Origin of the sequence: Alistipes putredinis DSM 17216 (assembly GCF_000154465.1) — a bacterium.
GTDB classification, from domain to species: domain Bacteria; phylum Bacteroidota; class Bacteroidia; order Bacteroidales; family Rikenellaceae; genus Alistipes; species Alistipes putredinis.
Map to the genome: position 1 here is coordinate 1 of NZ_DS499581.1, position 115343 is coordinate 115343.

Here is a 115343-nt window from a genome sequence, read left to right on the forward strand (position 1 = left end):
AGCGCAAACATACTCATAAGCAGACCAGAAAGATGATAATGAGACTGCTTGCATTGCTGGGCAAGATACTGGGAGAAATCCGCAGACAGATGCGCGTCCATCCGGATGAAGAACTATTGAATTACAAGCAGTTGGATATGCTTGAGACTGTCACAAGGGTATATCGTCAGCAGAAGAACCACTTCAAGAGTGGTGACTCTCGTGAGAGTATCCCTAACCGTATTGTAAGTTTCAGCAAGCCTTACATCAGACCGATAGTCAGAGGCAAGGAGACCAAGATAGTCGAATTTGGATCGAAGTGCAACAACATATTGATTGACGGAATATCGTTTATTGAGAAGCTATCATTCAATGCATTCAATGAAGGAACGAGACTTAAGCACTGTGTGTCATTGTCGAAGAAACTTACAGGCGTTGATGTAAAAAAGATAGGTGGCGACCAGGGTTACTCGGGTAATGACAACAGAACTTTCTGCAAGGAGAATGGTATTGAAACCTCATTCACTCAGAAAGGACGAACTGGAAAGAATGAAGTTAAGAACGCTACTAAACGAGAACTTGCACGCGTTCGAGCTACAGCAATGGAAGGCTCTTTTGGAACTCAGAAGGAGCATTATGGTCTGCGAAAGATTGCTGCAAGGATAAAATCGACAGAGATCATGCTGATCTTCTTCGGTATCCACACAGCAAATGTGGTAAACCTTGCAAGACGAGAGTCAGTCCAAGTAGCTCTTGCAGCCTGATGTTCCACGCATGGAACACGACTTTACGGGAGTGGTAGCTCCAGACGTGACTGAAAATGAAAAAATCGGCCCTAAAAACAGAGCCGATGATATAAAAAACGATGAGTATGATCGGAAAAATAAGGGAAAGTCTGCTGGTTAACTCAAATTGAAGGAATTAAATGACTATCCCTAAGTAAGCAATGGAACAGGGAGAAATCATATTATACCAGCCGGATGAAGCGGTCAAGTTGGAAGTGAGGTTGGAAGATGAAACCGTTTGGCTGACACAAGAACAAATAGCCGACTTGTTCGGGACTAAAAGGCCAGCTATTACCAAACATTTGAACAACATTTACAAAAGCGGCGAACTTGATATAGATAGCACATGTTCCATTTTGGAACATATGGGTAATGACGGCAAACAGAGATATACTACTAAATATTATAATCTTGATGCGATTCTGTCAATAGGATATCGGGTTAATAGCAAGAACGCAACCCTTTTTAGGAAATGGGCGAATAGTGTATTAAAGGATTATCTTTTAAAGGGGTATTCCATTAATAAACGTTTGTCAGAACTTGAAAGGACTGTCGCTCAACATACCGAGAAGATAGACCATGATCCGCTTCAGCTTTCCCAGCAGCCCGTCTATCAGCAGCCTTGTCCTGTAAAAGCCTGTCTGGTGCGAGAGCTTTGTCAGTTGGTTCAGATTGTTCGCCATTCCCGCCAGGCTGCGCAGCAGCGCATTCTCTTCAGGCGTATGCCTTGCCGTAACGGTGGCCGCCAGTGCCACCTCCCTGATATAGACCGCCAGACTCCGGCCGGACTTCCTTGCCCTGAATCTGAGAGCCTCGTAGCTGACGGGGGAGAACTTCACTGTCACTCCCTTGGTCAGCTTCCGCGTCCTGCCCAGTGCCGGACGGCCGCGTTTTTTCTTCATCTCATTCATATCCTTTGTCATATGTTTTTTCTTTTTCGTCCGTACTTCTTTCATTCCAAAATCTGCGACCGGCGGGAGTGGATTTACCCTCCCTGCAACCGCCGGGCGCTGGGGAGCAAGGGTTTTCGGGAATCCGGAAACATAACCTTGCTATTACTATTACAGAATCCACCCTTCAAAACAACAGGAAATATTAATATCAATGGTTTCAGATAACCGTTTCCATTCCTGGTCCGGAAGGTGACAATGAAAGTATATCCGCCGGAGGTGTACCTATATTTTCTACAGTCATCCGTTCCGGCTGATATACGACCGGCAGTCATTCACACGGTCTGACAGTCACCGGTACTCTAAAGTTTCCTCCAGCGTTCGATGTCTTGCCGGTAGGTTTCAAGATGCCGTCTTGCCAGATTCTCCAGCAGCCCGGATACGCTCATTCCTCGGCAGCCCAGTCTCAGGACGATCATGTCCAGGGCACTACGAGTTTCCTCACTGATGAACACGGCTTTAGGTCCCTTGATTTTAGGGGGAATGAGATAAGTTTCCCGATACTTTTCCAAAGCCGGGCGCTTCGGTGCCTTCTCCGGCTTTGCCGGCTGTGGGCAGGTTCCGTCAAGTATCTCCCTGAGGGTACTTCCCAACTTCTCACACAGGACGGCCATACGGTGCGTATGTCCTTCCGCCATCGTTTTTCCCACAAGGGGCATGTCTTCTTTTCCTTCTTTCATAGAAACTTGGATTTACGTTGATACGATGGTTTCCCATATACCGGGAAACCGATTGTCGCCGGCAAATAAAACGATAAAAAACAGACGGATCGACACTTAGGGTTCTGTTGGCGTATTCTTCTGTATCATTCTCTGCTTCAGGGTGTACGGACGGTGAGAACTTCATTATTATACGCATCGGAAGCAGGGCATGAACTTTACGGATGCAGTTGCAATCACTAAAGACCGATTGCAACCATTAATGATTATAACCGGTCATTAATGGTTGGTTATAATTATTAATGGCCGGTTACAAACACTGATGCCCGCATCAGTGTTTGTCCGGCAGGCATCTTTCAGTCCGGATATGGAAGAACATCCTGATAACCGGCCTCTTTACCGGGATGGGACAAAACTGATGGACATCCGTCATGTTCATAAGCGTCTCCACGATAACATTTGGCGCATCTTTCTATTGTATAAATCAATAAAAGTACATCTTATGAAAAAGAAAGATCGCTTCGATTCCAATTGAATATCTATTCCGGACATCTGATGACATATAATGACATCTGATGAAGGGCCGGAACCATATCCGGGAACAATCATTTACTTTGCGGATGAAACAGGCACGCATATGGTGTCAAAGGTAGTCATCCTGTCTTGAAATTCAGGATGTTCCGCTGGGATTCACTAAATTGCGGCACGGAATCCGGATCCGAAGAGAGAATGAAACAGATGTCAAACCTGAAATTACAGTGATTATGGAAATAGTGAACATTGAGGCAAGGACCTTCGAGGCGATGCTCTCGGCCTTCCGGACGTTCGCGGACCGGCTGGACACCCTCTGCCGGCTGTACGGCGACATAGAGGAGAAGAAATGGCTGGACAACCAGGAGGTGTGCCTGCTGCTGAAGGTCAGCCCGAGAACCCTGCAGACCCTCCGTGACAACGGCACGCTGGCATACACACAGATCTGTCACAAGACTTATTACAAGCCCGGGGACGTGGAAAGTATCATCCGGATAGTGGAGGAGCGCCGCAAGCGGGCTGAAAGTATGGGAAGGTCGATCTGAAAGGCCATGAAAAACGAATGTCGAACAAAAAAAGATCAAGTCATGATGAATACCGATAACCGTCTGCTCACCCGTGAGAGCAGCGAGCATATAAGAGAGTTCTTCTCTACCGTCGAGCGTCTCTCCGTTTCCATGGAGCGTCTCTTTGCCGGCAGGTCACCGGCGATGGCGGGCGAGAACTTCTATACGGACCGCGAACTGGCTGAAAAGCTGAAAGTGAGCCGCCGCAGCCTGCAACAGTACCGGGACAGCGGTCTGCTTGCCTTCACCCGGCTAGGCGGCAAGATACTGTACCGTTCTTCCGACATCGAGAAGCTGCTTGACGGCTGCTACAGGGAGGCGAGAACCAGACCGGAGGAACTTTAGAAAAGTTCCGTACGGGATCGTGAATGAAGGGGCGGGCGGTTGTCATACCGGCCGTCCCTTCGTTTTCTTTCCACCGGATGAACGACTTTAATTTGCTCATAAAGTATTTATACACAGAGTGTTTTCTTTATAAATTATGATCCGGTGACGACATTGGCATAACATGGCGGGACATGGAAACATTTTTCCGGTATGGCAATAAGATACGGGGATTCCATTATAAAAAAAGACCCTTATTTTATTATGTCATTATGTTATTCTGAAATTGGGGCGGGCTGCCCGTGTATCGGTGGAACGGTCCGTTCCTGTAATGGCGGCACATCCCGTACTGATATCATTATCCGCCGGCAATGTTGTTTCCCGGTCTTGCCGGAGTGACCTTATGCCGGCCGGTGACAACCGCATGTCCGTGTGTAAACATGGCGGCGCATAAAAACAGGCACACCCTCCGGGCTCCTGTCCCGTCGGATGCGCCTGTCTCCATCATGTCATATACAGCCGGACTACTCCGGCCCATGCCTCTATCTGAGTATCGGATTCGAGAGCAGTATCTTGTAATAGGCCACCCCGCCAATCTCTACCGGCATCCTCGCCATCATGAACTGCACGCTCTTCCTCTCCACCTTCGCCTGCCGCATGAGCCTCTGCACGATAAACCCGGCCGAGAACCTTGCGCATCTTTTATCCTTCCAGACGATGAACCCCTCGCTGTCGTCGGCCCGGCAGATATACCAGTCACCCGTCTCGTCATCGTGGGCGAAGTTCACCCGTCCACCGCCGAGGATTCCCAATTCGATTGACATCGTCTTTGACAGATAGACGGTTCCCCTGCTGTCAAGGTTGATGGTCCGCTTTCCCTTGTATGTGACTTCCTGCGGACGGGAGTTTTCCCTGTTGTATACTATCAGTGCCATAATTGTCTTTCTTTTATCGGTTGAACTGTTTTCGTTTTTCAATACATGAAGCTTTCCACCGCCAGCATCCGGCTTCTCCATGCGAAACCGCTGTGGGTACGTACCGCGTCCACTATCCTGCATACTTTCTGCGATATGGCCGATGCCGAGATACCCATGCATTCCGCCAGTGCCTTGAACGAGAACTGCGCCTCATAGAACCTGAGCATGAACATCCGGTATTCCTCGTAGGAGAACTTCTGCCTTACGAAACGCAGTATGTCCTTAACCAGCCTCTCGCACCCGTTCAGGTCGTCCTCGGAAAGGAATTTTGCCTCCTCGCCACATCGGAGGAAGAAATCATCTTCAGGGTGTGCATACCGGTTCTCCCTTTTAATCTTTACCAGGGCCGCCTTTTTGTAGCATCCGATGAAATACGCGTCATAGTCCGTTATGTCCTTTCCGGGAACCAGCACCTGCCTTCTTACGAAAAGGTAGGTGTCATGGAAATTGTCCTCGTCCAGCATTCCGTACCGGCGTAACGTCCCTCTCAACCTGTCATAGGATTTTGTGAACCACTCGTTGAACAGTCTTTCCTTTTCTGCGCTCTTGTCTGCCATAGCCTTATGTTTTTTTTGAGTCGTACATTTGTACGTTATACATGGCCTACACGGGTAGGCATTCTTATTTCTTGTGCTTCCTCCAGTTTGTTTTTCGGCGGTCTCCGGCAAGGCTTGCCGTGAAAAAATACGCTCACGCGAAGCGTGAGGAAGATTTTTTCACGAGCAACCAGCCCGCAGGGCCGCCTTGCGGGACCGGCCTGAAAAACAACTATTTTTGCCGCAAGAAATGAGGATGACAGATTACTTCCTTCTATCTATTGTCTGTCCGGTGAGAATTTAGATTCCATGCAGCTTTTCTGTCTTCGGTATGTTTGGAGAAATATTCAAGGATATGAAATGAGAACGGCAATACGTGATGTTGCGGAAGGAATGGATATGGGATTGGAAACAGGAAGCGTGCCCGGGTTTTCATGCAGTTTATACGGCGGTGTTGATTTTGAGGAGGATTACAGGGAAGTGACAGGATGGTCGGCTGTCGGAAAAGAAGCAATACCGGCGGACGTGGATATGGGCAAAACCACCCGTACATGCAATGCAGAGGGAGCAGGAGAGCCTTCACCACAGCCGGAGCCCCTTTTCATGCCGTATCCCGACATGAAAAGGGGCTCCTGGACAATTCTTTTCCTTTTTCCTTGTCGCACATGCACTACGTCGGTCGCAGTTTTCGCCTTCTGAATCAATTTTCCCGTCCGTCACCCGCGCATTCGGAGCGTTTTTCCGGCAGAAAATTTCACCGTACGGAAATTTTCTGCCGGAAACCGGAGGGAAAACGCGCAGATCCGCGGGGACGGCGGAACTTTGATGAAGAAGGGGAAAAATCACTCGTCCCGTAAATGCCTTCCCTCAGATGGCATCGCATATCTCCTTCTCCATCTTTTCCAGCTTATGGGACAGGACTTCCATGTCGCTGCTGATCTTCTGGTTGGTTATCCGGGCATATATCTGGGTGGTTTTCAAATCCGTATGACCCAAAAGACGGCTTACGGTCTCGATGGGCACACCGTGCGAGAGCAGCACGGTGGTGGCGTTCGTATGCCGGGCAACATGGTAGGTCAGCCGTATCTTGAAACCGCACTGCCTACCAAGTTCCTTCAATATGACGTTGCATCTGCTGCTGCTCGGTACCGGAAATACATGATCGTCCTTGGACAGCCCCTTGTACTTCTCTATGATGCGCCTGGGAACGTCCAGCAGGCGGATGTTGGACTCGGTGTTCGTCTTCCGCCGGCGGGTGATGATCCAGAGGTTGCCGTCGAAGAAGGTCTGGAGCCGGTCAGTCGTCAGCGCCTTCACGTCTGCGTATGCCAGTCCGGTAAACACCGAGAAGATGAAGAGGTCACGTACCAGTTCGCAGGTCCCGCTTTTCACCGGGACCTCCATCAGCGTCTGTATCTCACGCTCCGTCAGGTAGCCCCGGTCAACGCTCTCGAAGGAGTTGATGTACCCGGCGAAGGGATTGAAGGGAAGTGCACCGCTGTTGCGGGCGATGGAGATGATGTGCTTGAGCCCGATCATGTAACCCCATACGGTATTGGTGCGGCATTTCTTCTCCGTACGCAGAAAATACTCGAAGTTGTTGATGAAGGTCAGGTTGAGTTCCTTCAGGGGGATGTCGTCACGTCGGTACACTTTCGGGACGAACTCGCACAGGTGCTTGTATATGGTACGGTAGCGGTTGTATGTCCCCTGTACGCGGCTGTGTCCCACTTTCTTGATGAACTCCTCGTTGTGCTGTTCGAAGAGTTTCAGCAAAGTCTCCCGTTTCACGCCCAGTCCGAGGTAGACATCCCTCAGCCTGGCAGCAGTGACATAGCCGTCGGACTGCATCAGTTCCTGGTAACGACGGTTCACGTCCACACGTATCCGGTCAACCGCCGCATTGATTTTCTGTGCCTCGACGCTCTTGCCGGTGGCACGTGCCGTTTTCACGTCCCAAAGTTTCGGGGGTACGTCCAGCTTGCAGCTGAACTGCTTGATTTCGCCGTCCACCGTAAGACGGCACATCAGGGGGAGATAGCCGTTGGCTCTCTCGCTGCCCTTCTTCACGTAGAAGAGGATTTTGAAAGTCGATCTGCTCATACTCGTTTTCATACTTTTTTGATTGTTACAAAGTTAATATCAAGCGAGTTGTCTCCAAGTATGAAAAATTGTGCAAATTACTGAAATATAACCTGTTGTACCGTTTCTTGTTCCTATTATATCAGTAACGATATGGGAACTGAAGTCTTTCGCAACTTTTATCGAACCTCCTTTTTCAGCTTATGCAGTATTATGAGCTAAACACCTAACTGATTAGTGGACTGCATTTTTGCTGTATTATCATTAACCTTGCCTTTTTCTTTTACGTTTATTTTAAATTCATCTTTTCTGTTTCCATCAGAATCTTGATAGAAATCTTTGTCTTCAAATTGAATAAATTCTCCACTTTGAGTTCTCAGTACATAACGTATAGCATCTACTATGGCTGTTTTCCCGGAATCATTTTCACCAATCAACACATTTACGCCTTTCTGAAAATGAATTTCTAGTCCCGGTTTGTTATCTGCACCAGCATATTTCCTGAAATTCCAGAGTCTAAGAATGGAAAGATACATTGTAATCTATTTTTTGTTTATTCTACAGATAAGTAGACATCAGCATCAAAGTCTACAGCCGAATCATGCAAGTAACGTAACCGATAGCCTTTTGAAACTTGGGCAAGAGAAATCCGCCTCAAAAAGTTATAAATTCAAGTCTATTTAATTTGGAATTATTGCGACACAAACACTCTCCAGCTACCATCCCTCTCTCCACGTTCCACATATTTCTTGGAAATCAGTTGATCCAGCAGCTTCTGAATAGCCGTCATACTGATACCCGTTTCATCTTTCATGTCTGCAAGCGTCAGCGTGGGCTGAGTTCGCATAGCGTTCAGAATTTTTGTATAATTGGGTGTTCGGAATGCAATCCGCTCTCCATCATACCACCACACATTCTCATTCCTCTCGCTCACGAACAGCACATCATTATACACTTCCGTAGCCACCAAGTCATTGAAATATTTCAAAAAAGGACGGATATCCTTAATCCCTGCATGGGCTCCATCACTGGGGACAGGACCTACTTCGAGATCCGTCTGATGCAAAGCTTCCAAATATTCACTTTTTCTGCGGCTCCGGACTACAATCATCGGATAATCATGACGAGTCAGAATGTAGTTCACCATCAGCCGGGCAATGCGACCGTTACCGTCCTCGAAAGGGTGAATGCGGATATAACGGTAGTGAAACAGTGCGGCCAACTCTACTGGAGATAGTTTCCCTTCTTGTTCTGCTGCATTATACCAGTCCACCAGATCGCCCATCAATCCAGGAGTCTCCTCGGGTGAGGCATATTCGAATCTGTCTCCATATCGGGTGATAACACTGTTAGGCCGAGTCTTATACTGGCCGGCATGAATCACATAACTCGTCTGCATACCACCAGGCAAATCTCGATAAACAGTATAATCTTCTCGTAATATGGTTTTATGCAATGTCCGGATAAAATTCTGCGTCAATGGCATTCCCTTCACCGTAGCCTCTTCCGTCATCATTCGTAGGCCGACGTTGCTCGCAGTCATTTCTTGTACGTCACGCACGTCTGCCTCCCCAATCACCTTGCCGAAAAGTAGCAATATTTCCGTCTGGCCATAAGTCAACGTATTACCCTCAATATGATTACTGTTGTAATTGAAATCCACAGTAAAACGGCGACTGAGCCTTTCCCTATCCTTCTCCGACAGCGGCTGCAAATTCTGCCATGCAGTCAACGCTTTCTTTATATTAAGATACTTCATATTCATATTTATCAACAAACAGTACAAAGATACAAAAAACACCTAAAAGGTTGTAATGATACAACCTTTTTTCTAAATCAATCTGTCTAGCATCAATAACTACTTACTAAAAACAAAATGACAAAAGCTGCTGGCCAAAAGAAAAAGAGATGAGCATTCTTGCTACCGATGTCCGCCATTTCGACGTTGTGAAGAAAGTTTAGTTTAGAACTTGAATAGATATACAACAAACCAGACTAAACTCCTATGATTGACCTTTTGCGCGGATTACATTTATCTTTCATATCTTTGGGAAACATAACCTCCGATATGGGGTAAAAAGCGATTTTGTATTTGATCTTTTTTTCTTTTGGCCAGCAAAATTCCGTCCCCAGAATGTCCCCGACACACTTCATATCACGCACAATTATCTGGACATCAATAATATAAGCTATTTTAATATTTTCTGCATCGGCAAATAATTTGCCTAAGTATCACATATCAAACAAGTAAATCTAACATATCACAAATATCAAACTTTCAACTACATTTTTTAATTAAACTATTCTTAATTTAAGAATTTCAAATACGGAACGGGCCACAAATAGATCTAATTTTCAACATTTTATACAAACAGGGATTCTCGAGAAAAAATCTTATATTTACAAATATTGCATTTTCAGACTGAATAATGGCATTGTAAAATATTTTTCTCTCGACAGCACCATTTCACGAAAAATAACTATATTTACGACATCAATACGATAACAAACCCGTATTTTACCCGCATGAAAAACGGCATTACATCCAATAATTCTTACTCGCTGATCGTCGGACTTTCGGTTTCGATGATGGGTATGATGATGTCGATGCGCAGGTGTAAATGCCGGGTGTAAGATTCGTCGTACGTGTATCTCTTAAATCCGGCTGGTTCAGCCGGATTTTTTTGTTTGTAACAATCCCGAAAACATAAATCAACTTTCAAAACCATGAAAAAACAGAATCTCCGTTTCGAAACCCTGCAAGTACATGCAGGCCAACAGGCCGATCCCGCGACCGGATCGTGCGCCGTCCCCATCCACCAGACGGTGGCCTACACCTTCGAAAGTGCGGAAAAGAGCGCCGCCGTTTTCGCCCTCACGGAACCGGGGTACATCTACACCCGCCTGAACAACCCCACGACCGCCGTTTTCGAAGAGCGCATCGCCGCCCTCGAAGGAGGTACCGGAGCCGTTGCGACGGCATCGGGCATGGCCGCCCAAATGCTCGCCATCACGAACATCGCCCAGGCAGGCGATAATATCGTAAGCACCTCCTACCTCTACGGCGGAACGACCAACCAGTTCAAATACACGCTCCGCCGACTCGGCATCGAGGTCCGTTTCGCACAAGGGGACGACCCGAAGAGCATCTCGACACTCATCGACGACCGTACGCGGGCCATCTACATCGAAACGATCGGCAACCCGGCCTTCAATATCCCCGATTTCGAGGCGATCGCCGAAATCGGCCGCAAACACGGCATCGCGGTAATCGCCGACAATACGTTCGGAGCCGGCGGCTACCTTTGCCAGCCGATCAAATGGGGCGCCAATGTCGTGCTGCACGCAGCGACCAAATGGATCGGAGGTCACGGCAACAGCATGGGCGGCGTGGCTATCGACGGCGGCAACTTCGATTGGGGCAACGGCCGCTACCCCTTGATCAGCGAACCCTCGGAAGGGTATCACGGATTCAACTTCTGGGAAAACTGCGGCGACCAGGCTTTCGCCGTACGGGCACGGTGCGAAGTGCTGCGCGACACGGGCGCCTGCCAGAGTCCGTTCAACTCCTTCCTGCTGCTGCAAGGACTCGAAACCCTCTCGCTGCGCGTACAGCGATCGGTGGACAATGCGCTCGAAATGGCCCAATGGCTCGAGAAGCACCCCAAGATCGAGAGCGTAAACTATCCCGGTTTGAAGAGCAGTCCTTTCCACGATTTGGCCAAGAAGTACCTGACCAACGGTTTCGGCGGCGTACTGACCTTCCGCGTCAAAGGGTCGGCCGAGCAAGCTTCCTCGCTGCTCAACCACCTGGAGATCATCAGCCACCTGGCCAACGTGGGCGACACCCGGAGTCTCTTGGTACACCCCGCTTCGACGACGCACTCCCAGCTCAACGAACGCGAACTGGTCGCTTCGGGCGTTTATCCCAACATGCTGCGCTTCTCGCTGGGCATCGAACACATCGACGACCTGAAAGAAGAGATCGGCAACGCATTAAAACGACTGTAAACACAATGAATATATACCGTCATAACCAACCTTTCGAATTGGAGCGGGGAGGCATTCTGCCCGAACTGACGATCGCATTCAGCACCTACGGGAAACTGAATGCGGCCCACGACAATGTCATCTGGGTCTGCCACGCCCTGACCGCCGATTCGGACGTGGCCTCGTGGTGGCCGCACACGGTCGAGGCGGGCAAATTCCTCGACCCCGCCGAGCATTTCATCATCTGCGCCAACATCCTCGGCTCGCACTACGGCACGACCGGGCCGCTGCACGTCAATCCGGCGACCGGACGCCCCTATTACAAGGATTTCCCCGAACTGACGATCCGCGACATGGTACGGGCCCACCGGCTGTTGGCCGACATTCTGGGCATTCACCGCATCCACACCTTGGTCGGCAGCTCCGTCGGCGGCTTTCAGGCGGTCGAATGGGCCGTCCAGGAGCCCGAGCGGATCGGCAAGCTGGTCCTGATCGCCACGGCTGCCAAAGCGTCGCCCTGGAGCATCGCCATCGACGAAACGCAGCGCATGGCCATCGAAGCCGACTCGACCTTCGGGGAACCTTACGCCACCGCCGGCATGAAGGGACTCGCGGCGGCGAGGGCTATCGGGCTGCTCTCTTACCGGGGGCCGGAAGGCTACGACCTCTCGCAGCAGGACGAGAGCGACGACTTCTCCTCTCACCGGGCCTGCACCTACCAGCAGTACCAAGGAGAAAAGCTCTGCCGGCGTTATAATGCCTACTCCTATTACAAGATCCTCAACGCTTTCGACACGCACGACGTCGGCTACCAGCGCGGAGGCGTGGCAGCGGCGCTGCAACGAATCACGGCCGAATGTCTGGTCGTCGGCATTTCGACCGATATCATCTTCACCGTGCCCGAAATGCAGGCGCTGCACCGGATGCTGCCGCGCAGCACCTACCATCAGATCGACTCCCCGTTCGGACACGACGGGTTTCTGGTCGAGCACGAACAACTGAACCGAATCCTCAACCCTTTCATCCATCCAACCCATGAATAAGATCAAAATCGGCCTTTTCGGCTTCGGCGTAGTCGGACAAGGCATCTTCCAGGTACTCAGCAAATCCCGCAACGCCCATGCGGAAATCGTCAAGATCTGCGTGCGGTCGAACAAACCCCGCAGCATCGACGCGTCCTATTTCACGACCGATCCGGAAGTGATCCTCTCCAATCCGGAGATCGACCTGATCGTGGAGGTGATCGACGATGCGGCGGCCTCCTACAAAATCGTCAAGGCGGCCCTCCAGAAAGGCATCCCCGTCGTTTCGGGCAACAAGGCCATGCTCGCCCGCCACCTGCCGGAGCTGATCGACCTGCAAAAGAAACACAATGTGGCACTGCTGTACGACGCCTCGTCGTGCGGCTCGATCCCCGTGATCCGCAACCTCGAGGAGTACTACGACAACGACCTGCTGCTCGAAGTCAAAGGCATCCTGAACGGTTCGTCCAACTACATCCTTTCGCGGGTGTTCGACCACCAGGAGTCCTACGACGCGGCGCTGGCCCAGGCCCAGGCATTGGGATTCGCCGAGAGCGATCCTTCGTTCGACATCGAAGGCTACGACTCGCTCTTCAAATTAGTCATCATTACCGTTCACGCGCTCGGAGTGTATGTCCATCCCGACCGGATCTTCACCTACGGCATCTCGACTATCCACGACTCGGACATCCGGTACGCCCGCGAAAAAGGGGTCAAGATCAAACTGGTCGCCCAAGTGGTCAAGGTCAGCGACCGGAAGTTCACGATGTTCGTCATGCCCGAATTCGTCACCCCCGGCAAATACATCTACAGCGTCGATGACGAATACAACGGCGTGGTGATCCGGGGCGAATGCTACGACCGCCAGTTCATGTTCGGCAAGGGCGCCGGCAGCCTGCCTACCGCCTCGTCGATCCTGAGCGACATCATGGCCCGTCAGCACGACTACCGGTACGAATACAAGAAACAGCACTACCTCGACCGTCCGGAGTACACGACCGACGTGGAGCTGAAAGTTTATGTGCGATACACGGAAACCGACGTACTGAAAATCCTCCACTTCGACCGCATCACCGAGCAATATCGGGGCGAGGACGGCAATTACGTGATCGGCTACATCCGCCTTTCGGAGCTGCTCGCCAAGCGGGAAGTACTGCGGGGCAAGGACGTTTTCATGGCCGATTTCCAGAGCTTCTTCCAAGAGCTGGATCGTTAGAGCCAAAAGACAGGCCGCCATCGAACGAACGCCTCCCGAATTTCAGATTCGGGAGGCGTTCGTTTTTCAGAGCCACAAACTATTTACTCGAACGGGACCATCGCCTCCGCCGCATCGTAATCGGCATTGGTGAAGACATAAGTCCAACGCTCTTTAGGTTGACGACCGTTACCCCTCAAATCCTCGAATACATAATTATCATCGATCGAAGGGTCGTAATGTGCGTCGTAATTCGGAGGGTACGACCGACCGTCGTCCTGGTAATAACGGACACCATAAGTGAATCCAAGCCTCCCATCGTCGAAAATAATCGTCATTTTCCAAATGTAACTTGAAGGAACGGGGCAAACACCCATACCATTATCCATCGCAGTAAAACTTTCTCCAGGCAGTATCACTTCATTTTTGAACTCACACCCTAAATCGGATTCTACGAAAAGAGTGATCTTATGATCGCTGTCGTTGACCCACACAAAATAACTGATTGCATTGTAATCGGTATTGCAACCTGCCGGAGTCCCTGCGGTAAATATCGCCGACAACGCAAAAAATAAGAATTTCCTCATAAACCCATTTTTATATATAACCGTTACGTTGAAGCCAGCTACGCTCGTAAAAAAGAAATTCATTTATTTGATTTTCTGTAAAATATGACCCTGTATACTTACGAAGTGCACTTTCAAAATCATTCCAGGTTCTATAGGCTCCAAACAAATTCACCACGAATTGAGGCATCTTAATTTGATCGTAGCAGCGAGAAGGATAGCCAACACCCTGGTTGTAATCATCCACCAAATCGACAAACAAAGGAGTATAATAATTATTGGTTGTATTTTGATAATCCCATTCTTGCCTTGCTTGACCTGTTATATCCGAGTTTAGAGATGTTTTTTTCCAACCCTGATTTAAATAATATGCTTCTCCCATATGCCATCCGGCATAAGAAGCATAACTTTCGAGCAATATATTCCAAGTACCATCGTACGCACTGAATGTGCCGCCACGCAAATGAAATTGACAATAATGTCCCAATTCATGCAAAGTGGTTCCTATTAGTCTCGGATGATTATTCCTGTTACAATTGCCAACTTGTATAAAAGGCATTCTCCCCACAGAAGTCGGCCAATAATTAAATCGGCCTTGCCACCCACCAGGATCAACGGCTAATGCAACTATTGATATTCTGTTATTAACAAAAGTAGAAATTATAAAATCGTGTTCGCCATAATGATAAAAATTGACTGCACGATGAATTTCGTAGCGGGGATCCGGAGCCGAAGAAGAGTTAATATTAAAGTTCAAATCTTTACCACTTCTTAATTCTCCATAAATTCCCTTTATTTCCTCTATCCGTCCTCCTTCCTCAGAACCCTTGACAATCGTCCATTTTTCGTGCTGAAAAACAAAACTTACCGTTGCCTGGTTGTCGATCAATTTATTGTTGATAGCATAATATCCAGTTTTGTCTGTATAAACCTCCTCAATATTCGAACCCAGTGTAAAACGGATTTTTAGATTCTCTAGCGGTACATAACGCTTTAAATGAGTATCGTAACATAGTACTTTTCCGCGCGGGAATCCACCTGGTAAATGTCTCTCTTCATCTAAAGCCAAAGCAATGGCTTCTTGCTCCAAAATTTGTATTGCCTCCGCACTCAATCCATTCTCACCAAGAGTAATATATTTAGGGAGGAAAACTTCATAAAGGATTTCAAAATCCATTTCAACAGGGAACGTTTTTTCGACAGGCCAAACGGCATATAATACAGGCAATATAATTGTCACAGGCTCCACTGGTCCATCCTTAATCATACCGCCCTCGTAAGTCACAGAATAACGCCTCTCCTCATCTTCCTCGCAAAACTGTGTCCGGGATTTCGAAAACACAAGACTCTGGGTCGCCTCATCAGGTAATGACGTATAATTGAAAGGCGTATACGCGATCTTGATCTGCTCGTCCAGTTCAAGGCTTCGTTGTTCCTCTTCCGTTTTTGGAAAAATTTTCAAGGCATAGTGGGTAGCTTTCAGTTTCAACTGCGTTTTGGCAGTTGCTGAGAATTCTTTTCGCACACTCCGCGCGCTTGCTGCAAACTCATCAGATGCCCTGACAATTTTCGATTCACCCGATACTATATTGTCGTACGCCTGCTGAAAGTTCTCAAGCCTGTACGGATCATTCTGCGGCCGGATCCAAGACTGTGTCTCTATGATACACCGCATCCGCCAACTCAATTTCGGTCGTAACAGTAGCTAACATTTGTTTCGGCGAAATTTCGTCCAACAAATCTTCTTCATAATTAGCACAACCATAAGTGCCGATTAACAAGATACCACCAATTAAAATATATAGTAATAATTTTTTCATAAGCATAATATTTAGGATTAGATGGTCAAAACATAAATGCCGTTCATGTGTATTGCAATATATTATATAAAATTTGAAAATCAAAATTATCCGAAAATAATATTTACTCTCTTTTTTATACTTATTTGTTTGTGAACATACGGGTAATAACCTATCTTTGCGACGGAAATTTCGTTTAACATTCTATTATTCCGACATGCCTCTTACCAATAACGTAATGATTGTCAGACACAAGTTGCTGACCAATCTCATCAAATTGTGGAAAGACAACCAGCTCGTCGAGCGAATCGACCGCTTGCCGATCGAATTGAGTCCCCGTACCTCACGGGTTTTGGGTCGCTGCTGCGTACACAAGGAGCGCGCCGTGTGGAAATACAAATCTTTCCCGCTGATGGGTTTCGACATGTCCGACGAAACCGACGAACTCACCCCGCTGTCCGAATATGCCCGCAAAGCCCTGGAGCGCAAAGGGCAGCAGCAGAAAGACAATATTCTCTGCGTAATCGACGAAGCCTGCTCGTCGTGCGTGCAGACCAACTACGAGATCACCAACCTCTGCAAAGGTTGCGTGGCCCGGGCCTGTGCCACCAACTGCCCGAAAAACGCCATCGAATTCAATCGTGCCGGCAAAGCGGTCATCAACCACGATCTCTGCATCAGTTGCGGCATCTGCCACAGCAACTGCCCCTACCATGCCATCGTCTATATGCCCGTACCGTGCGAAGAGGCCTGCCCCGTAAAGGCGATTACCAAGGACGAACGCGGCGTGGAGCATATCGATGAGAGCAAATGCATCTACTGCGGCAAGTGCATCAACAGTTGTCCGTTCGGAGCGATCTTCGAAATTTCGCAGGTGTTCGACGTGCTGCAGCCGGAGCGATCTTCGAAATTTCGCAGGTGTTCGACGTGCTGCAGCGTCTGCGCGAAGGAGAAAAGATGGTCGCCGTCGTCGCTCCGGCCATTCTCGGACAATACAACGCCCCCACGGAAAAAGTATATGGCGCGATTAAGGCCATCGGTTTCGAGGACGTGATCGAAGTAGCGCAGGGCGCCATGGAAACCATCCGCAATGAAGGTGCGGAACTCGAAGAGAAAATTGAGGAGGGACAGGCGTTCATGACCACCTCCTGCTGTCCTTCGTGGGTCGAACTGGCCAACAAGCATATCCCCGAGATGAAGCCCTTCATTTCGAGCACCGGATCGCCGATGTATTACGCCGCGCGGATCGCCAAGGAGAAACACCCCGACGCGCAAGTGGTCTTCATCGGCCCGTGCGTAGCCAAACGCAAGGAGGCACGCCGCGACGAATGCGTCGATTTCGTGATGACCTTCGAGGAGATCAACTCCATTTTCGACGGCCTGGGTATCGAAGTCGCAACCACCGATCCGTTCCCCATTCCGTTCGTTTCGACCCGGGCCGCCCACGGCTTCGCACAGGCCGGAGGCGTGATGGGCGCCGTACAGCTCTTCCTGACGGACAACAACCGGCCGCAGGTCGAAGGCATCCAGGTCTCCAACCTGAACAAGAAAAACGTATCCCTGCTCCGCGCCTATGCCAAATCGGGCAAAGCCCCGGCCAAGTTCATCGAGGTCATGGCCTGCGAAGGCGGATGTATCACGGGTCCCAGCACCCACAACCTGCACGATGCCGGTAAACGGCAATTCGCGAAGGAACTGGCTAAACGCTAAATCCGACGGGGCTATGAAAGAGCTCGTCGATCAGTTGAAACGCAACCGCACCCTTTCCCCGGAAGAGTTGCGCCTTCTGCTGACCGATGCGTCCCCCGAAGAGAGAGAATACCTGCACAGGGCGGCCCGCGAGGTCGCCCGTGTGCATTTCGGAAACGGAGTTTTCGTTCGGGGGCTGATCGAAATCAGCAATTACTGCCGCAACGACTGCCGCTACTGCGGCATTCGACGCAGCAATCGTCTGGCAGAACGCTACCGTCTGACCCCGGAAACCGTACTGGCCTGCTGCGAAGAGGGCTACCGGCTGGGATTCCGGACATTCGTACTTCAGAGCGGAGAAGACCCGGCTCTGAACGACGAACTGCTGACCGGATTGATCCGGGAGATGCGTCGCCGCTGGCCCGACTGCGCCATCACCCTCTCGCTGGGGGAACGGACAGAAGCCTCCTACCGGGCGTTGTTCGAAGCGGGCGCGAACCGTTACCTGCTGCGGCATGAAACGATCACTCCCGATCACTATCGTTGGCTCCATCCCGTCCGGATGTCCCTCGATCACCGCATCGAATGCCTGCACACCCTCAAAAAGATCGGCTACCAGACCGGTACGGGCATCATGGTCGGCAGCCCGGGACAAACGGTGGACGATCTGGTCCGGGATCTGCTTTTCATCCGGGAGTTCGAACCCCAGATGATCGGTATCGGACCTTTCATCCCGCACCGCGACACCCCCTTCGGCCACGAACCGGCCGGAAGCGTCGAACGAACGCTCACCCTGCTGTCGATTCTGCGGCTGATGCGTCCCGCAGCACTGATCCCTTCGACCACCGCGCTCGCCACCCTCTCGGGCGACGGCCGGATGCGGGGTATTTTGGCCGGTGCCAACGTGGTGATGCCCAACCTTTCGCCGCCGGACGAACGGTCGAAATACAACCTCTACGACGGCAAGGCCGCCTTCGGTGCCGAAGCTGCCGAAGGATTGGCCGCTCTGGAGCGGGAGCTCAACGAAATCGGCCGCCACATCTCGTGGAGCCGGGGAGATTATCAAGAATAGCTTATAAAAACACAAAGATATGTACCAAGTCGCATCCTCCAAGGCGGAGGAGTTCATCCATGACGGAGAAATCGTCGAAACGCTGGCTTACGCCCGCGAAAATCGTGCGAACCGCCCCCTGATCGAGGCGATCCTGCAAAAAGCGGCCGAAGGCAAAGGGGTCACGCACCGCGAAGCGGCCGTGCTGCTCGAGTGCGAACTCGAAGACCTGAACCAACGCATGTTCACGCTGGCCAAACAGATCAAGGAGAAAATCTACGGCAACCGTATCGTAATGTTCGCGCCGCTCTATCTGTCGAACTACTGCATCAACGGCTGCGTATATTGCCCGTACCACCAGAAAAACAAAACCATTCCGCGCCGCAAGCTCACCCAGGAGGAAATCCGCCGCGAGGTAATCGCCCTGCAGGATATGGGTCACAAGCGTTTAGCGCTGGAGGCGGGCGAAGATCCGCGCAACAATCCGATCGAGTACATTCTCGAATCAATCAAGACCATCTACTCCGTACATCACAAGAACGGAGCGATTCGCCGCGTGAACGTGAATATCGCGGCTACGACGGTCGAGAACTACCGCAAGCTGCGCGATGCAGGCATCGGCACCTACATTCTCTTTCAGGAGACCTACAACAAAACCGCTTACGAAGCGCTCCACCCCACCGGTCCGAAGAGCGACTACGCCTACCACACCGAAGCGATGGACCGCGCGATGGAAGGCGGCATCGACGACGTAGGCATCGGTGTACTGTTCGGTCTGAACACCTACCGGTACGATTTCACGGGACTGCTCATGCACGCCGAGCACCTCGAAGCCCGCTTCGGCGTCGGCCCCCACACCATCAGCGTACCCCGCATCTGCCCGGCGGACGACATCGACACCAAGGACTTCCCGGATGCCATTTCGGACGAGATCTTCCGCAAGATCGTAGCCGTGATCCGCATCGCCGTCCCCTATACTGGCATGATTATCTCGACCCGCGAATCGCAGCGCTCGCGCGAACAGGTGCTGGAAATCGGCATTTCACAGATCAGCGGCGGCTCGCGCACCAGCGTCGGCGGCTACGCCGAAACGACGCATGCCGAGCAAGATTCCGCACAATTCGACGTGAGCGACCACCGTACGCTGGACGAAGTGGTGCGCTGGCTGCTGGAACTGGGCTACGTGCCGAGCTTCTGCACGGCCTGCTACCGCGAAGGCCGCACGGGCGACCGCTTCATGTCGCTGGTGAAAACCGGAAAGATCGCCGACTGCTGCACGCCCAACGCCCTGATGACCCTCAAGGAGTACCTCGAAGACTACGCATCGCCCGAAACCCGGGCCTTGGGTGAAAAGATGATTTCGAAAGAGGTTCCGATGCTCCTCAACGAACGTGTGCGCCGCATCACGGAGAAGAATCTCGCAGCGATCGCCGAGGGTAAACGGGACTTCCGTTTCTAAAAATTTTCGCACGATGAACGAGCAAACTCCCCGCGCCGAACGGCTGCATATCGCTTTCTACGGGCGGCGCAACAGCGGCAAGTCGTCGCTGATCAACGCCCTCACGGGCCAACAGAGCGCCGTCGTTTCCGCGACGCCGGGCACGACGACCGACCCCGTACTCAAGACGATGGAGATACACGGGCTGGGACCTTGCGTACTGATCGACACGCCGGGGTTCGACGACGAAGGCGACCTCGGAGCGCTGCGTGTGCAGCAAAGCCGCAAGATGCTGGACAAGACCGACCTGGCCGTCTTGCTCCTCTCCGGAGCCGTGCCGCAGAACGACGAAATCGAATGGTTCCGGCTCCTCGAAGCCCGTCATATTCCGATCGTAGTCGTCCGCAGCAAGGCCGACTTGTTTACAGGTATGTCCGATGCGGAAGCCGAAGCGCTTTTCGGACAACGGCCGCTCCGGGTCAGCGCCTCGGACAGAACGGGACTCGACGCCCTGCGCGAAGCCCTGATCCGCAACCTGCCCGAAGACTACAACCAGCCCGAAATCACAGGCAGCCTCGCCTCGACAGGCGACGTGGTGATGCTCGTTATGCCGCAGGATATCCAGGCCCCCAAGGGACGCCTCATCCTGCCGCAAGTCCAGACGATCCGCGAGCTGCTCGATAAGAAGTGCCGCGTGGTCTGCTGTACCACCGACCAGATCGAAGGCACGCTCTCGTCGCTGGCCGCACCGCCGAAACTGATTATCACCGACTCGCAGGTTTTCTCGACTGTCTATGCGCAGAAGCCCGCCGCAAGCCTGCTAACTTCGTTCTCGGTGCTCTTCGCCCGTTACAAGGGCGACATCGACTACTTCGTGGAGAGCGCGGCAGCCATCGGGCAGCTCCGCGAAGACTCCCGCGTGCTGATCGCCGAAGCCTGCACGCACGCTCCGGTGGGCGAAGACATCGGCCGGGTCAAAATTCCGGCGATGCTCCGCAAACGGATCGGACCCGCACTGCGGGTCGATGTGGTTGCCGGCACGGACTTTCCCGCCGACCTCACGCCCTACGACCTGGTAATCCACTGCGGCGCCTGTATGTTCAACCGGCGCCACGTATTGAGCCGCGTCGCCCAGGCCCGCGCCCAGCACGTCCCGATGACCAACTACGGCGTGGCGATCGCTTACCTGCAAGGGATTCTCGACAAGATCGAATATTAACCCCAAAAACACATATCCAAAAGAGTGGGCCGTCCGACAACTGGACGGCCCACTCTTTATCAAAAACCGAAACTATTCCGGCAAATACTATTTCGCCTCCGACGGGAAATACTTCATATACTGTACGCGCTGGAACATGGCCGAAGTGTCGTTCTTGAAATTCAGACGCCCCCGGAACTCATCGAGCGAACCGAAACCCTGCCGCTCGGACCAACGGTCGATGTACTCGTTCATTTCGGCAATGACTTCGAATCCCTTCTGGTGGATCGCCGTGCAGACCTGCACTGCCTCGGCTCCGCACAAAAGCGCTTTGACCGCAGCCTCGCCATCGTGCACGCCCGTCGAAACAGAAAGGTCCAACTGCGGCAACACGGCCGAACAGATCGCCACCATACGCAGGACGTTGCGCAATTCCGTCGGCTCGCTGTAAGGCGAACTCTCTACGAAAGTCATCCGCTCGACATCCACGTCCGGCTCGAAGAAACGGTTGAAAAAGACTACGCCCCGGGCCCCGTGACCGAGCAAAGCGCTCGACAAGGCGAAGACATTGGTCAGGCGCATGGGCAGTTTCACCGAAACGGGAATCTTCACCGCACCGGCCACCCGACCGACGATCTCCGCATAGTTCAACTCCAGTTCGCGAGCCTGGGCATGAATGTCCGTAGATTGGATGAAAATATTAAGCTCCAACGCGGAAGCACCGGCATCGGCCATCGCCGTAGCGTATTCGATCCAATCGCCTTTATCGACCACGCAATTGATGCTGGCGATTACCGGAAGCTCCGTCTTCGACCGCGCCTCCTGCACCAACCGGAGAAATCCGGCCTTGTAATCCTCGCCCAGATAACGCTGCAAATAAACCTCCGCATCGCCGTAAGCCGAATCGGATACGGTGTCCAGCGCAGCCGCATGGTGCAGGATCTGCTCCTCGAATATGGATTTGAGCACTACGGCACCGGCACCGCTCGCAGCGCACTGCTCGACGCTCTTGACATTGGAGGTATAGGGAGAACTGCTGACAATGATCGGACTCGGAAGATCCAGCCCCAGGTATTTTGCTCGCATCGTTTCTATGGATTTTTATGGTTTATTTTTCGAAAAATACGTAAAATTATGATTTTGTGCAAAAAGTTACCCAATCAATTTGAAATAGCGACTCTATCGGGGTAATCCATACAGGCGGTAGATTCTTCTCAAAATACTAACAGACAGGGCTTCCCGGAATCCCAACGTTCGAACACCTGCTTTTAGCCCTACGCAGCGCGTAACATCAATGCGAATTTACCGTTTGAATACTTCAAGCCTGTAAAACAACGACTTCAACTGTTGCACTCATGGCTCGCACGGCCAGCCTACACTTGCATAAAACCGCAAAGAAAAAACAAAAAGGAGTCGCACAAACTGTGCAACTCCCTGACTTTCAAGTGGACCCAGAGGGGCATGATCCCACGACCTTCGGATTATGAGTCCGCTGCTCTAACCGACTGAGCTATGGGTCCTTTTGCATCCGGGAAAATCCGAATACGGACACAAAAATAGGAATTTCGACCGGATTCACAAAATAAAAACCCATTTTTTCATTTCGAGACGCCAGCACAAACCCGTTTCGCTCAAATCGATTCCCTGTTTTACGCCCCTGCATCGCAAGAAAAACAGCCGCACCGGAATTTTCCGCAACAACTAACCGACCCGATCGCAAGATTTTTCTTCGGAAAATTAGCTAACTGGAAAAAATTTACTACCTTTGCTCCGCTTAAGCATCTAATTACAAACAAAACAAACGAAATGAAAAAAGGTATTCATCCCGAAAATTATCGTTTAGTGGCATTCAAAGACATGTCGAATGACCACGTGTTTTTGTGCAGGTCCGCCGTTTCGACAAAAGAAACCATCGAAGTGAACGGCGAAACCTATCCCGTGTATAAGATGGAAATTTCCAACACCTCTCACCCGTTCTACACCGGTAAGATGAAGTTGGTGGATACCGCTGGTCGCGTCGATAAGTTTATGAGCCGTTACGCAAAACGCTACGATAAGAAAGCCGCCAAATAGTTCGAAGGACCGTTTGACGCTTCAAAATAAAAAAGGATTCGCCTGGGGCGAATCCTTTTTTATTCTCCTTCGGCGCCCGATTCTCACCGGTCCGCATTCGCCGGATGCCGCACACTCCGACCGTCGTCAAAAAGCGCAGGGGACATCCGCTTTATCCGTCCCGAAGCTGCCGACCGGAATCGGCAGCATACGCAAGATGGTACACGACCAATCATCCGGTCCGGCCCGAAACAGGACAAAAGAACTTTTACGGAAAAAATTTGGGGGTTTGCGGCACAAACATTACTTTTGTAATCTACTAAAATTACTGTTTTTATGGAATTCGAAGGTGTCGTATATAAAATCCTGCCCCTGACACAAGGTACGTCCGCCCGGGGAGAATGGCAGCGTCAGGACGTGGTTTTCGAGCTGCCCTCGGAATTTTCACGCAAAATCTGCGTCACGTTCTTCAACAAGCCGAGCGACGTGGCCAAACTCCGCGAAGGGGCTACCTATACGGTTTCGGTAAACGTCGAATCCCGCGAATATAACGGCCGCTGGTATACCGATGTGCGGGCATGGCGCCTGCAACCCAAAGAAACCGCTCAAAACGCCGGGATCCCGCCGATGCCCGACGCGGCCCCGCTCGAAGAGCCATCGTACAGTACTCCCGCAGCAGAAGTAGACGACCTGCCCTTTTAATTTTTCACGCACGAAGGCAGAAGCCATCCGCTCTCTAAAACAACAAAATAGCCGACCCTACAAAGGTCGGCTATTTTTCGGTCCCCGGGAGGCGACTACTTCTTCACCGGAAGAGCAGAGTTCGCTGCCTGAGTCGTCGCAGCCGCAGCTTCATCCGTTGTTGCCGGGGTCGTTTCCTCAACGAAAGGAATCACATCCTCCAACTCTACCTCGAATTTAAGAGCCGAATTAGGCAAGATATACTTACCGCGCGCCTGCCGACCATAAGCCAGTTCCGCAGGAATCCAAAGCGTTATCTTACCGCCTTTGCCGATCAGTTTCAAACCTTCGGTCCAGCCGGGAATCACCTGTCCCAATTCGAACTCGACAGCTTCGTCCTTGTCATAACCTTCCGGATCTATCTGCTTGAGGTACTCCTTCATCTCTTCGGGCTTGTTCTCGAAATAGGAGCTGTCGAAAACCTGCCCCTTATAATTGGTTCCCGTATAATAAACTTTTACCCGGTCGCGGGAGTCCGTCGGCATCAGGGTCTCATCGCCCTTCTTTTCGATCTTATAAAGTAATCCCGATTCGGTTTTCTGAACGCCGGATTTCTTCTCGATCGAAGCGATCCACTCTTCATTGGCTTTCTTGTTCTCGGCAGGACGAACCACCGAATACCAGTTCCGCAAGAATTTGACTGCTTCCTGCTCGGTCATGCGGGCTTCTTCACCGTTGCCGGTAATGTCTTTCAAACCCTGACCGAACCAAACCAACTGAATCGGAAGGTCTGCTCCCAGCATATTGTTACCCAGATCGATACCGAAAGCATACGAAATGAACCGACGCTCCTCCTCGCTCTCGAACATCGCGGGATCGGCCAACGACTCTTCGGGTGTCTTCAGCGAATCGGGAGTCATCGCGTTCTTCTTGGCAATAGCCTGAGCGCGTTCCGGACGCGTAACCATAAAGAACGTGCGCAATGTATCGAGTGCCTCTGGATGCGTCATTTTTGCCGTTCCGAGGGCACCTTCGGTCACACCTTCGGTCATCGCGTCGAAATCGAAGGGAATATCCGACATCATCCGGTTGAGTCCCGCTCCGACGTTATTACCCAAAGCGTACGACAAAGAGTCGAACTGCGACTTGCTGCCCATCGTGATCGAACCGTTGCTGCGGCTGCACGAGGCGAAAATTACGGCACCAGCTAACAGTGCCATGAAACACAATGTTCTTTTCATCTTGTTGATATAATTATGTATTAAATTGTTATTTCCGTTTCGATAACTGCACAAATATATAAAATATTTTACGGGCAGCCGATTTTATTTTTCAGCCCCCTCTTGAAAAAGAAGTCAGCGGACATCGACGAGTTCGATCTCGTAGAACAACGTCGCGTTCGGGACCACGCCCAATTTCTTGTCGCCTTCGGCCCCGTAAGCCAGGCGGGAGGGTATCCATACATTCATTCGACCGCCTTCCCCGACGAGCCGCACGCTCTGCCGCAACCCGGGCATCAGATCGCCCACGGCCGTGCGCGTGGTGTCTCCTCGTTCGTACGAAGACTCGACGACCTTTCCATCGACCGTCTTGGCCACAAAACGGATCGCCACCGTATCCCGGTCGCTTCGGGGCGTCTTGGACTCATCACCGATCTCCAGCACCTCGTACGTCAGCCCCGTATCGGTCTTGGCATAGGAGCGATTGCTCTTGCGGAAATCCTCCAGAAACTGTTCTTCATAGGCCCGAATCTGTTCGGGCTGCGAAACATTCACGTAACGCAGATAAACCGCACGGGCCTCGTCGGGCGTCATCCGGGCCGTCCGGGCATATACGTCCCGCACGGCCTGGCACACGGCTTCGACGTTGAGGGTCGAATCCATCCGCTGCAAATTATATCCCACATTCAGACCGATCACATAAGCGACCGAATCCGTTTCGTTACGCAACTCCATGCTCCCCGTTCCCCGGGAACAGGCACCCAGCAGGAACAGTCCCGCTGCGGCGATCAACCGATATTTCTTCATATACGTGTCTTTTTTTTGGAAAAGAGGAAAATCAGCACCGTACCCAATACGGCCGACGCGAACGATCCCATCAGAATGGCGATCTTGCCCCGGCTGACGATCTCGGCATCGGCAAAGGCCAGCGTATCGACGAAAATCGACATGGTGAACCCGATACCGCCCAGGCAAGCCACCGCGAAAAGCATCTTCCAGCCGGCTCCCTCGGGCATTTCGGCCAGCTTCGTCTTCACGGCGAGCCAACTGGCCAGGAAAATACCGAGCGGCTTGCCCACGAGCAATCCGAAGAAGATGCCCGTGCCGACCGCACCGGCCTGCGGCGTAACGTGGAAGATTCGGAAGTACTCCAGCGAATCGATCGAGACACCCGCATTGGCGAATGCGAAAATAGGCATAATCAAAAATGTTACGTACGGAGCCAGCAGATGTTCGAGACGGAAGCTCATCCCTACCGAATCGGTCGCCAGCGAGGACATCATCCGCAGGTAGTACCTGTGCTCCTCGTTCGGAAAATCGTCGGCCCGGCACTCGGCTTTCAGCAGCGCATCGGACAAACCGCTCATCTTCCGCGCGAAATACTCCTTGCTATAACGGGGTTTCATCGGGATGAACATGGCGATCACCACGCCCGACAGCGTGGAATGGATTCCCGAATAATAAAACAGGGCCCAGACGACGAAAGCCGGTACCAGATAGAACATAATGCGGGTTTCGCCCACTTTATTCAGGAAATAGATGCCTACGAGGATCAGGATCGCAATCGCAAGCAGCAACAGATTGACCTCCTCGCCGTAAAACAGCGCGATCACCAGAATCGCCCCCAAGTCGTCCGCCACGGCCAGGGCCGTCAGGAAAATTTTGAGCGAAATAGGCACCCGATCACTGAATATCGAAAGGATGCCGATGGCGAAAGCAATGTCCGTCGCCGTAGGGATTCCCCAGCCGGGTGCCGCGACGGTTCCCGCGTTGAACGAAAAATAGATCAATGCAGGCACCACCATACCGCCCAAAGCCGCCAACACGGGCAGAATCGCCTTCCTGACGGAAGAGAGCTGTCCGATGACGATTTCGCGTTTGATCTCGAGACCGATCAAAAAGAAGAACACCACCATCAACCCGTCATTGACGAAGGTCTGGAGGGTCAGGCCCCGGGGAAACATCCAGTCGATCAGACTGCCGGGACCACGCACCACCAAAGCGATGTCGATGTTGAGCACCCGCTGGTAATACTCCGCCGTCCAGGGAAGATTGGCCAGCAGCATCGCAACGGCGACACTGAAGAGCAACACCAGTCCGCCCGACCAGGGAGCCTCCAGAAAACGACGCCCCCGCAACTGAAACTGATAATGTTGCCGGACCCAGCGGTACATGGAAAAAAGCCTCATTGTCTATTCATATTTATATTCGTAATCCAAAATAAACCGTCTTCCCCGGCAGAATTCACGCCCTGTCGGAATCAACCTCTTCCTGCCGACGAAGTCCGCAAGGCCAGGCCGCACAATTTGTAGAGCACGCGGGCTCCTACGACCGCGTCGATCTTATCTTCCGGGCAGGGAACGACCTCCACCAGGTCGAACCCGGCGATGCGGCGGCCCGAATCGGCCACGCACTCCATCAGGTAAACCACCTGTTCAAAAGTGATGCCGCCCGGAACGGGAGTGCCCGTATGAGGACAATGTTCGATGGTGAGTCCGTCGATGTCGAAACTGATATAAACCACCTCGGGCAGCTCGTCCACGATGCGGCGGCAGCTTTCGGCCCAGGTCGTTCCCGCGAATCCGGCGCGAGCGAGCGAGCGCGAATCGAACATAGCGATCCGCCCGTCCGAAGCGGCCCTTTCGGCCTCGGCATCGCAATAATCCCGCACGCCGACCTGCACGAGCTTGCTCACCTGCGGCAGGTCGCGCAGTACGTTGAACATGATCGAAGCGTGCGAAAATTCGAATCCCTCGTACGCCTCACGCAGGTCGCAATGGGCATCAATATGGAGAATTCCCAGCGAACCTTCCTTCTCGGCAACGGCACGGATCAAACCGTACGGCGTCGAATGGTCGCCTCCGACCAGCCCTACGACCTTACCTTGCGAGAGCCACTGGCGGGCCTGACGGTAAATATTGTCGTTCATGGCTGCACAGCCTTCGTTGATACGGCGCAGACGGCGCTCGATACGTTCGTCGTCCGGCGCTCCGCCCTCTTCGAGATGTTCGATCACCCGTTCGGCATCGGCCCGCAGCTTGCGGGACTCCTCCTGCAGCGAATAGTCGATGTCGGCCGTAGCGATGCCTCCGAGCCAGGCTCCCGGCGCCGAAGCATCGTAAAGATCGAGCTGTGTGGAGGCTTCGATCAGGGCATCCGGCGCCAAAGCCGTTCCGGCACCGTAGGATACGGTCACGTCCCAGGGTGCGGAAACAAGCACCAGCGCAGCCTCCTCGGGCGTGAACGGCAAACCGTAATAAGCGCCGTTGTCCACCCCCACCCCGTTGGGATTGAATGTTTTCAGATCCATAGTCTTTCCTTGTAAGAATTACAAAGATAGTAAATTTTTGATTTTCCGCCATCGTTATCACCGATAAACCCCGTTTTTAACGGGGTGCCGACCGGCCGACCCGGACGACGCCCGAAGCGGGAGCCGTATGCACCGGCGCACGGTTCCCGTAAAAAGGAGCTCAAATAAATTTGGCGCCGCCCTCGCCCTGCACTATCTTTGCTCCGCAATTAACCAATTCGAATACCGTCGTGAAAATCGTCGCCGACAATGCCATACCTTTTTTGAAAGGAGTACTCGAACCTTATGCCCGGGTGGAATACCTCCCCGGGAAAACCATCGCAACGGCCGATGTCCGGGATGCCGACGCCCTGATCGTCCGTACCCGCACCCGGTGCGACGCCGCCCTACTCGAAGGATCGTCCGTCAAACTGATCGCAACGGCGACCATCGGCTTCGACCACATCGACACGGAGTATTGTCGGCGACACGGCATCGAAGTAGCGACCGCCGCAGGATGCAATGCACGGGGCGTACTGCAATACGTCGCTGCAGCACTGGTCCGCCTCTCACGAGTACAGGCCTGGGAACCTGCAGACAAAACCCTCGGAATCGTCGGTGTAGGACACGTCGGGTCGCTCGTCGAGGCCTACGCCCGGACGTGGGGATTCCGCGTCGTGGCATGCGATCCCCCCCGCGAAGAGCGCGAGCACGGCGGATTCCTGCCGCTCGAAGAGGTGGCGTGCCAGGCCGACATCCTCACCTTCCACACTCCGCTGGACGATACGACCCGGCACATGGCCGGGGCGAAGCTCTTCGAGCGAATGAAGCCCGGCAGCATCCTCATCAACACTTCGCGCGGCGAGGTAGTCGATGGGCAGGCGCTCCGCGAAAGCGGTTTGCAATACGTCCTCGACGTCTGGGAACACGAGCCCGATCTCGACCCGCTACTGCTGCGGGACGCATTGCTCGCCACCCCTCATATCGCCGGTTATTCCGCCCAGGGCAAGGCCAATGCAACGGCCCTGTCCGTCCGGACGATCGGCCGGTACTTCGGACTGTCGCTCGGGGAGTGGTATCCGTCAAACATCGCCCCGTCCCGTCCCCGGGCGATCTCCTGGCAGGAGCTTTGCGACACGATAGACGACCGCTTCGACATCGCCGCCGAAAGCAGACGGCTGAAAGAGAACCCCGAAAAATTCGAAACGATACGCAACGAATACCGCTACCGGGAAGAATATTTTTAACAATTTAGATGCTTTTTTCTTAACTTTGCGGCCGAAATCGACCGCACCGCCCATTATGTATCGTAAACTGATCAAACCCATCCTGTTCGCCATGAACATCGAGCGTGCCCACAGCACGGTCCTGTTCCTGTTGCGCATGATCGGGAAAATCCCGGGCGGACGAGCGCTGCTGCGTGCCATGTACCGCACCGAGCACCCTTCGCTCGAACGGGAGGTATTCGGACTTCGGTTTCCCAACCCGATCGGTCTGGCGGCGGGTTTCGACCGCAACGGAGAAGCGTTCCGCGAACTTTCGGCCCTGGGCTTCGGATTCGTCGAGATCGGTACGGTCACGCCCCAACCCCAGGCCGGCAATCCCCGACCCCGCATCTTCCGGCTGCCCGCAGACCGGGCGATCATCAACCGTTCGGGCCTCAACAACAAGGGGTTGTACAAGGCCATCGCCCAGCTCCGCCACCGGCACGACCGGCTCATCATCGGAGGCAACATCGGCAAAAACACGCTGACACAACCTTCGCAGGTCGCGGCCGACTACCTCAAAATGTTCCGCAACCTCTACCAATACGTCGATTATTTTTCGATCAACGTCTGCTGCGACAACTGTGCGGACGGCAGCGTATCGCACAACAAAGCCCACCTGATGAATATTCTGCAGCCGCTCTTCGATTTTCGCCGCGGCCAGAACCAGTACCGGCCGATCCTGCTGAAAATATCGCCCGACCTGCCGGACCCGCTTATCGACGAAGTGACCGACCTGATGCTTTCTACGCCGCTGGACGGCATCGTGGCCGTGAACGGTACTTTCTCGCGCAAAGGTCTCGAAACCGATGAGGAGACGCTCGACGAAATCGGCAGCGGCCGATTGAGCGGAGCTCCCCTTACGCAGCGGGCCATCGAGGTAGTGCGCCGCATCCACCGACGTTCGCACGGAGCCTATCCGATCATCGGCGTCGGAGGCCTGATGAATGCCCGGGATGTGAAAGCCATGCTCGCCGCCGGCGCGAGCCTCGTCCAGCTATACACGGGATATATCTACGAAGGGCCCTCCCTGGTCAAGGAGATCTGCCGGGCCCTGATCGACGACGCAGCGTCCGAAGCCTCCGCTTCGCCCGCGCCGGGGAAATAATTCAATCTTACCACCATGAAAGCATCTATTCTTACGATCGGCGACGAAATCCTGATCGGGCAGATCGTGGATACCAATTCGGCGTCGATCGCCCGTCACCTGAACAATGCGGGCATCGTCGTCTGGGAGCGCACATCGGTCGGCGACCAGCGCGAGCAGATCACCGAGGCCGTAAAACGGGCCATGAACCAGAGCGACGTAGTCATCCTGACCGGCGGCCTCGGCCCCACCAAGGACGACATCACGAAAAAGACCCTCGCCGAGCTCTTCGGCTCCCGGCTCGTATGCGATCAAACCGTCGCCGACCACGTACGGCGCATGCTCGAAGCGCGCGGAATCGAATACAACCGCCTGAACCGCGATCAGGCGCTCGTCCCGGCGTGCTGCACCGTGCTTTTCAACGCCCACGGCACAGCCCCCGGCATGTGGTTCGAACAGAACGGCAAAGTCGTGGTTTCGCTGCCGGGCGTTCCCTTCGAAATGGAGCACCTGATGACCGACGAGGTAATGCCTCGTCTGAAAGCCCGTTTCTCCCTGCGGCAGATCGTACACCGCACGCTGATCACGGCAGGTCTGGCCGAATCGATGCTGGCCGAAAAGATCGCCGACTGGGAAAATGCCCTGCCCCCGTACCTCCACCTGGCATATCTGCCCGCACCCGGCGTGGTGCGGCTGCGCCTGTCGGCTTACGAAGTCGAAGGCGAGAGCGTATCGCACGAAATCGACCGGCAATTCGCCGCCCTGCAACGCATCATTCCCCGCTACGTCCTCGGATTCGAGCGGGCGACCATGCAGGAGATCGTCCACAACCTGCTGACGCGGCGTCGGCAGACTCTCGCCACGGCCGAGAGCTGCACGGGCGGCAGCATCGCGGCCCGCTTCACGGCAATACCCGGAGCATCGGCCTATTTCCTGTGCGGAGTGGTGGCTTACAGCAACGAATCCAAAAGCAACCTGTTGGGTGTCGATCCCGAAACGATCGCCTGCCGGGGCGCCGTCAGCGAGGAGGTCGCACGGCAGATGGCCGAAGGAGCACGCCGCACCGCCGGAGCCGACTATGCCGTCGCAACCACCGGCATCGCAGGTCCTGCGGGCGGCACGGAACAGAAACCCGTCGGCACGGTCTGGATGGCCGTAGCCGGCCCGCACCGTACCGTGACCCTGCTCAAACAATGCGGCACCGACCGGGGACAAATCATCGACCGGGCGAGCGCCTTCGCACTCGCGCTCCTGCGCGACGAAATCGAACGGGATGCCGCCGGAGAATAACCCGGTTTCGACACTTCCCAAAGCCCCCTGACTTCCGGAGCCTCGAAAGGTTCCGGAAGTCTTCATATCCCCGTCTCTGGAACAAGCCCCGTTCCTCCCGGAACGCATCCAACCCTTTCCGATACGCTGTCCGGCCGGACGCCCCCGAAAATCGCGAAACAAAAGCCCGATACGATCACTAGCACCGTCCGATGAAATTCAAAGGCGGATCATTGAACACACCCCGTCGAAAAGAGTTAATTCTCCGACCGTAATTACGGGCACCTCATACCGCTATATATCAAACATTCGCCTTCCAAAACCGAAATTCGAAGCTATTCCCGAACAGATTCTTCCTCCCGGTCAGCGACAAAATCACCCAGTTATTCCCACCGCCCCTCTATCCGCACGATTTTCGGAAACACGGGAACGGCCTTGAAAACGGGATCTTTCGACAAATATACTTTTTGAGAAATGATATAAACGAAATGAGAGAGCAATATACGCCTGCTCCCTTCATCTTTGCTGCAACAAAATAGCATCCGTATTCCCGACCGTCAAAAGCCCCGAACGAAAGTCCTCCCGGCAAACAGATTTCGAGGCCGATCGAACGACACCGGAAAGCCGATCGATACGGACCGGCGCACACCGCCCCGAAATGATCCGAGCACATGATATACATCGGTTATTCCCGAAAAGAAAAACCGACAAGTCTAACCATCAAAAAACAAAACCCATGAAAAGATTCTTACATTTGCTCACAGGGATTTGCACCCTCGCCCTGGCTCTTCAGGCCTGTACCAAGTCTCCGGCCGAAAACCCGGGAAGAACGGACGATCCCGGAAACGACGAACAAAACAGCAAGGTAACCCTTACTCTCTCGACGCCCCGCACCCGCACGACGCTCGTCAGCGAAACCTACGTCCACTGGAGCGAAGAGGATATTGTACAAATCAACGGCACGAATTTGCCCGTAATCCCCGATCCGAATGATCCGACACGCGCAACGATCTCCAATGTGGACACCGCCGAAGAGTACGTGGCTCTCTACTCTCCGGACAACGGCGGATATATCCCGGAGCGAGAGGTCGTCGAAGCCTACTTCCGCCCCGAAGTGCCCCATACTCCCGACTCGTTTTACACGACAGGAGGCAATCCGATGGTGGCATACAGCACATCCACCTCGCTGGAATTCAAAAATATCGGCGGATTACTCCGCATAGGAGTGACCGGCGATGCGTCGATCGCGTCGGTTATGCTGTCGGGCAATGCGGGAGAACCCATTGCCGGACACTTCGAAATCTCGAAAAGCGATCTGGCTTCCGGCAGCCTCGATTTCGCTCCCGGCGAAGGTTCCGCACAATTCGTCAGCACCTCCGTCACGATGACCTGCACGGAGAATGTACGACTCGATGCGAACTCTCCGACCTATTTCTACTTCGCGCTGCCGGCAGCCGAATACACGGAAGGATTCACCGTAACGCTTACCGACAGCGAAGGCAACACCTGCCTCCGGCAAACGCATAACTCCGTCTCGATCGAGCGTGCGACCCTCAAGTCGATGGAACCGATTGCGTTCGAAAAGGACAAAGCGCTTACGGTCACTTTAGGAGAAATCGCGGCGAACTCCGTTACCTGGAATATCGAAGGTAATCCCTCGACCGACCTGCGGACCCTGCTCGTCACCAAAGCGATGTGGGATCATTTCATCGCACAGGAATATTACCTCGACAATCCGCAAAAACTCACGTCCGAAATCCTCGCGGCCTATTCCGCCACCATTCCGACCGACGACAACGGCCGTTACGAAGAGACTGCAACCCAGGCAAGAGCCGTAAACTCGATGCAGCCCGTACAGGAAGACAACGACTACCTCGTCTTGGCCGCCTATTTCTCCGGCACCCAATCCGTCGGCGTAATCCCCGCCCCGGTTCCCGTTCACACTCCGGCCGCCACAGGCCCGGCTCCCGAAGTGAATGTCACCGTCTCTTCGGCCGGCAGCACTACGATCGATGTACTTACCACCACCAGCAACGCATCCGGCATCCTTACCGCACTCTTCTTCAAAAGCGATTACGACAATGTATTCAGCCGGGAGGGAATAGACGAAGAGTTGATCGCAAAGTACGGCAATGCATGGACGGCAGAGCAGGTAGAGCAGGCCAACAACGGAGGATATACACTCCAATACATTTCGCTTCCGCCGGAAACGGAATTCGTTATGCTAATTTCGGTCTCCAGCGCAGCAGGCAAAGCTACGCTCAAGAAAGAAATAATTGCGACCGAACCGTACGTCGATCCTTCTGCCGAATGGATCACCGTTTCCTCCGAAGCCACGTTCGTTTGCGGCTTCTTCTTCAACCAAAGCATCCCCTCCTTGTCGAACGTGATCAATATTACGAACCTTAAAGTCGAAAAACTCGCCGATCGCGACCTCTTCCGTCTGACCGACGCCTTCTCCGTCTCCCGGATCCCCGAACTTGCGGCCAGCGGCATATACAGCGATCTGTCCGGCAGTCCGTATTATTTCTATATGGATGCGACCGACCCGAACAATGTAAAAGTCGTCAATGAAGTGTGCCAACTCGGCATCGTTCACAACGAATACGGAGCAATGAGCGTCGGCAACGACTTCAACATCCAAGGCGGCGAAGAGTACCAGCACGGTACGTACAACCGAGCGGAAGGCACGATCCGAATCGGCGTGCTCATTTGCTATGCCGACAGCCAACAACTCTTCGTCACGCCATTCAACAGTACGCTATATCTGAATCCCGAAACGCCCGGAAACAGTGTTTCGACCGAAAATTTCAAGAAAGACCCTGTCGCAATTCCCTGGTAAGTCAGGACCCCCGAAAACAGAGACACCGGCCCTTTTTCAGGCCGGTGTTTTGTTATTTGGCCAAAAGATTGTATATTTGCACTCCCCGAAATGGGATTACAATTAAATTTTAACCAAAATGAAAGTTTGCGAAATTACAGGCAAGGTAGCGGTGATCGGCAACAATGTTTCCCACTCGCACCACAAGACCAAACGCAAGTTCAGCCCCAATCTGAAGAACAAGCGCTTCTGGTCTGAAGAGGAAGGCCGCTGGATCACCCTCAAGGTATCTGCCGCCGGAATCAAAACAATCAACAAAAAGGGCCTCGCAGTAGCGCTCCGCGAAGCTGCCGCACCCAAAAAGGTTTACTAAAACTCAAGTGACAAATGGCAAAGAAAGGCAACAGAGTGCAGGTGATTCTCGAATGCACGGAACAGAAAGCTAGCGGTGTTCCGGGAATGTCCCGCTACATCACGACCAAGAACAAGAAAAACACCCCCGACCGTCTGGAGCGCAAGAAATACAACCCGTTCCTGAAGAAGGTGACCATTCATCGTGAAATCAAATAATTTTAGTGCTATATGGCAAAGAAAGTAGTCGCAACGCTGAAAACCGGTACGGGCAAACAGTTCACCAAATGTATCAAAATGGTGAAATCCGACAAAACCGGTGCATACATCTTCAAAGAGGGCATCATCGCCAACGACCAGGTGAAAGACTTTTTCGCCGAGAAGAAATAAATGCAATGCATTAGGCGAAACGAATGTTTTCGGATCGCAAGGCCGGAAAGAATCATCCGCCGGACCGGATTCGGAAAACAACCTAAAAATTCGATTCCGCTTAATACAAAGGGCATCCTCAACGGATGCCCTTTGTATTTTCACCGACCCGCAACCCGGCAGAACAGCACCGATCATCGAGGAATCATTCGTACCTTCGTTCCTCTTGCGGTTCTTCGCCTCGACAAAACGGGAATAAATTCGCTTTGCACCACCCGATTTATCCGTATCTCTAACTTTGCCTAAATACTCCAACGCGGCAACGCTCAAAAAAATTTGGCTCCGCCGGCTGGTTGTACTATCTTTGCAGAAGACAGGAAGCGATTCGGCAATCTTTGCGTGCAAGCCCACACGATTGCTTTTATCTTTCACTATCTTTGACGTAGTCTTAAAATGTTCTCGGAAAACTGGCAACAAGTTCCCGTTTTCTCTGGGCTTTTCGTATTTTTGCAACATTACTAATATAACAATATTTTATGGGATTCTTCGATCTTTTCAAGAAAAAACAGAATACACAGCCGACGACTCCGGCGGAACGATCTCAACCGACTTCTCCGGAAAACCACCGGCCGGCTGCGGTCGAAAATACGACGAAGCAGGAAAATACCTCTCCCCAGCCGGCTGCCCGAACCGCTGACCGGGAGCAGGCGGAACTCAACTCCGGTCTGGAGAAGACCAAAACGGGCCTCTTCTCGAAACTGGCGCGGGCCGTTGCCGGTCGATCGACCATCGATACACAGGTGCTCGACGATCTGGAGGAGGTGCTCATCACCTCCGACGTAGGCGTGGAAACCACCGTGAAGATCATCGAACGCATCGAAGCCCGCGTCGCACGGGACAAGTATATGAACACCTCGGAGTTGCAATCGATCCTGCGCGACGAGATCGCCCAACTGATGGAGGAGTCGCACCGCTCGACCGAAAACTTCGGACTCGACGTCGAGGAAGGCGTCCCCTACGTCATCATGGTCGTCGGCGTGAACGGCGCCGGCAAGACCACGACGATCGGCAAACTCGCGGCCCAGCTCACCCGGGCCGGCCTCAACGTCTATATCGGCGCTGCGGATACGTTCCGTGCGGCCGCCATCGACCAGTTGGCCGTATGGGCCGAACGGGCCGGCGCCACGATGATCCGTCAGGAGATGGGCTCCGATCCGGCGTCGGTGGCCTTCGACACCTTGAAATCGGCCGTGGCGAACAAGGCCGACGTCGTACTGATCGACACGGCGGGCCGCCTGCACAACAAGGTCGGCCTGATGAACGAGCTGACCAAGATCCGCAACGTGATGGGCAAGGTTATCCCCAACGCCCCGCAGGAGGTGATGCTGGTGCTGGACGGTTCGACCGGACAGAACGCCTTCGAACAGGCCCGGCAATTCACCCAGGCCACGCAGGTCACGTCGCTCACCATCACCAAGCTCGACGGCACGGCCAAGGGCGGCGTGGTGATCGGCATCAGCGACCAGTTCCGCATTCCCGTCCGCTACATCGGCATCGGCGAAGGTATCGACCAGCTCAAGATGTTCGACCGCAAGGAGTTCGTGAACGCCCTTTTCGGCAGCGAAGCAAAATAAAATCTCCCGTGAATGAAGAAAATTAACGTCATCACCCTCGGGTGCTCGAAAAACACGGTCGATTCGGAACACCTGATGGCCCAGCTCGCAGCCGCAGGCTATACGGTCACGCACGACAGCGACCGCACCGATGCCAAAGTCGTGGTCATCAACACCTGCGGCTTCATCGGCGACGCCAAGCAGGAGTCGATCGACATGATCCTCCGGGCCGCCGCCGCCAAACAGACGGGTAAAATCGAACGGCTGTTCGTCGTGGGCTGCCTGAGCGAGCGTTATGCGGAGGAGCTGCGTGCCGAGCTGCCCGAGGTCGATGAGTTCTTCGGCGTGAAGGATTGGGACGACATCGTTCGGGCGCTGGAGGCGACTCCCCGGCCAGCGCTTGCGACCGAACGCCGGCTCACCACCCCGAAACATTACGCTTACCTGAAAATTTCCGAAGGCTGCAACTGGAAGTGCGGTTATTGCGCCATTCCCCTGATTCGGGGGCCCCACGCTTCGGTGCCGATGGAAACCCTGCTGGAAGAGGCCCGGAAGCTGGCCGCAGGCGGTGTGCGCGAACTGATCGTAATCGCACAGGACACGACCTACTACGGCCTGGACCTTTACGGCAAACGACGCCTGGCCGAACTGCTCGAAGCCTTGTGCCGCATCGACGGCATCCGCTGGATCCGGCTCCACTACGCCTACCCCACGGCTTTCCCCGACGAGGTGATCGAAGTGATGGCCCGCGAACCCAAAATCTGCAAATACCTCGACATTCCCTTCCAGCATATCTCCGACGACCAGCTCGCGGCCATGCACCGACGCCATACCAAGGCCCAGGCTTACGAACTGATCGACAAACTGAGGCAGGCCATTCCCGACCTCGCGCTGCGCACGACCCTGCTGGTCGGATATCCGGGCGAAACCGAAGCCGACTTCGAAGAGCTTCTGGAATTCGTGCGCACGGTACGGTTCGAACGACTGGGCGTATTCCCCTATTCCGAAGAGGAGGGAACCTATTCGGCCCGGAATCTGCCGGACGATGTTCCGGAAGAGGTCAAACAAAGTCGTGTAGAACGAGTAATGGCGCTTCAGAATGAGATCTCGCTCGAAAACAACCGGGCACGTATCGGTCAGTTGGAGCGGGTCATCATCGACTCCCGGCAGGGGGATTTCTACGTAGGACGGTCGCAATACGACTCGCCCGAAGTGGATCAGGAGATCCTGATTCCGGCCGCAGGCCGCAGGCTGATCCGCGGTTGCTTCTATCAGGTGCGGATCACCGCAGCCGAAGACTACGACCTCTACGGCGAACTCGAAACGAAATAAAAGACAATCATCACATCTTTCAATGTAGCGTTATCCGACAGTCGCAGGATCGAATCCGACGGTCGCTAACTCACGGCCTCCGGTCGTGTCCGCAATTCACCCCTAATTCCCTTCCCGGGAGGGGAATTGGGCCGCTACGCTTCCCATAACGGGGGACACGAAAGGATATGATCATGAAATAAAATTTTGTCGTTTGACGTTTTTTATATACCTTTGGGAAGGCGGAAAATATTTCCGGCGACAGATAAATGGCAGAGAAAAAGGTCATAAGCGATTTCGAGGCGCAGATTCGGCAGCTCATTGCCGACCATCGTCGGCTTACGGCCCTTTGCAAGGAAACAGCGGCGGAGCGCGACGTCTTGCGTAAAGAAAACCGCGATTTGCAAATGCAGGTAAAAGAGCTCGGCAAGGAGCTCGCCCGCGTACAGCTCAGCCAGGGACTCGCAGGAAATGCACCCGACCAAAGCAAAGCGATCGCACGCGTCAACCGTTTAATGCGGGAGGTGGACAAGTGCATCACCCTACTCAACAAACCCGACCGAATCGGCGAAGAGCTGTCGGGCAAGTAGGCAAGACATACGATAACGACCGAAGATATTTCATTTAACGGGAAGCAAGCGACATGGCCCAGCAACAGGCAATAAAGCTCAAAATAGCCGGTAAAAGTTACTCGTTTACGCTCAAGCACGAAGCGAACGAGGAACAGTCGCTGGCGGAGAAAGAGGAGCTCTACCGCCTGGCCGAACGCGAGGTGAATGCCTATGTCACCCGGTTCGAAAAAGCCAAATACGAAGGATTCTCGACACAGGACTGCCTGGCGATGGCCGCATTGCAGTTGGCGATTTCGAGCGTTTCGCTGGCCCGCAGCCGAGAAGTGGGCAGCGAAGATCTCCGCAGGCTGGAAGCGCTGCGCGACGAGATCGACGAATACCTGAACCGAATCGAAACCGAAAAGAAATAACAGGGAAGGATACGAGGGGGGACCGTATAGAAAAGTCCGCAAGTATCATCGTTCTTTACCATACGTTTAAGAAAAATCTACCCGCATAGATTCCTTAAAGCTTTGCGAAACTGAACAATTTTTACATTGGGGCAACTCACCACTTTCAAAATCAGGCTTCAACCCCTCGGGGTGCAGGCTGCGGCCTGCCGGTAGAAGGTTGCGATTTTCGGGAGCCCCCACACTTGACTGATCTTGCAGATTCGTCAAACAAGTTAAGGAATACTATGCGGTTTTTTTATGCACAAACCCTAATAACTAACAAATAATAACTCTCTAAAACAATGATGACAATCGTACTATCGAGCGTCCTGTCCGCCGTAGTCTGCCTGGGTATTTACATCCTGGTAACCAAATACGTTACCAAGAAGACCATCAAGGCACTGCGTGAAGCCGCCCGGAAAGAGGCGGAAGCGGAAGGCGAAATGATAAAGAAAGAGAAGATTCTCCAGGCCAAGGAGAAGTTCATCCAGCTCAAGAGCGAGCACGACCGCCAGGTCAATGAACGCAACCAGAAGATCGCCCAAAGCGAACAGCGGGCCAAGCAGATCGAAAACAACCTGCAAAACCAACAGCGCGAACTGGAAGGCAAGGTCAAGGAGAACGCCCGCCTCAAAGAGCAGATGGAAGCGCAGCTTCAGGTGCTCGAACACAAGAAGGAGGAGATCGACCGTCTGATGCACGAGCAGAACACGCGCCTCGAGCAGATTTCGGGCCTGAGCTCCGAAGATGCCAAGAGCATCCTGATCGAAAATATGAAAGCGGAAGCCAAAGCCGACGCTGCAGCCTACATCAACGAAACGATCGAGGAGGCCAAAATGACCGCCACGAAGGAGGCCAAGCGAATCATCGTGGCTTCGATCCAGCGTGTGGCGACCGAAACGGCCATCGAAAACGCCGTTACGGTGTTCAACATCGAAAGCGACGAAGTCAAAGGCCGCATCATCGGCCGCGAAGGTCGCAACATCCGGGCGCTGGAAGCTGCCACAGGCATCGAAATCATCGTGGACGACACGCCCGAAGCGATCATCCTGAGCGGGTTCGATCCCGTGCGCCGCGAAATCGCCCGCCTGGCCCTGCACCAGCTCGTAACCGACGGACGTATCCACCCGGCCCGAATCGAGGAGGTGGTCGCCAAGGTACAGAAGCAGATCGAAGAGGAGATCGTCGAAGTCGGCAAACGTACCGCGATCGACCTGGGTATTCACGGCCTGCATCCGGAGCTGATCCGTATGATCGGCAAGATGAAATACCGCTCCTCCTACGGACAGAACCTGTTGCAGCACGCCCGCGAAACGGCCAACCTGGCCGGCATCATGGCTGCCGAGCTGGGGCTCAACCCCAAAACGGCCCGCCGCGCCGGTCTGTTGCACGACATCGGCAAGGTGCCCGACGACGAACCCGAATTGCCGCACGCAATTATCGGTATGAAACTCGCCGAGAAATACAAGGAGAAGCCCGAGGTTTGCAACGCGATCGGCGCCCACCACGACGAAATCGAGATGTCGTCGCTTATCGCCCCGATCATCCAGGTCTGCGATGCCATTTCGGGAGCCCGTCCGGGAGCCCGTCGTGAGGTGGTCGAGAGCTATATCAAGCGTCTGAAGGAGATGGAGGACATCGCGCTCTCCTACCCCGGCGTAGTGAAGACCTATACGATCCAGGCAGGCCGCGAGCTGCGTGTAATCGTCGGTGCGGAGAAGCTCTCCGACATGGAGTCCGAAAGCCTGTCGCACGACATCGCCAAGAAGATCCAGGACGAAATGACCTACCCGGGGCAGGTAAAAATCACCGTCATCCGCGAAACCCGATCCGTGGCATACGCAAAATAGGATATTTATCCAGATACCACCATCCGGTTTCTACAACCAAAGTCCCTTTCCCCTACCATGGAAGGGACTTTTTTTACGAAACACATGAATAAAGAGTTGCAAGCCTACGTCGAACAGGCGATCCTCCCCCGTTACGAACATTTCGACCGTGCCCACGGACCCGAACACGCCCGGACAGTCATCGAACAGAGTCTGGCACTGGCCCGGCATTACCAGGTCGATCGGCAGATGGTTTACGCAATTGCGGCCTACCACGACGTGGGACTGGAGAAAGGACGGGAGATGCACCATATCCATTCGGGGGAAATCCTCGCTGCGGATACAAAACTGCGGCAGTGGTTCTCGCCGCAGCAGATCGCCGTCATGCGTGAGGCGGTGGAAGACCACCGCGCCTCGTCGGACCACGAACCCCGCACGATTTACGGACGCATCGTTGCCGAAGCCGACCGTTGTATCGACCCGCCGACCATCGTCCGCCGCACGATACAATACGGGCTGGCGAACTATCCGGAGCTGGACCGCGAGGATCAATATCGCCGCTGTGTCGATCACCTGACACATAAATACGCGGAAGGAGGCTATCTCCGACTCTGGATCCCGGAATCGGACAATGCCCTGCGCCTCGCACGACTGCGCGAGCTGATCCGCAACCGCCAAGAGCTCCGGCGGCTTTTCGACGAAATATTCGACCGGGAGATGGCTGCGAACGGCTGAAAAACCGGACCCTATTTACCGATGCCTTTCACGGCCTTATAAAATCGGAATTGCTTCTCAGTATAACCCGTTACCGGCTCCGACCGGACGCGCAGATCTGATGTCGGATGCAAAAATCACGGATACGACAAAAAAGGGGCGGCTCTTTTGCAGAGCCGCCCCGAATCATCCGATCGGACGGAAACTATTTTTGCTGAATGAACGGAAGTTTCACGACCTCGGCCTTCATCAGCTTCTCGCGGATCACGATGGCGATCTGCGTGCCGACCTTGGCGAACTCCTTCTTCACGTAACCCATACCAATCCCCTGTTTCAGACAGGGCGACATCGTACCCGAAGTCACCTGGCCGATGATATCGCCCTCAGGAGAGGCAATCTGGTAGCCATGACGCGGAATACCGCGATCGATCATCTTGAAACCGACCAGCTTGCGGGTCAAACCGCCGGCCTTCTGCTCTTCCATCAGTTTACGGTCGATGAACTCCTTGCCATCGACGAACTTGGTCAGCCAGTTCAGGCCCGCCTCGATGGGCGAAGTCGTATCGTCGATATCATTACCGTAGAGGCAGAAACCCATTTCCAGACGCAACGTGTCGCGGGCACCGAGGCCGATGTTCTTCAGCCCCTCCTTCGAACCCTCCTGCCAGAGAGCCTTCCAGAGTTTCTCGCCGTCTTCGTTGGCCACATAGATCTCGCAGCCGCCCGCACCGGTGTATCCCGTAATCGAAAGAATCGCATCCACACCGGCAACCTTCAGCTTCTTGAACGTATAGTATTCCATATCCTCCACCGGCTCGGTGCACAACTTCTGCACGATCTTCATCGCATTGGGACCCTGGATCGCCAGTTGGCAGATCTCGTCCGAAGCGTTGTAGAGCTGCTTGCCATGACCGGCCTCCAAGCCGAATTTCTTGCCCTCTTCGACGATATGGTTCCAATCCTTGTCGATATTGGCCGCATTGATTACGAGCAGATAAGTTTCGGCATCGATCCGGTAAACCAGCAAGTCGTCCACGATACCTCCCTTGCCGTTGGGCATGGTGGTATATTGCACCTTCCCGTCGTAAAGCGCCGCAACATCGTTGGTCGTGATATGCTGCAGGAACGCTTCGGCCTTGGGACCTTTTACCCAGACCTCGCCCATGTGACTCACGTCGAATACGCCCGCGTTGTTGCGCACGGCCAGGTGCTCTTCGTTGATGCCCGTAAATTCGATCGGCATGTTGTAACCTGCGAACTCGGCCATCTTAGCGCCGTTCGCAATGTGATGTTTGGTAAAAACCGTTGTTTTCATTGTCTGTTATCGATTTAATTATCAGTTATTTGATTATCAGTCTTATTCGCGGCGCTTCACGCCCATCCGGGGACAGCGGTGAAACTCCTTCGTGCGGTCGAACAGGTAGCGGTAGGTCGTATGCATCTTGTGCTTGGTGGCGCATACGTAACTCTCCACCATGCGCATCATCACCGGATTGAAATCGCCGATCCACGCAAGTTCCAACGATTTGTAGGGTAACTTCGGCACCGCCTTCTCGAACTCACGAATGATTCCCGCCTCGATGCCCTTGCCGTGGAACTCGGGGGTGACTCCGAAAATCAAGCCAAGAACCCTGTCAGCCTTATGCGCCACCTTGAGCGCCCACATCAGACGCAACTTGTTCCACCAGCCGAACTTGCCGTTGAAGGAACCGATCACCCGATTCAAATCGGGCACCATGATGAAAAAGCCGATGGGTTCGTCGTTATAGTAAGCGAAATAGACCAACCGTTCGTCGATAATCGGGCGCAACGTATTCATAATGCGGAACGCCTGTTCGCGGTCCATCGCCTTCACACCCGAAAACAGCGCCCACGCCTTGTTATAAACCAACCGGAAATCCTCGGCCACCTGCTCGAGATTCTTTTTCGAGATATGCTTGAAACAGTAACCCGGACTCTCCTCCAGGCGCTTCACGCGCTCATAAACCGAATCGCTCAACTGCCCCACCTCCAACCGACGCAGATAGGTATGCTGGTTGAAATAGTTCTGAAATCCGTAATTCTCGAACAACTCTTTATAATAAGGCGGATTGTACGCATTCTCATAGAGGGGCTGGAATTCGTACCCGCTGACCAGCAGCCCCCACCAGGAGTCCCGGGGACCGAAATTGATCGGACCGTCCATCGCCTCCATACCCCGGCTGGAAAGCCACATGCGGGCCGCATCGAAAAGCTGATCGGCCAGCTCCTGATCGTTGATAGCCTCGAAAAAGCCGCATCCTCCCGTCGGCTGTTCCTCCAGGAAAGCATGTTCCCGATCGTAAAAAGCGGCGATACGTCCCACCACTTCTCCTTTTTTATCGCGTGCGATCCAGCGAATGGCCTCGCCGTCGGAGAGCAATTCATTTTTCTTCGGGTCGAAAATAGCCCGGATAGAAGGATCGAGGGGACATACCCAATTACGATTCCCCTTATAGATTTTCCGAGGCAGATCGAGGAACTCCCGTTCCGTACGGGCATCGACGACCTCCTGCAAAATGTACTTGTCTGAACTCATTGCCTTATGAAAAAGGTTTAATCCCAACAAAGATAACGATATTTTTCCAAAATACCCGTTCATGCCCCCCAATCCGTGCGAAAACTTTTTCCTTATAATATATACGGAAGAGTCCTGGCTCGGAAAAACCGTTCAATTTCAGTTTTTCAGACAAACAAAATCACTTTGTACGAAAAAGTAATCTTTTCATGCAAAATAAATTACAATCTATAAGAATAAATACTATCTTTGCATCAACATTAAACCACAACTTAATTTCAATATATTATGAATGTTAACAATTTAATGGCAGAATTGGAGCGTAAGCACCCGGGTGAAAACGAATACCTGCAGGCCGTACGCGAAGTACTCGAGTCCATCGAGGAAGTTTACAACCAACATCCTGAGTTCGAGAAAGCCAAGATCGTTGAGCGCCTCGTAGAGCCGGATCGTATCTTCACCTTCCGCGTAACGTGGGTGGACGACAAAGGCGAAGTTCAGACCAACCTGGGCTACCGCGTTCAGTTCAACAGCGCGATCGGTCCCTACAAAGGCGGTTTGCGTTTCCACAAGGCCGTGAACCCTTCGATGCTGAAGTTCCTCGGTTTCGAGCAGACTTTCAAGAACGCCCTGACGACCCTTCCGATGGGTGGTGCAAAGGGTGGTTCGGACTTCGATCCGACCGGCAAGTCGAACGCTGAAATCATGCGTTTCTGCCAGGCTTTCATGCTTGAATTGTGGCACAATATCGGTGTCGATACCGACGTTCCCGCCGGCGACGTAGGCGTAGGCGGTCGTGAGATCGGCTTCCTGAACGGTATGTATCAGAAACTGGCTCGCAAGTACCACACCGGCGTTCTTACCGGCAAGGGCGAAACTTGGGGCGGTTCGATCCTCCGTCCGGAGGCTACCGGTTTCGGCGCACTCTATTTCGTACAGCACATGCTGCATCTGGCCGGCAAGAAACTGGAAGGCGCAAAGATCGCCATCTCGGGCTTCGGTAACGTGGCTTGGGGTGCATCGAAGAAGGCTACCGAACTGGGCGCCAAAGTGATCGCAATCTCCGGTCCCGACGGTGTAGTAACGATCCCCAACGGTATGAACGAGGAGATGATCGACTATATGCTCGAGCTCCGCGCTTCGAACCGCAATATCGTGGCTCCGTTCGCAGAGAAATTCGCAGGTACGACCTTCACTCCGGGCAAGAAGGCTTGGAGCGTGAAGTGCGACATCGCACTCCCCTGCGCATTCCAGAACGAGCTGAACGGCGACGATGCTGCCGAACTGCTGAAGAACGGCACTTGGTGCTGCGCCGAGGTTTCGAACATGGGTTGCACGCCGGAAGCTATCCACGCATTCCAGAAGGCAGGTATCCTGTTCGCACCGGGCAAGGCTGTCAATGCGGGCGGTGTAGCTACTTCGGGTCTCGAAATGACGCAGAACTGCATGCACATCTCCTGGTCGGGCAAAGAGGTGGACGAGAAACTCCACTTCATCATGGCAAGCATCCACGACGCTTGCGTGAAGTTCGGCAAGCAGAAGGACGGTCACATCGACTACGTGAAGGGCGCCAACATCGCAGGCTTCATGAAAGTCGCACAGGCTATGCTCGAGCAGGGTGTATTGTAATCCTGTTCCTTTATACGAAAAGAGGTGCGGCCGAAGGTCGCACCTCTTTCATTTTATCCGTTTCGAAGAATCGCGGTTCGGACCCGCACAAGTACTAAAAAGCGATATTCGCCGACAGACCCAAAGTCAGCGTATTAAGGTGCTGACGACTCTCGCGGACCATCGGAGGTTGCAGGTAATAAGTCGTCTGAAATCGAAGGTCGAAATTGTAGTTGGCGCGAAATGTCATGGACGTGCCGACTCCGAAAACAGGTCCTCCGCAACTCCCCAGCGTATATCCGTTCAGGGAAAAGGATTCATAATACTGATACCCGGCCAAGACCTTGCCACCGGTCCGCCAGCGTGCCGTAATCGGATATGAAAAATAGGCCCCGGCACTTGCGGCCCAACTGTCCAAACGATCCGTAGATTCGGCAACATTCAACTTGATCGGCACACTCGACACGGCCGTACGTCCTCCGAAACCGACATAAGGATTCATAAACCAAGCCCCCTCGATGCCCAGGTTCACACCTGCATTGAACTCGCCTTCGACTCCCGCAACAGGACGATACCGTCCTATCACCACATCCGTACTTACTTCCATACCGAGAAACGACGGCCGGCAATACCGATCGAAAGCAAAATCCTGCTCGAATTCCGTCAATCCCCTCTCCTTGAAAATCAAATCGGCGAACAGGTATCCCAGCTCTACGGAAAGAATACCGATCCCCGCACCTACTAATACATCGCTGAACCAATGTTTATTGTTGAGCATGCGCGAAACACCCGTTACCGTAGCCATCGAATAGCCGGCGATACTGTACCAGGGACTGCGAGGCCCGTACTCCTTATGAAGCATCGTAGCTGCCATAAAAGCCGTAGCCGTATGCCCCGACGGAAACGACTTGTTGTTCGATCCGTCGGGGCGGGGCATACGGCAGGTATATTTCAGAGAGTTGACCGCTCCGGCCATCAGCGCGACGGAAAAGGCATCCGACACCAACATCCGGCCCCACGAACTGCGCCCCCGGACTCCTCCGATTTTCAGCCCCAGCATCAACGCTGCGGGAGCATATTGCAGATAATCGTCATAATGGAGACGGAAAGACGGTACATAATCGTTCCTCAAATGACGAAATCCCCGATCCCGCTCCTGCACGACCAAACCTGCGACAATAAGGGGAACTCCGATATAGGTTATTCGATAGGCACGCGAAGAGGTTATCCGCTCCATATCCCGGACAAACGGGCTGCGGCGGAGGGGGGGGTAATCGGACTCAATGTATCGACCTGGGCGAAAGCGCCGATCGACACCCCCAGCAGAAGGCACAGCAACAGCAATTTCTTCATTTACCAAATACAAGATTCCGACCGCATCGGAAAAACCTGTTCTCACCGCTTACCGACAGCCGGGACGGGGACGGATGCGGCGGCGGATACTCCGCACGACATCGCCCAGAATAGCGATCAGAGAGGTATAGCCGATCACTTCGAGCCATTGTACCCACGTGAGCGGCGTAGTACGGAACACCGGACCTCCGAATTCCACGATCAATACCTGTCCGACGGCGATCAACAGCAGCACCAAGAAGAACGTACGGCTTCCCCGCAGATCGTGCAGCACCGAATGGCACGCTTCGAAGCCTTTGGCGTTGAACATATTCCAGAACTGCAGAAAGACGAATACAGAGAAGAAAACGGTCAGTTGTTCGAGACTGAGCTCGCCGGTCGTAGCACGCCAGTAGAACAGCATACCGAGCAATACGCCGACGAAAATCGTTCCGCAGGTAAAGATCGTCCGGGCCATGGCCGGTGTGATGATAAACTCGTCTTTGGGACGCGGCGGTTCGTTCATCACCGCCGGATTGGGCGGCAGGGAAGCCATCGCCAGCGCAGCGAAAGTGTCCATGATGATATTGACCCACAGAATCTGCACTACCGTAAGCGGCATCTCGGTCCCGAAAATCGAACCTACGAAAACCACGATGATCGCCGCGAAATTGATCGTCAGTTGAAACAGTACGAAACGTTGGATATTGCGGTAGAGCGAACGCCCCCACATCACGGCCGATGCGATCGACGTAAACGAATCGTCGAGCAGCGTGATGTCGCTGGCATCCTTCGCCACCGACGTACCCGATCCCATCGAGAGTCCCACGTTAGCGAAATTCAGCGCCGGTGCATCGTTCGTACCGTCACCCGTTACAGCCACGATTTCGCCCTTGCGCTGCAAAAGACGCACGAGCCGCTGCTTGTCGAGCGGTCGCGCCCGGGACATAATCTTCAGAGCCTGCACCCGCTCGAGCAGCTCCTCGTCGCTCATCGCCGCGAACTCCACGCCCGTCATTTCGTTCCGTGAGGAGTCGGTTTCATCGTGCCATAAACCGATGCGGCGTGCGATCTCACGGGCCGTGGCCGGAGTATCGCCCGTGACGATCTTAATGTCGATTCCGGCCTTCATACAACGGGCTACGGCAGCCGGCACATCTTCCCGCACCGGATCGGCGATCGCCGCCACGGCCACGAACAGCATCTGCGGATCCCGCAGCGCGTCTTCGCATCGTTCGGCCGTCGTTTCGGCATACGCCACCGCCAGCGTACGCATCGCACGTCCCTGAAACAGCAGCAACTGTTCGTTCACCTGGGCGTCCTTGCCATCCGGCATACACATCGCCCGTACGATTTCGGGAGCACCCTTCACGCAAATCAAACGCTTTCCAGTGGTTTTGCTCTGTATAATCGTCGCCATATATTTGCGTTCGGTGGTGAACGTCATACGATCGACGATCGGAGCCTCCTCGCGCAAAGCCGCATAGTCGAATCCCTCTTCCCGCAGGCGGATCAGCAGGGCCCCTTCGGTCGGATTGCCGATGACATTTGCGTCGGCATCGAGAAAAGCGGTCGAATTGACGGCGATGATCTCGGCCAGCAACCGTTCGTCGATGGACGCATAATGGATGATCTCCTCGACCCGCATCCGGTTCTGGGTAAGCGTACCGGTCTTATCGGTACAAATCACCGTAACGGCCCCCATCGTTTCGCAGGCGTGCATCTTGCGCACCAGGTTATTCGTCTTCAACATCCGACGCATCGACAACGCCAGCGAGAGCGTGATACTCATCGGCAGCCCCTCAGGAACAGCCATCACGATCAAAGCCACCGAAACCATAAAAATACGCAGCAGCTCCTTGGAAGTCTGGACCCAATCGCCCGTCGAAAGCTCGCCGCCCAGGTATGCCTTGGCGAGCATCGCTACGAAGATCGCAATCGACACTGCAATACCGATCTTACCGATCATCCTCGAAAGACGCGTCAGCTGCTTATACAACGGCGTAGGCTCTTCGCTGGCTATGGACGACTGCTCGGTTACCCGCCCCGCTTCGGTGCGGTCGCCCACAGCCTCGACGATCATCTCGCCGTAACCGTCCACGACGGTCGTACCGCGCAACAGCGCATCGGAAGGATAGGTCGCCTCGGCATCGAAAAAGCATTCGTCGGTAGTCTTGTCCACCTCAGGCTCGCCCGTCAGCGTCGATTCATTGATCTTGAGCGATACGGCCTTCACCAGCTTACCGTCCGCCGGGACCGTTTCGCCATTCTCGACATACACCAGGTCGCCCACGACCACATCGCGTCGGGGCACCTCGGTCATCTCCCCGTCGCGGACGACCTTGACCGGAATGTCGTCATTCACCAGATTGAGCCGCTTGAACCGCCGCATGGCGTCCAATTCGAAGAAAAAGCCGACACAAGTGGCCAAAACGATGGCGCAGATAATTCCGATGGTTTCCAGGAACTCCCCATCGATAAAAGCCATCGCCAGCGACAGCAGCGCCGCTACCAGCAATACCTGAATAATCGGATCGCGGAACTTCTCGGCAAACAGTTTCCAGGCCGAATCCCCCTTGCGGGGCGTGATGAGATTATCCCCATGCAGACGGCGGCTCTCCTCCACCTGGGCGGAAGTCAAACCTCTGTGTTGATGTTCTTTCATAAAGTCAGTCGGATATATAAATAAGGTTGTGAATGTTATCGAAAAGAATATTGCCGGGTCGAGGCATCCAGCCGGACCGCAATGAACAACATGATGGTAAAAGCCATGAGCGACGAACCACCGTAGCTGACCAACGGCAGGGGAATTCCCATCACCGGCATCAGTCCGATGGTCATCCCCACATTAACGAGCAGATGAAAAAGCAGGAATGCCGCAACGCAGTAACAGTAGATCCGTCCGAAAGGCTCCTCCTGCCGTTCGCCCATACGCATCAACCGGAATATCAACAGGCAAAAGAGCGTCAGCAGAAGCATAGCGCCCAGAAATCCCCACTCCTCGCCGATGGTACAGAAAATGAAATCGGTATGTTTCTCCGGCACGAAACCGTATTTGATCTGGGTCCCTTGCAGGAACCCTTTGCCGATCCAGCCGCCCGAACCGATAGCGATCTTGGCCTGATTGACGTTATAATCCGTACCGAGGGGATCACTGACCAGCCCCAGGAAACTTAAAATACGGTTCTGCTGATGCTCTTTGAGGATGGAATTGAAAATATAATCGGTAGTCGGAACGAAAAGCATTGCCGTCAGAAACAGTCCGATCGTAATGAAAATATTGCGCAGATTGGCGCGGAAGGCATAAATCGCCACAAAGATGAGCGACAGCAGCGTCACCACGAGCAGGCAGCGGTAGAGATCCATCGCTCCGGGAGCCGCCAACAGCATCCCGAAATAGAGAAGCAGCGTGCCCAATGCCAGCGCAGCCAGATAAACCATGCGGGACCGCCACTGTCCGTTCATCATCGCCTCGGAAAGCGTACAGACCAGAATCAGCATCACCAACAGGGTCAGCGGCGTAAAGAGGAACGAAAAAATAAAGAGTACGGCGATCAGGATCACCGGAATACAGAGCCACTTGTTCAAACCTTCGCGGTACAACACGAACAGCAGCGATACGAGCACGATACCCGATCCTGTATCGTTCTGCATGACGATAATCAACAGCGGCAGACAGATCACCAATCCCACCTTGAAAAGATCCCCCGCCCGGTTGATCGAAAACGAGCTGGAGCTCATCACGCGGGCCAGCGCCAACGCCGTAGCGATTTTGGCGAACTCCACCGGCTGAATACGGACCGACCCGATCTCGAACCAGGCCTTCGCACCGTTCACTTCACGACCGAACAGCAGAGCGGCTACCAGGGTCAGCAATCCCAGGACATAGAACAGATAAGCCCACTTGTGATAGATGCTCGCATCGACCAGCAACACGACGACCGCTACGGCGAACGATATTCCCATCCAGACGAGCTGTTTCATATAGAAATGCGAGAAGGAAAAAATGCTCTCCGCCCCCTCTTCGTACGAAGCGGAGAGGATAGCCACGAAGCCGACCAGCACGATCAGCACATAGATCAGCACTGTCCAGCGATCGACGCCCTCGAACAATTTACCGATGCCGTTATTTTCCATAGGCCGGGTAATAAATCGTTTTCTGCTTGACCATCTCCACCAGCCAGGGCCGTGTGACGGTGTCGGTCAAATAGTACTCTTCGAGCAGACTGGCGATGGGCAAAGCGGCCGAAGCCCCGAACCCGCCGTTCTCGACATACACCGAAATAGCGATGCGGGGATTGTCCTTCGGAGCGAACGACAGGAAGGTCGAATGATCCTTGCCTCGAGGATTCTGCGCCGTACCGGTCTTGCCGCACACGTCCAGACCCGGCAGATAAGCCGTCCGGGAGGTTCCGCCCTCCTTGTGCACGCTCTGCCACATACCCTCCACGATCGGTTCGAAATATTTCGGATCGACTTTCGTATAATGTTTCTCGTAAAACCGCCGGTCCATCGAATCCCGCCCCTCTACCGAACGGACGATGTGCGGGATATAATAGTACCCGCGATTAGCGACGATAGCCGCCAGGTTAGCCATTTGCAGCGGCGTACACTCCAGCTCCCCCTGACCGATCGAGAGCGACAGCACCGTCAGCGCGTTCCACGATTTCCGATAACGCCTGTCGTAAAACTTCCGGTCGGGAACATAGCCGTTTCCCTCGCCCAGAAAATCCGAATCCAGCTTGCGGCCGAAGCCGAAACTCTCGACATACTCCCTCCATACGTCGAACCCCTCCTTGACGCTTCCGTACCGGGGATTTTCGAGAATATCGCGGAATACGTAACAGAAATAGGCGTTGCACGAAGTCGCTATGGCAAAACGCAGGTCCGCAGGCGACGTATGGGCGTGACACCTCATCTTGAGCCGTCCGACCTGATAACCCTCGTGACAGGGATAACGCATGGAAGGAGTCAGCACACCCTCCTGCATCCCGATCAGGCCCTGAACCAGTTTGAAGGTCGAACCGGGCGGATAACGGCCGCTTACGGCACGGTTGAACAGCGGCTGCCGTTTGTTATAGAGCAGCTCCATATAGTGATTGCCCCGCTGCCGTCCCACCAGTTCATCGGGATCGTATGTGGGCGAGGAAACCATCATCAGAATCTCGCCCGTCGAAGGTTCGATCGCCACGGCAGCCCCGACTTTGCCGGCCATCAGCTCCTCGGCGAAGAGCTGCAACCGCGCGTCGATCGTGCAGACGATCGACTTGCCGGGTACGGGCAGCGAATCGAAACGACCGTCCATATACGAACCCTTGATCGCTCCGTGCGTATCCACCTCGGAGATCTTCACCCCCTTCTTACCGCGCAGCTCCGGCTCGTAGGCCGACTCCACGCCGCTGATTCCGACGTATTCGCCCGCCTGATACGAAGGATAACGCCGCAACATTTCGGAATTGACCTCCCCCACATATCCCAGCAGGTTTCCCCCTACTTTACGAGGGTATTGCCGGGCAGTCCGGTAAACGGTATAGAAGCCGGCGAAGTTACACTCGTCGAAACGAAGTTTGTCCTCCTTGGACATATAGTTCATCACCATACGGGGCGCACGCGGACGCACACGGGCATTGGCCAGCTCCCTCACAAGCCCTTCGCGCGAAAGCCCCGTAACCTGACAGAAAAGCGTCGTATCGAACCCCTCCCGATCCATCTCGCGATAGATCACCATCAAGTCATAACACTCGCGACTCTGTACCAGATATTCGCCGTTGCGGTCGAACACCTCGCCACGGGACGGATACTGAACTTCGTAGCGCAACGCATTGCCCCGGGCCAGCTCCTCATATTTGCTGTCGATGAGCTGAATATAAGCAAGCCGCGCGGCGATTACGCCGAAAACGATCAGCACGACCACCTGCAGCACCCGCATCCGGGCAACCCCTTCCCCACCGTAACTCATAGCCGAACCGTCAGTTTAGTGGTGAACAGCCGCGCAAGCAGCCAGATGAAGCCCACCGTAACAGCACTGCTCACGACCAGTCGGACGAGCGTATGGAACAACTGCGCCCAAGACAGGGACTCCAACATGAAAAACAGGAAGTGGTGTACCACGACCATCGCTGCCAGGTAGCGCAGAAATCCGCCCTGCCCCAACCGGATCGAAGAAGGAATACCACCCTCCCGAATCCCCTCCTTACCGCAGACAGACTGCAGAAGCGGCCGGCGCAGCATAGCGACCGGAAGCGTAGCGATCGTATTGATCCCCGCTGCCCCCATCGCCCAATCCATCGCAACGGACATCGACAAAGCCAGAAAAAGCACTGCAACCGGCGGAGCGTCGATCGGCAGCAGGACAATGAAGCCGATATAGACCAAAGGGCAGAGGTAGATACTGATCGACAGGTTGTCGAACAGAAAAATCTGCAACAGGGCCAAAATAAGGAATAAGACGATATAGGGAACAGTCCGGTACATATTTATCTTCTGTTTTGCCGCTCGGCTTCGGCTTCGAGCTCCTGCACATCTTCGATATCCCGGTTGCGCACCAGGATAACATCCGTCAGTTGCGACACATCCACCGCCAGCCGGATCACCACGTCGTAAGCCATCTGGGTATCGGCCAGCGAAAAACTCTCCACATAGCCGATCAGCACGTCAGCCGGAAAATACTGCGAAAAACCGGAGGAAACCACCTCTTCCCCCTCCGTAACGCGGGCATATTTGGACAATTCCTTCATGCGGACGTGGTAGCGATCGTCACCCGCCCAGTAGATCGAGCCGAAATAGTCGTCGCCGGCGAGCTTGCCGCTGGCATTGAACGACGTATTGAGAATCGACACCGCCACCGCATGACGGTCGGAACTGGCGGCCACGTAGCCGACCATGGCCCCTTCCGGAGAGAGCACGCCCATCCCCTTCTCGACGCCGTCGCGTTCGCCCCGGTCCAGCACGATGAAGTTACGGTTCTTGTTGATCGAATTGGAAATCACCCGGGCGACGGTCAGCTCGTAGGGCTTCTCTCCCATATCGTGCAGCAGGTCCGTACGCACCGAATCGGCCGCCGACCTCCGGTAAAAAGCCAACTCCTCCTCGAGTACGGCGACACGCTCCAGCAGGCGTTCGTTTTCGCGCCCCAGGGTAAAATAGGAGCGAATGTCTGCGAAGATGCCGTTCACCCCGCCAACCACCTGGTTCGAGCGGGTGAGCAGCTTGGCCTGCGTATAATTCGAAGAGTGCGCATAATACCCGATGGCGATCGCTTCGAATACGACGAACAAGACCGCCACGTAGATTCTGCGCAGGAATTCGATCAGTTTATACACGGCTCACGGGAAAGCTTCCGCAGCTTCGTTATTTCATCAGGAACGAGAAACGGTTGATATTCTTCAGCGCGATACCCGTACCGCGCGCAATAGCACGCAAGGGATCCTCGGCCACGTGGAACGGAATACCCGTCTTGGCATTCAGACGCTTGTCCAGCCCCTTGATAAGCGCACCGCCGCCGGCCAGGTAGATGCCGTTCTTCACGATGTCGGCATACAGCTCCGGCGGCATGGTTTCGAGCACCTTCATCAGCGCCGCATCCAGCTTGACGAGCGACTTCTCCAGTGCATAGGCGATTTCACCGTAGCTGAGCGACACGGTCTGCGGCAGGGCGGTAAGCATATTAGGACCCGTCACCACGTAATCCTCGGGCTCTTCGTCCAGCTCGGTGAGCGCCGCACCGATCGAACACTTGATCGCCTCGGCCGTGCGTTCGCCGATACGGATGTTGTGCTGCTGGCGCACGTAACTCTGAATATCGTTGGTAAAGACATCGCCCGCGACATTGATCGACTCGGAGCAAACGATGCCGCCGAGCGAAATGCAGGCGATCTCGGTAGTACCGCCGCCTATGTCGATCACCATGTTGCCCTCCGGTGCTTCGACATCCAGACCGGCACCCAGCGCCGCAGCCATCGGTTCGTAAATCATATAGACCTCACGCCCCCCGGCATGTTCGGCGGAATCCCGCACGGCACGGATCTCGACATTGGTCGAGCCGGAAGGAATGCAGATCACCATGCGGATCGAGGGAGCGAAGAGATTGCCCGAAGTCTTGACTTTCTTGATCATGCCGCGCAGCATCAACTCCGTAGCGTTGAAATCGGCGATCACGCCGTCCTTCAGCGGACGGATCGTCTTGATGTTCGGATTGGTCTTCTCGTGCATCTGGCGGGCCTGCGTACCGATAGCCACCAGTTTACCGGTGTGTACGTCCAACGCCACGATGGAAGGCTCGTCCACCACGACCTTCCCGTTGTGAATAATCAAAGTATTGGCCGTACCCAAGTCGATAGCCAGCTCCTGTGTCAGTGAAAAAAGTCCCATAGTACTCTGCTTTCCTCTCTCTATATTATAATCTATTAATTTCTGATAATCAAAATATTGACTTTCTTTCCCAGAAGCCTTCGCCTGCCCGTGAAATCCGTGTCAATACATCAGGAACAAAGGTAATGAAAATGAAAGCAGAATAAAACAAATTCGTTTGTTTTTTCTGCCGAGTGCGTCTTACCCTCTACAAAGGTAGGGAAAAGAAGGATAATTATGTGTCCTTTCCCGTTTTTTATTTACTTTTGTAGAAAAGAAAATTTTATTCCGAAAACTTATGGACCACAAGATAGGCAGCGGCGCCAGATGCGCCATGATCGGATACGGAAGCTGGGCCACGGCGCTCGCCAAGGTATTGACCGAAAACGAACCCTCGATAGGTTGGTACGTCCGCAATCCGGAGGTGCTCGAAAGCCTGCGCGACAAGGGTCGCAATCCCCGCTATTTGAGCAACGTACGGTTCGACCGCACGCGCATAAACCCCTCGGACGATCTCGACCGGGTGGTTTCCGAGGCCGACATCGTCATCCTGGCCAGCCCCTCGGCCTACCTGAAAAAGACGCTCGAAACGCTGACCGTTCCGCTCAAGGAGAAATTCGTCATCTCGGCCATCAAAGGCATCGTCCCGGACGACTACACCACCGTCGTGGAGTATATGCACGACCATTACGACCTCTCTTTCAAGCAACTGGGCATCATCACCGGTCCCTCCCATGCCGAAGAGGTTTCGCTCGAACGGCTCTCCTACCTTACGGTGGTTTGCACCGATCCGGAAAATTCGCATACGATCGGACACAAATTCGCCACCGAATATATCAAACTCTCCTATTCGACCGACCTGTACGGCATCGAATATGCTACTATCTTAAAAAACATCTACGCCGTAGCCGTCGGCATGGCTGTCGGATTGGGTTACGGGGACAATTTCCTCGCGGTGCTGATCTCCAACAGTGCGATGGAAATGGCCCGGTTCCTGCGGGAAAGCTACCCCGACCAGCGCGAAACCCGCGCCTCGGCCTACCTGGGCGACCTGCTGGTGACCTGCTATTCCGTTTACAGCCGCAACCGCAAACTGGGCCTGCTGATCGGGCACGGCTGCACGGTCCGCGATGCTTTGGACGAAATGACCCAGGTGGCCGAAGGCTATTTCGCCGCCGACTGCATCCGTCACATCAACGCCCGCCACAAGGTGCAGATGCCCATTGCCGATATGGTCTATGAAGTCCTTTACAAAGGGGTTCCTGTTCGGGAAGCCATGCAGGAGCTTACGACAAAACTGATTTAACACCAATACAGTCATGAAAACCCTGTCGTTCGATCCCATTCGCGCCGATGTCGCAATCACCGAGAAGGAAAAATCCGCAGCCCTGCACGCCAACGCGCTGCTGCACAACGGCCAAGGTGCCGGCAACGATTTCCTGGGCTGGGTGGGGCTTCCCTCCGCCCTCGGCGAAGAGGAGTTGCAGGCGATCGAAACCGAAGCCGCCCGTCTGCGCGACCTGGCGGAGGTGATCCTCTGCATCGGCATCGGCGGATCCTACCTGGGTGCACGCGCCGTCTATGAGGCGTTGAGCGACCCGTTCAACCTGCTGCACGAACATCCGGCGAAACCCATTCTGCTTTTCGCCGGACAGAACCTATCGGAAGACTATCTGGCCCGTCTGCTCGCAGCCGTCGAAAACCGGTCGATCGCGGCCATCGTGATCTCCAAGTCGGGCACCACGACCGAGCCGGCCATTGCCTTCCGGCTGATCCGCGACGAAATCGAACACCGCTACGGACGCAAGGAGGCGGCCCGGCGCATCGTCGCCGTTACGGACCGCAGCCGGGGGGCGTTGAAAACCCTCGCGGACCGCGAAGGCTACCGCACTTTCGTCATTCCGGACGATGTGGGCGGACGTTACTCGGTTCTGACCCCGGTGGGTCTGCTGCCGCTCGCGGCGGCGGGAATCGACATTCGCTCCCTACTGGCCGGTGCATGCGAAATGGAACGGGCGACGGCCGACGGAGTCCCGTTCGACGAAAATCCCGCAGCCCGTTATGCCGCCGTACGGAATATCCTCTACCAGCAGGGATTCATGATCGAAATACTCGCCTCCTACGAACCGCAATTACAATATCTGGCCGAATGGTGGAAACAGCTCTTCGGCGAGAGCGAAGGCAAGCAAGGAAGGGGAATCTTCCCGGCCAGCGTCACCTTCACGGCCGACCTGCACTCGATGGGACAATACATTCAGGAGGGAGAGCGGACGCTGTTCGAAACGGTCGTCTCCGTCGCCGCCCCGGAGCACCGGGTGAAGATCGGCAGCGACCCGGACAACCTCGACGGACTCAACTTCCTGACAGGCAAGCGCCTTTCGGAAATCAACCATACGGCCGAACTGGGCGTGAGCCTGGCCCATGCAGACGGGGGCGTCCCCAACCTGCGGATCGAAATTCCCCGCATCGACGCCCGCAGCCTCGGCACCCTGATCTATTTCTTCGAAAAAGCATGCGGCATCAGCGGTTACCTGCTGGGAGTGAACCCCTTCGACCAACCGGGAGTCGAGGCTTATAAAAAGAATATGTTCGCCCTGCTGGGCAAGCCCGGCTACGAAGAGGAGGCCGAAAAACTACGCCGGAAACTGTAATCCCCTCGGCTGCTGCGACCGGCGAACACAAGAGGATCCGACATTCAGACCGAATAAAACAGGAGTAAAAATCTTTGTGATTTTTACTCCTGTTTTTTGTAAAACGACAACTATCCAATCAAAAGTCCATTGCCGGAAACCACCTCCTACTCAAGACATTTTTTTAGAATAATTCCAAATGCCGCAATCCAAAGACAAACACCGAAAAATATATACCAGTACGGATGCGGGGCACACAACTCTTGGGCCCAATCTCCCTGTTTTTTATAATATCCATATTGAGAATAGAACATCAAAAAAAACATGATTCCAAAAAGGTACAAGAAAAAATCATCGTGCTGATTTTCCGATTCAAATCGCTTGTTATAATAAAATAAAATAAAATAAGGACTGCATTGCACAGTCCTTATTTTGTCGAATATGAATCCCGTATGACTTACAGAATCCGTACGCCTTCGGCGCTGCGTACCATCACAGAGTTGATGACCTCATCCGGAATGATGCCGTAAACGAATGTCAGCTTGTAAGTGCTGTCGTCCGCAGCCGTCATTACCATCGTTTCGCCGACACCGCTCATCTCCCCGGTTTCTTGATTGAGCTGGCCGAAAAGCCAGTCCACACCGGATACGGTATAGTCGTATGCCCAATTCTCGCCGTCGGAATATTTACCGGTAAGTTTCTTGGAAGTTTCGTCGAAAGTATAGGTACCCGTCATCTTCACGAACCCGTTCGAGCTGACGTCCTGATACATTTCGAAATTCTTCTCCTCGTCGAAAACGATATAAACCTCCTTCGGGAAATTCGTATCGTCGCCGCCTACCTCCCATTTGGTCATATGCCAGCCGTAAACATCGACAGGCTTGGGATCAGGAGGGGTAGGAGGAGTAGTTTCCTCGTTGTCACTGCAACCGACCAGCGCCACTCCGAAAAGCGCCACTGCCAATAAACTAATCAATCTTTTCATATTTCAATTATCAGGTTATACCCGTCTGAAACCGGACAGAATCAATTTCACAACACGCAAATATAATCAATCGAACGCTATTTCCAAAATTTTCACGTCGGAAATCCGAAAAAAGCCGGAAAGGAGGCCCGTTTTCATCGAAATTATCGCAGCGCTCCGCCCGACATCGGACTTACAGCACATCCACCAGGCCGTGTCTGACGGCATAAACCACCAGGCTCGCCGTATTTTTACATCCGGTCTTCTCCAGAATATTGGCCCGGTGCTTGTCCACCGTGCGCTTCGAAATGAACAGTTCGTCGGCGATCTCCTGGTTCGACAGCCCGCGGCACACGCAGACCAGAATCTCGATCTCCCGGGTCGAAAGGCGCTCGTCGGATCCTTCGTACCCGGACACTGCGGTCTGCATCCGGCTGGCGAGCGACCGCAGCACCTCCTCGCAGAAATAGGTGCCTCCGGCCGCCACCGTTTCGATCGCCCGCAACACTTCGTCCATCGGGGAATCCTTCATCAGAAACCCCTTGGCCCCGGCCTGAACCATCCGCGAGTAGTAATTCTCATCCCCGAACATCGAAAGGGTAATGACCTTGAGTCCGGGCTCCAGAGCCAACGCTTTCTCCGTCGTTTCCGCCCCGTTCATACCGGGCATGGCGAAGTCCATGAAGACCACGTCGGCCTCCGTCGCGGGCAGCATCGCCAGAAATTCCTCTCCGGTCGAAGCCTCTCCCACGACCCGAATTCCGTCGTACCGGTCGAGCAGTCCCCGCATCCCGCTGCGGAACAGCGAGTGATCGTCCACCAATATAATTCTGCAAAGTTCCATCGTTACAGTTTTTCCGCCGACTCAGCCTGGGTGCTGACCCGGATTTTCGCCTGCATACCGACGCCTTTGGCACTCGTGATGTCGAACCGCCCGTTCAGGGAGTTGATACGCGAAGCGATGTTCGACAACCCCATGCCGCAATCGGTCACGGCGGCAGGGTTGAACCCGCGTCCGTTGTCCGTATAGTCGAGCGCGAGCGTATCGCCGCTCTTGGAGAGCGAAAGGTTGATCTCCGTACACCCCGAATGTTTGAGCGAATTATTCACCAGTTCGCAAACGACACGATAGAGAATCACCTCGACGTCGGTATCATAGCGCTCCGAGCGAAGGTTGGTCGTGAAACGGATCTTCACGTCGTGCATCGCCGAACTCTTTCCCACGAAGTTCTGGATGCCCCGCGCCAGGCCGAAATCGTTGAGCACATGCGGCGAAAGGTTGTTCGAAATTTCCCGCAGCGAGCGGATCGCCTCGTCGATCACATAAGTCGTATTACCGATGATCTCCTGCTGATCGGCCGGCAGCGACTCCCGTTGCAGGGCCGACAGCGACATACGGGCCGACGAGAGCAACGGCCCCAGCCCGTCGTGCAAATCCTTCGCGAAACGCGACCGCGATTTCTCCTCGGTGCGCAGCACGGCCGTCAGGATGCGCTTGTTGAGCAACTGCCGCTGGCGGTTGAGCCGGGCGATGTACTTGAAAAGCTTATGGGCATACATCACGCCGATCGACATACTGATCGAAATGACCAGTCCCAACCAGACGAACACCTCATAAGGCAGCGTCTGACCGTTGGCACGCAGGAATTGCACGACCCGTTCGACGGAAAGGAGCGTAAATCCGATGGTGAACAGAATCCAGATCGAATTGTACTTGGTCGTACGGATCAAACGGATGGCGAACAGAGTCGCGATCGTCTGGATGACGATGGCCACGATGAGTAAAATTTTGATCAGCATATTGAATATTCCGCTAAAATTCGAATTCTTCCGCTCCGACGCACCGGCCCGAACCGCTTCCCGTCTTCACGAATACAAATATAGGAAAAGACGGGAGTAATTGAAAATTTATTTTCGGACAGCCGGTTCAAACACCCTCTATTCACCTCGAAACGAACGAAAATCGCCTCGGCACATTCCTGCGACTCCGGCAATTCCGACTTCGGACCGAAATCCGGAATTACGCCCCGGGCAGCTTCCGCCGCAAAACAGGATCGCCCAATCTCCGGCACCAGCCTCCGGTCCGATAAATCCTATCCGAGTATCCGCTCCAGCGGAGCCATCTGCGCATAGTCGGTCATATCCGTCTGCACGGGAACCACCGAAACATAGCCGTTCGCCAATGCCCACTCGTCCGTATCGGTCGATTCGGGTTCGCTATTGACGAACGCACCCGTCAGCCAGAAATACTCCCGGCCCCGAGGATCGTGGCGACGGAAAAACTCCTCGCGCCAATACCCTTTGTTCTGGCGGCACACCCGAATACCCTTCACCGCTTCGGGCCGTCCCTTGGGTATATTGACATTCAAACAGAACGGCGTGGGGGGATTGGCCTCGACCACCGCACGCACGATGCGCTCGCTGTAAATCTTCGCGGCTTCGAAATCCGCCTCCAGACTGTGATCGTCCAGCGAAAGCCCGATGGCAGGACAACCGTAGAAACTGCTCTCGATCGCACCGCCCATCGTACCCGAATAGAGGATATTGGCCGCCGAATTCGAGCCGTGATTGATCCCCGAAAGCGCCAGATCGACCTTGCGGCCCTTGAGAAAGTAGTCGAAAGCGATCTTCACGCAATCGACCGGGGTTCCCGAAAAAGCATAAACCTCCACACCGTCGCCTTTCGACACTTCGCGCAGGAAAAGCGGATTATTGATCGTTATCGCCTGACTCATACCGCTCTGCGGCGTTTCGGGGGCAATGGCGACCACCCGGCCGAACTTGCGTGCGACCTCAAGGAGCGCCTGAATACCTCTTGAATTGTAACCGTCGTCGTTGGTGACGAATACCAACTTCTCTTTCATCATATTTTTCTCCGATTTTAGTGACAAATATACGAAAAGGCGGGCGACATTCGTCGAACTCGTTCGAAAAGAATGTCCGAACCGCCTCCCATATTCCATACAACATACATACTTCCTTCCCTGCACCCGGGAAATTCCCCGCATGCCGATCCCGTCGGAAAATTCCATTGTAAACAAAAAGGATCGGGGCAGGGAGTTGCAGACTAACCGCAAACCATGTGCCTCAAAGTTCGAGAGCCATCCATACGCACCGCCCGTCGAAGCAATCCGCACCTCCCGACACGATTCAAGATGAAACCCGTTCACCTCCCACACCCGCCGCAGCCGGCATCGCCGCACAATCGGTCCGGCTGCGGAGTCATCTATTTTTTAGACAGCCGATTGCCCGTTTGGGAAAAAGTTTCTATATTTGCGGACCGTATCAACCTCTTATATTGGGTGCGAAGCCACGACCGGGAACATCAATCCGTTGATTTTCGGAGGATTGCAGAGTAAGATCCCTGCATGGTAGGCAAACACAGCGATAATGTTGAACGCAGAAATCATCAAAAAAATTGTTGCAACAATGAACAAGGATGCAGTAATCCGGCTCGTCAACGAGCAGATGTGGACCAAGACGGATGTTCCGTCGTTCCAGGCCGGTGATACGATCACCGTTACGTACAAGATCGTCGAGGGTAACAAGGAGCGCCTGCAGAGCTTCCGCGGCGTAGTTATCCAGATCAAGGGTACGGGCAAGACCAAGATGTTCACGATCCGCAAGATCTCCAACGGCATCGGCGTCGAGCGTATCTTCCCCCTCTATTCGCCCCACATCGAGAGCATCGAGGTAAACAAGCAGGGCGTGGTTCGTCGCGCACGCATCTACTACCTGCGCAACCTGACGGGTAAGAAAGCCCGTATCAAGGAGAAGAGAGCCGCTTCTACGAAGTAGATCCTTCCGCCTGCAAGAAAAAAGCCTCCGTTCGAACGGAGGCTTTTTTCTTTAACACGAATCTTCACAACGCCGATACCCGCACCAGCTAAAAAAACGCTATTCCGGCCGGGCAAACATCTCGTCCGTCACCGGGTAGTCGATTTCGAAACCCCGGATAATAACTTTTCCCAACTTCCGACAGACAAGACAAAGATCGAGTTGCGGCCCGCCTTCCCGCGACCGACCGAAGAGCCACATATCCCTGCCAATACCCGGCCGTCGGCCGTCCGCACTACGGACGATCCCGAAACGCTCCGAATAAATTCGTTGCCTCCGAAAAACAAAAAGGTTGCAAACGAATATCGTTTGCAACCCAGCCGACCTCCCGGTCGTTTGCGGAGAGAGAGGGATTCGAACCCCCGGAGCCTCGCAGCTCAACGGTTTTCAAGACCGCCGCAATCGACCACTCTGCCATCTCTCCGAGTGCAAAAGTATAACGGATTTTCGATTCTGCCAAATCTTTCCTCCGGGTAATTCCAAGTCCCCCGATCAAAAAAACGTCCTGAAACAATGAAATCTGATCTCGAACAACGGTATTTTACTTTCCTGTTATTTTCGAATCGAATCCAATTCTGACCAATTATATCCATTTTAGTCCACTTTTTAAGAAATTACGAACAAAATATTTTCCTACTCGACTTTGTTTTCGTACTTTTGCTCCGTTTTAAGACAAGCATTTTTGAAAGCATGGATGAGAATCGCTCCGAAACTCGTCCGAGCGCATAAACTTACCACAGAAATCAATATATTTTTCAAATTATCAACTAAAACTTTGATTATGAAGCAACTGCTACTAACGATCTCGGCCCTGCTGTTCGCAACGGCGGTCTGCGCCGAAGGCTACCAAGTCAATACCTTGAGTGCAAAACAGTTGGGAATGGGACACGTGGGAACAGGTATGAAACTCAATTCCGAGTCGATCTACTTCAACCCGGCGGGAACCGCCTTCCAAACCTCCCGATTCTCCTTCTCGGTCGGCATCACGGGCATCAAATCCAATGCAACGTACCTGTCGAACAACGACTACCGGGGCAATCCGCAGATCCAAGCCCACTCGGACAACAAGATTTCGACGCCGCTCTACGCCTATTTCAACTACAAAGCCACCAAAAATCTGGCCGTCGGCCTGGGATTTTATACCCCTTACGGCTCGTCTATGAACTGGGGCGACAACTGGGTCGGAGCACATCTGATCCAAAGCATCGACCTGCAAGCCTATACATTGCAGCCGACGATCTCCTACAAATTCTGGGATAAACTCTCGGTAGGTGTCGGCATGACGATCACCTGGGGTACGTTCGACCTGTCGCGCTCCATGTTCCCCGTCGGCGAAGCGACGAACAATACGATCGCCGGATTGCTGACCGCCGCAGGGCAGGGACAATACGCCGAACTGTTCACCCAGGCAGGAGATCGCTCCCTGGTATCCGCCCGGATCAAAGGCGACGCCAAAACTGCGATCGGCGTAAACGTAGGTATCCTGTGGGACATCACCCCGGAATGGACCCTTGGTTTCTCCTATCGTTCGAAAGTGAAGATGAAAGTGGCAAGCGGCACGGCCAACCTCCTGTATGCCTCTCCCGAAATCGGGCAGGTCCTCCAGGCAACGGGAATGATTCCCGACTTGAGCAGCGCTTGCGTCGAAACGGAACTCCCGCTGCCGGCCAACCTCGCTTGGGGCGTGGGCTTCCGACCGACCCCGAAGTGGGAAATGGCTTTCGACATCCAATACGTCCTGTGGAGCGCCTATAAATCGCTCCACGTAGATATTACCGACCCGACGACCGGGGCATCGGTTTACGATCTGCCGACGAGCATCAAGAACTATAAGAACACGGTGGCCACCCGTATCGGCGTCCAATACCACGCCTGCAAATTCGTCACGGCACGCCTGGGTATGTACGTAGATGAAAGCCCCGTACGGAGCGATTTCCTCAACCCCGAAACCCCTTCGATGACCAAAGTATCCTACACGGCCGGCGTGACGATCAACCCCTGCAAAAACGTATCGATCGATCTGGCATACGGATATATCACCTCGGCAGACCCGGAGCGGACGGGATCGTGCGACTACTACAATTCACTCACTTACAAAGCGGTCTATGCACAGACATACGGGCAGCTCATCGCAGGCGGAATGGCCCCGGAGCAAGCGAAAATCCAGGCTCATACCACGGCAAACGACAAGGCGATCCAGCCTTTTTCGGGCAACTATTCCCTGTCGGCGCACACTTTCGCTATCGGAGTGAACCTGAAATTCTAAAACCGCCCCGATTTCCCGTAAAAATCACTATATTTGCAGTGCGTACTTTCCCGGTACGCACTGTTTCTGTTTATCGGGATCTCCGGCACGACACACGCTTCCCGATCGAAAGCCAACGATTCCTCCCGGCCGAAACGACTTCGGGAAGAAGCCGGACAGCTTTACAAGGCTCCATAGTTCAAGGGATAGAACGGAAGTTTCCTAAACTTCAAATTCGCGTTCGAGTCGCGGTGGAGCTACTATCTTCTCTTCAGGACGACCTACCCGGTCGTCCTGTTTGCATATTGCTCCCCATATAATCCGATCGAAAGCCAGCTTTCAACGGCATACCACCGATCATATCGACATCCGAAATAGTTTCGTTCGATCCGGTTTCTTCCATTGCAGCCACAAAAACGAGCCAGAACAATTCGGTGTCCCGGTTATTCGCCCGACATGGCTTGAACTGCGAAGCGACCAAAAAACTCCGCAACGAAGTCCGCCATCTTCCGGAAGCAGGTGACAAAACCCCATAAAAAACGGGAGCAGACTTTCCGTCCGCTCCCGTTCGATTATGATAAAAATTATCTATTACTTGGCAGCCTGAATCGCCTCCAGATCCTCCTTCAATCCTACGACCAGATTGTCGTACTCCCGCATACCGGTACCACCGGGAATCAGGTGGCCGCAAATCACGTTCTCCTTCAGGTTCTCCAACGGATCGACCTTGCCCTGGATCGCAGCTTCGTTCAGCACCTTGGTCGTCTCCTGGAAGGAAGCGGCCGAAATGAAGCTCGAAGTCTGCAATGCGGCACGGGTAATACCCTGCAGAATCTGCGTGGAAGTCGCAGGAACGATATCACGCTCCTTGACGAGATTCAGGTCACGACGCTTGAGGCTCGAATTCTCATCACGCAACTTGCGCATCGAGATAATCTGCCCCGGCTGTACGGCCGTAGAGTCGCCGGCATCCGTTACGACCACCTTGTCATAAAGCTCGTCGTTCACGTCCATAAACTCCCATTTATCGACGATCTGATCCTCGAAGAAGCGGGTATCACCCGGATCTTCGATCTTGACTTTCGACATCATCTGGCGTACGATCACCTCGAAATGCTTGTCGTTGATCTTCACGCCCTGCATACGGTACACCTCCTGCACCTCATTGACGATGTACTCCTGCACCTTCGTCAGACCCAGGATATTGAGAATATCGCTCGGGGTAATGGCACCGTCCGAAAGCGCACCGCCGGCCTTCACGTAGTCGTTCTCCTGAACGATGATCTGACGCGACAGCGGCACCAGGTAACGGCGTACGTCACCTTCTTTTGACGTGATGATGATCTCACGGTTACCGCGCTTGATCTTGCCGAAGGTCACCTCGCCGTCGATCTCCGAAACGATGGCCGGATTGGACGGGTTGCGGGCCTCGAACAACTCCGTAACACGCGGCAGACCACCGGTGATATCGCCGCCCGACTTGCCGACGGCACGCGGGATCTTGATCAGGATATCGCCGGCCTTGATCTTCGCATTGTCCTTGACAACCACGTGGGCCGACACCGGCAAGTTGTAGGATTTGACCTCTTCGCCCTCCTTGTTGATCACCTTGATCACGGGGTTCTTGGTCTTATCCTTGGATTCGATGATTACCTTCTCCGAAAGACCGGTCTGCTCATCGCGCTCGTCACGGTAAGTAACACCCTCGATAACACTGTCATAAACAGCTTTACCCTCATGCTCGGAGATGATTACCGCGTTGTACGGATCCCACTCGCAGATCATGTCGCCCTTCTTGACTTCGGCACCGTCGCTCATATAGAGCATCGAACCGTAAGGCAGGTTGTGCGTATAAAGCACGATTTCGGTCTTGGGATCCACGATGCGGAACTCCGACTGACGCGAAATGACGATGTCCACGGCTTCGCCCTGCGGGTTCTTGCCCTTCACGGTGCGAAGCTCGTCGATCTCCAGACGACCTTCGTATTTCGAAACCACATTGGTCTCGACAGCCGTACCGGCCGCCACACCGCCGACGTGGAACGTACGGAGGGTCAGCTGCGTACCCGGCTCACCGATGGACTGTGCCGCGATGACGCCAACCACTTCGCCACGCTGTACCATGCGGGCCGTAGCCAGGTTGCGTCCGTAGCACTTCGCACAAACGCCGCGACGCGATTCGCAGGTAAGCACCGAACGGATTTCGACGGACTCCAGCGGCGATTTCTCGATGGCCTCGGCAATCGACTCCGTGATCTCCTCACCGGCCTTGCAGAGCACCTCGCCCGTGAGCGGGTGAATCACATCGTTCAGAGCCGTGCGGCCCAGGATGCGATCGTAGAGCGTCTGCACCACGTCGTCGTTGCGCTTGATGGCCGTAGCCGTCAAACCGCGCAGCGTACCGCAATCCTCCTCGTTGATGATTACATCCTGCGCAACGTCCACCAGACGGCGCGTCAGGTAACCGGCATCGGCCGTTTTCAGCGCCGTATCGGCCAAACCCTTACGGGCACCGTGCGTAGAGATGAAGTATTCGAGCACCGAAAGACCCTCCTTGAAGTTCGAGAGAATCGGGTTTTCGATAACTTGCTGACCGCCCTCGACACCAGACTTCTGCGGCTTGGCCATCAGACCGCGCATACCCGAAAGCTGACGGATCTGCTCCTTCGAACCGCGGGCTCCGGAGTCCAGCATCATATAGACCGGGTTGAAACCGTCGTCATCCTTGATCAGGGTGTCGATCACCGTCTTGGTGAGTTTCGTATTGATATTGGTCCAGATGTCGATGATCTGGTTGTAGCGTTCGTTGTTGGTGATAAGACCCATGTTGTAGGATTCGATCACCTCGTCGGCACGCTCGTATCCCTCCTGGACCAGTTTCTCCTTCTCCTCGGGAATAATAACGGCATCGAGGTTGAACGACAGACCGCCCTGGAAGGCCATCTGGTACCCCATCGCCTTGATATCGTCGAGGAATGCAGCCACCTTGTCGGCACCCGCCTTCTTCATCACCACGGCGATAATGTCGCGCAGCGAACGCTTGGTAAGCACCTCATTGATATAACCGACCTCTTCGGGCACCACCTGGTTGAACAGGATGCGGCCGATAGTCGTTTCCTTCAGTACCCGCACCTTGTTGCCGTTCTCGTCCACGTCGCTGACCATACATTTCACCTGCGCATGCAGATCGGCCCGCTTCTCGTTGTAAGCGATGATCGCCTCCTCGGGACCATAGAAAGTAAGGCCTTCGCCTTTGACGCCCTTGCGGGGCTTGGTGATATAGTACAGACCGAGAACCATGTCCTGCGAAGGCACGGTGATAGGAGCGCCGTTCGCGGGGTTCAGGACGTTGTGCGAACCGAGCATGAGCAGCTGGGCCTCCAGAATGGCGGCATTGCCCAGCGGCAGATGCACGGCCATCTGGTCACCGTCGAAGTCGGCGTTGAACGCCGTACAAGCCAACGGGTGCAGCTGCATGGCCTTGCCCTCGATCAATTTGGGCTGAAAGGCCTGGATACCCAGACGGTGCAACGTCGGGGCACGGTTCATCAGCACCGGATGCCCCTTGATGACGTTCTCCAGAATACCCCAGATAACGGGGTCTTTCCGGTCGATGATCTTCTTGGCCGATTTCACCGTCTTGACGATACCGCGCTCGATGAGTTTGCGGATTACGAACGGCTTGTAGAGTTCGGCCGCCATATCCTTCGGAATACCCATCTCGTGCATCTTCAGTTCAGGACCGACGACGATGACCGAACGGGCCGAATAATCGACACGCTTACCCAACAGGTTCTGACGGAAGCGACCCTGCTTGCCCTTGAGCGAGTCGGACAGCGACTTGAGGGCACGGTTGCTTTCGTTCTTCACGGCGTTGCTCTTGCGCGAGTTGTCGAACAGCGAATCGACCGCCTCCTGCAACATACGTTTCTCGTTGCGCAGAATCACCTCCGGAGCCTTGATCTCGATCAGACGCTTCAGACGGTTGTTACGGATGATGACGCGACGGTAGAGGTCGTTCAGATCCGACGTAGCGAAACGTCCGCCGTCCAGCGGCACCAGCGGGCGCAGCTCGGGAGGAATCACCGGCAGCACCTTCAGCACCATCCACTCGGGTTTGTTCCGGCCTTCCGAAGCACGGAACATCTCGATCACATTCAGGCATTTGAGCGCCTCGCTCTTGCGCTGCTGCGAGGTTTCCGTCGAAGCCTTGTGACGCAGGGCATAGGACATGGAATCCAGATCGACCTGCTGAAGCAACGTATAGATCGCCTCGGCACCCATCTGGGCCACGAACTTGTTGGGATCGCTGTCATCGAGCGACTGGTTGCCCTTCGGCAGCGCGCCCACGATGTCCAGATACTCTTTCTCCGAAAGGGTCTGCAACCGTTCCACACCCTGCTCGGCGGCAGCACCGGCGTTGATTACCACATAGCGCTCGTAATAGATGATCGCCTCCAGCTTCTTGGAAGGGATACCCAGCAGATAGCCGATCTTCGAGGGCAGGGAGCGGAAATACCAGATATGCACCACCGGCACCACCAGCGAAATGTGGCCCATGCGCTCGCGGCGCACCTTTTTCTCGGTCACCTCCACGCCGCAACGGTCGCAGACGATGCCCTTGTAACGGATACGCTTGTACTTGCCGCAATGGCACTCGTAGTCTTTCACGGGACCGAAGATACGCTCGCAGAAAAGACCGTCGCGTTCAGGCTTGTAGGTACGATAGTTAATGGTTTCGGGCTTCAGCACCTCGCCGCTCGACTGCGCCAGAATCTCTTCCGGCGAAGCCAGTCCGATCGAAATGGAGCTGTAACCGTTATTCACTTTATTGTCTTTATTGAATGACATAATGCAATGCTTTTTTCTTATCCTCTATATACTACTACCTACCTTCCCTTACTCCAGCTTGACCGAAAGGGCCAGACCGCGCAACTCGTGCAGCAACACGTTCATTGCCTCGGGAATACCCGGCTTGGGCAGGTTGTCGCCTTTGACGATGGCCTCGTAAGCCTTGGCACGACCCATCACGTCATCCGACTTGATGGTCAGGATCTCCTGCAGGATATTGGCGGCGCCGAATCCTTCGAGCGCCCAAACCTCCATCTCACCGAAACGCTGACCGCCGAACTGCGCCTTACCGCCGAGCGGCTGTTGCGTGATAAGCGAATAGGGACCGATCGAACGGGCGTGCATCTTGTCGTCGATCATGTGGCCGAGCTTGAGCATGTAGATCACACCCACCGTAGCCGGCTGGTCGAACTTCTCGCCCGTACCGCCGTCGTACAGGTAAGTACGTCCGCTGCGCGGAATACCCGCCTTCGCCGTATATTCATTGATCTGGTCGAGCGAAGCACCGTCGAAAATAGGCGTCGCGAACTTCAGTCCCAGCTCCTTGCCGGCCCAGCCGAGCACGGTTTCGTAAATCTGACCGAGGTTCATACGCGAAGGCACACCCAGCGGGTTCAGGCAGATATCGACGATCGTACCGTCCTCGAGGAACGGCATATCCTCGTCGCGCACGACACGGGCCACGATACCCTTGTTGCCGTGGCGTCCCGCCATCTTGTCGCCCACCTTCAGCTTGCGCTTCTTGGCGATATAGACCTTGGCCATCTGGATCACGCCCGTCTGGGGAAGTTCGTCGCCGTTGGTGAGGTTGTATTTCTCACGCTTGATCGCGGCATCGGCCTTCTTCCATTCGATCGTATAGTTGTTGATCGTCTTCTCTACCAGCGCATCGAGGTGGCTGTCGCCCGTCCACTTGCAGGTCCCCAGGTTCAGGTACCCCATTGCAACGCCCGACTTCTCGTCGGTGACTTTGCGGGAGAGCTCATCGAGCAGCTTCTGGGTGAATTTCGTTCCGGCAGGATAGAGTTCCACACCGAAGTAATCGGTGATACCCGTAGTCGTCTTGCCCTGAAGCAGCGTATAAAGTTTGTTTACGAGCTGCTTGGTCAGGTCGGCGACCTGGGCTGCGAACTTCTCGTCGAGCTTCTCAATCTGCAGCTTCTCCGAGCTCTTTCCCGCACGCTTGTTCTCCTTGCCGGCACGGCTGTAAAGCTTCGTGTCGATCACCACACCGTGCAACGACGGCTGCGCCTTGAGCGAAGCGTCCTTCACGTCGCCGGCCTTGTCGCCGAAGATCGCACGGAGCAGCTTCTCCTCGGGCGAAGGATCGCTCTCGCCTTTCGGAGTGATCTTACCGATCAGGATGTCCCCCGGATGCACGTTAGCACCTATACGGATAATACCGTTGGCATCCAGATCCTTGGTAGCGTCCTCGCTCACGTTCGGAATATCCGAGGTCAGCTCCTCGACGCCGCGCTTGGTGTCGCGGACCTCCATGATGTACTCATCGACATGGACCGAAGTGAAAATGTCCTCGCGCTGGATACGCTCCGAAATCACGATGGCATCCTCGAAGTTGTAACCCTTCCAAGGCATGAAAGCCACCTTCAGGTTACGCCCCAACGCCAACTCGCCCTTCTGCGTCGAATAACCTTCGGTCAGGATCTGGCCTTTGGTCACCTTGTCACCCGTCAGAACGGCCGGTTTCAACGTGATCGACGTATTCTGGTTCGTACGACGGTAGCGAGGCAGTTCATAAGTCGTAATTTCCGGCTCGAACGAGCAGATCACCTCCTCTTCCGTCCGCTGGTATTTGATCTGAATCTTGGTTGCATCCGCAAATACCACCTCACCGTCGCCCTCGGCGATGATCTGGATGCGACTGTCGGAGATCATATCCTTTTCGATACCCGTACCGACGATCGGCGACTCGCAGGTCACCAGCGGCACGGCCTGGCGCATCATGTTCGATCCCATGAGGGCACGGTTCGCATCGTCGTGCTCCAGGAAGGGAATCAGGCTCGCCGCGATCGACGCGATCTGGTTCGGAGCTACGTCCATGAGCGTCACCTCCTGGGCCGTCACAACGGGGAAATCGGCGCCTTCACGGGCCTTGATGCGGTCGGGCTGCAGGAAATGGCCCTCGTCGTCGATCGGAACATTCGACTGGGCGACCACCTGCCCCTCCTCCTCTTCGGCCGAATAATATTTGATATCGGCATTGTTGAGATCCACCTGTCCGTTGGTCACGGTACGGTAAGGAGTCTCGATGAATCCCATGTCGGAGATCTTGGCATAGACGCAGAGCGACGAAATCAGACCGATGTTCGGGCCTTCGGGAGACTCGATCGGGCAAAGACGGCCGTAGTGCGTGTAGTGCACGTCGCGGACTTCGAAACCGGCACGGTCACGCGAAAGACCGCCGGGACCGAGGGCCGACAGACGACGCTTGTGCGTGATTTCGGCCAGCGGGTTGATCTGGTCCATGAACTGCGAAAGCTGCGAAGTGCCGAAGAACGAATTGATCACCGAAGAGAGCGTCTTGGCGTTGATCAGATCCACCGGCGTGAAGACTTCGTTGTCACGCACGTTCATACGCTCGCGGATGGTACGCGCCATGCGCACGAAACCTACCGAGAACTGGTTGGAAAGCTGCTCGCCCACCGTGCGGACACGACGGTTCGAGAGGTGGTCGATATCGTCCACCTCGGCTTTCGAGTTGATGAGCTGGATCAGGTACTTGATGATGGCGATGATGTCCTCGCGCGTCAGCGTGCGGATCGCCGGATCGATGTCCAAATCGAGCTTCTTGTTGATCCGATAACGGCCGACATCGCCCAGGTCGTAACGCTTGTCCGAGAAGAAGAGCTTCTCGATCACGTCGCGGGCCGTAGCCTCGTCGGGCGGCTCCGAAGCACGCAACTGGCGATAGATATACACCACGGCTTCTTTTTCGGAGTTACACGGATCTTTCTGTAAAGTATTGTATATAATAGAGAAATCGATACCCGACAGATTCTCCTTATGCAGCAGAATCGTCTTGGCACCGCTCTCGATAATCTGGTCGATATGCTCTTCCTGGAGCACCGTTTCTCGGTCAACGATCACGTTGTTACGTTCGATCGAAACCACCTCGCCCGTATCCTCGTCCACGAAATCCTCGACCCAGGTCGAAAGAACCCTGGCGGCCAACTTGCGGCCGACGGCCTTCTTCAGAGCGGCTTTGGTCACTTTCACTTCGTCCGCGAGATCGAAAATCTCGAGGATCTGCTGATCGGCTTCGAAACCGATGGCACGCAGCAGGGTCGTAACGGGCAACTTTTTCTTACGGTCGATGTACGCGTACATCACGTTGTTGATGTCGGTAGCGAACTCGATCCACGATCCCTTGAACGGGATGATACGAGCTGAATAGAGCTTCGTACCGTTGGTGTGCATGCTCTGTCCGAAGAACACGCCCGGCGAGCGGTGGAGCTGCGAAACGATGACGCGCTCGGCACCGTTGATGACGAACGTACCACGTTCGGTCATATAGGGAATCGTACCGAAATAGACATCCTGCACGACCACGCCGAAATCTTCGTGCTCGTCATCGGTACAATATAGTTTCAATTTGGCTTTTAAGGGAACACTATAAGTCAGGCCGCGTTCCAGACACTCTTCGATCGAATAGCGGGGCGGGTCGATATAGTAGTCGATGAACTCCAGAACGAAATTGTTTCTGGTATCGGTAATGGGAAAATTCTCCTGAAACACCTTATACAGCCCCTCGTTCTTACGATTCTCGGCCGTGGTGTCCATCTGGAAAAAATCCCGGAACGATTTAAGCTGTACCTCCAGCAAGTCGGGATAAGGCACCCGGTTCTTGACTGTCGAAAAGCTAACTCTTTGTTGTGTTTTTGTCGTGGACATCGGTAAAATCCAAATTAAAGTTGAAGGTTTAAGTATTCCGGGGGAAGCCCCCGCAGCGGACCTCTTCTAATCCCGCTAATGCCCCCAGTGTAAACAGATTACACCCTGAGAGCATCCAAACTTCCAAAGACCAGACACAGCTCCTGTCGGCACTTCTAATCTTTAGACCAGAAAAGGCATAGAGCTTACAGCAGCGTAAGCCCTATACCCTGAGTTTGTCCTGAAACTTTTAAGTAGAAACTACTTAACCTCAACTTCAGCACCTGCCTCTTCGAGCTGAGCCTTGATCGACTCGGCCTCCTCCTTGGAAACACCCTCCTTGATTGCTTTCGGAGCAGCATCAACCAAAGCCTTGGCATCGCCCAGCGACAGGCCTGCGATATCCTTCACAACTTTGATAACCTGGAGCTTCGACTGGCCAGCGTTCTTCAGAATCACGTCGAATGCGCTCTTCTCAGCGGCAGCAGCCTCTCCGGCGGCGGCAGCAGGCGCTGCAACAGCAACGGCTGCAGCTGCGGGTTCAATGCCGTACTCCTCTTTGAGGATCGTAGCCAACTCGTTTACCTCCTTAACTGTCAAATTTACCAATTCTTCAGCTAATTTTTTTACATCTGCCATAAGTTCAATCTTATTAAATTTTGTTTGAATTCTTGTTTGTTAATTTCTTTCTTCGAGCGTCTTTACGATACCCGCAATCTTTTGGCCTGCATTAGACTGCAATGCAGAGATAACATTCTTCGCAGGAGATTGCAGCAGGGCGATGATATCGCCGATAAGCTCCTCCCGGCTCTTAATGTTGCACAGAGTGTCCAACTGGTTGTCGCCTACATACACGCAGCCTTCCACGTACGCCGCTTTCAGTACCGGCTTGTCGGAAGTCTTGCGGAACTCCTTGATCAGCACCGCAGGCGTCTTGCCCGTGTGGGCGAACATTACCGAGGTCGAACCCTCCAATACTTTCACCAAATCAGCATCCGCTTTCTCCACCCGCTCCAGCGCTTTGGCAAGAAGCGTGTTCTTTACGACCACCAGCTTGATGTCGCTTTCGAAGCACTTGCGACGCAACGACGCAGTCTGCTCAGCATTCAAAGCCTCGATGTTCGTAATGTAAAAGTGAGGATACTCGTTGAGCTGCTCGGCGAGGCTGTCAATGACAACCAATTTTTCTTCCTTCGTCATCTCTTAAATCCTCCCTCTTATTTAGTTTCTACTGATTTAGCATCGATCTGCAAGCCAGGGCTCATAGTCGTCGAGAGGAAAATACTCTTAACATAAGAACCTTTCGCTGCAGCCGGTTTCAATTTCATAATCATGCTGAGCACCGTATTCACGTTATCGGCAATCTGCTCCGCAGAGAACGAAATCTTACCAACTGAAGTGTGGATAATACCGAACTTGTCCACTTTGAAGTCGATCTTACCCGATTTTACCTCACTTACAGCCTTTCCAACTTCCATCGTAACCGTGCCGGTCTTGGGGTTCGGCATCAGGCCGCGGGGACCCAGAATACGACCCAGCGCCCCCACCTTACCCATCACGTTCGGCGTACAGATGATCACATCGATATCCGTCCAACCGGACTTGATCTTCTCGACGTATTCATCCAAACCTACGTAGTCGGCACCGGCAGCCTGCGCTTCGGCCTCTTTTTCCGGAGTACAGAGCACGAGAACCCGTACCTGCTTACCCGTACCATGAGGAAGAGTCACAACGCCTCTCACCATCTGGTTGGCCTTACGCGGATCCACGCCCAGACGCACATCAACATCCACCGAAGCATCAAATTTCGTAAAAGTAATCTCCTTCAGAAGAGCTGCGGCCTCCGTAAGCTTGTAAGCCTTTTCGGGCTCGACCTTCGCGTAGGCAATTTTTTGATTTTTTGTCAACTTACTCATTCTTGTAATTGCAATTACTTGTTAGGAAATTCTCCAACGACGTTGATACCCATACTGCGCGCAGTACCAGCGATCATACGCATAGCAGCCTCGATCGTGAAACAGTTCATATCGGACATCTTGTCCTGAGCGATCTCACGCACCTGATCCCACGTCACCTGACCGACCTTGTCGCGGTTGGGCTGTGCGGAACCCGATTTAGCTTTGGCTGCCTCCTTGAGTTGAATGGCTACAGGCGGCTGTTTTACGATGAAGTCAAACGACTTGTCGCTGTAAACCGTGATGATGACCGGAAGAACTTTTCCCGCCTTGTCTTGTGTTCTGGCATTGAACTGCTTGCAGAAGTCCATAATATTGACTCCTTTTGAACCCAATGCTGGTCCCACCGGGGGAGAAGGATTGGCAGCACCACCTTTGATCTGCAATTTGATAAATGCAGCAACCTCTTTTGCCATAGTTTTCCTTGGTTAATTATTCTTTTTCAACTTGTGTGAAACTCAACTCCATAGGAGTTTTGCGCCCGAATATCTTCACCGATACCGTGAGTTTCTTGCGCTCGTTGTCGACGGCCTCAATGGTACCTTGGAAGCTTGAAAAAGGACCATCTGTAACTTTGATGGTTTCGCCGACAAAGAATGGTATTTCGTTTTCTTCCTCCATCGAACTCAATTCATCGACACGCCCCAGGATGCGGCTGACCTCCTGCGGACGCAGGGGCGTAGCGATCATCTTGCGGCTGTCCTCCTTGGTGTCACCCAAAAAACCGAGCACGTTGGGAATATTACGAATGATAATAGGGATCTGACCGACAAAGGCGGCTTCAATCAATACATATCCCGGATAAGAAACCTTCTCTTTGGAAACCTTCTTACCGTTACGGATCGTATAGACTTTTTCGGTCGGAATCAGCACCTGCGAAATATACTCTTCCAGGTGGCTGTGGCGGATTTCGGATTCGATGTACTCTTTTACCTTATTCTCCTTGCCTCCGATCGTACGAACTACATACCACTGTTTCGCTGTTTCGCTCATGGTCACAAAAACAATTAACGACCGAGCTTAGCCAGGGTCCTGTAGATAGCCTCCATAATGTTCTCAAACGAAATGTCCATCGCCAAAATCACGATGGCGAAGATCAACGAAGCGACCATCACCACTACCGTCGAGTTCTGCAACTGTGCGAACGTCGGCCAGGTCACTTTATGAACCAATTCGTTATAAGATTCTTTTACGTAATTGAACATATTCTTCTTACTTTATTTTAGCAGGAGCAGAGAGATTCGAACTCCCATCAACGGTTTTGGAGACCGCTATTCTACCCTTGAACTATGCTCCTAAAAAGTAGTGCAAGTCAATCCCTGCACTACTGAAATATCCCTGGGATTAGGCGAGAATCTTCAGAATCTGACCTGCACCTACCGTACGGCCACCCTCGCGGATTGCGAAACGCAGACCTTCGTTGAGTGCAACCGGGTAGATCAACTCAACGGTGATCGTTACGTGGTCGCCCGGCATCACCATATCTACGCCTTCGGGAAGAGTAACCTCACCGGTTACGTCCATCGTACGCAGATAGAACTGGGGACGGTATTTGTTGTGGAACGGCGTGTGACGGCCCCCCTCTTCCTTCTTCAGGATATAAACCTCAGCCTGGAACTTGGTGTGCGGAGTGATAGAACCCGGTTTAGCGACAACCATACCGCGCTTAACCTCTTTCTTGTCGATACCGCGGAGCAGCAGACCTACGTTGTCACCGGCCTCGCCCTCATCGAGCAACTTGCGGAACATCTCCACACCCGTACAAGTCGAAGTCAGCGTCTTCTCCTCCAGACCGATGATCTCAACGGGATCACCTACGTGGATAACACCGGTTTCGATACGGCCCGTAACCACGGTACCACGGCCGGTGATCGAGAATACGTCCTCGACAGGCATCAGGAACGGCTTCTCGTTCTCGCGCTGCGGAATCGGAATATAGTTATCAACCGCATCCATCAGCTCCATGATCTTGTCTTCCCACTTAGCCTCGCCGTTCAGACCACCCAGTGCGGAACCACGGATGATAGGAGCGTTGTCGCCATCGTAGTCGTATTTGCTCAGCAGATCACGAACCTCCATCTCGACCAGGTCGAGCATCTCGGGATCGTCCACCATATCGCATTTGTTCAGGAACACAACGATCTTCGGTACGTTCACCTGGCGAGCCAGCAGCACGTGCTCGTTGGTCTGAGGCATCGGACCGTCGGTTGCGGCAACAACCAGAATCGCACCGTCCATCTGTGCGGCACCGGTAACCATGTTCTTCACATAGTCGGCGTGACCCGGGCAGTCAACGTGTGCATAGTGACGATTTGCAGTCTGGTACTCAACGTGCGAAGTGTTGATCGTAATACCACGCTCTTTCTCCTCGGGAGCGTTGTCGATAGAATCGAACGAACGAAGCTCAGAAAGGCCTTTTTTAGCCAGAACGGTGGTGATCGCTGCAGTAAGAGTCGTCTTACCGTGATCAACGTGACCGATAGTACCGATGTTCACATGCGGTTTGGAACGGTCGAATTTTTCTTTTGCCATAGTATAAAAGTATTAAGATTTTATAAAAATTCTGCTCTTCAAAACGTCTGTCGTTTCGCAAGAGTGACGAGCGACGCAATACCTCTCCTCAAAGAGGTTTGCATCACGCGTCAACTGCATTTCTGGAGCGGAAGACGAGGCTCAAACTCGCGACCCTTAGCTTGGAAGGCTAATGCTCTATCAACTGAGCTACTTCCGCAAAAACGCACCGCAAGGAGTTTCCCCTTCCCGATCGACTCGGAAATACAGGCAACCCGTTCGGCGCTCTTTTTGAGTGGGAAGTGATGGATTCGAACCACCGAAGGCGTAAGCCAGCAGATTTACAGTCTGCCCCATTTGGCCACTCTGGTAACTTCCCTTATGTTTCTAAACCGCTTTCGCTCAACTCCACCGTGTCGGCTCCGCAAGGTTTTTTGGAGCCGATGGAGGGATTCGAACCCCCGACCAGCTGATTACAAATCAGCTGCTCTGGCCAACTGAGCTACATCGGCATATAGACCAATTTGGATTGCAAAAGTAGGGAAAATAAAATTAACAACCAAAAATTTGATCATTTTATTTTATCACTCCTCTCAAAGAACGTTCTCGGCGATCGAAATCGAACGCGAAATCGGGTGCAAATATAGCACTCTTTCGGGAATTAAAAAATAGTTGCACGGACTTTTTTATCCGGAACGCAGAAAAAGTCGCAAATAAGTCCATACCACAACCAAACCGAAAGCGCAAATCGACGTCCCTCTGCAGAAAATTTATATGAAAACGGTACAAAGCAGTATTTCACGGCACGTCCTATTCAAATATCGTCTTGGGAGAATCTCCAAAAGACGGTGAAATTCATCATTTTATCATGACAATCATTATCACACACTCCGATTTATCCCTAAAAGATACACGAAATCTCCTCCGATCGACTAATTTTGCCGTATGGAACGTACGAAGGCTGTTTTTAACTGGAGCGGCGGCAAGGATTCCGCCCATGCACTGTGGCATGCCATCGAATCGCAGCACTACGAAATCGTCGCCCTGCTGACGACCGTCAATCACGACACCCGACGCTCGACCATGCACGGGATCCCTTTTCCCCTTTTACAGGCACAGGCCGCAAGCATCGGCATTCCCCTCCATGCGGTTGATCTCACGCCCAAAGGCGATATGGAGGATTATCAGACAGCTATGTCGCAAGCCGTCGCGCATTTCAAAGCACAAGGTGTAACGCACTTCATCTTCGGCGACATCTTCCTGCACGACGTTCGCAAATACCGGGAACAGCAACTCGCTCCGCACGGCATCGAAGTCGTCGAACCCCTTTGGGGCCGCAGCTCCGAAACCGTGATGCACGATTTCCTGGCCTCGGGCCTGCAAACCGTCGTAGTAACGACCATGGCCGACGGACTGGGAGCCGCAGCCATCGGGCGGACCATCGACTCCGATTTCATCGCCTCCCTGCCTGCGGGGACGGATCCCAACGGCGAAAACGGAGAATACCACACCTTCTGTTACGACGGCCCGATTTTCCGCACGCCCGTCCGGTTCCGGCTGGGGAGTCCTTTCTCCCGAAGTTACGACATACGTCTCGACGACGGCACGGAGAAAACCTACACCTACTGGTTCGCCGATCTGCAAGAGCCATAAGCCATCTATATCGCCGACACTTCCGATGGTATGCCTTATGGTTACTCCCGGAATCGGCACCGCACAGAACCCGGCTGACCGAAATCCGCACGAACCGCCGCTTCAGACAACCAAGAAAGACCTACACCTATGATAACCAGAATCATCCCGCACCGAAAAATAAGCCTCTGCTCCCTATTACTCGCACTGCTGGCCCCGGTACTCCTGACAGCCGGATGCAACGACACCCAGGAAAATGAAGGGGCACGGGATCCCACGACCCCGTTGCCCGAACCGAAACCGAAGCCGAAAACTTATCCGCTGGTAATTACCGACATCCGAAATCTTCCCCCGAAGACGACTTTCGACCGGATCGCGGTCCAAATCACGGGTGTAGATTGGAGTATCATCGCCACGGTCGAGGCTCCGTATATGGAAAGGGCAAAATATCAAACAGTAAAAAACAAATAAATACACCATAATACAAATAATTATGAAATCCAACAGCAAAATACACATGTACTACACGGAGGGGTCCCAAAGAGCGCGAGACTATGTCGGTTTCAATAAACAGCTCGTGGCTCTTCCCGGATGTGACAAAGGTGTGGAGAGGGGCAGCGCTTCTGTTGAATAAGAGACAAATGCCTGTAATATGCCAAAAACACTATCGAAATACGATTTTACGGGCCAAAATCATCCAGAAAATGGCGTAAAAGCGATATTGATTACAGATACTTTTATACCTTTGTTTTCAACAGTGATTTATATTCTGTTCGAGACAAAGAGATTATCAAGTATGAAACTATCGGCAACAATGAGTTGAAAGAAAGGGAAATTTGTACAATACCGAATGATAATACTTATTGGGAATTTCTACATCATTATGCACGCAATACAATGGTGACAAATGGAAATTTAGAATTTGACGGAGAAAAGTGCATCGTATTGGAAAGACAAATATCTATTGACAATCTACGTACAAGCAAAGCATGGTATTCTTACAAAACACAACTTTCTCTAAAATAGCAATGAAAGATTATCAAGAGTCTCAATTTCAAGTTTTAGAATATAAGATACAAGACATTTCGGCAAATTCAGAAAGCCCTAATATCATATTCGCCGGTTTCAGATATTCGGACAGCGCCAATGTTGTTGGGACTATCACAGAAAAGATGAAGTTGTTATCGATAATGTTGCAAAAAACGAAAATAAAAACATCAATCTTATTTCGTTGAACTAAATAATTATGTAATCCCCTTGCTGTAAATAAGTCACAACAAGGGGATTTTTCTATCTCTAAATTCTTGGTATAAAGTTATATGTAGATGCCTAAATTAAAAAATCTATCTCCCTCGACCTTCCTGTTATTCATAGGTCACTTCGATTCGGGCAATCGTAGATGCTGCTGATGTCTCAAACTCAACATATCTGGCAGGCCCCTCCCCTTGTTTCCAAGTATAACTGCTTTCATCGTAAATGCCCTCGTACAGATCTGTGCTCCAAGAGCCTATCTTGATATCCTTGCCTGTACCGGGCGTCATAACAATTTGGGTGATCTGCTTTCCATTCTGCCCTTCGATGCTTATTGTTTTGCCAGAGCCGAGGAATACTCCCAAACCTTCCGATTGCCAAGATCCTCTGGTCAGTATCATAAGACAGCCGTCTTCCGTCATGACTCCATCCGGAGAGTCCGGTTTCTCCGGGCTTGCTGCCATCGTTGCGAAGTCAAACAGGGCCGTATTTGCCACTTGTCCCGCATTGGGATCAGCCTCGGTGCTTACGGTCGTCGTCGCGGCCAAAGAACTCGTATTCGTTTCGGGATCGGCAGGATTGGCAATTACCGAAACATTGTATTGCACTGCGTATTCCGCCATTTCAAATTCAACAGTCGCCTCCAATACACCTTGTTTCACCTCCGTCCCGCAAGTTACGTCGTACGAAGCCGCTCCGTCGACCGGATTCCAAGCGACCGTCACGGTTTTACCAGATGCCGTTGCCGAAAGCCCGGTCGGCGTGGGTAGTGCGGTCAAGGGAGCTGAAGAGCCTCCCATCGAACAATAATAGATATAGACATTACCAGGCGAGGTGGTCAAGTTGAAATAACTCGTACTGCTACTACCACTGAGTGCACGCGTAGTCTTGTCTGCCGAATAAATACGCGCAATCCCTCCATCACATGAGATTGTCCAAGAAGCAGCCTTAGTTACATCGGACTGCACATCCATCATCAATTCATCTTCAGTATTCACCCCAGCATTCAGATACCCCTCCGCCGTTTCCATAGAAAATGTCGTCCGGTCATACCCTTCTTTAAGTGTAATAATTTGTGTATCGGAAGATAAATCCATGATTTGCAAACTCTCATCTACAACGACCAGTTCATCCGTAGACGCATACCAGCGAGGCTCCAAAGATGTTGAAAATTTATTCTTACTCATCAATCTGGTTTCTCCAGAGAAATTATTCCTACCAATAACGATCTTATCGCCAAATTTCAACTCTGAAGTCCGTGTCATCAACTTGTAAACGTCGCGTTTAACAGGTGTCAAACCGGAAATGATGAATTCAGACACACGAGCTGCCTCGAATTTCAAGGTTTTATTGGTAAAATCTATTTCTTTCCGATAGATATTGGTCTCGGTTACAACCTCTACCGTCAACTTTTTACCACTAAGATCGGCCGGCATAACAGAAAACCACACCAAATCTTCACCTGAAGCCTCACGACCGTTCATAGCCAAAGTAAGCGTCTCCGCAGCGGAATCATCCGCCGGAGCGTAGTTCACCGAACCGTTGAGCAGATTAGCCGTGCAGCTGCCGGCCAATTTCGTGCCCGGAGCGACAAGAGTGATCGAGGAGATCTTTTCGCCGGGAGCGACCCCTTGCAGCCTCATTTTTGCGAAGGCAACGACACGATGGAACGAAAAATTGACCGTATTATCAACGGCTGTTACGACATATTTGCTAATCAACAGATCAGCCTGCGGGTCGAAACTCGTTTCGGTCGGCGTCTGCTGTGCCGGAATGACAAGTGGGACCTCCGTGAGCGTTATTCCCGCCGAAGTTTCCATTCCCGGATAGAACGCCCAGAAATAACCCGCATACTCGCTGTCAGCCATCAGAGAGAATACAGCTGCCCCGTTATCTTTCACCGTATAGTCGTCGGCAGTGGTTGCATAACGGAGAACACCCGCATCAGACTCTTTAGCATAGAAGACGCCTATCCGTTCGCCCGTTTCGCTCCAATGAATTTTGTTATTCTCATCAACATAAGTCCGGGTAGTCTCTTTTTCCGCTGTTACGGTGAGTGTCACGGTTTTCCCTGAGAAGGGGGGTTCCGTCGAAGAATCTTTCGTACAAGAACTTGACAGAGAGCACAACCCCCAAACTACAAGGCCACATATAATAAAACGATATTTTTTCATATTAGTGCATTTAATTAAAATTCTCCGTAGTCATCGGTTTCCAAATTTTCACCTGGCCAGGTTTCTGTGGCGGAATAACTGCTTTCGGCAAATCCGCGTTCGATTCGCAATTCAATGAACTGCACCTCGGGCGGGCAGTAGAAATTCTTGCATTTCGACAGGTCAGTAATCTTCATCATACATTGTTGCTTTTAGAATTAAACGATTAATTGTTATTCCGGTTCGGATTGCGATTTGCGCCGAATCGTTTTTATTTCCTGCAATTTTAAGATTTTTTTTGAAAAAATTAATATTTTTTTTCAAAAAAGTCTATATTTGTAATGAAATCTCTAACACTTATTACTTTTTCTAACTTAAAAATGTTAAGTATGAAATTTAATTTCACTTATTTATGGAGTTTGGCGGCACTCCTGATGTGCTGCACTTCCTGCTCCGATTCGGATCCTGCTCCAACTCCCGAGGAGGACGAAACGGTATCTCTGATCGCAACATTGGAAAACGAGAGGCTTTGGGAATCCGGAGATGAGGTTCTGATCAACGGAATGAAATATACCGTTGAAGAAGGAGTCGGCAGTGCAGCAGCCACCATCAAGGTACCCAGGGCCGAACACTACTACGCCGCTTACGACACAGGTACCGGCACAGTGACGGAAAACATACTCTCGTCGGAATTTACCTCGACACAGAATGTTTCGGCGGATATGGCCCGCCCCATGGTTGCATCAAGCGTCACCCCCGCCCTTTCATTCAAAAATCTGCTGGGATCTCTCCGCCTAAATATTTCGGGTGACAACGGTACAAAAATCACAAAAATAGTACTGACCGCAACTTCAGGCAGCAATCTCACTGGAAAGTTTTCCGTTGATCTGGCTTATGAGGATACCCCTATGATCGAATGGACCAGTGAAGCATCTTCAACGCTGACCGTCGATTTGGGTAGTCAGGGTATTGAATTGAAAGAAGCTGGAACCCCTGTAGATGTATTATTGCCCGCAGCTTCCTACGGAGGATTCGCGGTAACAATATACGATACGAAAAATGGCGTGATGCTCAATGAGAAACTCCCTGCAATCGACATACCTTCGGGAGAAACCGTTTCGACAGATGTTACCTATGAACCGGGAACGGAGCAGGTAGTTTATCTGAAAGCCAAAGTCGAGAAAGCGGCTGACGGTTCCGACTTCATCTGGAACTCCGGCTCCTCCATATACGTTAATGGAGAACCCATTATATTGTACCGTGGCGAAGGAACGGCCGACGGAGAATTCGGCCCCTGCCTCCAAGCCGATTCATACTATGCATCGACATCCAATGCTTCGATCGACGGCATAAGCGGAACGCAGATGCGCGTGAACATTCCGGCAAAACAGGAATACGGCGCATCCCTGACAACCCTCAACCCGGCCGCAGCAACTTCCACGTCCACAGACCTAAACTTCCGCTATGTCGCAGGTGTTGTCAAGCTGACCGTTTCGGGTCCACATGCAGTGCGCACGATTGAATTGCAAGGCAAGAACAACCGACGTCTGGCCGGCGACGGCATGATCAACATGACGGCATCGGATTTCGCACTCTCTCTCAATGCCGACGCCTCGAAATCGATCACCGTCAATTGCGGAAAATCGGGCGTTTCCATCGAGTCGGGACACGACTTCAGTTTCGTACTGCCTGCAGGCGACTACAGCGAAGGCTGACCTTATACTAACAGACAATATCGGCCTTGTATCCACCTTTGAACTGCCAGGAACGACGGTCAATCGCAACGAAATCGCCTCTTTGGGTGAAATCGAATGGCCCGGAGGACAGGGTGGAGAGAACGATTTGAGCGCTTACGGCGTAGCAAACTGCTACATGGTGCACACAGCGGGAACCTACTCTTTTCGGACACGCAGAATAGACAACACTCCGATTCAGAATATCGCGAAAGCCGATTGGCTTTGGGTGTCGCGCGTGGGTGCTTCCGAAAACAACGAACTCATTTCAGACATCTCCTACGCCGACGGTATGATCTCATTCACAGCAACTGCAAACAGAGGCAACGCCCTGATCGCAGCATTCGACGATAAGGGAGAAATCGTATGGTCCTGGCACATCTGGATGACGGATCTGCCGGAGACGTTCGACTACGAGAACAACCCCATCTACCAGAGCGGCGGAAAAACCGACGGATTCTACGTTATGGACCGCAACTTAGGTGCAACGGACACCAAAGGTCAGGAATCCTATGGTCTTCTCTACCAGTGGGGCCGTAAAGACCCATTTATCGGCGGCAAAGCAAACGAGACGGTCGCTTTCGAAAACAGCAGTGAACTGACCGTATGCAACCCTACCTACAGTCAGGCAAAATGGGTAGCAGCGGAATGCACAACAGAGATCGGCTCCGTTAAGCATGCGATTTGCCAGCCGATGCTTTTCATATACGGCGATCAGGTTAACAGCCAGGCGAACTGGCTGGATCCGGCAAACACCGAAGAAGACTGGAAATACGTAACGGACAAGTCATTATGGCGTCCTTTCTCGAAAAGCAATTACGATCCCTGTCCTCCCGGCTACCAGACTCCTCGCAAGGGTGTGTTCAGCAAGGTTCAGAATCGTGCGGATCGATTCCCCAATGAGGGAGTGAGATATACAACCGATGCAGGAGAAGAAACCTGGTTTCCGTTCCAAGGGCACCGAAGTGCACATCCTTCGGATAAAGGCGCATTGCGCTATGTGGCCGAAGAGGATGGTCTGGTCAATATCTGGAGCAGTGAATTATCTGTCAATCAACGTGCTTGGGTTTTCTTTGTTTCGTGGCCTCTGTTGGATAACGAGTCGACGGACGACTCTTGGGGCTACGGCAATCCCGTTCGTTGCGTAAAAACCTACAATTAACAATTATAAATTCTGAATTTATCTTATTTGTCTTCGGAATTCCTGCAAGTTTGCAGGAATTCCGAAGACAAAAAACAAATAAAAATATTATTATACACGAACATGAAGAAACTTTTTTTCATTTACTTACATTTGTTTGCGCCGGATTTACTCTGCTGTTGGCTCCGGGTTGTAACGACGACGAAGGAGAGAAGACGGGACCAACCGGAGACGAAGGAAAAGAGATTTACTCTTTGAGCGTAACACCTGACAAACTGGAATTCCAGAGTACAAAACAAACAGTGGAGGTAACCGTCACAACGAACGGTCCCTATTGGGAGTATACGGATAATATCTCGTGGCTGGAAATCGAACGCACGGAGACGGGATTTTCCGCAACAGCAAAAGCTTATTCCGGCAATGAGACGCGTACGGGTACGCTGACGGTCTATGTCATCTCCGAATCGGGCGATATCGCCGCAAGACAGGATATCCCCGTTTCACAGGCTTCGCCCAGCGAGACTCCCGAGGGCATGGTAGTCTTCGACGACAGCACTTTCAAGAATTTTATGCTCTCTTACTATGACCAAGACTATGATGGTGCAATTTCTCCTGAAGAAGCATTGCGTGTGACGGAACTCTATCTCGGATTTGACGAGGAGGACGAAGAAGCAGTGCCGATCACGTCGTTGAAAGGAATCGAATACTGCAAAAACCTAATCAATCTGGAATGCGACTTCAATGCCATCACCTCCCTCGATTTAAGTGGGTTGGACAAACTCGAATACGTAGATTGTTCTTATAACCTCATCAAGACAGCAAACCTTTCGGGATGCATCTCGCTCAAACAGCTTTACGCTAATGTGAACGAAATCGGAGCACTCAACCTGAAGGAATGTGCCAACTTGCAGCTGGTACAGGCCTACAAGAACAAACTGACGGCTTGCGATGTGAGCGGAATGTCGAAGCTCGTTTATCTTGACGTAAGTCAAAATCAACTTACGACTTTAAATATATCCAACTGTTCTGAAATGCTAATTGTGAACTGCGGTTCAAACAAATTGGCGGCATTGGACCTCTCCGGATTAGAAAAATTGACTTCACTGGGATGTTACAACAACAATCTTACAACACTTGATACATCGAAGTTGCCGGAAATGAGTTTCTTAGAATGTTATGCCAATAGTCTTACGACACTCGATCTGACAACCAATTCGAAAATTGCGACACTGCACTGCCAGAACAATCTGCTTAAAACCCTAAAAATAGAGACCTGCCAGAATCTTACATCGATCAATTGCAGCCAAAATAGCTTGGAAGGAGAACTCGACCTCTCGAGCCGGACAGAACTCCGAAAGATTGATTGTGGCAATACTTTTCTGACGAAATTGAACCTGACCGATTGTACAAAAATTGAGACATTAAACTGCAACAATGCGAATTTTTCCGAGCTGGACGTCACAGGACAGCCCGCAATGACCGAGTTAAATTGCAGAGACAACACGTTGACAACTCTGGATGTCAGCAACAATTTGAATCTGGAGACCCTTTACTGTCAAGGCAATCCACTGACCAAACTGTGGCTGGCTGAAGGACAATCGATTTCCACACTGGTAATCGACAATCCGGATGCAATCGACTATAAATAAAACGCATCTGTCTTTATAATACGTCCATTTCCTTTAGAGGAAACGTACGTATTATTCATGCAACTAAAGAAATCTAGAACTTGGATAATATTTAAAGAGAAAAAGCTGGTACTTACAAAAGGGTACTAGCTTTTTTCTCTTTTTGTGTTATAGCTTCCAATATTTTTCGTACATTTGTATTCAAACGAGTTACTTGAAAGCAATTCAAGGTAGAACGCAGTATATAGCACTGTTGCCAAGTCATTACCTAAAAAATGGGTAATTCTCCCAAAGCCCTTTGTATAAGGCTCTAACAAGAACTTTCCAGAATTATAAAAAAACTATTCAATCCACAAAACGTAGTCTGGTCTGTGTTTTTTATACGATACCTGCCAAGGAATAATGCAGAACCGAGACATAGACAACAGACAAAAAATATCTATGAAAGTCGTTGATCCAGCAACGGCATACCCCATTTCTCAATTGGCAATACTTCCATATCCGTTAATTCTATCCTCTGCCTCATAAATTCCAACTAGCAGGTCTCCCGCCGAATCCTTGCTCCCATCGGGAAAAAGTATTACTACGCGAACGCACTTCTCCGACCATAATTCGAACAGACATGACCGGAAACTATTTGCACCATTTAAAAGTAGATACTATTTGAATTGACGGACTTCCATAAAGGACCAATTATAAACAGAGAGTGGAACACCCTCAATTTGAAAACAATCGGGAGATTCCAACGTCCCGCTAAAATACACAACAGCAACATTTTCAGGAAAATTATTATCTCCAAACTCTCTTTTCGTAAAACAGAAAGAAAATAGCAACCCAACATTGGAGACAGCTATTTTATCATTATTGCATCACGACGCTACCGCTGTGTCCAAAGTCCGTTCACCTTATGACGGATCACCAGCATATCGATCAACACTACCGCCCCGACCACGAGGATCCCGGCCAGAAGCATTCCCCAGATACCGGGCGCCGCATAATCCTCACCGAGCATTCGTACCATCGGGAGGTATTTCGACCGCACCCAAACGACCACCGGCACGGCGCACGCCAGCACCGACAGGTTCAGCCCCAGCGCCAGCAACTGATAGGGCCGTGCCACCTGCGCAGGCGTATAGCCGAGCATCAACAGGTCTTCGAGCTTCTTCAGGTTCTTTTGCAGCATCAGGAAAATACTCAACAACAGAATGAAGAAGGAGAGTACGGTAATCAACAGCCCCACGCCGACCACCACTCCCGTCGCCATGCGCAGAAAGTAGCTCGCCCGGCCTTCGTCGCCGGCACCTCCTTCGATCTGGTAGCGGTGGAGCGCAAGGTATTCATGGATCCGGTCGTCCGCAGCGTTCCGCACCTCCAGAATGATCCGCGAAGGATCGGCCGCAGGTTTATCGGCGAACCGACGGTTCGACCAGCGGATGAACTCCTCCGGAACGAGGATCGTATTCAGGCGGTTGGAAAAAGCCACGACACGCCCCTTGAGATTTCGGAACTGCCCCCGTCCCGAAAGATCCAGATCGAGGGTAATACCCCGCACGAGATCTTCGCTCACCTGCGGCAATCCGCGCGTCGAAGCGAATCCGAAATTATAAAGATTCAGATAATTGCGAGGCAGAATGATCGGCACGAACTCGCTCCCCTCCTCGAAACCCCACTCGTCGCTCCGGACATCGAGGAAACGGTCGGGTACGCTCTCGAAAAACAGGTAGGTCCGCATGCCGATCCCCGCCAACGAAATCCCGCCCATCACGCTGTAACGTGCCGGCGTAAACTCGCCCAGCGCCTCCGTGAAGGGCTGCTCCGCAAGTTCGGCCAGCTCCGTCTGCGTGAAGGAGGTCTTTCCGATGCCGGCCCCTTCGACCTCTTTGGTAAGAATGATGAAATCGTTGTCCAGGAACGAATCGGGCGCCTGGAGGGCAGGCGTCACATCCCGGTAAAGCTGTACGGCCGTAAGCACGATCGCCACGCCGACCAGATTGGTCACCAGAAAGCCCGCCAACTGCAACACGCTGACGTGCTGACGGAGTAATTGCCAGATCAGTTTCATAGCGAAAAGACTTTATCGTACTCGATCTCGAAACGCTTGCCTACCGAGGTGACGATGACCCCCGTGCCGTTCGTCCGCACCTCTTCCAGAAGAATTCCGGCCATGACCGCAGCATTCCGCTCGTCGAGGTGGCTCATCGGCTCGTCCAGCAACATGAAATCCGCCGGCTGACAAAGCATCCGAATGAAAGCCACGCGCTGCTGCTGCCCGAAGGAGAGTTTCGACACCGAAGTTTCCCGCTTCTCGGCAATACCCAGCGCCTCGAACAACCAGGCAATCTCCGCCTCGGAGCGGCGGCCCGTCAGGTTGTTCTTCAGACGCACATTATCCACGGCGCTCAACTCCGGAAAAAGACGCAGTCCCTGGAACATCATCGCAAGCGAACGGCAGCGCAGGCCGCTCCACTCCCCGACGCTCAACTCGCGAATATCCCGGTCATCGAAAAGAATCGTTCCCGAATAATCGCGCCGGTAGCCGTACAAATAGCCACAAAACGACGACTTTCCCGATCCCGAAGCCGCTTCGACCAGATATACACGTCCCTTGTCGAACGTTACATCCCTCCGCCAAATCTCCGACCCCACGGGCGGATTATCCGCAAAAACATCCGGCAGCACCTGCCGCAATCCGATTTTATCCATCGTCCAATCTCCTTCTTCATTCACCCCGCCGGGCAGGAAGGCGAACCCGCCCACGAGCCGGGAACATTACGACGACTGCGCGGCAGGCGAAATGCCAGCCGCGCAGAGTCGAATGATCGATCCTTTTTCTCCAACATGGGCAGCACGAAACTCGACCGCACTCGCCGTCCACGTCGAACGAAATATCAAAATATCGCCTCGCACAGCCGCCGCTATTCCGGGAAAAACCCGTTAATCCGCAAAACGACTGTCCGGACTCTTCCGACTTAAAACATAGTCGCCGCGAACATCTGGGCAAAGCCCTCGATGGTCTTGTAAAGAACCTCGGCGGCATTCTTATCCTTATCCGTCATATTCAGGACAAGCTCGCCCTGACGCTCCGTACGGCCGGTGATCTCCAGCGTATCGAACAACGAAAGCGCCATGAGCGATGCGGCTGCCGACTGATCGAGCCGGTTCTGTGCGATCAGGCTCTCGATCAGGCTGCGCACGGCCGGGAAATCGACAAACATCGTACCGTAAGAGCCTCGGAACAGTTTGCCGACCTCGGCCTCGTATGCAGAGGTCTGTGCTCCGGTCAGGAATACCAGGGCGTCGGAATCGGTCGTCGCATAGAACGTATTGTCGTTCAAACCGAAATAGATCGTCGTATTGGCATCCGGGCTCAACGCATACTGGCCGGGAGCCATCTCCTGCATCGGCACGGGAATCATCCCTTTGATCGTTTCCATGATCGCCGGATCCTTCAGCTCCGCGATCAGCGAAAGCTCCGGCATCCGGCCGTTGTCCGTCATCCCGTGGAACGACAAAGCGATGTCGCCGTCGATCGCCTCCATGATCGGCTTCACCTGCGGAGCCATGGCGAAGACCATCGAATACATCGGAATTTTCTGAAGCATTTCGTAAGTTCTGGTGCCGTCCATACTGCCCGCGAGCGTCGCTACATTCTCCGCAGGCAGCATCTTCAGAAAATCGCCGTCCATCTTACGCTGAGCCGCCACCATCTCCATATACTGTTTTTCGGCCTCCTTGTCGCTGAAGAGAATCCGCGCCTCGGCCACGATCTTACCCTTCTCGAAATCGACCGGCATCGCCATCGACATCTTGTTCAGGAACTCGAAACCCGACAATCCGGCCGTGCCGATCTGCTCTCCGGCTACCGCCATAACCGAACCGTAATCCATCACGAACTTCATATCGCTGGGACGCTCGATGGCCTGTGCCAGCTGCGAATTGCCCATCAGACTCTCTGTTTTCTTCTGGGCGAAGAGCTTCTTGGCGGCAGCTTTCGCCTGATCATTGTCAACGGGAGCGGTATAGACCAAAAGGGCCGTTTCGTCATAAGCGACGACAGGCATATCCGCGCCCTGCGTATTGGCAAGGAAGGTGATTCCATCCTCTTCGAACGAGGTGAAACCGCTCTTCTGCGAAAGCCAGCCCAGGAAACTATCGAGCTTCTTGCGATCACCCACCTTGAACAAACCGCCGACCGTAGGATTGCCTGTCTGCGACGCATTCTCCATCGTCACGAACATAAACACGTCGCTGCCCACATCCAGCCCCGTTTCCGAAGGATGCGCCAACAAAGAGAGGATGCGTCCGCGCTCCTCTTCGGGCGCATCGGCCAAAGCTTGCTCGGCCATCTTATAATAAACGCTTTGGGTAAAATCGCCGACCTGCGCTTTCCGGGACAGGGATTCGGGATTGATCGAAACGATCACGAAAGAGTCGGCCGGCAGCATCTCGCGGTAATCCTTACCGCCACACGATGCGAGCATCAGCGCCACGAGCGCTATGCAGAAGAAGTAGAGTTTTTTCATATCGGTATTTTTATAATTGTGTTATCAATCCATTAACAATCCGGGATAAACCTATTCTATTACCTTCACGCCGAGACGCAACCGGACCGAATCGAAATCCGCCTGCGGCAAATAGGCTGCAAAGCAATATCCGGGTTTATTTACGCCTTACCGGGGCATACCCCGTGTTTTGATATTACAAATATAAATAAAAAATCAATTCGACAACCGGGTATTCACACAATTATCGACCCCGAACAGATATTTTTCCATTTAACGGGCGCAAGCTGCCCGAACAGCGTCGAACAAACTCGAAACCCCGGACGAACAACGGGTACGAATACAGCGAAAGGCGCCCTGCATCGGCACCTTTCGCCTTCCCGCATCGAATCAAATGGATATTGGCACTTATCGGCAATATGCAGCATCCAACGTGCATTTGCAACAACGGCAGCCTGGCCGCCCGAGATCTTATTGATTAACTAATGATAAAAATTCGGCATCATTGCACCGATTCGGCCGCTATTTCCCGCCGCCGATTTTTTTAGCGATCAAACGGTCCACCGAATAATTTCCGGGACCCGCAATATACATCAAGACGAAAATCGCCAGATAAACCAGTGCCAGCTCTTTCACCGCAAACGGATCTGCGCCGTGAATAACGAAAAATGCAATGCACATGGTAAAGATCATCGGGATCAATGCCAGCCGGTAAAACGCACCGACGATAAATCCCAGAGAACAGATCACTTCGCCGAAGATTGCCAGCGACAGCGAAGCACTGCTGCCGATCCCGAGCGGATCGGGGAACATCGTGGACATCGTATCGAAATTACTCCACTTGGCAATGCCATGCGAAAACAACAGTCCGCCGAAAATCATGCGGGATGCCAACAAAATGCCCGATGCCTTCGCAGAACAACTTTTCGCAGGAAATAAAAATCTCAATACAGTTCTCACAATCAGTCTTTTTTATAATTGAATAGATTATTACAAAGACAATGCAAAAAAATAATTCGGAATCCGCATTGTATCCGAAGATTCCCTTCGAAAAGAAAATTCAGAGAAGGTCATGACTATAATCGCCACGGCAAGCGACAGACAATCGCCTCTCCCGACAACGTTTCGACACACGAAACAGATCCGGGATAAAACCGCACCTCATACAAAGTTGCCAAGATAAAAAAGGAATCCCCGAAAACGAGGACTCCTTGTTATGGTGAATTGATTTCCTTTCCAGCTGAACGGCTATTCGAATACTCCCGTATAGCTTTGCGGAGTGATTGCCCGCAACTCCTGCTTCACACTCTCGGCCACGTCGAGCGATTCGATGAACTCGGCGATCGATTCCCGCGTAATGTGTGCGTTGGTGCGTGTAAGCGCCTTGAGCGCTTCGTAAGGCGAAGGATAACCCGCCCGGCGCAGCACGGTCTGGATACCTTCGGCCACGACCGCCCAGTTGTTTTCCAAATCGCAGTCGAGCGCCTCGCGGTTCAGGAGCAGCTTATTGAGCCCCTTGAGCAGCGACCGCAGGCCGATGAGCGAATGGGCCATCGGCACGCCGACGTTGCGCAACACGGTCGAATCGGTCAGATCGCGCTGCAAACGCGACAAGGGCAGCTTCGAGGCAAGATGTTCGTAAATCGCATTGGCGATACCGAAGTTCCCCTCGGCATTCTCGAAGTCGATCGGATTCACTTTATGAGGCATCGCGCTCGAACCCACCTCGCCGGCCTTGATCCGCTGCTTGAAATACTCCATCGAAATATACATCCACATATCGCGGCAGAGGTCGATCAGCACGGTGTCGATGCGTTTGAGGTTATCGAAAATCGCCGCCAGGTTGTCGTAATGCTCGATCTGGGTCGTATATTGCGAACGCTCCAGCCCCAGGCGGTCGTTCACAAATCCATTGGCAAAAGCCACCCAATCCACCGCAGGATAAGCTACGTGATGCGCGTTGAAATTGCCCGTCGCACCGCCGAACTTGGCAGGCACGGGCAGCGTGCGCAGTTGCGCCAACTGCTTCTCAAGCCGCTCGACGAAGACCAGCATCTCCTTACCCAAACGGGTGGGCGACGCAGGCTGGCCGTGCGTACGGGCCAACATCGGTACGTCGTGCCATTCGCGGGCCATCTCCCGAAGCCGGTCAAGCACCTCGGCCGCTGCGGGGAAGTAAACCTCCGCGAGCGCATCCTTGATAGTCAGCGGAATGGAGGTGTTGTTGATGTCCTGCGAAGTGAGGCCGAAATGCACGAACTCCTTGTAGGCCGAAAGGCCGAGCGCCTCCATCTTCTCCTTCAGAATATATTCGATCGCCTTGACGTCGTGGTTGGTCGTGGCTTCGATCTCCTTGACACGCAGTGCATCCGCCTCCGAGAAATCGAGGTAGAGCGCCCGCAGCGCTTCGAATTTCGACTTTTCGACCCCGGACAGTTCCGGTAGCGGCAACTCGCACAGGGCGATGAAATATTCGACCTCGACCCGAATGCGGTAGCGAATCAGGGCATACTCCGAAAAATAATCGGCCAGTTTCTCCGTTTGATTTCGGTAGCGACCGTCCACGGGAGAAATGGCAGTAAGTTTGTTCAACAACATAATATTCCGATGCAGATTTGATTTTAGGCTTCAAAATTAGCACTTTTAATCGAGAAATCACACCGATTCTCCGGGAATGACCGATTTTTTCTACCTTTATAGAAGGCGGATATCGGTGTTTTCACTACCTTTCGGGAAGACCGGAAGACACTCGACATAAAAAATAAACCCGTTTATTTTATTCTGTCCTCGTTTTCACTACCTTTGCAACACCTTATATCAATGACACTGAATCAATGAATCTACTGATAGCAATCATCGACGGAATCGTCGGCTTCATCCGGCGCAATCCGCTTTTCTGTCTGCTGATCTTCCTGCTGGCGCTCTTTGCCCCTTCGGTATTGGGCGGTATCGCCATGTTCGTTCTCTATGCACTCCTGGGCCTGGTCGTGCTGGCCATTATCCTCCTTCTCTCCTTCCGCTGGAGAATTTACCGCATGCGGAAAGACTTAGAAGATCAATTCGGCGGTCAGGGCTTCGGTCCCGGAGGATCCGGCGGTCCTGCCGGCAATGCCCGCGAAGGCGAAATCCATATCCGCAAAACGAAAGGTGCCGGTGAAAAACGCGTCCGCAAGGACGTGGGCGACTACATCGAATTCGAAGAAGTCCCCGCAACAGAAACCGACAAAAACGACCCGGACAAGCAGTAAAAAACGTTATGCTGAAAATCTTCGAACTGATCGGCCGTTACTTTATCCTGATGGGCAAGGTCTTCTCCCGGCCGGAGAAGCGGGCGATCTACCGTCGTCGCATCATCTATGAAATGGAGTCGCTGGGATTGAACTCGATCGGCCTGACGGCGATCATCTCCGTTTTCATCGGTGCGGTCATCACGCTCCAGATGTCGATCAACCTCGAATCGCCGTTCATCCCCAAATACATCATCGGCTACGCCACGCGCGAGACGATGATCCTCGAGTTCTCCTCGACGGTCGTAGCCCTGATCCTGGCCGGCAAGGTAGGGTCGAGCATCGCCTCCGAAATCGGCACGATGCGCATTACCGAACAGATCGACGCCCTGGAAATCATGGGTGTCAATTCGGCGTCGTACCTGATCCTGCCGAAGATCGTCGCAACCGTGCTTTTCTTCCCCTTCCTGGCGATCCTGAGTATCCTGATCGGTATTGCAGGCGGCTACCTGATTTCAGCGCTGACGGGCATCATGATTCCCGACGACTACGTGCAGGGCCTGCTATACGACTTCCGACCCTACTCGATCACCTACACACTTATCAAGATGGCCGTTTTCGCCTTCATCATCACCTCGATTTCGGCCTTCTACGGCTACTACGCCAAGGGCAACTCGCTCGAAGTGGGGGCCGCCTCGACCAAGGCGGTCGTGGCCAGCTCGATCGTCATCATGATCTTCAACTTGATTCTCACCCAAATCCTGCTTATATGATCAAGGCAGACCATATCTCGAAATCCTTCGACGGACGCGTCGTTCTCGACGACGTCAGCGTCGAATTCGACACCGGCACGACCAACCTGGTGATCGGCAAGAGCGGCTCGGGCAAGACGGTGCTGCTCAAATGTCTGGTGGGCCTGCACGAAGTCGATTCCGGCAGTATCTGGTACGACGACATCGACTTCACGGCCCTCGGATTCAAGGAGCGAAAGGCGATCCGCCGCGATATCGGCATGCTCTTCCAGGGCGGTGCGCTGCTCGACTCCTCGACCGTCGAGGAGAACGTCAAGCTTCCGCTCGACCTCTTCACCGAGCAAAGCGAAAAGGAGAAGATGGAACGGGTCAATTTCTGCCTCCAGCGCGTGCGGCTCAACGGAGCCAATCACCTCTACCCCGCAGAACTGTCGGGCGGTATGATCAAGCGTGCGGCTATCGCCCGGGCCATCGTACTGAATCCCAAATACCTCTTCTGCGACGAACCCAACTCGGGCCTCGACCCCCAGACTTCGATCGTGATCGACAACCTGATCCACGAGATCACCCAGGAATACGGCATCACCACGATCATCAACACCCACGATATGAATTCGGTCATGGAGATCGGCGAGAAGATCGTCTATATCCACGAAGGACGCAAGTGGTGGGAAGGAACCAAAGAGGAAATTCTGCACGCCCGCAACAGAGAGCTGAACGATTTCGTCTTCGCTTCGGCCATGGCCAAACGAGCCAAACAGATGACTCCCGACGGAGAATAACGAACTGATACGCCTGACGATCGGAAGGCCGGAAAGTTTTCCGGCCTTCCGCCGTATTCTGGCGAAATATTTGCGAGTATATTTGTTTATAAAGGATAAAGTGTATAATTTTGTTCTTCCGAAAGGGAAAATCGACAACGAATATTTACCTAAAATAAAATACGTCATGTCAAAGATCAAAGTTGGTATCAACGGTTTCGGTCGCATCGGCCGGTTGGTATTCCGGGCTGCCTGCACCCACGCAGACACTATCGAAGTAGTAGGCATCAACGACCTCATTCCGGTCGATTATATGGCCTACATGCTCAAATACGACTCGGTACACGGTCGTTTCGACGGTACGGTCGAGGTAAAGGGCGACAAGCTGGTGGTTAACGGACACGAGATCCGCGTAACCGCAGAGAAAGATCCCGCGAACCTCAAGTGGAACGAAGTAGGCGCAGAATACATCGTTGAATCGACCGGTCTGTTCCTGACCCGCGAAAAGTCGGAGGCCCACCTGAAGGCCGGCGCCAAATACGTCGTTATGTCGGCCCCCTCGAAAGACGATACCCCGATGTTCGTATGCGGCGTGAACGCCGATACCTACGCAGGCCAGGATATCGTATCGAACGCATCGTGCACGACCAACTGCCTGGCTCCGCTGGCCAAGGTCATCAACGACAAGTTCGGCATCATCGAAGGTCTGATGACTACCGTACATGCGACTACCGCTACGCAGAAGACCGTAGATGGTCCTTCGATGAAGGACTGGCGCGGCGGCCGTGCGTCGATCGGCAACATCATCCCCTCTTCGACGGGTGCAGCCAAGGCCGTAGGCAAGGTAATCCCCGCGCTGGCAGGCAAACTGACCGGTATGTCGTTCCGCGTTCCGACGCTCGACGTTTCGGTAGTCGATCTGACCGTGCGTTTGGAAAAGGCAGCGACTTACGACGAGGTGAAAGCCGCCGTTAAACACGCTTCGGAAAACGAACTCAAGGGTATCCTGGGTTACACCGAGGACGACGTGGTTTCGACCGATTTCACGAGCGACCCCCGTACGTCGATCTTCGATGCCAAGGCCGGTATCGCCCTGAACGATCGCTTTATGAAACTCGTTTCGTGGTACGACAACGAATGGGGCTATTCGAACAAGATCATTATGCTGATCGGTAAGATGGCCGCATACAACAACAAATAATCCCTCGTTACACGGATAAAAAGAGGTTCTCCAAAATTTTGGAGAACCTCTTTTATTACGATCGCAACAGGTTCAGAACGGAGGTCGGAAAATTGGGGCCATAGACGCATCGACCTACGGCCGCAGGCCCGCATCACGGCCGCGACACCTTGAGCTCGATCGACGCCCCTCCCCACTGGTTGATGGAATACTCCTTATCGAGCACGGTCCGGTCGCCATAGCGAATCCGCACCTGCAACGGGAACGGAGGATGTCCCCCGATTTCGTTGTCGCGGGGCAGCGTATGAGGGATCACATAAATATAGAGCACGATACGCTCGCACGGAACGGTTTCGAGCGTAAGACTGCGATGCAGGTCCAACCCCTCCGGCGGTGCCTCCAGATTGCTCCCCATCTCAGCCACCCGGCTCTCGGCCGAGGCAAAGCCGATCCGGTTACCCGAGGCATCGAACGCCCCGCACATCAGCGCGGCATTGTAACGCCACCACTGGTCGAAGCCACTCCGGATTTCGACCGTAAATTTTTCAACGGATTTCATCACAGGACAAATATAACTTTTTTATCGCTATGTCCCACACATCCGGGCAACAATCTCTCCTGGATACACCGCCGGCAGACGGCACTCGGAATCATTCCGGCACACGTCCCTGCGGGGAGAGTCGCTAAAACCGGCGAAACCTTTGGTACTTTTCCGTTTTTTTCATAACTTTGCAGACTGGAAGTATCGAAATGAACGCCGCACGAAAATATTCCATCGCCTGGAAAGGCCTCTCGGAGGGAGAACATACGTTCGACTTCGAAGCGGGCGACGACCTGTTCCGGCTTTTCGAAAACACCGAAATCAAAGGCGGGCACTGCGACGTGAAGGTGAATCTTTTACGGGCGGCACGTCAGCTTCGCCTCGAGATTTCGATCCGGGGCAGCGTAGTGGTGGAGTGCGATCGCTGTCTGGGCGATTGTTCCGTTCCGATCGATTACGAAGGAGAATTGCTGGTGAAATTCTCCGACGAAGTCCGCGAATACGACGGAGATACCTTGTGGCTCTCACCCTCGGAAGATTTCGTGGATCTGACGCAATATATTTACGAAAGCATCGTCCTTTCTCTGCCCTATCAGCGGGTGCACCCCGACGGGGAGTGCGATCCGGATATGTTGGGACGCTTCCGCATCGTTTCCGAGCAGGAGTTCGAAACGATCGAGAACGAAACGCAACAGCGGGAAAGAGAGGCCTCGGGCTCCGGACAATGGACCGAACAACTGTCCGCCATCAAACAACAGATGGAGCAGGAAGAAAAAGACAAGAAACATTAAACTAATAATTGATAATACAAAATGGCACATCCTAAACACAAAATCTCGTCAACCCGCCGCGACAAGCGTAGAACTCACTACAAAGCAGTCGTTCCCACGGTCGTAACCTGCTCGAACTGCGGCGCATCGGTACTCTACCACCGGGTATGCCCCGAATGCGGCTTCTATCGCGGCAAGCTGGCTATCGAGAAGAAAGCGGCGGAATAATCTCCGCCGCCGGGTCCCTTTCGGATTTTCAGCCGAAAGAGCGTAATCTATTTTACTAACCAAATCTCAGATTATGTTAAAGATTGGTGTAGATGCCATGGGAGGCGATTTCGCCCCGGAGGCAGCAGTCAAAGGCGCCGTAATGGCCGTCGATGCAATCGGCGACGAATGCCGGATCGTACTCTTCGGCGACGAGGATCGGATTCGGGCAGTCCTGAAAGCGGAAAACTGTGCGGCGGACCGGTTCGATATCGTACATACGACCGAAGTGATCGAAATGGGCGACCATCCGGCCAAAGCCTTCCAGCAAAAGACCAATTCAAGCATCGTCGTCGGGTTCGGTTATCTGGCCAAAGGACTCATCAACGGCTTCGCCAGCGCCGGCAGCACCGGAGCGATGATGGTGGGTTCGATGCAGGCCGTCAAGCCGATCGAAGGCGTGATACGTCCCACGATCTCCACGGTCGCTCCGACCGTCACGGGCGGGAAAGTCCTGCTGCTCGACGTAGGTCTGAACGTCGATTGCAAGCCCGAAGTATTGGCTCAATACGGCATTATCGGTTCGATTTACGCCCAGGCTATGCTCGGGATCCGGAATCCCCGGGTCGCGGTACTGAATATCGGAGAGGAAGAAACCAAAGGCAACGCCCAAAGCAAGGCGGCCTATGAACTGATGAAAGAATCCGAAGAGTTCAACTTCGTCGGCAACGTCGAAGGTTCTCACCTCTTCTCGGGGCAGGTAGCCGACGTGATCGTCTGCGACGGTTTTGTCGGCAATACGCTGCTGAAAACCGTAGAGGGGCTTTTCCGGATCAACAAAGCGCTTAAAATCCCCGAAACTCCGTTCTGGAGGGATATGAACTACGAATACGTGGGCGGCACGCCGGTACTCGGTGTCAACGCCCCGGTAGTCATCGGACACGGATGTTCTTCGGCGCTGGCAATCAAAAATATGATTCTTACGACCGAACGTTGCGCCCAAACCGGCGTGACCGCGAAGTTGCAGAATGCTTTCAAAAACTAAACCGCTCCCCGAATGAAGAAAATTACAGCGGCAATTACAGGTGTAGGGGCCTACCTGCCTGATTATCTGCTTACCAACGACGAATTAAGCCGAATGGTGGACACTTCCGACGAGTGGATCATGACACGCATCGGCATCAAAACCCGCCATATCCTCAAGGGAGAGGGGTTGGGTACATCTTATATGGGCGCACGCGCCATCAAAGACCTGCTGGAAAAAACCGGGGTTAATCCGCTGGAGATCGACATCGTGATCTGCGCCACGGTTACCCCGGATATGTTTTTCCCCTCGACGGGCAATCTGATCGCCGACCAGACCGGTTGTAAAAACGCTTTCGCCTACGACATTTCCGCTGCATGCAGCGGCTTCCTGTTCGCCCTGACGACAGGGTCCCAGTTCATCGAAACGGGCTATGCCAAAAAAGTAATCGTCGTCGGCGCCGACAAGATGTCCTCGATCGTCGATTACAAGGACCGCAACACTTGTCCGATTTTCGGCGACGGCGCAGCGGCCGTATTGCTGGAACCCAACAAAGAAGGTTACGGCGTCATCGATGCGATCCTCCATTCGGACGGTTCGGGCGAACAACACCTCTATATGAAAGCAGGCGGCTCGCGCTATCCCGCTTCCGAAGAAACCGTGCGCAACAACTGGCACACGATCACCCAGGACGGGCCAGCCGTTTTCAAGGCAGCCGTATCGAACATGGCCAACGTATCGGAGGAGATGATGCAACGCCACCATCTGACCGCCCAGGACATCCGCTATCTGGTACCCCATCAGGCCAACTTGCGTATCATCGACGCGACGGCCAAACGTATGGGATTGGGACGCGAGAAATGTATGATCAATATCGACCGCAACGGTAACACGACCGCAGCGACGATTCCGCTTTGCCTGTATGAATACGAAGCGGCTCTCTGCAAAGGGGACAACCTGATTCTGGCGTCGTTCGGCGGCGGATATACGTGGGGTTCCATCTATGTAAAATGGGCTTACGACGGCGAAAACTGCTAATTTTTCAAACAAAATACTTTCAAACGATGCCCGACTTTAGTCGGGCATCGTTTATTGTTTTCCCCTATGTCGAGATCAAATAATCGTATAAAAAAATCTGCACGAAATAGACGTTATTTGCTTATATTTGCATAAAGTAAAAGCCTCCGGGCGATGGCCGGTTCCGCCTCGTTTTAGACTTGCACTATTTTTGCAGGGTAAAGCGATTGACGAAGCAACGACAAAACCGGAGTCCGGGACTCTCCGACCGAAAAAGAGAAATGTTTCGCTCGACATTTTCGACGAACGACAGCTGCGGAAGAGTTCGCGGAAAATAACGGAAAAACAGGAAATTTAACAATTTAACAAAATAGTTATGATCAGCAAGAAACTACAAGACGCACTCAATGCGCAAATCAATGCCGAAATGTGGTCGGCATATCTCTATCTGTCTATGTCGGTCGAGGCGGAATCGAAAGGCCTCAAAGGTTTCGGCAACTGGTTCTTTATCCAATTCCGCGAGGAACAGGATCACGCCCGCATTCTGATGAACTATCTGCTCGCACGCGGCGGACAGGTTCTGCTGGCTCCGATCGCCGAAGTGAGAACATCGTGGGGAAGCCAGCTCGAGGCTTTCGAAGATACGCTGGCTCATGAAAAGAAGGTTACGGCAATGATCAACAACCTGTACGACATGGCTGTTACAGAGAAAGACCATGCAACGGCAAGTATGCTCAAATGGTTCATCGACGAACAGGTCGAGGAAGAAGAGAGCGCCACGACAATCATCGACTCGCTCAAGCTCGTTTCAGGAGATAAGATGGGTGTATTCATGCTCGACAAGGAGCTGGCGACTCGCACTTATACGCAGGCAGCGCCCCTGGCCGGCAAGGAGTAATCGCATTCATCCCCAAGAAAAGAGGATTGCTGAAAATTCAGCGATCCTCTTTTTTATGAAACCGCCGGTCTGCATCAAAAACGAAATTTATAATTAGGCCTCAATTTTGCAAGGATAAACAATACAACTTTAATTGTAAAAAATATGAAAAAAATCGTAGTATTGTTCGTCAGTATGTTGGTACTGGCCACAACAGCCTCGGCCGGCAACGATAAACCGATCCAAGTTTCGCAACTGCCCCAGACAGCACAGCAGTTCATCAAGAAATATTTCGGGGATCGAAAAGTGGCTTTTGCCAAAGAAGAATCCGATTTTCGGAAAAGCTATGAAATCGCGTTCAAAAACGGCGACAAGATCGAGTTCGACCGCAAGGGCGAGTGGACCGACATCGATTGCAAGTACAGCGCCGTTCCGACCGGAATCATCCCTGCACCGATCGCCAAGTACGTCGCCGACAACTATCCCGACAACAAGATCGTACAGATCGAAAGAGATACACGCAGCACCGAGGTAAAACTCGACAACAGAATGGAGATCAAGTTCGACAAACAGCATCGCGTGATCGAAATGGATTTTTAACCTCCCACAGGGAAAATGCCATTTCCTAAATTTAATCCGGCACTGCTGACAGTGTCGGATTTTTTATGCAAGTGCACATAACATCACCCTCCTACCTTAAAATCGATCCCGGCTTTCCGAGCCTGCGTATGCTGAAACTGCCGCCGAATCCGGTACAGACGTCCGTCCTTGAGCAGACGCGCCCCGGTCTGGTGAAAGCAAAAGGAAACATCGTGTTCCGCACACTGATCCCGCAGGGAGAGCACCCAGGCATAATCGCAAACACGCGCTTCGGGACCCGACTCGCCGCCGACAGATACCTGTTCGATTTCCGGTCCGAGATACGGGGCCAAATCTATGGGACCTATCAGCGGGGCGCAAACGATAATCTTGTGACGAATCGGCAACTTCTGGAAAATCGGCAGCCGATAATCGGCCATCCGCTGATTCTCCACCGTGCAACCGATCGTCACATGCTCGTACCCTGCACCCCAGTCCCCGGGCAGACACTCGGACAACCGGTCGATACGCTTGGTAAAAAACATAAAATGCAGGTCCCGCCGCAAACGGATCATCTCCCATGCCTCACGGCGCCAGACATCGGCCTCGGCAAGCAGAAAGTCCGATGTAAAACAGGTAAACACCATCTCCCCGGCCGGAATTTTCCACCGGCCGTCCCGACTTCGGCGCACGGGGAGGCTGAAGGCCGTCGTTTTCACAACGTGCCCGCCGTCCTTTTGCCAGGCAGCATCCTGGCGATAAACATAACACTCCCGGCAACCTTCGCTCACACGCTGACACCCGTGCCAAGGATTCCACGATACGGACATATGAATCACACCTCGGTTTCAAGTAAAACACGCATACCCGGCCAAATCCTCATACGGACAACCTCCGTTTGCAACTCCCCCGCTCCAAATCGGCCGGCCGCAGCCAACGACCGCTCCCGCAACAACAATAATCCGAAAAACAGAGGCTTCGTCACACGATTATTCCCTCCCCGTCCTTTAACAAGAATCGCAGCAAACCGAGTATCCTGTCATTCCCCGAAAAAGATCGGGCCGACAACCTCGGTCCCGCCTTCGCCGTAACGGGCAAACAATACGCAGGCATTTCCCCCGTCCGTAGTTCCAACCGGCAATTCGGATTCGCAAACGACTGCAACCCGCGAAACAGCCTGCGCCGGGAGCGATGCCGCTGCGATTTCTGCACATACAGCGATAGAACTGCCGGAAATTCATTCCCTGCCGGATTCCGACGAACGTTCCGCAGGCGAGGCAAGTACTTCGTTCATCGGAGCTTCATCGAGATAGCGCCGTTTGAAAAGATCCGCACAGAAAATAAAGATGGAGAGAAGCACCGGACCGAAGATTACCCCCATGAAACCGAAAAGCGACAAGCCGATAATCACGCCGAAAATCGTCACCAGAGGATGCGTGTCGGCCATCCGTTTCTGCAGGACGAAGCGGGCCAGGTTATCGACCTGCGTAATGACCACCACCCCATACGCCAAAAGCCCGACGGCTGCGCCCCAATGCCCGATCAGCCCCAGGTAAGCCGCCAAAGGCAGCCATACGAGCGCCGTTCCGAGCAGCGGAACGATCGTAGCGACACAAGTTACTACGCCCCAAAACAGCGCCCACGGCACACCGCACAACCAATAGCCGACCAGAGCGACCGCCCCCTGTATGACCGCGAGCAAGGGAATGCCGATTGCATTCGAACGGACGATCATCACCACTTCGCGCGTAAACTCCTGAGTAACCGTCCGGTTAAAAGGGATGAACTTGCGTAGATAGCTCTCCATCTCCCGACCGCCGATCAACATAAAATAGAGAACGAACAGCAGCACCACCACATTGACCGCAAAGCTGCCGATGCTCTGCAATACCCACTGCCCGGCCCGAGGCAGCAGCTCCACCAGTTTGGCGATATTATCCCCGTCCAGCAAGTTATAGCCGATCCGCTCTCGAATCAGCTCCGCCAGGTTCCGAATGGGCTGAATAACAGTCGAGGGATCGAGGGTCACATCCTGCAATTTAGCGACAAGCAACCACACGAGCAGAGACAGCGGAATCAGAAAACAGACGATGGCTTCACCGATCAGCAGCGAAGCGGCCAGGCTACGCCGCAATTTATGGCGGATCGTCAGCGCCCGCATCTGCCCGCGCAGCAGTACATAAATCGTAAGGGCTCCCAACAGGCCGCCCAGAAAGGGAATCAGTTCTACAAAAATAACCGTACCCAGCCCCAGAAGAATGACATAGAGCGAATAGCGCCAATATTTCTCCCGGATATTTTGTTTTTGGATTCTTTGATTCATAACCAAGTCTATCTATTCTCGACGCAACAAGATATATGCCGTTCGCCGTGCCGCACGCAAGTTCCGGCAGCCGACAGCCTCAAAACCACGAAAGCACTCCCTGCAAAGCAGCCACAATCGCCACGTAACGGAGCAATTTGCCGACGAACATCGCAACGGCCGTAATCCAGACATTGCTGCGCATCAGGCCGAGTACGATGGCGACGGCTTCGCCGACATAGGGCAGAAAGGTGAAAAAAGCGAACAAGGCCCCTTTCCCTTCGAGAAAACGGGAAACCCGGTCGATTTTCGCCGGCTCGACCCGCAGGTAACGGGTAATCCAGTCCCGCTTGCCCAAATGCCCGATCCAATAGCAGGTCATACCGCCGAGCGTATTCCCCGAAGCGGCAGCGAACAGACAGAGCAAAGGGTCGAGCCCCATCCGCACCAGAATCACCAGCACGACCTCGGAACTGAACGGCAGGATACTCCCGGCGACGAAAGCCGAGAGAAAAAGACCGACATAACCCCAGTCGGTAAAAAATTGCGTCAGCGAAGCGATAAATTCTTCCATGCCTTCGGATTCCACCCGTTACCGAACCGATTTCGGATCGAAAAATAAAAATGTTTCGCCCGCCCCTATCGTTTTTCTTTCCGCACACGATTCCAAAATTTTTCGCTTGGTATGTTTTATGCACATACGAAAGATGGTTAATAACGAGTTAAAAAATAAAAAGTGGTATTATTTCCCGTCGCGCAGGCTCGCAGTCGCTTTGTCGTTACAAGGCTGGCGAAAAGCAGGTGCGACGGTTTTTTTCACCGCAGGCTTCACGCTTCTCGCCCATGTTCCCGATCCAGGCGAATCAGCATTTTCTTATGCGGAATGCCCGCTTCCAGGTATTCGTCCGATACGACCTCGAATCCGAATGATTCGTAAAAGGGTATCAAATAGCTTTGGGCCGAAATGCGGATCGCTTCCGCCCGCCACTCCCGAACCATGTAGCCGATAGCTCGGCTCACCATCTCCCGGCATATTCCCCGACGGCGGTACGTTCGGGCAACGCAAACGCGTCCGATCGACGGTTCGGCATAAGCAATCCCACGCGGAATCATCCGCAGAAATCCGACCGTCTGCCCCTCACACTCGGCCCACAGGAAGAGAGAAAAGGGATCCTTCTCATCGGCATCGAGCGTCGTGACATGCTGCTCGAGGTAGAAGACCCGTTCGCGCAGCGAAGCTGCCGCATGCAGCTCCCCCACCGAAAGTTCCGCAAAAGGTTTTATGTGATAAACAATCTCCATATCGTGTAAAAACAGCCGCTATCGAAGACAAAAATACAAATAAGCCGAATGCAAAAGCAAATTTATTTGCATTTTGCCGAGGCGAAGTATCTAAGACGAAGTCAAAATACGAAAAAGCCGGGGCAAACACAACCGGAATCCGATTTTATCCAGGCGAAGTCAAAGATAGTGAAAGGCGAGAGAAAACGGGAACTTGTTCCCTGTTTTCCGAGGCGCATCCTATCTAAGACTATGTCAAAGATAGGAAAAGAAGAGAGGAATCGTGCGGGCTTGCACGCACAGATTGCCGAACCGCATCCTATCTTCTGCAAAGATACGGATAAGCGAGGGCAAAGCGCCCCCATTCGTATCTTACCGAACGAAAGTATCTTAGGCTTCGTCCAAGATGCGAACGAACCGAACGCAAAAGCAAATAAATTTGTGTTTTGCCGGAACAAAATATCCACAACAAAATTAAAGATACGAAAAGCGGCAAGCCCCTATGGAAATAAACGACGACGTCCCGCCACATAGTGACGGGACGCTGTTCCAAGAAGTCGGACCAAAGCACCTGTTCAAGTCTTGCGTGAATCCGGAGGTGCGATCTGTCCACGACAGAAAGACTTCCGCGACAAAGCGCGACGCAGAAAAATCCGCTACAGCCGGCTTCCTTCGATTTTCAGCCTCGCGGCTATCTCTTCACCGCAGCGAGCGCCTTGTCATAATCGGGCTCCTGCGTGATCTCGGGCACCAATTCGGTATAGACGACTTTGCCGTCCCCGTCGATGACCACCACCGAACGAGCCAGCAACCCTTTCAACGGGCCGTCGGTCATCAGCACGCCGTAGCTCTCATCGAACGAGGTTTTCCGGAAATCCGACACGGGAACGACATTCTCGATTCCCTCGACCGTGCAAAAACGCGCATGAGCGAAAGGCAGGTCTTTCGAAACGGCCAGCACGACCGTTCCCGGCAGCTCCGCCGCGAGTTTGTTGAACTTACGCACCGACGCGGCGCAAACGCCCGTATCGAGGCTCGGAAAAATATTCAGGATCACCTGCTTTCCACGCAAATCCTTCAGAGAAAGGGTGGAAAGATCGGTCTTGACCAATTCGAAATCGGGAGCCGCAGCTCCTGCCTTGACAAATTCACCGGCAATCTGCACCGGCTGTCCTTTGAACTTCGTTATCGACATATCGTTGTTTCTTTTTAATTATTAAACCAAACCCGGCGAAATCTTCATCCGCCCGGGGATTTAGGAGAGATGCAAAAACCGGTCCGCATTTCCCTACAATCGAAACGAAGATACAAATTTTTCCCGAAAAAGGCAAAATTCTTTGCGAAAAACCACGAAACGAAGCGGAATAACGACCTGCCCGGATAATTTCAGCCGTTTCACGACCGATTCCCGAAACACCCCGAGCAGCGACCGGGACACCGTCTGCACGCAAAAATCACCCCGACGTCGCTCCTCCCCCGACAACCTGGACAGCCGGGAGGAAGCCCGCCAACAGTCAAAAGGAAAGAGGAAGGGAAGGCAAAACGACCCAATCCCCAATCGCCGAAACGACCTGCCCGGAAACTTCTGCCCGGATCAGCTACAAAATGCGATAGGCTCCAAACGTCCCCGAACAAAGGTATCCCGGCAAGAGTTCGTCGAACCTTCCGGAGCGCCCCACAGCCCCTGCCATGAACAGATAGCCCAATATCCGGCAGACCTTGTCTTCTAAAAATAACACTAACAGAAATCGTCCTGCCTGCCTTCTTCAGCAGGCACAAAAAAACGGAAAGGAGTCTTCTCGACTGCTTTCCGCCTTCGGAGGTTACCCTCCTAAACTACTAACCCAAACTTAAATAAATGAAGAAACCTCGCCGGAATCAGGCTATTGCTCCGACCCGGCTCCTTCAGAAAAACAAAACACGTGCCAAAAAACCGTACCGGTACGAACGGATTCCCGCACGCGTTCAAATGTTTTAAACGAAATTTCCTCGCATTAAACGACTTAATACTTTTGATGTATAAATAAAATACTAAAATCCTCGTTTAGAACAAACCGAAGCATCGAAAAAATCCTACTTTTTCACATCCTACGTAAAACCAATGCCATCACATTCATTCCTCCGCAGATCCTCTTCTCAAAGAACACCTTCTCGTAAAACCAGCAATAAAAAAGCCACTCAAAAAATTGAGTGGCTTTCATCCGATTTTCGATTTTGTGGGAGCTGAGGGATTCGAACCCCCGACCCTCTGCTTGTAAGGCAGACGCTCTGAACCAGCTGAGCTAAGCTCCCGTTAAAAATGGCTCGGGACTGCAAAGGTAACCATTATTTTCTTTCCTCCAAATTTTTCAAAAAATTCACAAGAAGAAAATTTCCGCACCACTCTCTCAAACTACCTTTCGCAACCTTCGCGCATCGCGTCCGTTTCCCATTCGGGATTCAACGCGATGCAAATATAAGGATTTTCTCCGAAACAACGCACAACAACCGTTATTTTTTAACGAACCTACTAAAATACAACCAGATCATCTCCTATTTCAACTCTTTCTACGATTACTATTACTCCTTTCAATCGTTCTTTTCTTTTAAGATCTCGTTCATCCAACCCGACAAAATCGATCGGACATGCGCACAATGCTTGTTCCGACAAATAATTTTTACTTCAACGGTCCAAATAGATAAGCCTCGGGAATCAGAAGGTTTCCGGGCATGCTCATAGTTACGAGCTAAGTTAAAGACTGATAAACCCGGTTCTTGCCCATAATGCAAGAAATAGAACAATAATAGTAATAAAACAGAACATCAAAATATAATTATTGAACGGGGAAATCCAATCCGACTCTTTCGACTTTCTTATTCCTTATATTTTATGAAATTCTCCTTTTTCGTATAAGTATTCTCCCGGAGCTAAATTAGCAACTTGATTTATAAAATCCGTGAAATTGCAAAAGAAAGACCTGATGCTATGACTATTACTTCCTCCCGACTTTATGTAATAGATAGCATGAAATCAAAACATATTTTTCGAACGTGATTATGTACTTTAGGAACCTCTTTGAGAACCGAGCTTCCTAAGTCCCCTCCCAAGGAGGGAATTCAGGGGAACGTCGGTATTACAGACACGGCCCGGGCCGCGAATAAGCATCCTGCGGATTCGATGCTGCGACCATCGGATAAAGGGGCATTGAAAAATATAATTGACTTCGGCAGAATAAAACAAACAAGTTTGTTTATTCTGCCCTCATTTTTACTACCTTTGTAAAACGACATGAGAAAAATCACCGATAAACTGCGGCGGATCAATCCGTTTGCCAGGAAAAACGACGGTCCGCTGCCCCGGCCGCTACCGGGCGACCCGTCGCTGCGAGTCGTGAAGGTCTTCGTCGAAGGTTATGAGGACGTGGCTTTCTGGCGGGGCGTCTTCGACTGTTTCTCCAATCCTTACCTCTATTTCGAAATATCGGTGCCGACCCGCAAAGACCTGCCCAAAGGTAAGAAGGTGCTGATGTCGATGATTCCCGAATCGTCGGAGAGAATGTTGCTTTGCGTGGATTCGGATTTCGATTTCCTGTTCAACGGAGCGACAGAGCAATCGCGCCTGATCCGCGACTCACGGTATATGTTCCATACTTACACCTATGCCACGGAGAATTACCTCTGCTATGCTCCCTCGCTGCACAACGTCTGCGTCAAGGCGACCAAGAACGATACCCGAATCTTCGATTTCGAACGCTTCATGGCCGACTATTCCCGCACGATTTACCGTCTTTTTCTCTGGTATGCCTATTCGGCGAAGCTGTCGGACGAGCATGTGTTCACTCTTGTCGATTTCAAGTCTTCGGTAAGGCTCAACTACCTCGATTTGGAGGATAACGGGGCCCGGACGATCGCCTGGTTACAGCGCAATGTCGCCCGCCGCGAGCAAACGCTCGCCAGCAAGCATCCCAAACAGGCGGCGGAGTTGGACGATTTCGCCGCACAACTCGGTCGGCTCGGGGTAACGCCCGAAACGACCTATCTCTATATGCACGGGCACACGTTGATGGACAACGTGGTGATGGTGCTACTGGAAACCGTATGCGAAAAACTGCGTCAGATGACTGCGGCGCGAATCACTGCCTCGAAAAAGGAGGGCGTGGCGCTGAAAAACGAAATGAGCAATTACACCAATACCCAGCGATCGATCCGGGACGTGCTGCTCGACAACGAGAATTATCAGGACTGCCCTCTTTTCAAACGGCTCTACCGGGACATCGAGCGGTATATGGTACGTACGATCTGGCGGATGAAACAGCAGGGCGAGGTTCCTGCCTCCGAAACGATTTTTTCGATCGTCCGCGGCTTTCGGCGACGGTAAACGTGCGTTCGGGCACTACCAAAATGCCAAAAATTAAAACGGGCTGCCTAACAAGTCCGATTCTAACATTTTCACCTCTGTCAGAATGCACTCTGACAGGGGGGGGGCTTTCAATTTCACGGATTTGTTAGACAATCTTTAATTAATCTTTCACATTGTAATAAAATGGATAATCTTGTAGTTCTATTTTTGCTTGTTTTTTTGAAATTTTTACAAGAGGAAGTTCATTAATCCCATCTTTCATGATGGGATATAGTTTATTCCCCCGAACAAGGTAGCGATCTCTATTATCATCTGTACATATAGCAATCAATTTTGTCGCAGATTAACAAAAAAAACGTTAAATTTGCGCTAAAGATTGATTGACAGCGTTATGGAAAAATCGAAAAGAGTAGTCGGTTACGCCCGTGTTTCGACGGAGGCACAAGACATTACCCGTCAAATTGAACTTATTACGGCCTATTGTAGCGACCGAAATTATCATCTAATCAAAATCATTCAAGAGAAAATTTCGGGAGCCAGAAAGGACAGGAAAAGTCTAAATGAACTTTTAGATGTGGACGATGCGGTCGCCGATATGATTATCGTGTCGGAACTCTCCCGTTTATCGCGTGAAGATGATATTTTATCCGTTCTTTCAACGATAAACGAACTTTTGAAACAAGGTGTCGATATTCTGTTTTTGGATAAGCAAGACCGCATTTATAAGGCTGGAACTATTTTATCCCTTTACGACATCATTACGCTGTCAGTAGAAGCCAAAGCAAGTGCCGACGAACGCTACAAGATTGCAGGTCGGATGCAGACGGGTTTACGCTCCAAACTGGCCGAGTTTAGCAATATGTTTGCAGGCGGTACGGTTCCTTTCGGCTACAAAGTCATTCACAATCCCGATTACAAACTGAACCAAACGCCTAAAAACCTGCTTGTCGTCGATGCCAAAGAAGCCGAAGCGGTAAAATACCTTTTTCAGCAGCTAATCGACGGCAATACGATACGGCAGACTGTAAGGGTTTACAATAAATTATACCCTTACAAACTCTCTTATTCGGGCATCTGCCGCATTATCCGCAATCCCAAATACAAAGGGGAGATATACCGACGGGGAAAATTGTACGGCCAAATTCCCGAACTGCAAATCATCACGCCCGAAGATTTCGACAAGGCCAACAAACAGATGCGTGAAAACAGCCTGTTTCAAAGCAATGCTCCGAAATACTATAATCCGCTGAAAGGTTTGCTGTTTTGCCCGTGTGGATGCGGTCTTTACATGAAACCCAACCACAACAGCTATCTAATCTATCGTTGTTCAAGTGCTTATAACGACAAACAGAAATGCGAAAATTACGGCGTCAAATGCGCTTATATCCTATCGTCCGTTTGGACTTGTGTAAAGGAAACCTTGCACACCGAGGAATACAAGCGTTTCAATACCCAGCGGGCAAATGAATTGCAGGGGATAAACAAGCAGATTCGGGAAACAATCACCCGAAAAGTCAATAGCGTCGATGAACTGAAAACGCAATCGGCATCGTTGATTGCCAAAATCAAGAAACTGAATAATGATGACCTTATTAATGAATTGGAAACCGATTATAATGTGCTTTGCAAACAAATCAAGCAAACCGAGCAGGAAATTTCCGAACTGAACGGACAGATAGCCGAAAACGATGCCGAAATAAAACGGAACGTGGAGCAGAAAGATTTTAGCAAGATGGAGCAGTCGGCCTTATACAAGGAAAAATTGCAAAAGGCCGTCTATCATTCCCTCTCTGCCATGCGTGGCATTTTGGAAATAGTCTTTAAGAACGGCATGACACGTTACGTGCTGATTAAAAAGCACCGAAACGGCGGAACCTACCTTTTGCCCGATACGTTCAAAGGCGACATGGAGCGTAAACAAATTATCGTTCCGTCCTTACGAACCGACAAGGATAATCCCTATTCAGCCCAGCCGATGAATTTGCGCTACACGTTCGACGAATTTTTCAAAGCTATGCCCGTCGAAGAATACGAGATCCCGATAACGGAATGAAAAAAGAGGGCGATTGCTATAATGGCAATCGTCCCCTTTTCGGTTCGGCTAAACGACCGAACAATTAAAGATGTTCCCGTAACAGATCAAGGATTACTTGTTCTTGTGTCTGCGTAGAGGTTTTGCGGGCATTTTGGATTTTATCCGCCTGCCATTGGGCAAGTTTTTTTAATTTCTCCTCTATTTCAAGCGTGTAGGCCGCAGCATCTTCGGCTACATTGTAACCGTCTTGGATGAATGAAATCAAATACTTTTTAGCGAGGAATTTAGCCGTGAATTTTTCACTTGCCGCTTCAAACCATTTGCGGCTCTTGGCACACCACCCGTCAGCCTCTTGCAGACATTGGGGCATTTCACGGGTTTTAAGACTTGCCACCAAATCTTTGGCTTTGAGTTTGTTGTTGCCACACGCCCAAAGCGAGATTGTCGAAAGCGGGAAATTGCGTCGTTGCAATTCCATAGCAAAATCAAAGGCCGCATTTGTTTCCTTAATGGCCATTGCGGGGGCTGCCATGTAGTCGGAACCTTTCCACGTTTTCGTGCAAATGTTCATTTCGGCAATGAGTAATGCAATGGCAATCTTTTTATTCAGCGGTTCAATGACTACTAAATCTTCAAGCGGCAAGCCTAATTCAAGGTAGGCTTTCAGACGGTGCTGACCGTCCAAAACAGCGTAATAATCCTTTGCATGTTCATCGGCAATATCGTTGCCGTCCAAATCGGTCAGATGACCGTTTGATTTTATGACCTCTTCACCGTTCACCGCCGTAATGGGACACAATATCCCATGCTCGGAAATAGAATCCTTTTTTACTTTAATTGCTTTTTCGTCGGTAGGACGATTACCTTTAATAAACGCGAATTTATTCGCATCCGAAACGTTCAGAACATTCAACTTATTCATCGTGTTTTGTACTCCTTTTACAGAGGGGCTTAAATTAGGGACAGTCGCGAAATAGGCTTAAAATTATAACAAATTGATTGTCAATGTGATAAAAATTTCATATCTTAGCTACAGGAATTAAAAATTCCTCCGAACACCCTGGAAAAGTGACTTTCGGAGGAAATGAGCAAAAATAACTCATGGCAAAAGTACGAAATTTATCTGACATTCAGCAAGAGATTGCATTTACAGAGTTTGATTTTTATCAGCGATACGAAGAGAGCTTCAAAACATCGGAACTTGGACGGATCAAGTCACTTCTTCCTCTTCGAGAGATGGCGATATCGTTCGGTTTAGTAGAAGAGAAGCCGAAGAGTTTGAGAGTGAAGCGAGGACGAAAGTCCTTCTTCACACCTGAGGGCAAGGTGGCGTTGGCGTTCTTGAAGATGTATACAGGATTGTCAGCTCCGAAGCTGATGGATGCGTTGAATGGAAACATCCATTATCAGATCTTCTGCGGGATCAGGATCAGTCCTGAGAACCAGTTGACAAACTACAAGCTGATCGACAGCATTCTGGTAGAATTGTCC

The 115343-nt window shown here is 52.7% G+C and carries 100 protein-coding genes, 8 tRNA genes and 2 pseudogenes (1 of these 110 running past the window's edge); 51 read left to right on the forward strand and 59 right to left on the reverse strand.

The window, feature by feature from the left end:
* Together ALIPUT_RS10960 and ALIPUT_RS13370 are read left to right on the forward strand one after the other, a co-directional pair.
* Nucleotides 1-743: transposase (locus tag ALIPUT_RS10960; RefSeq protein WP_004330041.1), on the forward strand; the 743-nt coding region annotated here is incomplete at its 5' end.
* A 182-nt stretch (nt 744-925) separates the two neighbouring features.
* A pseudogene (locus ALIPUT_RS13370) lies at nt 926-1342 on the forward strand (virulence RhuM family protein); the annotation flags it as partial.
* On the opposite strand, the gene ALIPUT_RS13375 reads toward ALIPUT_RS13370, so the two are convergent.
* Both ALIPUT_RS13375 and ALIPUT_RS13380 read right to left on the reverse strand, forming a co-directional pair.
* Nucleotides 1298-1687, reverse strand: coding sequence for a plasmid mobilization protein (locus ALIPUT_RS13375; protein WP_014776481.1), 390 nt, complete (start codon nt 1685-1687; stop codon nt 1298-1300). The pseudogene ALIPUT_RS13370 and the gene ALIPUT_RS13375 overlap by 45 nt on opposite strands.
* Before the next feature lie 329 nt (nt 1688-2016).
* Nucleotides 2017-2394 carry a DUF3408 domain-containing protein gene (locus tag ALIPUT_RS13380; RefSeq protein WP_004330044.1) on the reverse strand — a complete coding sequence of 126 codons (378 nt, stop codon included), beginning with the start codon at nt 2392-2394 and terminating at the stop codon, nt 2017-2019.
* 743 nt (nt 2395-3137) lie between these two features.
* Between ALIPUT_RS13380 and ALIPUT_RS10975 the strand changes: the two genes are divergently transcribed.
* Complete coding sequence (locus ALIPUT_RS10975; protein ID WP_004330047.1) at nt 3138-3449, forward strand: helix-turn-helix domain-containing protein; 312 nt, start codon at nt 3138-3140, stop codon at nt 3447-3449.
* A gap of 42 nt (nt 3450-3491) precedes the next feature.
* Nucleotides 3492-3815 carry a helix-turn-helix domain-containing protein gene (locus ALIPUT_RS10980; protein ID WP_004295308.1) on the forward strand — a complete coding sequence of 108 codons (324 nt, stop codon included), beginning with the start codon at nt 3492-3494 and terminating at the stop codon, nt 3813-3815.
* 521 nt (nt 3816-4336) lie between these two features.
* On the opposite strand, the gene ALIPUT_RS13060 is transcribed toward ALIPUT_RS10980, so the two are convergent.
* The 5 genes from ALIPUT_RS13060 to ALIPUT_RS11010 form a co-directional block, all read right to left on the reverse strand.
* Nucleotides 4337-4729, reverse strand: coding sequence for a hypothetical protein (locus ALIPUT_RS13060; protein WP_004320820.1), 393 nt, complete (start codon nt 4727-4729; stop codon nt 4337-4339).
* Nucleotides 4730-4767: 38 nt separating this feature from the next.
* Nucleotides 4768-5328 (reverse strand): sigma-70 RNA polymerase sigma factor region 4 domain-containing protein, encoded by a 561-nt coding sequence (locus ALIPUT_RS10990; protein WP_004330050.1) that lies wholly within the window; start codon nt 5326-5328, stop codon nt 4768-4770.
* A gap of 846 nt (nt 5329-6174) precedes the next feature.
* Nucleotides 6175-7422 carry a site-specific integrase gene (locus tag ALIPUT_RS11000; RefSeq protein ID WP_004330052.1) on the reverse strand — a complete coding sequence of 416 codons (1248 nt, stop codon included), beginning with the start codon at nt 7420-7422 and terminating at the stop codon, nt 6175-6177.
* Between the two features lie 185 nt (nt 7423-7607).
* The gene (locus ALIPUT_RS11005; protein ID WP_004330053.1) at nt 7608-7925 is read right to left on the reverse strand and encodes an AAA family ATPase; all 318 of its coding nucleotides are present in this window, start codon (nt 7923-7925) and stop codon (nt 7608-7610) included.
* Nucleotides 7926-8080: 155 nt separating this feature from the next.
* Nucleotides 8081-9148 carry a Fic family protein gene (locus ALIPUT_RS11010; protein WP_040293986.1) on the reverse strand — a complete coding sequence of 356 codons (1068 nt, stop codon included), beginning with the start codon at nt 9146-9148 and terminating at the stop codon, nt 8081-8083.
* Between the two features lie 968 nt (nt 9149-10116).
* Here ALIPUT_RS11010 and ALIPUT_RS11015 point away from each other — a divergent pair.
* The 3 genes from ALIPUT_RS11015 to ALIPUT_RS11025 are packed head-to-tail and all read left to right on the forward strand — an operon-like array spanning nt 10117 to nt 13617.
* Entirely contained in the window at nt 10117-11400 is a 1284-nt protein-coding gene (locus ALIPUT_RS11015; protein WP_004330057.1) for an O-acetylhomoserine aminocarboxypropyltransferase/cysteine synthase family protein, read from the forward strand.
* Nucleotides 11401-11405: 5 nt separating this feature from the next.
* A complete protein-coding gene (locus ALIPUT_RS11020) occupies nt 11406-12422 on the forward strand; it encodes a homoserine O-acetyltransferase family protein (RefSeq protein WP_004330058.1) in 1017 nt (338 codons plus the stop codon).
* Nucleotides 12415-13617 carry a homoserine dehydrogenase gene (locus ALIPUT_RS11025; RefSeq protein WP_004330059.1) on the forward strand — a complete coding sequence of 401 codons (1203 nt, stop codon included), beginning with the start codon at nt 12415-12417 and terminating at the stop codon, nt 13615-13617. The genes ALIPUT_RS11020 and ALIPUT_RS11025 overlap by 8 nt, the downstream gene beginning before the upstream one ends.
* A gap of 83 nt (nt 13618-13700) precedes the next feature.
* On the opposite strand, the gene ALIPUT_RS13220 is transcribed toward ALIPUT_RS11025, so the two are convergent.
* The 3 genes from ALIPUT_RS13220 to ALIPUT_RS12915 form a co-directional block, all read right to left on the reverse strand.
* The gene (locus tag ALIPUT_RS13220; RefSeq protein ID WP_004330060.1) at nt 13701-14183 is read right to left on the reverse strand and encodes a hypothetical protein; all 483 of its coding nucleotides are present in this window, start codon (nt 14181-14183) and stop codon (nt 13701-13703) included.
* 10 nt (nt 14184-14193) lie between these two features.
* Nucleotides 14194-15651, reverse strand: a complete 1458-nt coding sequence (locus ALIPUT_RS11035; RefSeq protein ID WP_147554435.1) for a hypothetical protein — start codon at nt 15649-15651, stop codon at nt 14194-14196.
* Between the two features lie 139 nt (nt 15652-15790).
* Nucleotides 15791-15982 carry a hypothetical protein gene (locus tag ALIPUT_RS12915; protein WP_147554436.1) on the reverse strand — a complete coding sequence of 64 codons (192 nt, stop codon included), beginning with the start codon at nt 15980-15982 and terminating at the stop codon, nt 15791-15793.
* 196 nt (nt 15983-16178) lie between these two features.
* Between ALIPUT_RS12915 and ALIPUT_RS11040 the strand changes: the two are divergent.
* The 4 genes and pseudogenes from ALIPUT_RS11040 (at nt 16179) to hydF (ending at nt 21358) form a co-directional block, all read left to right on the forward strand.
* A pseudogene (locus tag ALIPUT_RS11040) lies at nt 16179-17671 on the forward strand (monomeric [FeFe] hydrogenase).
* A gap of 13 nt (nt 17672-17684) precedes the next feature.
* Complete coding sequence (hydE, locus tag ALIPUT_RS11045) at nt 17685-18722, forward strand: [FeFe] hydrogenase H-cluster radical SAM maturase HydE (protein ID WP_040293961.1); 1038 nt, start codon at nt 17685-17687, stop codon at nt 18720-18722.
* Nucleotides 18723-18741: 19 nt separating this feature from the next.
* Nucleotides 18742-20160 (forward strand): [FeFe] hydrogenase H-cluster radical SAM maturase HydG, encoded by a 1419-nt coding sequence (hydG, locus tag ALIPUT_RS11050; protein WP_004330067.1) that lies wholly within the window; start codon nt 18742-18744, stop codon nt 20158-20160.
* Between the two features lie 13 nt (nt 20161-20173).
* Complete coding sequence (gene hydF, locus ALIPUT_RS11055) at nt 20174-21358, forward strand: [FeFe] hydrogenase H-cluster maturation GTPase HydF (protein WP_004330068.1); 1185 nt, start codon at nt 20174-20176, stop codon at nt 21356-21358.
* 87 nt (nt 21359-21445) lie between these two features.
* Here the strand turns inward: hydF and ALIPUT_RS11060 are convergent, their stop codons facing one another.
* Together ALIPUT_RS11060 and ALIPUT_RS11065 are read right to left on the reverse strand one after the other, a co-directional pair.
* Nucleotides 21446-22423: a dihydroorotate dehydrogenase-like protein gene (locus tag ALIPUT_RS11060; RefSeq protein WP_004330069.1), complete on the reverse strand. Its 978-nt coding sequence runs from the start codon at nt 22421-22423 to the stop codon at nt 21446-21448.
* A gap of 360 nt (nt 22424-22783) precedes the next feature.
* Nucleotides 22784-22857, reverse strand: a tRNA-Ile gene (locus tag ALIPUT_RS11065).
* Nucleotides 22858-23143: 286 nt separating this feature from the next.
* Here ALIPUT_RS11065 and ALIPUT_RS11075 point away from each other — a divergent pair.
* Together ALIPUT_RS11075 and ALIPUT_RS11080 are read left to right on the forward strand one after the other, a co-directional pair.
* On the forward strand, nt 23144-23410 hold the full coding sequence (locus ALIPUT_RS11075) for a type B 50S ribosomal protein L31 (RefSeq protein WP_004330071.1): 267 nt from the start codon (nt 23144-23146) through the stop codon (nt 23408-23410).
* 315 nt (nt 23411-23725) lie between these two features.
* The gene (locus ALIPUT_RS11080; protein WP_004330073.1) at nt 23726-24091 is read left to right on the forward strand and encodes a DUF3127 domain-containing protein; all 366 of its coding nucleotides are present in this window, start codon (nt 23726-23728) and stop codon (nt 24089-24091) included.
* A gap of 95 nt (nt 24092-24186) precedes the next feature.
* Here the strand turns inward: ALIPUT_RS11080 and ALIPUT_RS12200 are convergent, their stop codons facing one another.
* The 4 genes from ALIPUT_RS12200 to ALIPUT_RS11100 form a co-directional block, all read right to left on the reverse strand.
* Nucleotides 24187-25290: an FKBP-type peptidyl-prolyl cis-trans isomerase gene (locus ALIPUT_RS12200; RefSeq protein WP_004330074.1), complete on the reverse strand. Its 1104-nt coding sequence runs from the start codon at nt 25288-25290 to the stop codon at nt 24187-24189.
* Between the two features lie 135 nt (nt 25291-25425).
* Nucleotides 25426-26097, reverse strand: coding sequence for an FKBP-type peptidyl-prolyl cis-trans isomerase (locus ALIPUT_RS11090; RefSeq protein WP_004330075.1), 672 nt, complete (start codon nt 26095-26097; stop codon nt 25426-25428).
* Complete coding sequence (gene nhaA / locus ALIPUT_RS11095; protein ID WP_004330076.1) at nt 26094-27479, reverse strand: Na+/H+ antiporter NhaA; 1386 nt, start codon at nt 27477-27479, stop codon at nt 26094-26096. Before nhaA ends, ALIPUT_RS11090 begins: the two co-directional genes overlap by 4 nt.
* A 71-nt stretch (nt 27480-27550) precedes the next feature.
* Nucleotides 27551-28600 (reverse strand): agmatinase family protein, encoded by a 1050-nt coding sequence (locus ALIPUT_RS11100; protein ID WP_004330077.1) that lies wholly within the window; start codon nt 28598-28600, stop codon nt 27551-27553.
* 230 nt (nt 28601-28830) lie between these two features.
* Between ALIPUT_RS11100 and ALIPUT_RS11105 the strand changes: the two genes are divergently transcribed.
* The 13 genes from ALIPUT_RS11105 (at nt 28831) to ALIPUT_RS11160 (ending at nt 42232) form a co-directional block, all read left to right on the forward strand.
* Entirely contained in the window at nt 28831-29826 is a 996-nt protein-coding gene (locus tag ALIPUT_RS11105; protein ID WP_004330079.1) for a 4-phosphoerythronate dehydrogenase, read from the forward strand.
* A gap of 55 nt (nt 29827-29881) precedes the next feature.
* Nucleotides 29882-30952, forward strand: a complete 1071-nt coding sequence (locus tag ALIPUT_RS11110; RefSeq protein WP_004330080.1) for a quinone-dependent dihydroorotate dehydrogenase — start codon at nt 29882-29884, stop codon at nt 30950-30952.
* Nucleotides 30953-30967: 15 nt separating this feature from the next.
* Nucleotides 30968-32221, forward strand: a complete 1254-nt coding sequence (locus tag ALIPUT_RS11115) for a competence/damage-inducible protein A (protein ID WP_004330081.1) — start codon at nt 30968-30970, stop codon at nt 32219-32221.
* 715 nt (nt 32222-32936) lie between these two features.
* A complete protein-coding gene (locus tag ALIPUT_RS11120; protein ID WP_147554437.1) occupies nt 32937-35042 on the forward strand; it encodes a hypothetical protein in 2106 nt (701 codons plus the stop codon).
* A 118-nt stretch (nt 35043-35160) separates the two neighbouring features.
* Entirely contained in the window at nt 35161-35394 is a 234-nt protein-coding gene (gene rpmB, locus ALIPUT_RS11125; protein ID WP_004330083.1) for a 50S ribosomal protein L28, read from the forward strand.
* A gap of 14 nt (nt 35395-35408) precedes the next feature.
* On the forward strand, nt 35409-35591 hold the full coding sequence (gene rpmG, locus ALIPUT_RS11130) for a 50S ribosomal protein L33 (protein ID WP_022460453.1): 183 nt from the start codon (nt 35409-35411) through the stop codon (nt 35589-35591).
* A 12-nt stretch (nt 35592-35603) separates the two neighbouring features.
* Nucleotides 35604-35762: a DUF4295 domain-containing protein gene (locus ALIPUT_RS12615; protein ID WP_022460452.1), complete on the forward strand. Its 159-nt coding sequence runs from the start codon at nt 35604-35606 to the stop codon at nt 35760-35762.
* Between the two features lie 515 nt (nt 35763-36277).
* Complete coding sequence (gene ftsY, locus ALIPUT_RS11135; protein WP_004330085.1) at nt 36278-37375, forward strand: signal recognition particle-docking protein FtsY; 1098 nt, start codon at nt 36278-36280, stop codon at nt 37373-37375.
* Between the two features lie 12 nt (nt 37376-37387).
* A complete protein-coding gene (rimO, locus tag ALIPUT_RS11140; protein ID WP_004330086.1) occupies nt 37388-38686 on the forward strand; it encodes a 30S ribosomal protein S12 methylthiotransferase RimO in 1299 nt (432 codons plus the stop codon).
* A 248-nt stretch (nt 38687-38934) separates the two neighbouring features.
* Nucleotides 38935-39255, forward strand: coding sequence for a hypothetical protein (locus ALIPUT_RS11145; protein WP_004330088.1), 321 nt, complete (start codon nt 38935-38937; stop codon nt 39253-39255).
* 53 nt (nt 39256-39308) lie between these two features.
* Complete coding sequence (locus ALIPUT_RS11150) at nt 39309-39647, forward strand: cell division protein ZapA (RefSeq protein WP_004330089.1); 339 nt, start codon at nt 39309-39311, stop codon at nt 39645-39647.
* Between the two features lie 323 nt (nt 39648-39970).
* Nucleotides 39971-41518, forward strand: a complete 1548-nt coding sequence (gene rny, locus ALIPUT_RS11155; RefSeq protein WP_004330091.1) for a ribonuclease Y — start codon at nt 39971-39973, stop codon at nt 41516-41518.
* A gap of 84 nt (nt 41519-41602) precedes the next feature.
* Nucleotides 41603-42232 carry an HD domain-containing protein gene (locus ALIPUT_RS11160; RefSeq protein WP_040293964.1) on the forward strand — a complete coding sequence of 210 codons (630 nt, stop codon included), beginning with the start codon at nt 41603-41605 and terminating at the stop codon, nt 42230-42232.
* Nucleotides 42233-42416: 184 nt separating this feature from the next.
* Here the strand turns inward: ALIPUT_RS11160 and gcvT are convergent, their stop codons facing one another.
* Together gcvT and ALIPUT_RS11170 are read right to left on the reverse strand one after the other, a co-directional pair.
* Entirely contained in the window at nt 42417-43526 is a 1110-nt protein-coding gene (gene gcvT, locus ALIPUT_RS11165) for a glycine cleavage system aminomethyltransferase GcvT (protein WP_004330094.1), read from the reverse strand.
* Between the two features lie 42 nt (nt 43527-43568).
* Nucleotides 43569-44768, reverse strand: a complete 1200-nt coding sequence (locus ALIPUT_RS11170) for a hypothetical protein (protein WP_040293965.1) — start codon at nt 44766-44768, stop codon at nt 43569-43571.
* A gap of 267 nt (nt 44769-45035) precedes the next feature.
* On the opposite strand from ALIPUT_RS11170, the gene gdhA reads away from it, so the two are divergent.
* A complete protein-coding gene (gdhA, locus tag ALIPUT_RS11175) occupies nt 45036-46376 on the forward strand; it encodes an NADP-specific glutamate dehydrogenase (RefSeq protein WP_004330097.1) in 1341 nt (446 codons plus the stop codon).
* A 94-nt stretch (nt 46377-46470) separates the two neighbouring features.
* Here gdhA and ALIPUT_RS11180 read toward each other — a convergent pair whose 3' ends face one another.
* Genes ALIPUT_RS11180 through ALIPUT_RS11210 form a run of 8 tightly spaced genes read right to left on the reverse strand, consistent with a single transcriptional unit; the run spans nt 46471 to nt 56057 of the window.
* Nucleotides 46471-47592 carry a phosphatase PAP2 family protein gene (locus ALIPUT_RS11180; protein ID WP_004330098.1) on the reverse strand — a complete coding sequence of 374 codons (1122 nt, stop codon included), beginning with the start codon at nt 47590-47592 and terminating at the stop codon, nt 46471-46473.
* Nucleotides 47580-47708 carry a hypothetical protein gene (locus ALIPUT_RS13245; RefSeq protein ID WP_004330099.1) on the reverse strand — a complete coding sequence of 43 codons (129 nt, stop codon included), beginning with the start codon at nt 47706-47708 and terminating at the stop codon, nt 47580-47582. Before ALIPUT_RS13245 ends, ALIPUT_RS11180 begins: the two co-directional genes overlap by 13 nt.
* 49 nt (nt 47709-47757) lie before the next feature.
* Nucleotides 47758-50352 carry a calcium-translocating P-type ATPase, PMCA-type gene (locus tag ALIPUT_RS11185; RefSeq protein WP_004330100.1) on the reverse strand — a complete coding sequence of 865 codons (2595 nt, stop codon included), beginning with the start codon at nt 50350-50352 and terminating at the stop codon, nt 47758-47760.
* 35 nt (nt 50353-50387) lie between these two features.
* Complete coding sequence (rodA, locus tag ALIPUT_RS11190) at nt 50388-51824, reverse strand: rod shape-determining protein RodA (protein WP_004330101.1); 1437 nt, start codon at nt 51822-51824, stop codon at nt 50388-50390.
* Nucleotides 51814-53646, reverse strand: a complete 1833-nt coding sequence (gene mrdA / locus ALIPUT_RS11195; protein WP_004330102.1) for a penicillin-binding protein 2 — start codon at nt 53644-53646, stop codon at nt 51814-51816. Before mrdA ends, rodA begins: the two co-directional genes overlap by 11 nt.
* Nucleotides 53643-54161 carry a hypothetical protein gene (locus ALIPUT_RS11200; RefSeq protein WP_004330103.1) on the reverse strand — a complete coding sequence of 173 codons (519 nt, stop codon included), beginning with the start codon at nt 54159-54161 and terminating at the stop codon, nt 53643-53645. Before ALIPUT_RS11200 ends, mrdA begins: the two co-directional genes overlap by 4 nt.
* Before the next feature lie 2 nt (nt 54162-54163).
* A complete protein-coding gene (mreC, locus tag ALIPUT_RS11205) occupies nt 54164-55009 on the reverse strand; it encodes a rod shape-determining protein MreC (RefSeq protein ID WP_004330104.1) in 846 nt (281 codons plus the stop codon).
* A gap of 28 nt (nt 55010-55037) precedes the next feature.
* Entirely contained in the window at nt 55038-56057 is a 1020-nt protein-coding gene (locus ALIPUT_RS11210) for a rod shape-determining protein (protein ID WP_004330105.1), read from the reverse strand.
* A 277-nt stretch (nt 56058-56334) separates the two neighbouring features.
* Between ALIPUT_RS11210 and ALIPUT_RS11215 the strand changes: the two genes are divergently transcribed.
* Nucleotides 56335-57342, forward strand: coding sequence for an NAD(P)H-dependent glycerol-3-phosphate dehydrogenase (locus ALIPUT_RS11215; protein WP_004330106.1), 1008 nt, complete (start codon nt 56335-56337; stop codon nt 57340-57342).
* Nucleotides 57343-57355: 13 nt separating this feature from the next.
* Nucleotides 57356-58687, forward strand: a complete 1332-nt coding sequence (locus ALIPUT_RS11220) for a glucose-6-phosphate isomerase (protein ID WP_004330107.1) — start codon at nt 57356-57358, stop codon at nt 58685-58687.
* A gap of 436 nt (nt 58688-59123) precedes the next feature.
* On the opposite strand, the gene ALIPUT_RS11225 is transcribed toward ALIPUT_RS11220, so the two are convergent.
* From ALIPUT_RS11225 to surE, 4 genes are all read right to left on the reverse strand, one after another.
* Complete coding sequence (locus tag ALIPUT_RS11225; protein WP_004330109.1) at nt 59124-59651, reverse strand: hypothetical protein; 528 nt, start codon at nt 59649-59651, stop codon at nt 59124-59126.
* 172 nt (nt 59652-59823) lie between these two features.
* Nucleotides 59824-60474 carry a response regulator gene (locus tag ALIPUT_RS11230; RefSeq protein WP_004330110.1) on the reverse strand — a complete coding sequence of 217 codons (651 nt, stop codon included), beginning with the start codon at nt 60472-60474 and terminating at the stop codon, nt 59824-59826.
* Nucleotides 60475-60476: 2 nt separating this feature from the next.
* Entirely contained in the window at nt 60477-61430 is a 954-nt protein-coding gene (locus ALIPUT_RS11235) for a sensor histidine kinase (protein WP_004330111.1), read from the reverse strand.
* Nucleotides 61431-61723: 293 nt separating this feature from the next.
* Entirely contained in the window at nt 61724-62497 is a 774-nt protein-coding gene (surE, locus tag ALIPUT_RS11240; RefSeq protein WP_040293968.1) for a 5'/3'-nucleotidase SurE, read from the reverse strand.
* 562 nt (nt 62498-63059) lie between these two features.
* On the opposite strand from surE, the gene rplS reads away from it, so the two are divergent.
* The gene (gene rplS, locus ALIPUT_RS11245; RefSeq protein ID WP_022460438.1) at nt 63060-63428 is read left to right on the forward strand and encodes a 50S ribosomal protein L19; all 369 of its coding nucleotides are present in this window, start codon (nt 63060-63062) and stop codon (nt 63426-63428) included.
* 378 nt (nt 63429-63806) lie between these two features.
* On the opposite strand, the gene ALIPUT_RS11255 is transcribed toward rplS, so the two are convergent.
* Nucleotides 63807-63891: transfer RNA gene (locus ALIPUT_RS11255), tRNA-Ser, on the reverse strand.
* Nucleotides 63892-64248: 357 nt separating this feature from the next.
* On the opposite strand from ALIPUT_RS11255, the gene ALIPUT_RS11260 reads away from it, so the two are divergent.
* Both ALIPUT_RS11260 and ALIPUT_RS11265 read left to right on the forward strand, forming a co-directional pair.
* Nucleotides 64249-65733, forward strand: a complete 1485-nt coding sequence (locus ALIPUT_RS11260) for an OmpP1/FadL family transporter (protein WP_040293972.1) — start codon at nt 64249-64251, stop codon at nt 65731-65733.
* 167 nt (nt 65734-65900) lie between these two features.
* Nucleotides 65901-65972: transfer RNA gene (locus ALIPUT_RS11265), tRNA-Arg, on the forward strand.
* Between the two features lie 331 nt (nt 65973-66303).
* Here ALIPUT_RS11265 and rpoC read toward each other — a convergent pair.
* From rpoC to ALIPUT_RS11330, 13 genes are all read right to left on the reverse strand, one after another.
* A complete protein-coding gene (gene rpoC, locus ALIPUT_RS11270; RefSeq protein ID WP_004330118.1) occupies nt 66304-70563 on the reverse strand; it encodes a DNA-directed RNA polymerase subunit beta' in 4260 nt (1419 codons plus the stop codon).
* Nucleotides 70564-70611: 48 nt separating this feature from the next.
* The gene (gene rpoB / locus ALIPUT_RS11275) at nt 70612-74475 is read right to left on the reverse strand and encodes a DNA-directed RNA polymerase subunit beta (RefSeq protein WP_004330119.1); all 3864 of its coding nucleotides are present in this window, start codon (nt 74473-74475) and stop codon (nt 70612-70614) included.
* A 240-nt stretch (nt 74476-74715) separates the two neighbouring features.
* On the reverse strand, nt 74716-75093 hold the full coding sequence (gene rplL / locus ALIPUT_RS11280; RefSeq protein WP_004330120.1) for a 50S ribosomal protein L7/L12: 378 nt from the start codon (nt 75091-75093) through the stop codon (nt 74716-74718).
* Nucleotides 75094-75132: 39 nt separating this feature from the next.
* Complete coding sequence (gene rplJ / locus ALIPUT_RS11285; RefSeq protein WP_004330121.1) at nt 75133-75654, reverse strand: 50S ribosomal protein L10; 522 nt, start codon at nt 75652-75654, stop codon at nt 75133-75135.
* 17 nt (nt 75655-75671) lie between these two features.
* Nucleotides 75672-76370 carry a 50S ribosomal protein L1 gene (gene rplA / locus ALIPUT_RS11290; RefSeq protein WP_004330122.1) on the reverse strand — a complete coding sequence of 233 codons (699 nt, stop codon included), beginning with the start codon at nt 76368-76370 and terminating at the stop codon, nt 75672-75674.
* 14 nt (nt 76371-76384) lie between these two features.
* Nucleotides 76385-76825 carry a 50S ribosomal protein L11 gene (gene rplK / locus ALIPUT_RS11295; RefSeq protein WP_004330123.1) on the reverse strand — a complete coding sequence of 147 codons (441 nt, stop codon included), beginning with the start codon at nt 76823-76825 and terminating at the stop codon, nt 76385-76387.
* Nucleotides 76826-76841: 16 nt separating this feature from the next.
* Nucleotides 76842-77402, reverse strand: a complete 561-nt coding sequence (nusG, locus tag ALIPUT_RS11300; protein WP_004330124.1) for a transcription termination/antitermination protein NusG — start codon at nt 77400-77402, stop codon at nt 76842-76844.
* A gap of 14 nt (nt 77403-77416) precedes the next feature.
* Entirely contained in the window at nt 77417-77614 is a 198-nt protein-coding gene (gene secE, locus ALIPUT_RS11305) for a preprotein translocase subunit SecE (RefSeq protein ID WP_004330125.1), read from the reverse strand.
* 21 nt (nt 77615-77635) lie between these two features.
* Nucleotides 77636-77706: transfer RNA gene (locus ALIPUT_RS11310), tRNA-Trp, on the reverse strand.
* Between the two features lie 47 nt (nt 77707-77753).
* Nucleotides 77754-78941: an elongation factor Tu gene (gene tuf / locus ALIPUT_RS11315; protein ID WP_004330126.1), complete on the reverse strand. Its 1188-nt coding sequence runs from the start codon at nt 78939-78941 to the stop codon at nt 77754-77756.
* A gap of 123 nt (nt 78942-79064) precedes the next feature.
* Nucleotides 79065-79140, reverse strand: a tRNA-Gly gene (locus ALIPUT_RS11320).
* Between the two features lie 76 nt (nt 79141-79216).
* Nucleotides 79217-79299 (reverse strand) — tRNA-Tyr (locus tag ALIPUT_RS11325).
* Between the two features lie 56 nt (nt 79300-79355).
* Nucleotides 79356-79432 (reverse strand) — tRNA-Thr (locus ALIPUT_RS11330).
* A 433-nt stretch (nt 79433-79865) separates the two neighbouring features.
* Between ALIPUT_RS11330 and ALIPUT_RS11335 the strand changes: the two genes are divergently transcribed.
* Together ALIPUT_RS11335 and ALIPUT_RS11340 are read left to right on the forward strand one after the other, a co-directional pair.
* Entirely contained in the window at nt 79866-80573 is a 708-nt protein-coding gene (locus ALIPUT_RS11335) for a Dph6-related ATP pyrophosphatase (protein WP_004330127.1), read from the forward strand.
* A 129-nt stretch (nt 80574-80702) separates the two neighbouring features.
* Nucleotides 80703-81023, forward strand: coding sequence for a hypothetical protein (locus tag ALIPUT_RS11340; protein WP_004330128.1), 321 nt, complete (start codon nt 80703-80705; stop codon nt 81021-81023).
* Nucleotides 81024-81916: 893 nt separating this feature from the next.
* Here the strand turns inward: ALIPUT_RS11340 and ALIPUT_RS11350 are convergent.
* Together ALIPUT_RS11350 and ALIPUT_RS12920 are read right to left on the reverse strand one after the other, a co-directional pair.
* The gene (locus ALIPUT_RS11350) at nt 81917-83977 is read right to left on the reverse strand and encodes a fimbrillin family protein (protein ID WP_147554438.1); all 2061 of its coding nucleotides are present in this window, start codon (nt 83975-83977) and stop codon (nt 81917-81919) included.
* 14 nt (nt 83978-83991) lie between these two features.
* Nucleotides 83992-84156: a hypothetical protein gene (locus tag ALIPUT_RS12920; protein ID WP_004330132.1), complete on the reverse strand. Its 165-nt coding sequence runs from the start codon at nt 84154-84156 to the stop codon at nt 83992-83994.
* Nucleotides 84157-84345: 189 nt separating this feature from the next.
* On the opposite strand from ALIPUT_RS12920, the gene ALIPUT_RS11355 reads away from it, so the two are divergent.
* From ALIPUT_RS11355 to ALIPUT_RS11365, 3 genes are all read left to right on the forward strand, one after another.
* Nucleotides 84346-85671, forward strand: coding sequence for a hypothetical protein (locus tag ALIPUT_RS11355; RefSeq protein WP_040293975.1), 1326 nt, complete (start codon nt 84346-84348; stop codon nt 85669-85671).
* 82 nt (nt 85672-85753) lie between these two features.
* Nucleotides 85754-86851, forward strand: a complete 1098-nt coding sequence (locus ALIPUT_RS11360; protein ID WP_004330135.1) for a hypothetical protein — start codon at nt 85754-85756, stop codon at nt 86849-86851.
* Nucleotides 86830-88479: a hypothetical protein gene (locus tag ALIPUT_RS11365; RefSeq protein WP_147554439.1), complete on the forward strand. Its 1650-nt coding sequence runs from the start codon at nt 86830-86832 to the stop codon at nt 88477-88479. The genes ALIPUT_RS11360 and ALIPUT_RS11365 overlap by 22 nt, the downstream gene beginning before the upstream one ends.
* A gap of 856 nt (nt 88480-89335) precedes the next feature.
* On the opposite strand, the gene ALIPUT_RS11370 is transcribed toward ALIPUT_RS11365, so the two are convergent.
* From ALIPUT_RS11370 to purB, 5 genes are all read right to left on the reverse strand, one after another.
* Entirely contained in the window at nt 89336-90520 is a 1185-nt protein-coding gene (locus ALIPUT_RS11370; RefSeq protein ID WP_004330137.1) for a hypothetical protein, read from the reverse strand.
* Entirely contained in the window at nt 90517-91161 is a 645-nt protein-coding gene (locus ALIPUT_RS11375; protein WP_040293989.1) for an ATP-binding cassette domain-containing protein, read from the reverse strand. Before ALIPUT_RS11375 ends, ALIPUT_RS11370 begins: the two co-directional genes overlap by 4 nt.
* 266 nt (nt 91162-91427) lie before the next feature.
* The gene (locus ALIPUT_RS11380; RefSeq protein WP_004330140.1) at nt 91428-92981 is read right to left on the reverse strand and encodes a DUF4836 family protein; all 1554 of its coding nucleotides are present in this window, start codon (nt 92979-92981) and stop codon (nt 91428-91430) included.
* 501 nt (nt 92982-93482) lie between these two features.
* The gene (locus ALIPUT_RS11385) at nt 93483-93920 is read right to left on the reverse strand and encodes a DoxX family protein (RefSeq protein WP_022459796.1); all 438 of its coding nucleotides are present in this window, start codon (nt 93918-93920) and stop codon (nt 93483-93485) included.
* 288 nt (nt 93921-94208) lie between these two features.
* Nucleotides 94209-95558 (reverse strand): adenylosuccinate lyase, encoded by a 1350-nt coding sequence (gene purB / locus ALIPUT_RS11390; protein WP_004330142.1) that lies wholly within the window; start codon nt 95556-95558, stop codon nt 94209-94211.
* A 236-nt stretch (nt 95559-95794) separates the two neighbouring features.
* Here purB and ALIPUT_RS11395 point away from each other — a divergent pair, with 236 nt between their 5' ends.
* From ALIPUT_RS11395 to gap, 4 genes are all read left to right on the forward strand, one after another.
* Nucleotides 95795-96208 (forward strand): hypothetical protein, encoded by a 414-nt coding sequence (locus ALIPUT_RS11395; protein WP_004330143.1) that lies wholly within the window; start codon nt 95795-95797, stop codon nt 96206-96208.
* 8 nt (nt 96209-96216) lie between these two features.
* Nucleotides 96217-96960, forward strand: coding sequence for an MlaE family ABC transporter permease (locus tag ALIPUT_RS11400; RefSeq protein WP_004330144.1), 744 nt, complete (start codon nt 96217-96219; stop codon nt 96958-96960).
* Nucleotides 96957-97721, forward strand: coding sequence for an ABC transporter ATP-binding protein (locus tag ALIPUT_RS11405; protein ID WP_004330145.1), 765 nt, complete (start codon nt 96957-96959; stop codon nt 97719-97721). The genes ALIPUT_RS11400 and ALIPUT_RS11405 overlap by 4 nt, the downstream gene beginning before the upstream one ends.
* Before the next feature lie 166 nt (nt 97722-97887).
* Nucleotides 97888-98901, forward strand: coding sequence for a type I glyceraldehyde-3-phosphate dehydrogenase (gene gap / locus ALIPUT_RS11410; RefSeq protein WP_022459792.1), 1014 nt, complete (start codon nt 97888-97890; stop codon nt 98899-98901).
* 133 nt (nt 98902-99034) lie between these two features.
* Here the strand turns inward: gap and ALIPUT_RS11415 are convergent, their stop codons facing one another.
* Nucleotides 99035-99439, reverse strand: a complete 405-nt coding sequence (locus ALIPUT_RS11415) for a hypothetical protein (protein ID WP_004330147.1) — start codon at nt 99437-99439, stop codon at nt 99035-99037.
* Nucleotides 99440-99609: 170 nt separating this feature from the next.
* Between ALIPUT_RS11415 and ALIPUT_RS11420 the strand changes: the two genes are divergently transcribed.
* From ALIPUT_RS11420 to ALIPUT_RS11450, 6 genes are all read left to right on the forward strand, one after another.
* Nucleotides 99610-100212: a YceD family protein gene (locus tag ALIPUT_RS11420; protein WP_306468990.1), complete on the forward strand. Its 603-nt coding sequence runs from the start codon at nt 99610-99612 to the stop codon at nt 100210-100212.
* A gap of 21 nt (nt 100213-100233) precedes the next feature.
* Nucleotides 100234-100419, forward strand: coding sequence for a 50S ribosomal protein L32 (gene rpmF, locus ALIPUT_RS11425; RefSeq protein ID WP_004330151.1), 186 nt, complete (start codon nt 100234-100236; stop codon nt 100417-100419).
* A 73-nt stretch (nt 100420-100492) separates the two neighbouring features.
* Nucleotides 100493-101443 (forward strand): phosphate acyltransferase PlsX, encoded by a 951-nt coding sequence (gene plsX, locus ALIPUT_RS11430; protein WP_004330152.1) that lies wholly within the window; start codon nt 100493-100495, stop codon nt 101441-101443.
* Between the two features lie 12 nt (nt 101444-101455).
* Nucleotides 101456-102460: a beta-ketoacyl-ACP synthase III gene (locus ALIPUT_RS11435; RefSeq protein WP_004330153.1), complete on the forward strand. Its 1005-nt coding sequence runs from the start codon at nt 101456-101458 to the stop codon at nt 102458-102460.
* Nucleotides 102461-102815: 355 nt separating this feature from the next.
* Nucleotides 102816-103337, forward strand: a complete 522-nt coding sequence (locus ALIPUT_RS11445) for a ferritin (protein ID WP_004330155.1) — start codon at nt 102816-102818, stop codon at nt 103335-103337.
* 144 nt (nt 103338-103481) lie between these two features.
* On the forward strand, nt 103482-103916 hold the full coding sequence (locus tag ALIPUT_RS11450; protein WP_004330156.1) for a PepSY-like domain-containing protein: 435 nt from the start codon (nt 103482-103484) through the stop codon (nt 103914-103916).
* Between the two features lie 83 nt (nt 103917-103999).
* Here ALIPUT_RS11450 and ALIPUT_RS11455 read toward each other — a convergent pair whose 3' ends face one another.
* The 4 genes from ALIPUT_RS11455 to ALIPUT_RS11470 form a co-directional block, all read right to left on the reverse strand.
* The gene (locus ALIPUT_RS11455; protein WP_040293980.1) at nt 104000-104725 is read right to left on the reverse strand and encodes a DUF5131 family protein; all 726 of its coding nucleotides are present in this window, start codon (nt 104723-104725) and stop codon (nt 104000-104002) included.
* A gap of 407 nt (nt 104726-105132) precedes the next feature.
* On the reverse strand, nt 105133-106218 hold the full coding sequence (locus tag ALIPUT_RS11460; RefSeq protein ID WP_004330159.1) for an AI-2E family transporter: 1086 nt from the start codon (nt 106216-106218) through the stop codon (nt 105133-105135).
* Between the two features lie 79 nt (nt 106219-106297).
* Complete coding sequence (locus tag ALIPUT_RS11465) at nt 106298-106771, reverse strand: YqaA family protein (protein WP_004330160.1); 474 nt, start codon at nt 106769-106771, stop codon at nt 106298-106300.
* A gap of 254 nt (nt 106772-107025) precedes the next feature.
* On the reverse strand, nt 107026-107499 hold the full coding sequence (locus ALIPUT_RS11470; protein WP_004330161.1) for a GNAT family N-acetyltransferase: 474 nt from the start codon (nt 107497-107499) through the stop codon (nt 107026-107028).
* Between the two features lie 48 nt (nt 107500-107547).
* Between ALIPUT_RS11470 and ALIPUT_RS11475 the strand changes: the two genes are divergently transcribed.
* A complete protein-coding gene (locus ALIPUT_RS11475) occupies nt 107548-108012 on the forward strand; it encodes a hypothetical protein (protein WP_004330162.1) in 465 nt (154 codons plus the stop codon).
* A gap of 157 nt (nt 108013-108169) precedes the next feature.
* Here the strand turns inward: ALIPUT_RS11475 and tpx are convergent, their stop codons facing one another.
* Together tpx and ALIPUT_RS11485 are read right to left on the reverse strand one after the other, a co-directional pair.
* Nucleotides 108170-108673 (reverse strand): thiol peroxidase, encoded by a 504-nt coding sequence (gene tpx / locus ALIPUT_RS11480; protein WP_004330163.1) that lies wholly within the window; start codon nt 108671-108673, stop codon nt 108170-108172.
* A gap of 1022 nt (nt 108674-109695) precedes the next feature.
* Nucleotides 109696-109770 (reverse strand) — tRNA-Val (locus ALIPUT_RS11485).
* Between the two features lie 976 nt (nt 109771-110746).
* Between ALIPUT_RS11485 and ALIPUT_RS11490 the strand changes: the two genes are divergently transcribed.
* Together ALIPUT_RS11490 and ALIPUT_RS11495 are read left to right on the forward strand one after the other, a co-directional pair.
* On the forward strand, nt 110747-111835 hold the full coding sequence (locus tag ALIPUT_RS11490) for a DUF4435 domain-containing protein (protein ID WP_004330169.1): 1089 nt from the start codon (nt 110747-110749) through the stop codon (nt 111833-111835).
* Between the two features lie 373 nt (nt 111836-112208).
* Entirely contained in the window at nt 112209-113870 is a 1662-nt protein-coding gene (locus ALIPUT_RS11495; RefSeq protein ID WP_004330171.1) for a recombinase family protein, read from the forward strand.
* 64 nt (nt 113871-113934) lie between these two features.
* Here ALIPUT_RS11495 and ALIPUT_RS11500 read toward each other — a convergent pair whose 3' ends face one another.
* Nucleotides 113935-114774, reverse strand: coding sequence for a ParB/RepB/Spo0J family partition protein (locus ALIPUT_RS11500; protein WP_004330172.1), 840 nt, complete (start codon nt 114772-114774; stop codon nt 113935-113937).
* Between the two features lie 179 nt (nt 114775-114953).
* Here ALIPUT_RS11500 and ALIPUT_RS11505 point away from each other — a divergent pair, with 179 nt between their 5' ends.
* Nucleotides 114954-115343 carry the 5' end (the start) of a transposase gene (locus ALIPUT_RS11505; protein WP_004328501.1) on the forward strand. It continues 999 nt past the right edge of the window, so only the first 390 of its 1389 coding nucleotides appear in the window; the start codon lies at nt 114954-114956; its stop codon lies beyond the right edge, outside the window.

Coding starts and splice junctions, on each gene's coding strand:
- ALIPUT_RS13375 (WP_014776481.1), bottom strand. CDS start 1,687: ATGACAAAGGATATGAATGAGATGAAGAAAAAACGCGGCCGTCCGGCA.
- ALIPUT_RS13380 (WP_004330044.1), bottom strand. CDS start 2,394: ATGAAAGAAGGAAAAGAAGACATGCCCCTTGTGGGAAAAACGATGGCG.
- ALIPUT_RS10975 (WP_004330047.1), top strand. CDS start 3,138: ATGGAAATAGTGAACATTGAGGCAAGGACCTTCGAGGCGATGCTCTCG.
- ALIPUT_RS10980 (WP_004295308.1), top strand. CDS start 3,492: ATGATGAATACCGATAACCGTCTGCTCACCCGTGAGAGCAGCGAGCAT.
- ALIPUT_RS13060 (WP_004320820.1), bottom strand. CDS start 4,729: ATGGCACTGATAGTATACAACAGGGAAAACTCCCGTCCGCAGGAAGTC.
- ALIPUT_RS10990 (WP_004330050.1), bottom strand. CDS start 5,328: ATGGCAGACAAGAGCGCAGAAAAGGAAAGACTGTTCAACGAGTGGTTC.
- ALIPUT_RS11000 (WP_004330052.1), bottom strand. CDS start 7,422: ATGAAAACGAGTATGAGCAGATCGACTTTCAAAATCCTCTTCTACGTG.
- ALIPUT_RS11005 (WP_004330053.1), bottom strand. CDS start 7,925: ATGTATCTTTCCATTCTTAGACTCTGGAATTTCAGGAAATATGCTGGT.
- ALIPUT_RS11010 (WP_040293986.1), bottom strand. CDS start 9,148: ATGAAGTATCTTAATATAAAGAAAGCGTTGACTGCATGGCAGAATTTG.
- ALIPUT_RS11015 (WP_004330057.1), top strand. CDS start 10,117: ATGAAAAAACAGAATCTCCGTTTCGAAACCCTGCAAGTACATGCAGGC.
- ALIPUT_RS11020 (WP_004330058.1), top strand. CDS start 11,406: ATGAATATATACCGTCATAACCAACCTTTCGAATTGGAGCGGGGAGGC.
- ALIPUT_RS11025 (WP_004330059.1), top strand. CDS start 12,415: ATGAATAAGATCAAAATCGGCCTTTTCGGCTTCGGCGTAGTCGGACAA.
- ALIPUT_RS13220 (WP_004330060.1), bottom strand. CDS start 14,183: ATGAGGAAATTCTTATTTTTTGCGTTGTCGGCGATATTTACCGCAGGG.
- ALIPUT_RS12915 (WP_147554436.1), bottom strand. CDS start 15,982: ATGAAAAAATTATTACTATATATTTTAATTGGTGGTATCTTGTTAATC.
- hydE (WP_040293961.1), top strand. CDS start 17,685: ATGAAAGAGCTCGTCGATCAGTTGAAACGCAACCGCACCCTTTCCCCG.
- hydG (WP_004330067.1), top strand. CDS start 18,742: ATGTACCAAGTCGCATCCTCCAAGGCGGAGGAGTTCATCCATGACGGA.
- hydF (WP_004330068.1), top strand. CDS start 20,174: ATGAACGAGCAAACTCCCCGCGCCGAACGGCTGCATATCGCTTTCTAC.
- ALIPUT_RS11060 (WP_004330069.1), bottom strand. CDS start 22,423: ATGCGAGCAAAATACCTGGGGCTGGATCTTCCGAGTCCGATCATTGTC.
- ALIPUT_RS11075 (WP_004330071.1), top strand. CDS start 23,144: ATGAAAAAAGGTATTCATCCCGAAAATTATCGTTTAGTGGCATTCAAA.
- ALIPUT_RS11080 (WP_004330073.1), top strand. CDS start 23,726: ATGGAATTCGAAGGTGTCGTATATAAAATCCTGCCCCTGACACAAGGT.
- ALIPUT_RS12200 (WP_004330074.1), bottom strand. CDS start 25,290: ATGGCACTGTTAGCTGGTGCCGTAATTTTCGCCTCGTGCAGCCGCAGC.
- ALIPUT_RS11090 (WP_004330075.1), bottom strand. CDS start 26,097: ATGAAGAAATATCGGTTGATCGCCGCAGCGGGACTGTTCCTGCTGGGT.
- nhaA (WP_004330076.1), bottom strand. CDS start 27,479: ATGAGGCTTTTTTCCATGTACCGCTGGGTCCGGCAACATTATCAGTTT.
- ALIPUT_RS11100 (WP_004330077.1), bottom strand. CDS start 28,600: ATGGATCTGAAAACATTCAATCCCAACGGGGTGGGGGTGGACAACGGC.
- ALIPUT_RS11110 (WP_004330080.1), top strand. CDS start 29,882: ATGTATCGTAAACTGATCAAACCCATCCTGTTCGCCATGAACATCGAG.
- ALIPUT_RS11115 (WP_004330081.1), top strand. CDS start 30,968: ATGAAAGCATCTATTCTTACGATCGGCGACGAAATCCTGATCGGGCAG.
- ALIPUT_RS11120 (WP_147554437.1), top strand. CDS start 32,937: ATGAAAAGATTCTTACATTTGCTCACAGGGATTTGCACCCTCGCCCTG.
- rpmB (WP_004330083.1), top strand. CDS start 35,161: ATGAAAGTTTGCGAAATTACAGGCAAGGTAGCGGTGATCGGCAACAAT.
- rpmG (WP_022460453.1), top strand. CDS start 35,409: ATGGCAAAGAAAGGCAACAGAGTGCAGGTGATTCTCGAATGCACGGAA.
- ALIPUT_RS12615 (WP_022460452.1), top strand. CDS start 35,604: ATGGCAAAGAAAGTAGTCGCAACGCTGAAAACCGGTACGGGCAAACAG.
- ftsY (WP_004330085.1), top strand. CDS start 36,278: ATGGGATTCTTCGATCTTTTCAAGAAAAAACAGAATACACAGCCGACG.
- rimO (WP_004330086.1), top strand. CDS start 37,388: ATGAAGAAAATTAACGTCATCACCCTCGGGTGCTCGAAAAACACGGTC.
- ALIPUT_RS11145 (WP_004330088.1), top strand. CDS start 38,935: ATGGCAGAGAAAAAGGTCATAAGCGATTTCGAGGCGCAGATTCGGCAG.
- ALIPUT_RS11150 (WP_004330089.1), top strand. CDS start 39,309: ATGGCCCAGCAACAGGCAATAAAGCTCAAAATAGCCGGTAAAAGTTAC.
- rny (WP_004330091.1), top strand. CDS start 39,971: ATGATGACAATCGTACTATCGAGCGTCCTGTCCGCCGTAGTCTGCCTG.
- ALIPUT_RS11160 (WP_040293964.1), top strand. CDS start 41,603: ATGAATAAAGAGTTGCAAGCCTACGTCGAACAGGCGATCCTCCCCCGT.
- gcvT (WP_004330094.1), bottom strand. CDS start 43,526: ATGAAAACAACGGTTTTTACCAAACATCACATTGCGAACGGCGCTAAG.
- ALIPUT_RS11170 (WP_040293965.1), bottom strand. CDS start 44,768: ATGAGTTCAGACAAGTACATTTTGCAGGAGGTCGTCGATGCCCGTACG.
- gdhA (WP_004330097.1), top strand. CDS start 45,036: ATGAATGTTAACAATTTAATGGCAGAATTGGAGCGTAAGCACCCGGGT.
- ALIPUT_RS11180 (WP_004330098.1), bottom strand. CDS start 47,592: ATGGAGCGGATAACCTCTTCGCGTGCCTATCGAATAACCTATATCGGA.
- ALIPUT_RS13245 (WP_004330099.1), bottom strand. CDS start 47,708: ATGAAGAAATTGCTGTTGCTGTGCCTTCTGCTGGGGGTGTCGATCGGC.
- ALIPUT_RS11185 (WP_004330100.1), bottom strand. CDS start 50,352: ATGAAAGAACATCAACACAGAGGTTTGACTTCCGCCCAGGTGGAGGAG.
- rodA (WP_004330101.1), bottom strand. CDS start 51,824: ATGGAAAATAACGGCATCGGTAAATTGTTCGAGGGCGTCGATCGCTGG.
- mrdA (WP_004330102.1), bottom strand. CDS start 53,646: ATGAGTTACGGTGGGGAAGGGGTTGCCCGGATGCGGGTGCTGCAGGTG.
- ALIPUT_RS11200 (WP_004330103.1), bottom strand. CDS start 54,161: ATGTACCGGACTGTTCCCTATATCGTCTTATTCCTTATTTTGGCCCTG.
- ALIPUT_RS11210 (WP_004330105.1), bottom strand. CDS start 56,057: ATGGGACTTTTTTCACTGACACAGGAGCTGGCTATCGACTTGGGTACG.
- ALIPUT_RS11215 (WP_004330106.1), top strand. CDS start 56,335: ATGGACCACAAGATAGGCAGCGGCGCCAGATGCGCCATGATCGGATAC.
- ALIPUT_RS11220 (WP_004330107.1), top strand. CDS start 57,356: ATGAAAACCCTGTCGTTCGATCCCATTCGCGCCGATGTCGCAATCACC.
- ALIPUT_RS11225 (WP_004330109.1), bottom strand. CDS start 59,651: ATGAAAAGATTGATTAGTTTATTGGCAGTGGCGCTTTTCGGAGTGGCG.
- ALIPUT_RS11230 (WP_004330110.1), bottom strand. CDS start 60,474: ATGGAACTTTGCAGAATTATATTGGTGGACGATCACTCGCTGTTCCGC.
- ALIPUT_RS11235 (WP_004330111.1), bottom strand. CDS start 61,430: ATGCTGATCAAAATTTTACTCATCGTGGCCATCGTCATCCAGACGATC.
- surE (WP_040293968.1), bottom strand. CDS start 62,497: ATGATGAAAGAGAAGTTGGTATTCGTCACCAACGACGACGGTTACAAT.
- rplS (WP_022460438.1), top strand. CDS start 63,060: ATGAACAAGGATGCAGTAATCCGGCTCGTCAACGAGCAGATGTGGACC.
- ALIPUT_RS11260 (WP_040293972.1), top strand. CDS start 64,249: ATGAAGCAACTGCTACTAACGATCTCGGCCCTGCTGTTCGCAACGGCG.
- rpoC (WP_004330118.1), bottom strand. CDS start 70,563: ATGTCATTCAATAAAGACAATAAAGTGAATAACGGTTACAGCTCCATT.
- rpoB (WP_004330119.1), bottom strand. CDS start 74,475: ATGTCCACGACAAAAACACAACAAAGAGTTAGCTTTTCGACAGTCAAG.
- rplL (WP_004330120.1), bottom strand. CDS start 75,093: ATGGCAGATGTAAAAAAATTAGCTGAAGAATTGGTAAATTTGACAGTT.
- rplJ (WP_004330121.1), bottom strand. CDS start 75,654: ATGACGAAGGAAGAAAAATTGGTTGTCATTGACAGCCTCGCCGAGCAG.
- rplA (WP_004330122.1), bottom strand. CDS start 76,370: ATGAGTAAGTTGACAAAAAATCAAAAAATTGCCTACGCGAAGGTCGAG.
- rplK (WP_004330123.1), bottom strand. CDS start 76,825: ATGGCAAAAGAGGTTGCTGCATTTATCAAATTGCAGATCAAAGGTGGT.
- nusG (WP_004330124.1), bottom strand. CDS start 77,402: ATGAGCGAAACAGCGAAACAGTGGTATGTAGTTCGTACGATCGGAGGC.
- secE (WP_004330125.1), bottom strand. CDS start 77,614: ATGTTCAATTACGTAAAAGAATCTTATAACGAATTGGTTCATAAAGTG.
- tuf (WP_004330126.1), bottom strand. CDS start 78,941: ATGGCAAAAGAAAAATTCGACCGTTCCAAACCGCATGTGAACATCGGT.
- ALIPUT_RS11335 (WP_004330127.1), top strand. CDS start 79,866: ATGGAACGTACGAAGGCTGTTTTTAACTGGAGCGGCGGCAAGGATTCC.
- ALIPUT_RS11340 (WP_004330128.1), top strand. CDS start 80,703: ATGATAACCAGAATCATCCCGCACCGAAAAATAAGCCTCTGCTCCCTA.
- ALIPUT_RS11350 (WP_147554438.1), bottom strand. CDS start 83,977: ATGAAAAAATATCGTTTTATTATATGTGGCCTTGTAGTTTGGGGGTTG.
- ALIPUT_RS12920 (WP_004330132.1), bottom strand. CDS start 84,156: ATGATGAAGATTACTGACCTGTCGAAATGCAAGAATTTCTACTGCCCG.
- ALIPUT_RS11355 (WP_040293975.1), top strand. CDS start 84,346: ATGAAATTTAATTTCACTTATTTATGGAGTTTGGCGGCACTCCTGATG.
- ALIPUT_RS11370 (WP_004330137.1), bottom strand. CDS start 90,520: ATGAAACTGATCTGGCAATTACTCCGTCAGCACGTCAGCGTGTTGCAG.
- ALIPUT_RS11375 (WP_040293989.1), bottom strand. CDS start 91,161: ATGGATAAAATCGGATTGCGGCAGGTGCTGCCGGATGTTTTTGCGGAT.
- ALIPUT_RS11380 (WP_004330140.1), bottom strand. CDS start 92,981: ATGAAAAAACTCTACTTCTTCTGCATAGCGCTCGTGGCGCTGATGCTC.
- purB (WP_004330142.1), bottom strand. CDS start 95,558: ATGTTGTTGAACAAACTTACTGCCATTTCTCCCGTGGACGGTCGCTAC.
- ALIPUT_RS11395 (WP_004330143.1), top strand. CDS start 95,795: ATGAATCTACTGATAGCAATCATCGACGGAATCGTCGGCTTCATCCGG.
- ALIPUT_RS11400 (WP_004330144.1), top strand. CDS start 96,217: ATGCTGAAAATCTTCGAACTGATCGGCCGTTACTTTATCCTGATGGGC.
- ALIPUT_RS11405 (WP_004330145.1), top strand. CDS start 96,957: ATGATCAAGGCAGACCATATCTCGAAATCCTTCGACGGACGCGTCGTT.
- gap (WP_022459792.1), top strand. CDS start 97,888: ATGTCAAAGATCAAAGTTGGTATCAACGGTTTCGGTCGCATCGGCCGG.
- ALIPUT_RS11415 (WP_004330147.1), bottom strand. CDS start 99,439: ATGAAATCCGTTGAAAAATTTACGGTCGAAATCCGGAGTGGCTTCGAC.
- rpmF (WP_004330151.1), top strand. CDS start 100,234: ATGGCACATCCTAAACACAAAATCTCGTCAACCCGCCGCGACAAGCGT.
- plsX (WP_004330152.1), top strand. CDS start 100,493: ATGTTAAAGATTGGTGTAGATGCCATGGGAGGCGATTTCGCCCCGGAG.
- ALIPUT_RS11435 (WP_004330153.1), top strand. CDS start 101,456: ATGAAGAAAATTACAGCGGCAATTACAGGTGTAGGGGCCTACCTGCCT.
- ALIPUT_RS11445 (WP_004330155.1), top strand. CDS start 102,816: ATGATCAGCAAGAAACTACAAGACGCACTCAATGCGCAAATCAATGCC.
- ALIPUT_RS11450 (WP_004330156.1), top strand. CDS start 103,482: ATGAAAAAAATCGTAGTATTGTTCGTCAGTATGTTGGTACTGGCCACA.
- ALIPUT_RS11455 (WP_040293980.1), bottom strand. CDS start 104,725: ATGTCCGTATCGTGGAATCCTTGGCACGGGTGTCAGCGTGTGAGCGAA.
- ALIPUT_RS11460 (WP_004330159.1), bottom strand. CDS start 106,218: ATGAATCAAAGAATCCAAAAACAAAATATCCGGGAGAAATATTGGCGC.
- ALIPUT_RS11465 (WP_004330160.1), bottom strand. CDS start 106,771: ATGGAAGAATTTATCGCTTCGCTGACGCAATTTTTTACCGACTGGGGT.
- ALIPUT_RS11470 (WP_004330161.1), bottom strand. CDS start 107,499: ATGGAGATTGTTTATCACATAAAACCTTTTGCGGAACTTTCGGTGGGG.
- ALIPUT_RS11475 (WP_004330162.1), top strand. CDS start 107,548: ATGCAAAAGCAAATTTATTTGCATTTTGCCGAGGCGAAGTATCTAAGA.
- tpx (WP_004330163.1), bottom strand. CDS start 108,673: ATGTCGATAACGAAGTTCAAAGGACAGCCGGTGCAGATTGCCGGTGAA.
- ALIPUT_RS11490 (WP_004330169.1), top strand. CDS start 110,747: ATGAGAAAAATCACCGATAAACTGCGGCGGATCAATCCGTTTGCCAGG.
- ALIPUT_RS11495 (WP_004330171.1), top strand. CDS start 112,209: ATGGAAAAATCGAAAAGAGTAGTCGGTTACGCCCGTGTTTCGACGGAG.
- ALIPUT_RS11500 (WP_004330172.1), bottom strand. CDS start 114,774: ATGAATAAGTTGAATGTTCTGAACGTTTCGGATGCGAATAAATTCGCG.